General features: G+C 33.8%; 109 protein-coding genes, 4 pseudogenes and 1 riboswitch. Of the genes and pseudogenes, 39 read left to right on the top strand and 74 right to left on the bottom strand.

Going from position 1 to position 115,343, the window contains the following annotated elements; genetic code table 11:
- Positions 1–213: hypothetical protein (locus tag NCCP28_RS00005; RefSeq protein ID WP_248559379.1), on the bottom strand; the 213-nt coding region annotated here is incomplete at its 3' end.
- A gap of 107 nt (positions 214–320) precedes the next feature.
- On the opposite strand from NCCP28_RS00005, the gene NCCP28_RS00010 reads away from it, so the two are divergent.
- Positions 321–833: a GrpB family protein gene (locus tag NCCP28_RS00010; RefSeq protein ID WP_248559380.1), complete on the top strand. Its 513-nt coding sequence runs from the start codon at positions 321–323 to the stop codon at positions 831–833.
- Between the two features lie 30 nt (positions 834–863).
- Here NCCP28_RS00010 and NCCP28_RS00015 read toward each other — a convergent pair whose 3' ends face one another.
- Entirely contained in the window at positions 864–2,027 is a 1,164-nt protein-coding gene (locus NCCP28_RS00015; RefSeq protein ID WP_375709363.1) for a pyridoxal phosphate-dependent aminotransferase, read from the bottom strand.
- A 600-nt stretch (positions 2,028–2,627) separates the two neighbouring features.
- Here NCCP28_RS00015 and NCCP28_RS00020 point away from each other — a divergent pair.
- Together NCCP28_RS00020 and NCCP28_RS00025 are read left to right on the top strand one after the other, a co-directional pair.
- Entirely contained in the window at positions 2,628–3,119 is a 492-nt protein-coding gene (locus NCCP28_RS00020) for an RNA polymerase sigma factor (protein ID WP_248559382.1), read from the top strand.
- Positions 3,119–4,030, top strand: coding sequence for a sigma factor regulator N-terminal domain-containing protein (locus NCCP28_RS00025; RefSeq protein WP_248559383.1), 912 nt, complete (start codon positions 3,119–3,121; stop codon positions 4,028–4,030). Before NCCP28_RS00020 ends, NCCP28_RS00025 begins: the two co-directional genes overlap by 1 nt.
- A gap of 91 nt (positions 4,031–4,121) precedes the next feature.
- Here the strand turns inward: NCCP28_RS00025 and melA are convergent, their stop codons facing one another.
- From melA to NCCP28_RS00050, 5 genes are all read right to left on the bottom strand, one after another.
- Positions 4,122–5,627 (bottom strand): alpha-glucosidase/alpha-galactosidase, encoded by a 1,506-nt coding sequence (gene melA / locus NCCP28_RS00030; RefSeq protein WP_248559384.1) that lies wholly within the window; start codon positions 5,625–5,627, stop codon positions 4,122–4,124.
- 181 nt (positions 5,628–5,808) lie between these two features.
- Positions 5,809–6,702, bottom strand: coding sequence for an AraC family transcriptional regulator (locus NCCP28_RS00035; RefSeq protein WP_248559385.1), 894 nt, complete (start codon positions 6,700–6,702; stop codon positions 5,809–5,811).
- 34 nt (positions 6,703–6,736) lie between these two features.
- Complete coding sequence (locus NCCP28_RS00040; protein WP_248559386.1) at positions 6,737–7,567, bottom strand: carbohydrate ABC transporter permease; 831 nt, start codon at positions 7,565–7,567, stop codon at positions 6,737–6,739.
- Position 7,568: 1 nt separating this feature from the next.
- On the bottom strand, positions 7,569–8,516 hold the full coding sequence (locus NCCP28_RS00045; protein WP_248559387.1) for a carbohydrate ABC transporter permease: 948 nt from the start codon (positions 8,514–8,516) through the stop codon (positions 7,569–7,571).
- A gap of 70 nt (positions 8,517–8,586) precedes the next feature.
- Complete coding sequence (locus NCCP28_RS00050) at positions 8,587–9,861, bottom strand: ABC transporter substrate-binding protein (RefSeq protein ID WP_248559388.1); 1,275 nt, start codon at positions 9,859–9,861, stop codon at positions 8,587–8,589.
- An 875-nt stretch (positions 9,862–10,736) separates the two neighbouring features.
- Between NCCP28_RS00050 and NCCP28_RS00055 the strand changes: the two genes are divergently transcribed.
- The gene (locus NCCP28_RS00055; protein WP_248559389.1) at positions 10,737–11,696 is read left to right on the top strand and encodes an aldolase catalytic domain-containing protein; all 960 of its coding nucleotides are present in this window, start codon (positions 10,737–10,739) and stop codon (positions 11,694–11,696) included.
- A gap of 25 nt (positions 11,697–11,721) precedes the next feature.
- Positions 11,722–12,081 carry a DUF4395 family protein gene (locus NCCP28_RS00060; RefSeq protein ID WP_248559390.1) on the top strand — a complete coding sequence of 120 codons (360 nt, stop codon included), beginning with the start codon at positions 11,722–11,724 and terminating at the stop codon, positions 12,079–12,081.
- Between the two features lie 296 nt (positions 12,082–12,377).
- On the opposite strand, the gene NCCP28_RS00065 is transcribed toward NCCP28_RS00060, so the two are convergent.
- The 9 genes from NCCP28_RS00065 to NCCP28_RS00105 all read right to left on the bottom strand — a co-directional run bounded on the left by NCCP28_RS00065 (position 12,378) and on the right by NCCP28_RS00105 (position 22,040).
- The gene (locus tag NCCP28_RS00065) at positions 12,378–13,013 is read right to left on the bottom strand and encodes an esterase/lipase family protein (protein WP_248559391.1); all 636 of its coding nucleotides are present in this window, start codon (positions 13,011–13,013) and stop codon (positions 12,378–12,380) included.
- A gap of 265 nt (positions 13,014–13,278) precedes the next feature.
- Positions 13,279–13,476 (bottom strand): hypothetical protein, encoded by a 198-nt coding sequence (locus NCCP28_RS23750; RefSeq protein WP_248559392.1) that lies wholly within the window; start codon positions 13,474–13,476, stop codon positions 13,279–13,281.
- Between the two features lie 311 nt (positions 13,477–13,787).
- Complete coding sequence (locus NCCP28_RS00075; protein WP_248559393.1) at positions 13,788–14,519, bottom strand: amino acid ABC transporter ATP-binding protein; 732 nt, start codon at positions 14,517–14,519, stop codon at positions 13,788–13,790.
- Entirely contained in the window at positions 14,506–15,957 is a 1,452-nt protein-coding gene (locus tag NCCP28_RS00080; RefSeq protein ID WP_375709352.1) for an amino acid ABC transporter substrate-binding protein/permease, read from the bottom strand. Before NCCP28_RS00080 ends, NCCP28_RS00075 begins: the two co-directional genes overlap by 14 nt.
- 504 nt (positions 15,958–16,461) lie before the next feature.
- Positions 16,462–16,626: a lipid II flippase family protein gene (locus NCCP28_RS00085; protein WP_248559394.1), complete on the bottom strand. Its 165-nt coding sequence runs from the start codon at positions 16,624–16,626 to the stop codon at positions 16,462–16,464.
- A gap of 236 nt (positions 16,627–16,862) precedes the next feature.
- Positions 16,863–18,284 carry a sugar porter family MFS transporter gene (locus tag NCCP28_RS00090; RefSeq protein WP_248559395.1) on the bottom strand — a complete coding sequence of 474 codons (1,422 nt, stop codon included), beginning with the start codon at positions 18,282–18,284 and terminating at the stop codon, positions 16,863–16,865.
- A 156-nt stretch (positions 18,285–18,440) separates the two neighbouring features.
- Positions 18,441–19,619 carry a Gfo/Idh/MocA family protein gene (locus tag NCCP28_RS00095; protein WP_248560246.1) on the bottom strand — a complete coding sequence of 393 codons (1,179 nt, stop codon included), beginning with the start codon at positions 19,617–19,619 and terminating at the stop codon, positions 18,441–18,443.
- A gap of 157 nt (positions 19,620–19,776) precedes the next feature.
- Positions 19,777–20,718 carry a sugar phosphate isomerase/epimerase family protein gene (locus NCCP28_RS00100; protein WP_248559396.1) on the bottom strand — a complete coding sequence of 314 codons (942 nt, stop codon included), beginning with the start codon at positions 20,716–20,718 and terminating at the stop codon, positions 19,777–19,779.
- A gap of 419 nt (positions 20,719–21,137) precedes the next feature.
- The gene (locus NCCP28_RS00105; RefSeq protein ID WP_248559397.1) at positions 21,138–22,040 is read right to left on the bottom strand and encodes a helix-turn-helix domain-containing protein; all 903 of its coding nucleotides are present in this window, start codon (positions 22,038–22,040) and stop codon (positions 21,138–21,140) included.
- A gap of 650 nt (positions 22,041–22,690) precedes the next feature.
- Here NCCP28_RS00105 and NCCP28_RS00110 point away from each other — a divergent pair.
- The gene (locus NCCP28_RS00110; RefSeq protein ID WP_248559398.1) at positions 22,691–22,894 is read left to right on the top strand and encodes a hypothetical protein; all 204 of its coding nucleotides are present in this window, start codon (positions 22,691–22,693) and stop codon (positions 22,892–22,894) included.
- A 308-nt stretch (positions 22,895–23,202) separates the two neighbouring features.
- On the opposite strand, the gene NCCP28_RS00115 is transcribed toward NCCP28_RS00110, so the two are convergent.
- Positions 23,203–24,090, bottom strand: coding sequence for an ABC transporter substrate-binding protein (locus tag NCCP28_RS00115; protein WP_248559399.1), 888 nt, complete (start codon positions 24,088–24,090; stop codon positions 23,203–23,205).
- 39 nt (positions 24,091–24,129) lie between these two features.
- Positions 24,130–24,372: pseudogene (locus NCCP28_RS00120) on the bottom strand (iron chelate uptake ABC transporter family permease subunit); the annotation flags it as partial.
- A 236-nt stretch (positions 24,373–24,608) separates the two neighbouring features.
- Between NCCP28_RS00120 and NCCP28_RS00125 the strand changes: the two are divergent.
- Complete coding sequence (locus NCCP28_RS00125; RefSeq protein ID WP_248559400.1) at positions 24,609–25,658, top strand: NAD(P)/FAD-dependent oxidoreductase; 1,050 nt, start codon at positions 24,609–24,611, stop codon at positions 25,656–25,658.
- 199 nt (positions 25,659–25,857) lie between these two features.
- Here NCCP28_RS00125 and NCCP28_RS00130 read toward each other — a convergent pair whose 3' ends face one another.
- Positions 25,858–26,403, bottom strand: coding sequence for a histidine phosphatase family protein (locus NCCP28_RS00130; RefSeq protein WP_248559401.1), 546 nt, complete (start codon positions 26,401–26,403; stop codon positions 25,858–25,860).
- Between the two features lie 299 nt (positions 26,404–26,702).
- Here NCCP28_RS00130 and NCCP28_RS00135 point away from each other — a divergent pair, with 299 nt between their 5' ends.
- The gene (locus tag NCCP28_RS00135) at positions 26,703–27,038 is read left to right on the top strand and encodes a L,D-transpeptidase (RefSeq protein WP_248559402.1); all 336 of its coding nucleotides are present in this window, start codon (positions 26,703–26,705) and stop codon (positions 27,036–27,038) included.
- Positions 27,039–27,077: 39 nt separating this feature from the next.
- Here NCCP28_RS00135 and NCCP28_RS00140 read toward each other — a convergent pair whose 3' ends face one another.
- Together NCCP28_RS00140 and NCCP28_RS00145 are read right to left on the bottom strand one after the other, a co-directional pair.
- Positions 27,078–27,311: a hypothetical protein gene (locus tag NCCP28_RS00140; RefSeq protein WP_248559403.1), complete on the bottom strand. Its 234-nt coding sequence runs from the start codon at positions 27,309–27,311 to the stop codon at positions 27,078–27,080.
- A gap of 34 nt (positions 27,312–27,345) precedes the next feature.
- Positions 27,346–28,110 (bottom strand): hypothetical protein, encoded by a 765-nt coding sequence (locus NCCP28_RS00145; RefSeq protein WP_248559404.1) that lies wholly within the window; start codon positions 28,108–28,110, stop codon positions 27,346–27,348.
- 283 nt (positions 28,111–28,393) lie between these two features.
- Here NCCP28_RS00145 and NCCP28_RS00150 point away from each other — a divergent pair, with 283 nt between their 5' ends.
- The gene (locus NCCP28_RS00150; RefSeq protein WP_248559405.1) at positions 28,394–28,636 is read left to right on the top strand and encodes a DUF2164 domain-containing protein; all 243 of its coding nucleotides are present in this window, start codon (positions 28,394–28,396) and stop codon (positions 28,634–28,636) included.
- A gap of 87 nt (positions 28,637–28,723) precedes the next feature.
- On the opposite strand, the gene NCCP28_RS00155 is transcribed toward NCCP28_RS00150, so the two are convergent.
- The 3 genes from NCCP28_RS00155 to NCCP28_RS00165 form a co-directional block, all read right to left on the bottom strand.
- Complete coding sequence (locus NCCP28_RS00155) at positions 28,724–29,362, bottom strand: pyridoxamine 5'-phosphate oxidase family protein (RefSeq protein WP_282579511.1); 639 nt, start codon at positions 29,360–29,362, stop codon at positions 28,724–28,726.
- 347 nt (positions 29,363–29,709) lie between these two features.
- Entirely contained in the window at positions 29,710–29,946 is a 237-nt protein-coding gene (locus NCCP28_RS00160) for a hypothetical protein (protein ID WP_248559406.1), read from the bottom strand.
- On the bottom strand, positions 29,939–30,130 hold the full coding sequence (locus NCCP28_RS00165) for a hypothetical protein (protein ID WP_248559407.1): 192 nt from the start codon (positions 30,128–30,130) through the stop codon (positions 29,939–29,941). The genes NCCP28_RS00160 and NCCP28_RS00165 overlap by 8 nt, the downstream gene beginning before the upstream one ends.
- Before the next feature lie 112 nt (positions 30,131–30,242).
- Between NCCP28_RS00165 and NCCP28_RS00170 the strand changes: the two genes are divergently transcribed.
- The gene (locus NCCP28_RS00170; protein ID WP_248559408.1) at positions 30,243–30,755 is read left to right on the top strand and encodes a CBO0543 family protein; all 513 of its coding nucleotides are present in this window, start codon (positions 30,243–30,245) and stop codon (positions 30,753–30,755) included.
- Positions 30,756–31,006: 251 nt separating this feature from the next.
- Here NCCP28_RS00170 and NCCP28_RS00175 read toward each other — a convergent pair whose 3' ends face one another.
- Positions 31,007–32,212, bottom strand: coding sequence for a TolB family protein (locus NCCP28_RS00175; protein ID WP_375709353.1), 1,206 nt, complete (start codon positions 32,210–32,212; stop codon positions 31,007–31,009).
- Positions 32,213–32,344: 132 nt separating this feature from the next.
- Between NCCP28_RS00175 and NCCP28_RS00180 the strand changes: the two genes are divergently transcribed.
- From NCCP28_RS00180 to NCCP28_RS23955, 3 genes are all read left to right on the top strand, one after another.
- The gene (locus tag NCCP28_RS00180) at positions 32,345–32,953 is read left to right on the top strand and encodes a TetR/AcrR family transcriptional regulator (protein WP_248559410.1); all 609 of its coding nucleotides are present in this window, start codon (positions 32,345–32,347) and stop codon (positions 32,951–32,953) included.
- Positions 32,954–33,084: 131 nt separating this feature from the next.
- A complete protein-coding gene (locus NCCP28_RS23950; RefSeq protein WP_483870136.1) occupies positions 33,085–33,231 on the top strand; it encodes a YqeB family protein in 147 nt (48 codons plus the stop codon).
- Positions 33,232–33,462: 231 nt separating this feature from the next.
- On the top strand, positions 33,463–33,576 hold the full coding sequence (locus NCCP28_RS23955) for a CysS/YqeB C-terminal domain-containing protein (RefSeq protein WP_483870133.1): 114 nt from the start codon (positions 33,463–33,465) through the stop codon (positions 33,574–33,576).
- A 172-nt stretch (positions 33,577–33,748) separates the two neighbouring features.
- Here NCCP28_RS23955 and NCCP28_RS00185 read toward each other — a convergent pair whose 3' ends face one another.
- From NCCP28_RS00185 to NCCP28_RS00220, 8 genes are all read right to left on the bottom strand, one after another.
- Complete coding sequence (locus NCCP28_RS00185; protein WP_248559411.1) at positions 33,749–35,002, bottom strand: DUF445 domain-containing protein; 1,254 nt, start codon at positions 35,000–35,002, stop codon at positions 33,749–33,751.
- A 313-nt stretch (positions 35,003–35,315) separates the two neighbouring features.
- Positions 35,316–36,323 (bottom strand): metal ABC transporter substrate-binding protein, encoded by a 1,008-nt coding sequence (locus NCCP28_RS00190; protein ID WP_248559412.1) that lies wholly within the window; start codon positions 36,321–36,323, stop codon positions 35,316–35,318.
- Positions 36,324–36,788: 465 nt separating this feature from the next.
- On the bottom strand, positions 36,789–37,349 hold the full coding sequence (locus NCCP28_RS00195) for a DUF1697 domain-containing protein (protein ID WP_248559413.1): 561 nt from the start codon (positions 37,347–37,349) through the stop codon (positions 36,789–36,791).
- 284 nt (positions 37,350–37,633) lie between these two features.
- Positions 37,634–37,915: a hypothetical protein gene (locus NCCP28_RS00200; protein ID WP_248559414.1), complete on the bottom strand. Its 282-nt coding sequence runs from the start codon at positions 37,913–37,915 to the stop codon at positions 37,634–37,636.
- 279 nt (positions 37,916–38,194) lie between these two features.
- Positions 38,195–39,022: a carbohydrate ABC transporter permease gene (locus NCCP28_RS00205; RefSeq protein WP_248559415.1), complete on the bottom strand. Its 828-nt coding sequence runs from the start codon at positions 39,020–39,022 to the stop codon at positions 38,195–38,197.
- Positions 39,023–39,976, bottom strand: coding sequence for a carbohydrate ABC transporter permease (locus NCCP28_RS00210; RefSeq protein WP_248559416.1), 954 nt, complete (start codon positions 39,974–39,976; stop codon positions 39,023–39,025).
- A 68-nt stretch (positions 39,977–40,044) separates the two neighbouring features.
- The gene (locus NCCP28_RS00215) at positions 40,045–41,352 is read right to left on the bottom strand and encodes an extracellular solute-binding protein (RefSeq protein WP_248559417.1); all 1,308 of its coding nucleotides are present in this window, start codon (positions 41,350–41,352) and stop codon (positions 40,045–40,047) included.
- A gap of 364 nt (positions 41,353–41,716) precedes the next feature.
- The gene (locus tag NCCP28_RS00220) at positions 41,717–42,805 is read right to left on the bottom strand and encodes a CdaR family transcriptional regulator (RefSeq protein WP_248559418.1); all 1,089 of its coding nucleotides are present in this window, start codon (positions 42,803–42,805) and stop codon (positions 41,717–41,719) included.
- Positions 42,806–43,242: 437 nt separating this feature from the next.
- Between NCCP28_RS00220 and NCCP28_RS00225 the strand changes: the two genes are divergently transcribed.
- The 9 genes from NCCP28_RS00225 (at position 43,243) to NCCP28_RS00265 (ending at position 55,072) form a co-directional block, all read left to right on the top strand.
- Positions 43,243–44,289 (top strand): LacI family DNA-binding transcriptional regulator, encoded by a 1,047-nt coding sequence (locus NCCP28_RS00225; RefSeq protein WP_309296609.1) that lies wholly within the window; start codon positions 43,243–43,245, stop codon positions 44,287–44,289.
- A 111-nt stretch (positions 44,290–44,400) separates the two neighbouring features.
- On the top strand, positions 44,401–45,561 hold the full coding sequence (locus NCCP28_RS00230; RefSeq protein ID WP_248559419.1) for a Gfo/Idh/MocA family protein: 1,161 nt from the start codon (positions 44,401–44,403) through the stop codon (positions 45,559–45,561).
- Positions 45,562–45,615: 54 nt separating this feature from the next.
- Positions 45,616–46,350: a ThuA domain-containing protein gene (locus NCCP28_RS00235; protein ID WP_248559420.1), complete on the top strand. Its 735-nt coding sequence runs from the start codon at positions 45,616–45,618 to the stop codon at positions 46,348–46,350.
- Between the two features lie 23 nt (positions 46,351–46,373).
- Entirely contained in the window at positions 46,374–47,471 is a 1,098-nt protein-coding gene (locus tag NCCP28_RS00240) for a Gfo/Idh/MocA family protein (protein WP_248559421.1), read from the top strand.
- A 592-nt stretch (positions 47,472–48,063) separates the two neighbouring features.
- Positions 48,064–49,062, top strand: a complete 999-nt coding sequence (locus tag NCCP28_RS00245; protein ID WP_248559422.1) for a permease — start codon at positions 48,064–48,066, stop codon at positions 49,060–49,062.
- A 12-nt stretch (positions 49,063–49,074) separates the two neighbouring features.
- Positions 49,075–50,001 (top strand): TIGR03943 family putative permease subunit, encoded by a 927-nt coding sequence (locus NCCP28_RS00250; RefSeq protein ID WP_248559423.1) that lies wholly within the window; start codon positions 49,075–49,077, stop codon positions 49,999–50,001.
- Between the two features lie 296 nt (positions 50,002–50,297).
- Positions 50,298–51,401: an NAD(P)/FAD-dependent oxidoreductase gene (locus tag NCCP28_RS00255; protein ID WP_248559424.1), complete on the top strand. Its 1,104-nt coding sequence runs from the start codon at positions 50,298–50,300 to the stop codon at positions 51,399–51,401.
- The gene (locus NCCP28_RS00260) at positions 51,395–53,053 is read left to right on the top strand and encodes a nucleoside recognition domain-containing protein (protein WP_248559425.1); all 1,659 of its coding nucleotides are present in this window, start codon (positions 51,395–51,397) and stop codon (positions 53,051–53,053) included. Before NCCP28_RS00255 ends, NCCP28_RS00260 begins: the two co-directional genes overlap by 7 nt.
- 897 nt (positions 53,054–53,950) lie before the next feature.
- Complete coding sequence (locus tag NCCP28_RS00265; RefSeq protein ID WP_248559426.1) at positions 53,951–55,072, top strand: DUF418 domain-containing protein; 1,122 nt, start codon at positions 53,951–53,953, stop codon at positions 55,070–55,072.
- A gap of 317 nt (positions 55,073–55,389) precedes the next feature.
- Here the strand turns inward: NCCP28_RS00265 and NCCP28_RS00270 are convergent, their stop codons facing one another.
- From NCCP28_RS00270 to NCCP28_RS00300, 7 genes are all read right to left on the bottom strand, one after another.
- The gene (locus NCCP28_RS00270; protein WP_248559427.1) at positions 55,390–56,586 is read right to left on the bottom strand and encodes a GTP-binding protein; all 1,197 of its coding nucleotides are present in this window, start codon (positions 56,584–56,586) and stop codon (positions 55,390–55,392) included.
- Positions 56,587–56,902: 316 nt separating this feature from the next.
- On the bottom strand, positions 56,903–57,265 hold the full coding sequence (locus tag NCCP28_RS00275) for a hypothetical protein (protein ID WP_248559428.1): 363 nt from the start codon (positions 57,263–57,265) through the stop codon (positions 56,903–56,905).
- 74 nt (positions 57,266–57,339) lie between these two features.
- Positions 57,340–57,609, bottom strand: a complete 270-nt coding sequence (rpsN, locus tag NCCP28_RS00280; RefSeq protein ID WP_248559429.1) for a 30S ribosomal protein S14 — start codon at positions 57,607–57,609, stop codon at positions 57,340–57,342.
- A gap of 93 nt (positions 57,610–57,702) precedes the next feature.
- Positions 57,703–57,852, bottom strand: coding sequence for a 50S ribosomal protein L33 (rpmG, locus tag NCCP28_RS00285; RefSeq protein ID WP_066442686.1), 150 nt, complete (start codon positions 57,850–57,852; stop codon positions 57,703–57,705).
- Between the two features lie 38 nt (positions 57,853–57,890).
- A complete protein-coding gene (locus NCCP28_RS00290) occupies positions 57,891–59,075 on the bottom strand; it encodes a GTP-binding protein (protein ID WP_248559430.1) in 1,185 nt (394 codons plus the stop codon).
- 408 nt (positions 59,076–59,483) lie between these two features.
- Positions 59,484–60,149: a L,D-transpeptidase gene (locus tag NCCP28_RS00295; protein ID WP_248559431.1), complete on the bottom strand. Its 666-nt coding sequence runs from the start codon at positions 60,147–60,149 to the stop codon at positions 59,484–59,486.
- A 186-nt stretch (positions 60,150–60,335) separates the two neighbouring features.
- Positions 60,336–61,340, bottom strand: a complete 1,005-nt coding sequence (locus NCCP28_RS00300; RefSeq protein WP_248559432.1) for a CobW family GTP-binding protein — start codon at positions 61,338–61,340, stop codon at positions 60,336–60,338.
- Between the two features lie 381 nt (positions 61,341–61,721).
- Here NCCP28_RS00300 and folE2 point away from each other — a divergent pair, with 381 nt between their 5' ends.
- The gene (folE2, locus tag NCCP28_RS00305; RefSeq protein ID WP_248560249.1) at positions 61,722–62,627 is read left to right on the top strand and encodes a GTP cyclohydrolase FolE2; all 906 of its coding nucleotides are present in this window, start codon (positions 61,722–61,724) and stop codon (positions 62,625–62,627) included.
- A 766-nt stretch (positions 62,628–63,393) separates the two neighbouring features.
- Here the strand turns inward: folE2 and NCCP28_RS00310 are convergent.
- The 8 genes from NCCP28_RS00310 to NCCP28_RS00345 form a co-directional block, all read right to left on the bottom strand.
- Positions 63,394–64,716 carry an MATE family efflux transporter gene (locus NCCP28_RS00310; protein ID WP_248559433.1) on the bottom strand — a complete coding sequence of 441 codons (1,323 nt, stop codon included), beginning with the start codon at positions 64,714–64,716 and terminating at the stop codon, positions 63,394–63,396.
- A gap of 9 nt (positions 64,717–64,725) precedes the next feature.
- On the bottom strand, positions 64,726–65,487 hold the full coding sequence (locus NCCP28_RS00315) for an ABC transporter ATP-binding protein (RefSeq protein ID WP_248559434.1): 762 nt from the start codon (positions 65,485–65,487) through the stop codon (positions 64,726–64,728).
- Between the two features lies 1 nt (position 65,488).
- On the bottom strand, positions 65,489–66,295 hold the full coding sequence (locus NCCP28_RS00320) for an ABC transporter ATP-binding protein (RefSeq protein WP_248559435.1): 807 nt from the start codon (positions 66,293–66,295) through the stop codon (positions 65,489–65,491).
- Between the two features lie 2 nt (positions 66,296–66,297).
- Entirely contained in the window at positions 66,298–67,119 is an 822-nt protein-coding gene (gene nikC / locus NCCP28_RS00325; protein ID WP_248559436.1) for a nickel transporter permease, read from the bottom strand.
- 11 nt (positions 67,120–67,130) lie between these two features.
- Entirely contained in the window at positions 67,131–68,060 is a 930-nt protein-coding gene (nikB, locus tag NCCP28_RS00330; protein WP_248560250.1) for a nickel ABC transporter permease, read from the bottom strand.
- Positions 68,061–68,062: 2 nt separating this feature from the next.
- Positions 68,063–69,592: a nickel ABC transporter substrate-binding protein gene (gene nikA / locus NCCP28_RS00335; RefSeq protein ID WP_248559437.1), complete on the bottom strand. Its 1,530-nt coding sequence runs from the start codon at positions 69,590–69,592 to the stop codon at positions 68,063–68,065.
- A gap of 661 nt (positions 69,593–70,253) precedes the next feature.
- Positions 70,254–70,568 (bottom strand): P-loop NTPase family protein, encoded by a 315-nt coding sequence (locus tag NCCP28_RS00340; RefSeq protein ID WP_248559438.1) that lies wholly within the window; start codon positions 70,566–70,568, stop codon positions 70,254–70,256.
- On the bottom strand, positions 70,538–70,834 hold the full coding sequence (locus tag NCCP28_RS00345) for an ATP-binding cassette domain-containing protein (RefSeq protein WP_248559439.1): 297 nt from the start codon (positions 70,832–70,834) through the stop codon (positions 70,538–70,540). The genes NCCP28_RS00340 and NCCP28_RS00345 overlap by 31 nt, the downstream gene beginning before the upstream one ends.
- 19 nt (positions 70,835–70,853) lie before the next feature.
- Here NCCP28_RS00345 and NCCP28_RS23755 point away from each other — a divergent pair, with 19 nt between their 5' ends.
- Together NCCP28_RS23755 and NCCP28_RS00350 are read left to right on the top strand one after the other, a co-directional pair.
- Entirely contained in the window at positions 70,854–70,979 is a 126-nt protein-coding gene (locus NCCP28_RS23755; RefSeq protein ID WP_375709354.1) for a LysR family transcriptional regulator, read from the top strand.
- Positions 70,976–71,611 (top strand): substrate-binding domain-containing protein, encoded by a 636-nt coding sequence (locus NCCP28_RS00350; RefSeq protein WP_248559440.1) that lies wholly within the window; start codon positions 70,976–70,978, stop codon positions 71,609–71,611. Before NCCP28_RS23755 ends, NCCP28_RS00350 begins: the two co-directional genes overlap by 4 nt.
- Positions 71,612–71,910: 299 nt before the next feature.
- On the opposite strand, the gene NCCP28_RS00355 is transcribed toward NCCP28_RS00350, so the two are convergent.
- From NCCP28_RS00355 to NCCP28_RS00380, 6 genes are read right to left on the bottom strand one after another with little or no spacing between them, the layout of a single operon-like run.
- The gene (locus tag NCCP28_RS00355) at positions 71,911–72,660 is read right to left on the bottom strand and encodes an ABC transporter ATP-binding protein (protein ID WP_248559441.1); all 750 of its coding nucleotides are present in this window, start codon (positions 72,658–72,660) and stop codon (positions 71,911–71,913) included.
- Positions 72,644–73,465, bottom strand: coding sequence for an ABC transporter ATP-binding protein (locus NCCP28_RS00360; RefSeq protein WP_248559442.1), 822 nt, complete (start codon positions 73,463–73,465; stop codon positions 72,644–72,646). The genes NCCP28_RS00355 and NCCP28_RS00360 overlap by 17 nt, the downstream gene beginning before the upstream one ends.
- Complete coding sequence (locus tag NCCP28_RS00365; protein WP_248559443.1) at positions 73,458–74,249, bottom strand: ABC transporter permease; 792 nt, start codon at positions 74,247–74,249, stop codon at positions 73,458–73,460. The genes NCCP28_RS00360 and NCCP28_RS00365 overlap by 8 nt, the downstream gene beginning before the upstream one ends.
- Entirely contained in the window at positions 74,243–74,758 is a 516-nt protein-coding gene (locus tag NCCP28_RS00370) for an ABC transporter permease (protein ID WP_248559444.1), read from the bottom strand. Before NCCP28_RS00370 ends, NCCP28_RS00365 begins: the two co-directional genes overlap by 7 nt.
- A 20-nt stretch (positions 74,759–74,778) precedes the next feature.
- Positions 74,779–75,180 (bottom strand): ABC transporter permease family protein, encoded by a 402-nt coding sequence (locus NCCP28_RS00375; protein WP_248559445.1) that lies wholly within the window; start codon positions 75,178–75,180, stop codon positions 74,779–74,781.
- A gap of 3 nt (positions 75,181–75,183) precedes the next feature.
- Positions 75,184–76,758, bottom strand: coding sequence for an ABC transporter substrate-binding protein (locus tag NCCP28_RS00380; RefSeq protein ID WP_248559446.1), 1,575 nt, complete (start codon positions 76,756–76,758; stop codon positions 75,184–75,186).
- Between the two features lie 110 nt (positions 76,759–76,868).
- On the opposite strand from NCCP28_RS00380, the gene NCCP28_RS00385 reads away from it, so the two are divergent.
- Positions 76,869–77,618 carry a class I SAM-dependent methyltransferase gene (locus tag NCCP28_RS00385; RefSeq protein WP_248559447.1) on the top strand — a complete coding sequence of 250 codons (750 nt, stop codon included), beginning with the start codon at positions 76,869–76,871 and terminating at the stop codon, positions 77,616–77,618.
- Between the two features lie 149 nt (positions 77,619–77,767).
- Positions 77,768–78,258, top strand: a pseudogene (locus NCCP28_RS00390) (MogA/MoaB family molybdenum cofactor biosynthesis protein).
- Between the two features lie 433 nt (positions 78,259–78,691).
- On the opposite strand, the gene NCCP28_RS00395 reads toward NCCP28_RS00390, so the two are convergent.
- Complete coding sequence (locus NCCP28_RS00395; RefSeq protein ID WP_248559448.1) at positions 78,692–79,117, bottom strand: OsmC family protein; 426 nt, start codon at positions 79,115–79,117, stop codon at positions 78,692–78,694.
- Positions 79,118–79,413: 296 nt separating this feature from the next.
- On the opposite strand from NCCP28_RS00395, the gene NCCP28_RS00400 reads away from it, so the two are divergent.
- From NCCP28_RS00400 to NCCP28_RS00415, 4 genes are all read left to right on the top strand, one after another.
- The gene (locus tag NCCP28_RS00400; RefSeq protein ID WP_248559449.1) at positions 79,414–80,115 is read left to right on the top strand and encodes a DUF554 domain-containing protein; all 702 of its coding nucleotides are present in this window, start codon (positions 79,414–79,416) and stop codon (positions 80,113–80,115) included.
- 661 nt (positions 80,116–80,776) lie between these two features.
- The gene (locus NCCP28_RS00405; protein WP_248559450.1) at positions 80,777–81,262 is read left to right on the top strand and encodes a DUF2975 domain-containing protein; all 486 of its coding nucleotides are present in this window, start codon (positions 80,777–80,779) and stop codon (positions 81,260–81,262) included.
- Between the two features lie 35 nt (positions 81,263–81,297).
- The gene (locus tag NCCP28_RS00410; protein WP_248559451.1) at positions 81,298–81,777 is read left to right on the top strand and encodes a DUF2975 domain-containing protein; all 480 of its coding nucleotides are present in this window, start codon (positions 81,298–81,300) and stop codon (positions 81,775–81,777) included.
- A 10-nt stretch (positions 81,778–81,787) separates the two neighbouring features.
- Complete coding sequence (locus NCCP28_RS00415; protein ID WP_004434885.1) at positions 81,788–82,006, top strand: helix-turn-helix domain-containing protein; 219 nt, start codon at positions 81,788–81,790, stop codon at positions 82,004–82,006.
- Between the two features lie 282 nt (positions 82,007–82,288).
- On the opposite strand, the gene NCCP28_RS00420 is transcribed toward NCCP28_RS00415, so the two are convergent.
- From NCCP28_RS00420 to NCCP28_RS00445, 6 genes and pseudogenes are all read right to left on the bottom strand, one after another.
- Positions 82,289–82,462 (bottom strand): DUF3934 family protein, encoded by a 174-nt coding sequence (locus NCCP28_RS00420; RefSeq protein WP_248559452.1) that lies wholly within the window; start codon positions 82,460–82,462, stop codon positions 82,289–82,291.
- A 175-nt stretch (positions 82,463–82,637) separates the two neighbouring features.
- A complete protein-coding gene (locus NCCP28_RS00425; RefSeq protein ID WP_248559453.1) occupies positions 82,638–83,207 on the bottom strand; it encodes a GNAT family N-acetyltransferase in 570 nt (189 codons plus the stop codon).
- A 93-nt stretch (positions 83,208–83,300) separates the two neighbouring features.
- Positions 83,301–83,951, bottom strand: a complete 651-nt coding sequence (locus NCCP28_RS00430) for a class I SAM-dependent methyltransferase (RefSeq protein WP_248560251.1) — start codon at positions 83,949–83,951, stop codon at positions 83,301–83,303.
- A 326-nt stretch (positions 83,952–84,277) separates the two neighbouring features.
- Complete coding sequence (locus tag NCCP28_RS00435; protein ID WP_248559454.1) at positions 84,278–84,487, bottom strand: Fur-regulated basic protein FbpA; 210 nt, start codon at positions 84,485–84,487, stop codon at positions 84,278–84,280.
- A gap of 585 nt (positions 84,488–85,072) precedes the next feature.
- Positions 85,073–86,344, bottom strand: coding sequence for a glycosyltransferase (locus NCCP28_RS00440; RefSeq protein ID WP_248559455.1), 1,272 nt, complete (start codon positions 86,342–86,344; stop codon positions 85,073–85,075).
- A gap of 427 nt (positions 86,345–86,771) precedes the next feature.
- Positions 86,772–87,785 (bottom strand): annotated as a pseudogene (locus tag NCCP28_RS00445) (sugar phosphate nucleotidyltransferase); the annotation flags it as partial.
- A 1,206-nt stretch (positions 87,786–88,991) separates the two neighbouring features.
- Here NCCP28_RS00445 and NCCP28_RS00450 point away from each other — a divergent pair.
- From NCCP28_RS00450 to NCCP28_RS00465, 4 genes and pseudogenes are all read left to right on the top strand, one after another.
- The gene (locus tag NCCP28_RS00450; RefSeq protein WP_248559456.1) at positions 88,992–89,774 is read left to right on the top strand and encodes a sulfotransferase family 2 domain-containing protein; all 783 of its coding nucleotides are present in this window, start codon (positions 88,992–88,994) and stop codon (positions 89,772–89,774) included.
- Positions 89,775–89,813: 39 nt separating this feature from the next.
- Positions 89,814–90,401, top strand: coding sequence for an acyltransferase (locus NCCP28_RS00455; protein ID WP_248559457.1), 588 nt, complete (start codon positions 89,814–89,816; stop codon positions 90,399–90,401).
- A 127-nt stretch (positions 90,402–90,528) separates the two neighbouring features.
- Positions 90,529–91,342 (top strand): annotated as a pseudogene (locus tag NCCP28_RS23960) (IS1595 family transposase); the annotation flags it as partial.
- Between the two features lie 166 nt (positions 91,343–91,508).
- On the top strand, positions 91,509–91,739 hold the full coding sequence (locus tag NCCP28_RS00465) for a DUF2691 family protein (protein WP_248559458.1): 231 nt from the start codon (positions 91,509–91,511) through the stop codon (positions 91,737–91,739).
- A 473-nt stretch (positions 91,740–92,212) separates the two neighbouring features.
- Here NCCP28_RS00465 and NCCP28_RS00470 read toward each other — a convergent pair whose 3' ends face one another.
- From NCCP28_RS00470 to NCCP28_RS00500, 7 genes are all read right to left on the bottom strand, one after another.
- Positions 92,213–92,635, bottom strand: coding sequence for a sugar 3,4-ketoisomerase (locus NCCP28_RS00470; RefSeq protein ID WP_248559459.1), 423 nt, complete (start codon positions 92,633–92,635; stop codon positions 92,213–92,215).
- A 48-nt stretch (positions 92,636–92,683) separates the two neighbouring features.
- Complete coding sequence (locus NCCP28_RS00475; RefSeq protein WP_248559460.1) at positions 92,684–93,775, bottom strand: DegT/DnrJ/EryC1/StrS family aminotransferase; 1,092 nt, start codon at positions 93,773–93,775, stop codon at positions 92,684–92,686.
- 178 nt (positions 93,776–93,953) lie between these two features.
- Positions 93,954–96,104, bottom strand: a complete 2,151-nt coding sequence (locus tag NCCP28_RS00480; protein WP_248559461.1) for a glycosyltransferase — start codon at positions 96,102–96,104, stop codon at positions 93,954–93,956.
- Between the two features lie 33 nt (positions 96,105–96,137).
- Positions 96,138–96,878: a glycosyltransferase family 2 protein gene (locus NCCP28_RS00485; RefSeq protein WP_248559462.1), complete on the bottom strand. Its 741-nt coding sequence runs from the start codon at positions 96,876–96,878 to the stop codon at positions 96,138–96,140.
- A 127-nt stretch (positions 96,879–97,005) separates the two neighbouring features.
- Positions 97,006–97,761 carry a glycosyltransferase gene (locus NCCP28_RS00490; RefSeq protein ID WP_248559463.1) on the bottom strand — a complete coding sequence of 252 codons (756 nt, stop codon included), beginning with the start codon at positions 97,759–97,761 and terminating at the stop codon, positions 97,006–97,008.
- 226 nt (positions 97,762–97,987) lie between these two features.
- Positions 97,988–100,579, bottom strand: coding sequence for a glycosyltransferase (locus NCCP28_RS00495; RefSeq protein WP_248559464.1), 2,592 nt, complete (start codon positions 100,577–100,579; stop codon positions 97,988–97,990).
- A gap of 915 nt (positions 100,580–101,494) precedes the next feature.
- Positions 101,495–102,472: a CgeB family protein gene (locus tag NCCP28_RS00500; protein WP_248559465.1), complete on the bottom strand. Its 978-nt coding sequence runs from the start codon at positions 102,470–102,472 to the stop codon at positions 101,495–101,497.
- 292 nt (positions 102,473–102,764) lie between these two features.
- Between NCCP28_RS00500 and NCCP28_RS00505 the strand changes: the two genes are divergently transcribed.
- Positions 102,765–103,547: a CsxC family protein gene (locus tag NCCP28_RS00505; RefSeq protein WP_248559466.1), complete on the top strand. Its 783-nt coding sequence runs from the start codon at positions 102,765–102,767 to the stop codon at positions 103,545–103,547.
- Positions 103,548–103,646: 99 nt separating this feature from the next.
- Here NCCP28_RS00505 and NCCP28_RS00510 read toward each other — a convergent pair whose 3' ends face one another.
- The 3 genes from NCCP28_RS00510 to NCCP28_RS00520 form a co-directional block, all read right to left on the bottom strand.
- A complete protein-coding gene (locus tag NCCP28_RS00510; RefSeq protein ID WP_248559467.1) occupies positions 103,647–105,377 on the bottom strand; it encodes a hypothetical protein in 1,731 nt (576 codons plus the stop codon).
- A 50-nt stretch (positions 105,378–105,427) separates the two neighbouring features.
- Positions 105,428–106,204, bottom strand: a complete 777-nt coding sequence (locus NCCP28_RS00515; protein WP_248559468.1) for a CsxC family protein — start codon at positions 106,202–106,204, stop codon at positions 105,428–105,430.
- Positions 106,205–106,523: 319 nt separating this feature from the next.
- Positions 106,524–107,321: a CsxC family protein gene (locus tag NCCP28_RS00520; protein ID WP_248559469.1), complete on the bottom strand. Its 798-nt coding sequence runs from the start codon at positions 107,319–107,321 to the stop codon at positions 106,524–106,526.
- 176 nt (positions 107,322–107,497) lie between these two features.
- On the opposite strand from NCCP28_RS00520, the gene NCCP28_RS00525 reads away from it, so the two are divergent.
- Both NCCP28_RS00525 and NCCP28_RS00530 read left to right on the top strand, forming a co-directional pair.
- Entirely contained in the window at positions 107,498–108,700 is a 1,203-nt protein-coding gene (locus NCCP28_RS00525) for a ParM/StbA family protein (protein ID WP_248559470.1), read from the top strand.
- A gap of 11 nt (positions 108,701–108,711) precedes the next feature.
- Positions 108,712–109,086, top strand: coding sequence for a hypothetical protein (locus NCCP28_RS00530; protein WP_248559471.1), 375 nt, complete (start codon positions 108,712–108,714; stop codon positions 109,084–109,086).
- Between the two features lie 48 nt (positions 109,087–109,134).
- Here the strand turns inward: NCCP28_RS00530 and NCCP28_RS00535 are convergent, their stop codons facing one another.
- From NCCP28_RS00535 to NCCP28_RS00545, 3 genes are all read right to left on the bottom strand, one after another.
- Complete coding sequence (locus NCCP28_RS00535) at positions 109,135–110,043, bottom strand: CotY/CotZ family spore coat protein (RefSeq protein WP_248559472.1); 909 nt, start codon at positions 110,041–110,043, stop codon at positions 109,135–109,137.
- Positions 110,044–110,401: 358 nt separating this feature from the next.
- A complete protein-coding gene (locus NCCP28_RS00540) occupies positions 110,402–111,265 on the bottom strand; it encodes an amidase (protein ID WP_248559473.1) in 864 nt (287 codons plus the stop codon).
- 49 nt (positions 111,266–111,314) lie between these two features.
- Positions 111,315–111,400, bottom strand: a riboswitch (cyclic di-GMP riboswitch).
- A 113-nt stretch (positions 111,401–111,513) separates the two neighbouring features.
- Positions 111,514–111,933, bottom strand: coding sequence for a nucleotidyltransferase family protein (locus NCCP28_RS00545; RefSeq protein ID WP_248559474.1), 420 nt, complete (start codon positions 111,931–111,933; stop codon positions 111,514–111,516).
- Between the two features lie 549 nt (positions 111,934–112,482).
- Between NCCP28_RS00545 and NCCP28_RS00550 the strand changes: the two genes are divergently transcribed.
- Positions 112,483–114,843, top strand: a complete 2,361-nt coding sequence (locus tag NCCP28_RS00550; protein WP_248559475.1) for an EAL domain-containing protein — start codon at positions 112,483–112,485, stop codon at positions 114,841–114,843.
- Positions 114,844–115,343 lie beyond the last annotated feature (500 nt).

The following is a 115,343-nucleotide window of genomic DNA, read 5'->3' on the forward strand; positions in this document are numbered from 1 at the left end:
TATTTTTTTGTCACTCTTAACGTTTTCATTATCAGCGACAAGATATATAATATAAAATTCTCGAAGTTTTGTCAACGATTTTTCAAAAGTTTTTTTATAAAAAATAGATACATTATTGTTAATTTCTTCTTTCCTTTCTAAAATAGCCCTGCTGCAATCGCATACTTTTCCAATCTGGCCTGCCATTAGATAATAAAGTGAAACTTCAATCAAACTTTTATGGGCAAGTTTCTGCCCGCCTAGCCTTCTTGCTTCCTCTTATAATTCCTTAAGTGGATTTCAGTGATAAAACTCGATACTTTTAAAAAAAGGAGAAGGAAATGAGAAAAGTCAAAGTTGTTCCCTATAACAAGGAATGGACAAACATGTTCGAAATGGAAGCAGAAAAATTATGGATCGTTTTTGGGGATGAATGTATAGCTATTCACCACATTGGAAGCACCGCCATACCAACCATTTATGCAAAACCTATTATTGATTTACTAGTTGAAGTGAATAAAATAGAAAAAATCGATAACCTAATCTCTGAGATGGAACGAATAGGCTATGAAGCAAGAGGAGAATTTGGCATAACAGGAAGACGTTTTTTTATAAAGGGAGGAGATAAACGCACACATCATGTTCATGTGTTTGAAAAAGGAGACAAAGAAATAGCCAGACATTTGGCCTTTCGGGATTATATGCTGGCACACCCAAAAGAAGCGCAGCAGTATAGTCAATTAAAGCAAACATTGGCACAAAAACACCTATTAGATATACAACAATACATAGAAGGGAAAAATGATTATCTACAAAAAATCGATGAAAAAGCAAAAAACTGGCTAAACCTGTAATAAAGATTTAGCCAGTTTTTCTTCTATTAACTATTTTTTATTGTTCATATAAGCTGTTAATCGCTTCATTGCTTCTTGAAGTGTTTCCATGCTTGCAGCGTAGCTAATGCGTACATACCCTTCGCCTGCTTGGCCAAATGCAATTCCTGGAATAATAGCGAGTTTGTTATTTTTAGCCAAATCCACACAAAAATCCATTGAATTTTGAATATACCCTTGTGGGATCTTTCCAAAAATATAAAACGCGCCATTCGGCCTAGCAATTTCAAATCCTAGCTTTGTCATTTCTTCATAAACAAAATCTCTTCTTTTTTTATATTCTATTTTCATTTCATTTGCATCATCTATTCCCTCAACTAATGCGCGAATAGCAGCTTTTTGGGAGATAGTTGATGCAGCTGTCACTAAATATTGATGAACTTTCATGATTTCTTTTGTCAGCTTTTCATCTGCCAATATAAATCCTAAACGCCATCCTGTCATTGCATGTGATTTTGATAAGCCATTAATGATAATCGTGCGTTCTGGTATATATTTAGAAATGGAGATATGCGCTCCATCATACGTTAATTCACTATAGATTTCATCACTTATGACAAAGATAGGATATTTTTTCACTGTATCTGCAATTGCCTTTACTTCCTCTTCTGTATATGTAACACCTGTAGGATTACTTGGATAGTTTAATATGATCGCTTTTATTTGATCGCCATATTCACTCATCGCTTGATCAATCATTTCTGGTGTCAGCACAAAATTATTTTTGGATGTATCCAAATAAACAGGATCAGCTTTTGCAAGTGTAATAATTGGTTCGTATCCCGGATAGATTGGAGAGGGCAATAACACTTTATCTCCCTCTTCCAAAATAGCCAATAAAGCTGCAGAAATTGCTTGAGTTGCGCCAACTGTTACAAGTATTTCTGTTTCTGGTTTATAGGCAATGCCATATTTTTTATCAAAAAATTTACTCATCGCTTCTCTAGCTTCTATTAAACCAGTCATGCCAGTATAATGCGTGTAATTTTGTTCAATCGCTTCAATTCCTGCTGCTTTTACATGTTCCGGCGTGTTAAAGTCTGGTTCCCCTAATGTCAATTTAATCATATCTTTAATAGAAGACACTTGTTCATCAAATCGGCGGATTAAAGAAACTTCAATTTTGTTTACTTGTTTGTTAAATCTACTTGTCAATTCTTCCATTTTTAAACTCCCCTTACTTTTTTATTCATTATTATGTAGATAATTGTTTATCCTAGCACTCCATATTACTAATGAAATAATGGTAGACACGCCTCTTATTATACATGAACTATATGGCAATTTGTAATTACTATTTTCATAGAAAAAACCCTATTGCCTAGGGCTTGGTTTATTTTCATCTTCTTATAGAACTTACTTGTACTTTATTATGATTTGTTTGATATCCCTTCATCTTTTATATCCATAAAAAGATTTCTATAATTGGGAGTTTTTTGATTTTATGGCTATTTTCTAATATAATCCTACTCTCTCCTATCAATATATAGAATATGCCCATTAATAAAATCAGATGCAGGTGATGCCAAAAACAAAGCCACCCTGCTAAATCTGCTGTTTTCTCCCAACGATTATTCTTCTGATTTTTCAACAAAATCATTCATTGATTTCTTTAGAAATGTTACAGCACTACGGGACATATGCCGCTTAATTGCTTGTTGTAGTAGCCAAATCGTCTTGTCATATCATTAAATTAATTTAAGTGTCTACATTTATTAGCGTTCATTCGTTGTATAAGTATAGGGAGGACAAAAAATGAAAAAAGAAAATGTACTAACCTCCTATCTTATCAATTTAGGAGAGGAAGTATTCCATCTATTGCTGGCGAAAGGAGCAAAAAAAGAAGATGCAGAAGATATCATTCAAAACACCTTTTATAAAGTTTACACGCTGCTGGATAACCTAACCGAGAGCAATATACGCCCTTGGTTTTTTAGAGTCTCACTTAATCAATATATTGATTTAAAAAGAAAAAAGGAGCAGCAGAATATATACTTAACCGAGAAAGTTCATTCAAAATTACAATACATAGATTGCGAATTGGATACGATTTTAAATAAAGATGAAATTCTCTATTTATTAAAAGACATCAAAAAAGAATACAAAGAAATTTTCTTTTTAAAATATTATTATGATTTTTCCTATGAAAACATTGCTGCTATTTTGGACATTCAAGTAGACAGCGTAAAACAAAAATTATATCGCGCACGTAAAATGATTCATGCAAAAACAGGAGGAAAACATTAATGGACACTTTGCTAAATGATGCTTTAAAAAAGGCCAGAAGAAAACAATTACTAAAAATCATCATTACTTCAATTATTGTTGTAGTGATTCTACTGCCCATCCTTTATAAAACAGGCAACTACTTTGCAGCCAAAAGTTCTACAAGACTTCATGAACAGCTTTTCTTACACAATGCAATTGCTGAGCCTAATATTCAAATCGACTCTCAAGTAACAAGTAATTCATCTATGTTTGGCGGCAATATTATTACGAATCGTTCTAAAAATATCAATGGCTATTTAATTCAATGGAGCACACTCACAAGTTCGTATGATTGGCTTCGCATCAATATAGATTATAATGAGTTAACCCCAGGATTTTATTGGTCTGACACAGAGTTCTATGAGTATGATAAACAAACAAAAAATAAAATTGCATCATTTTATCATCCGTCTATTAAAAAATTCTATAATGGTATACAAAATGAACTAGGGGAAATTTCACAAATGGAGAATCAAGTTGCAGAAGTTGCTGTTTCTTTCAATCAACCTTATACATTCCAAGAAATACAAACGAAAATTCCCAATAATTTAAACATCGTATGGTTATATATGACATCTCCAATTATAGATGAAAGCAATGGACCTTCTGGCATGCCGTTTTATGGATTCGATCCATCTGATTCACCGAAGGAAGCATACAGCAGCTTTATTGATGCACTTAAAAAATATGATGCTGAGACTGATAATAAAACAATCCATGCGTTTTTAAATATAAATAAAAAGAAACCGTTTAATGAAGTGAAAATTTTAGGAGTAATGCTCACTGGCCAAACAAAAAACTTTAAATCTTTAGAAAACCAAGATTTTATTCGTGGTGCTTCAGTAGGCTCCACAGCACAAATCGTCCCTTATATTAAACCTGAAAAATAAAAATCCTCCATGAGAGTTGAGGAGGTCAGAGTGTTAAAAAATTATCTATTTTTCTGCACTCTGACCTATTTACTAGTCTGCTCTCCTGCCTTTAATGTGCAGCTGATGGCCGTTCGATCGCTTTATCTGATTCGCCGGCATTTTTACGGGCTGCTTCTTTATTTTGCGCCATCTCTTCTATTGATTTTACTTCTAAACGTGCTGCGCCTTTATACTCTTTTGTAGGAATTAAGTTATCAGAAGAAAGTCTCTCTTTTGCTTTCTCAATAGCTTGCGTGTATTGGGGAAGCCATTGTGCTTGTGCCACTAACATTTCATCAACAAGCTGCCAAATTTCTTTTGGATTGCATACTGCTCCAACAAGGGGATCCATCATCATTGCTTGACGAAGCAAAAAATCATCTCCTGTAACAGCCGCTTCCACAGCAAGCCTTTGAACGGAAATGCTGACATTGCATACAGCAGCAGGGCCAAGGGGCAAATTTCCTATATAGGGTGTGCTGATGCCATTGCGATCCACATATCCTGGCGCTTCAATAATCGCGTCATCTGGAAGGTTTGCAATTACTCCATTATTTACTACATTAAAATGGCCTCTGTAGATGCGGCCTGTTTCAAGGGCTTCAATAATGTAGGAACCATGCTCTTCCCCTCGATTTTCTTGTTTATATTCTATCGCCTGTTCTTTTAGCCAATTTGGAAAGTCTGTTTTAAACCAATTCCTTCCTTCAGTGCAGACACGTAAGTACCCTCCTGTTTCTCCATTTATCCAAGTGCCAAGATCAATCCATTCATTGATTTCTTCAGGGCGTTTACGGTACCATGGGACATATTCGCTTAAATGGCCATTTGATTCTGTGCTGTAATAGCCAAACCTTTTTAACATATCAATTCTGACTTTTTCCGTTACAGAGAACTCATGGTGATTTTCAAATGCCGCCAATAATTTCTCTGTTAAATCTTCTCCATTGTATTTGATGCTAATATACCAAGTCTGATGGTTGATTCCTGCACAAATGATATCGACTTCTTCCTTTTTCAGTCCGAAGGCCTCTGCAATTTGCCGGTGCCCTCCTTGTACGCCATGGCAAAGGCCAATCGTTTTTACTCCCCCATATTTGTTGCAGGCCCACGTCAGCATTGCCATTGGATTTGCATAGTTTAAAAGGAGTGCATCTGGTTCTGCGACCTCACGGATATCTTTGCAGATATTAAGCATTTCAGGTATCCCTCGTTGTCCATACATAATGCCGCCTGCACAAAGTGTATCTCCTACACATTGATCGATTCCATATTTAAGGGGAATATCAATGTCATGTTGAAATGCCTCAAGACCTCCAATGCGCACAACGGAAAATATGTATCTAGCATTCCTTAATGCTTCCCTGCGATTTTGTGTGGCATAAATTTTTATATCTAGGCCATTTTCATCTATATCCCTTTGGCAAAGCTTTGTAACCATCTCTAAATTTTGTGCACTAATATCTGTAAAGGCCACTTCTATATGTTGAAATTCTGGTACAGAAAGCAAATCCCGCAGAAGACCTCGAGTAAATCCAATGCTGCCTGCGCCGATAAATGCAATTTTAAATGTCATTTAGAACTCCCCTTTACTATTTTAATACTTGATTCTTATACCTATAAGACTATCACCAAGATAATGTAAACGTGTTCTTTTTTATTACCTTTCAAGCTGATATATTGTCTAAAATCGTAACTACTTTACTATTCTCAGTTGCATCAAATACATTATCTTTAAAAACATTTCTATCCAATAATCAACGGCCGAATTTCACAATATTTCGTTCGACGGATTTCCGATATTCATTTGGTGTCATATTTGTATATTTTTTAAAAAGCAGGCTGAAATATGGACGACTATTGATTCCAATATAATAAGATATTTCAATGACTGGGATATCTGTATCAGCCAGCAGCATTTTTGCTTTTTCCATTCTTAGTGAGGTCAAATATTCCACAATCGTCGATCCTGTTTGTTTTTTAAAAATTCGATGAAGGTATCCTGGATGCAGATTTACAGCCTGACTAATATCTTTTACTTGAATATCGCAATCATAATTATGATGAAGATACTCAATCGTCTTTTTTACATATAAATCCGCTTGCTGGTGTTCACTTTTTTTCTCTTTTTCCCAAGCAGCAAGTCTTGCAATTTGTATAAGGAGCTGTGCTAATTGAAGCTGAATCATTATATCTTTTTCCGATTCCTTTTTATCCAATTCGAGAACTACATTTTTTAAAGTATAGTAGATTTCATTCGAATCTTTTAATACAACATAGGAACGGCTGTGCAAAAGAAATTCAGTCAAGTTCTTGTTTTCGGAAGCCAGCTCCTTTATGGATGGGAAGTTCCCTTCTTTTTTCAAAAAGGAGAATTCCACATTTAACATTCTGCAAGGTGTATTTTTATCGACCATCAGCCGGTGAGGAACATTTGCATCTAATAAAATAAAATCACCTTTTTTCATAGAAACAGCTTCTTCCATTGTTTCAACCATGCATTTCCCATCCATTACATACATAATTTCAATCTCTTTATGCGAATGAAATGACATATGATAGCTTTCCCATCGTTTAAAATAATAAGCAAACACCTTAGGATGATAATGGCCTGTTAATAATTCACGTTGGTATAAACTGATCTGGTTCATTGCAACCTCCATTGTTCGCCTTAAGATAATCCTGCTATTTTCCAGAGCCCATCGTAATGCCTTTTACAAAATGTTTTTGCATAAAAAGAAATAAAATTAAAATCGGAAGGGAAGAGATAATAATTCCTGCAAAACCTACATTAAAATTGGTTTCAAATGCACTAAATAAAGTTGATTGCATAACAGTGAGGGTTTTCATGCTGTTGTCTGATAAAAAGAGCTGTGGCAGAAGATAATCATTCCAAATTTGGAGCGATAAAATAATGGTTAATGCCGCAGCAACAGGCTTTAGCATCGGCAAGATAATAACCCAAAATGTGCGCATAATGGAACAGCCGTCGATAGAAGCAGCTTCTTCGATTTCTTTCGGAATTGTCTTCATAAAACCAGCCATTACAAAAATGGCAAATGGAAGGCTAGTGCCGACATATAGAAAAACAATGCCAAACAGGTTGTTGATAAATCCCAATTTGCTTCCAAGAACAAACATCGGCACAAAAATCACCTGATAAGGGATTAAAATTCCTGCAATAAAAAACATATATGTTCCATTAAAAAACTTGTTTCCCCCTCTTACGATAGAATAAGCTGCCATCCCACTCAGCAAAATGATAAGCAATACAGCACTCGCTGTGATAATAGAGGTGTTTGTAAAACTTTTCAAAAAGTTCAATGCCTCAAACGCTTGCAAAAAGTTATCCCATTCAAGCTTTTTAGGCAACGAAAAGGGAGAAGAGCCAATTAGTTCTTGTGGCGACTTAAACGCATAAAGGAATACAATTAAAAAAGGAATCAAATAAAATAAGGCAATGACAGTAACAATCACTTGGATAAGAAGCGTTCCTTTGCTGTACCTTTTATTCATGCTACAACTCCACCTCTCTTTTGCGTAAAATCTTCAGCTGAATGAACGCAAATATAAGCAGCACAATAAGAAAAACGACACTCATTGCTGAAGCATAACTTGATCGCTGTGACATAAAAGCACTATCATAAATATACATAATAGTAGATTTAGATGAATCTCCTGGGCCGCCGCCTGTTGAAGCTACAATTAGCTCATATACTTTAAGGCTTCCTGTTGCAATTCCAATCGTACATATCGTAATGGATGGACCAAGCATTGGAACCGTAATATGCATAAATTTTTGCAGCCAATTGCCACCGTCCACTGTGCACGCTTCATAAATATCTTTTGGAACAGCTTGAAGTCCTGCTAAATAGATAAGCATCCAATAGCCAATCCATTGCCAGTTGTTTGCAATGATAAGGCCTGTTAAGACTGTATCTGGGCTTGAGAATAAATTTAAATTAATGCTGAGGCCAAACATGTCATTAATGCTTGGCAAAATGGTGCCGTACATTTTTGTCCAAATTTGGCCAACTAAAATAGGACTTAATAGTACAGGAGCAAAAATAATAGTCCGATAGAAATTTTTTGCTCTTATGCTGCTGTCGAGAAAAACAGCAAATACAAATGCTGCGACATTTTGAATGAGCGTATTAAAAATCATAAATAAACCAGTAAATTTAAATGAATTTATGAACATTTCATCTTTGAAAATTTCCATATAATTAGAAAAGCCAATCCAATTTTTTTCTAAGCTGATTCCATCCCAATCTGTAAAGGAATTATATATTCCCATCATAAGCGGAATAATCATGCCTACAATAAAAAATATCAACGGGAACAGCAATAGTAAAAAATATTGAATACTATTTGAGTTAACCTTTTTCTTTTTATCAATAATCGACGTTGGATTAGCTGAAGCCCGAGCATCTATCGGCTGAATATTTTTCCCTTCTACATTCATCTAAAAAACACCCCATTACCATTTAAATTTAGAGAGAGGAATTATTCCCTCTCCCCTATTTTAAGTGCTTTTATTTAGTTGAAAATTTCACCTTTGATTTATAATCGTCTGCTGCTTTTAAAGCCTTATCCAGCGTTTTTTTGCCTAAAAGCCATTCGGCGATATAACTTCCGCTTTGTTCTTGATATGGCCATGGAATCTGTACATTCCCTACGTTTGCATCAAGGGCCCCAATGCTCTTGTAATGATTGATATCATCTACATATGGCGCTTTTACATCTGAAACTACATCAGGTATTAAACTTTCTGTTTGCACAATATCAATGTACTTTTTAGCCATTTCTTTATTTGCAGCAAAAATTTCTAATACTTGTTTCACTTCTTTCGGATACTTTGTTTTTGCACTTCCAGAAAACGTATGATCTGGCTGCATAATGATTTTAGTATTATTTGCATCTGTTGCAGGGGTTGGAAAAAAGCCGATTTCAAGATCTGGATTATTTTTCAGCACCTGAGCAGTTGACCACGTGCCTATAATCCACATAGCCGTTTCCTCTTTTGCAAACATTTCGGCAGCTCCAGTAAAGTCTAAACCAAATGGATCTTTATTAGAGTATTTAGATACATCTTTGAAATGTTCGAACACTGTTTTGAATTCAGAAGACGCAGCAAAGGACACTTTCCCTTTTTGCAAATCATTTCCCCAGGTTGGATATTTTGAAAATACTTCTAACGTTGCAAACTGATTAAAATTATTGCCAATTTGATAATCTTTAAAATGATTTGTAAATGGAGTAATCCCCTTGCTTTTTAATGTTTCTGCAACTTCCATTAGCTCCTCCCATGTTTTTGGTATTTCAATGTGATTTTCTGTAAAAATTTTTTTATTGTAGAATACCCCTTGAAAATTGGATGTATATGGAACTGCATAATCCTTTCCATCAATTTGCAGTGCTTTTCTAATATCTGCCGGAAATTCATTCATAAAATCCTCTGAAGAAAGATCCATTAAATGCTCCGCATATTTCGGATGATCTCCGCCCTTGATCATAATAATGTCCGGCAATTGATTTCCCGCGATTCTTGTTTGCATAACAGAGCTAAAATCCGTATCCCAGTTTATGTATTCAAATTCAAGCTTTACATTGGGGAGCTCTTTTTCAACCGTTTCTTTGATTAATTTTTCTGACTCTTTCGTGTTGGTTCCATTCCAGTCCAAAACCTTTAATGTCACCTTTCCATCTTTTGAAGTACCAGAAGAACCTGAACTGCATGCAACAAGAAGTGATGCGATAATTGATAAAACCAAACTTAAGCGCAGCCATTTAAATAGACTTTTTTTCATTTTCGAATTTCCCCCTAGTATATATTTAATCCCTAACTTTTCTGTAAAAAATATAGGGAATTTTGCTAACTTAAATATAAAAACTATAATTAAAGTTCTAGCTAATAGAAGGCATTAAAGTGAAATATTATGTCTACCTTTAAAAAAGCGCTTACATTTTATAGTATTATAATCTCAAACCTTTTGATATTCTCACATACTAAAATCTAGCTTTTGACTTTACACTGTTCAAACTAAACTTATCTATAAATCTTATATACATATTCCCTCCTCCATACTCTTATTTCCACGATATATAGCCAAAAATGTTCATGTAATCTTGCTAACTTTATTATATATACACTAAATTTACAGTACAATATAGAATCCTAACCTCTTCCTTTAATTCATGTTTAAAATCCTAACTTTTGAGTATTATGTTTCCATCTGCACCAATAAAAAAGCTATGGCTTTTTTATTTAACGATCATTGACTGCAAATCTTTTATTTAAAGAGCAGTTTGAATGTTTATTATATTAGATCCCTTTCTTTTGCCTTATCTAACCGTTTTATTTTAAACTTTCATATTAGCTAGTTTAATAAATTATTGGTCTCTTCCTTATCCTCAGCGATTAAATTTAGACTCTTATGCAATGTCCGCTTCTTTTTTTATATTGGCTACTGATAAAAAGGATATTTATCAGCTTTTTATAATAAAACAGCAAAATCTTATGAAATATAATGGTATACTCCATATGGTAAAACAATTTAAACTTTGGGAGGAATTTATCACTTTTTTGAAAAATAAGTTTGACACCTTTGGATCAGTCATGATATAAAGCATAAAAGTGAAAAAAATTGCTAATACGCAGAAGAAACAGGGGGAAGTTACTAATATGGAAAATAATAGCAAAATTATAGACTGTACCATTCGTGATGGAGGGTTAGTCAACAATTGGGATTTCAGCGTGGAATTTGTGCAAGACTTGTATAATGGCTTAAGTGCAGCTGGCGTAGAATACATGGAAATTGGCTACAAAAACTCTGCTAGGCTTTTGAACGCGACTGAACCCAATCCATGGAGATTTCTTGACGATAACTTCCTGAAAGAAATTATTCCTGAGAAAAAATTCACAAAATTATCTGCTTTAGTAGATATCGGACGTGTAGATCCAAATGACATCTTGCCACGTGAGCAAAGTGCTTTAGATATGATTCGAATAGCGTGCTATATCCGTGAAGTGGACAAAGGTTTGGAGCTTGTACAAATGTTTCATGATTTGGGATATGAGACTTCACTCAACATTATGGCTTTATCTAGTGTACCTGAACATCAGCTTATCGAAGCATTTAAAATGGTGAAAGAAAGTCCAGTAGATGTTGTATATATTGTAGACTCTTTCGGAAGCTTAGATCCTGCGGGCATTAAACACCAAGTGAATAAGTTCCAATCGTTGATTCCTAACAAACAGCTTGGAATCCATACGCATAACAATATGCAGCTAGCATTCGCCAATACATTAACTGCATTTCAAAATGGAGTCACCTTCCTTGATTCATCTGTTTATGGCATGGGGCGAGCGGCCGGCAACTGCAACACGGAGCTTCTCGTTAGCTATATCCAAAAAACAAGCTATGAAATTAAACCAGTTCTTGGCATTATTGAAAAGCATATGCTAGAAATGCGCCAAAAATGGGAATGGGGCTATATTATTCCTTATATGATCTCTGGTGTACTTAATGAACATCCACGTGTGGCCATGGCTTACCGCGATAGCGCCGACCGTGACAAGTTTGTAGCTTTTTATGACAAAGTAACAACACCCGAAGCCACTGTGGCCCCGGCGTTTAAGTAGATTAGATGCTAAAAGTCTTTTCTATGTGAGTGTTCTTTTCGCACTGCTAGCTTATAAATCAATACTTTTCCTTCCAAGCATTATAGGAGTTTATACGTTAATAACAAAAAAGAATCCTATTATATTAATTTGGAAAAGATTTCTCAAAAAGCCGTTGTCCCGATATGTAATGGAAGACAAAAATCAACAGCTCTTTAATCAATGGATAGCAACAGCATGTCTTGGATTGTCTATAGTTTTCTTCCAACTCCGATGGAACATGCTAGGATGTGTTTTTAGTGTGATGGTTCTGTTGGTCGCTGGCATTGCGTTGGCGGGATTTTGCATCGGCTGCTTTATCCCGTATCGTTATATAATGTGGAAACATAAAAACGTGGAAAAATGATCCTTTTATCTTATAAAGTGAAACTTCAATCAGTGGGGGTTTTACTGCCCGTTAATGCGTGATAAATTTAATCCTAAAAAGCCATTTATCATTGTTTGCTTACCAAACAATGATAAATGGCTTTTATAGTTCATCAATTGATTGCAGTGTATGCAAGGCATAAGCTTTTTCACACATATCTAGTGCATAAAGTGCTGCATGCTTCTATAGTTCTAGAAATGACTTATTCTAATAAAGCATGGACGGTTTATATTTAATATTGTTGAAAAAACTAAGTTCACAATAAAAGTCTTTTGTTAATTTGTGTTTTGTCCTCCACCATTTAATCCTTCTTTAATAAGCTTGTTGACTTTACTGTTTACTACCAATCCCATATGACCAACACCGCTGATTTGAACATTTTTTGCTCCTTGTAGGGTTGAAAGTCGATTAGGCACCAAATAGTCGCCTTTGCTGTAAATGGAAGTATAAAGGATTTTATGATTAGGATCTGTCCCCACAGGAGCTTTGGATGTTACAAACTTATTTGGAGAACCTAATGTTATCACATCATTTACTTTGCTTCCGCCGTCATTGAGAATATATGTCAAGGCATTTATGCCTCCTGCGCTGTGTCCAATCATATCAACCTTGCTTTTTCCTGTTTTCTTTAACACTTCATCTACATAAGAAGCAAGCTGTCTTGCATTATTTAAACTATTTCCAGTTTTATCTATCATTTCAATCGCATAGAGTTCATTGTCGGACCAGCCTTGTTTTTTCAAATAGTTTTTAATGGCATAAAAATTCGTACTGTTTCCTCCTGCTCCATGAATATAAATAACGGGATCATGGGCGTTTGACTGTGCTTTTGAAACAGAAGGCTGAATACCAACAACAGAAAAAGTAATAGCCATGCATGCAACTAGTGAAATTATATTTTTGATTTTCATTATTTTCCTCCTAGGTGTTTGACTGCTATCTTGCTATATTAATTGTTATACATTTTAGGAGGAGAAACAACCGGCAACTTTTGCTAACTATGGTTGGATAGACCACATAAAGTAAAATTTCTCTCTAATTTAAAATAATTTCTGGCTATTACTTTGACAATTGATAATAGAGAGTTGTTTATTTCAAACAAAAGCTACTTAGAAATATATCAAGGTCATTATAGCAAGCTGTCGTTGAATAAAATGTCTCTTTATCTATAAATTATTACCTTTCTTTTTTTAGTTTAAAAACAATAAAATCAGGACATCTAAAATCTTCTTCAAAAGCAGGATATTTTTCCAACATTTCTTTTGATGGTTTTGGCTCTACTATATTTTCTAAAATAAAACCTGTTTTAGTTAAAGCATTTATATAACTTGTTAATGTTCTATGGAAGAATAATATTTTTTCTTTCTCCCCCAACCCTTGTTCATATCCCCCTTCATAAAAGCATTTATCTACATTCCAATGTAACTTTTCATCACCCTTTGTTTTCTCCCAGCCACTTTCTGGCGTAATAAAACAAGGATGCAAAATACAAAGGCGGAATAACGATTTTTGGACAAGGGGCTGGAAATCACAATCAGGATATTATCGCTAAATTGTTCTATTCTTACACATACCATTATGGCTGCTAACAGCTTGTCTATTTAATTAAACAACAGAAAAAATCGCCTTACTCGCAAATGAATGTTTGCAAGTTAAGGCGATTCCGATTAAAAATATCATTTTGCTTATGACAACACTTTATTCAAGAAATCTTTTGTCCGTTCATTTTGCGGGTTTCCAAATATTTCTTGTGGATTGCCCTGTTCGACAATATAACCATTATCCATAAAAATAACACGGTCTGCCACTTCTTTGGCGAAGCCCATTTCATGTGTCACAATAACCATTGTCATGCCTTCTTGAGCCAATTGTTTAATAACAGCTAAAACTTCGCCAACCATTTCTGGGTCAAGAGCGCTTGTCGGTTCATCAAACAACATAATATCCGGATTCATTGCAAGGGCACGCGCGATGGCAACCCTTTGTTTTTGTCCACCAGATAATTTTGCTGGATTTGCTTTTGCCTTATCTTTTAAACCAACACGGTCTAAAAGCTTTAAAGCCGTCTCTTGCGCTTGTGCTTTTGTTGCCTTTTTCAATTCAACAGGCGCAAGAGTAATATTATCTAAAATATTTAAATTAGGAAAAAGATTAAAATGCTGGAATACCATTCCAATATTTTCTCTCACTTTATTAATATTGGTGCTTTTATCTGTCAATTTAACATCATTGACAATAACTTCGCCACCAGTCACTTCTTCCAACATATTCAAACAGCGAAGAAGTGTACTTTTACCCGAACCAGAAGGACCAATTAAACAAACAACTTCCCCTTCTTTCACTTGCAGGTCAATTGACTTTAAAACTTCTAAATCACCGTAAGATTTTTTTAAATTCGTTACTTTAAGCTTTTCCATTTTTAATCCTTCTTTCTAAAACATTTGACACTTTTGTTAAAATCATAATCACAACAAAGTACATAGCACCGACAATAATCCACATTTGGAATGATTCTAAGTTTCTTGCGATAATGATTTTTCCGCTTTGGGTCAATTCATTGATGCCGATGATGGAAAGGATGGATGTATCCTTTAATGTGATAACAAATTGGTTGATGAATGCCGGAATCATTAATTGAATGGCTTGTGGCAGAACAACTTTAGACATTGCTTTTCCATATGGAAGCCCCAAACTGCGAGCTGCCTCCATTTGCCCTTTATCAACAGACTCAATTCCTCCACGGACAATTTCAGCCATATAGGCACCTGCATTTAAACTTAATGTAATAAGCCCTGCTGCAATTGCGGAAATACGGAAATCAAGTGCTGCTGGAATGCCAAAATAAATGAAGAATGCTTGTACAATCAACGGTGTTCCTCTAAAAATATCAATATAAATGCCCGCTATAATTCGCAATGCTCTGTTTTTAGCAATACGCATTAAACCAAAGATAACTCCTACTACTGTTGCAATTAATAGAGAAACTACTGTTAAAATCAACGTCATCTTTAAACCGCTTAGCAAACTTGGCAAACTTTCTTTTAATAAACCAAAGTAACTCGAATCTTTTGTTTGCTCAGAACCGGTTTCTAAATATTTATCCATAATTTTTTGATATTCCCCAGAAGCTTTTAAGTTCGTCAGTCCATCATTAAACATTTTTAAAAGTTCTGCATTTTGCCCTTTAGAAACAGCAAATCCATAAGAATTACCTGCTTCTTTATCTGTAACGATTTTTAATCCGTTTCCTTGTTTAATTCCATATGCCAATACAGGATAATCATCAAATACTGCAACAGAGTTTCCTGTCTTTACATCTTCATACATATTGGCAGAGTCATCAAATGTAACGATTTTAAATCCATATTTATCTTGAATGCTTTCAGCGAATGTTGCTCCTTCTGTACCTGTTTTAACAGCTACTCTTTTTCCCTTTAAATCTTTATATGAGGAAACAGTGTCATTGTCTTTGCCCACCGCCATAATAATCCCGGAATCAAAATAAGGCTCAGAGAAGTCAAATTTTAATTTTCTTTCATCTGTAATGCTCATACCTGCAATAACAGCATCCACTTGCTTTGATTCTAATGCCTGCACTGCTGCATTAAATCCTAATGGTTTCATTTCATATTTAAAGCCTTGATCTTCTGCAATAGCGTTAACCAAATCCATATCTATTCCAACAAAATCACCATTTGTATCTTGAAACTCAAATGGCGCAAATGTTATATCAGTTGCGATGGTATATGTTTTTTCTGCCGCGTTCGCATGGTTAGAAGGCAAAAACAGATTAGCAGCAGTTAATAACACCACCATCAACATAAATAACCTGGTAAAATTATACGTTTTTTTCATCATCTAGCTCCTTTAAAACAAATATTATAAATTTTTGTTAAGAATATATGTTTTTTATCCTATATTCTTAACAAAAAGATTTCAAAACCTAAATTATGTAAGATAATCTAACATAAAACACTAATTTACATAATACTATGAAATAAACTAATTGTACAGTTGAGAATGCTAAAGGATTAGCAGAAATTCATCACCTTTTAATAAAAGGTCTCTGTTAGACTTTCCTGTTGATTGCATCGAAAGTCGTTCACTTCCAAAGAGCAGTCTGTAAGCCTTCTCTCCTGCGGGGTCTCTCTTTGAATCGATTCTTCCCGAGCATTCCACCTCAATGAATAAAATAGCTCAAAATCAACATTAAACTTTAATATAACAAAAACACAGTTAGAGCTTAATAATAATAATATTTTTACAAGCTAGACTTATTATTTACTATTAAATAAAAAACTTACATGCATTCGCCTCAAACTCAGCTAAATGCATGTAAGTTTTTTATTAATATAAACCTCAAATTTTTTTAGAATCAGAAAGTGCAGGAAAGCTTTTTTTGCCATTTACCTTATAGGCATTTCGCGAAACTATAATCAATGTGCTAAATAAGAATAGTGCTGTTGCAATCAGCTTCACTCTTGTTCTGGAAATTCTAGCAAAATAAGCAAGTGTTTCAATCATGGTTATAATTATAGAAAAAAAGAGATAATAATGATTTTAGTCATCAATTTCATGTAATATGCCTCAATAAATTTTTCTATTGATATTAGAAAAGAAAAATAAAAAAACAGCTAGGAATATTTTAGAAGTTTTATTAGTATGACCTATAAAAAATCCCTGTTTCTATTTAATAGAAACAGAGTCGTCTTATTAGCTATTACTCCAATTCGATAAAAACAAAGTATACGCTTACATAATTATTTAAAAATCTCAGCTGGAATGTCTTCTTGTTTCTTGGCTTCTTTATAATTGCGGAAATAATGCTCTAGTTCTTCTAATGAACGCCCTTTTGTTTCCGGCATGTATTTGTAGATAAAGAAAATTCCCCAAATGCCTAGAGCAACAAAGATAAAAAATGTAGCGGATAGACCAATTGCACTTAACAGGGATGGGAATGTCAATCCAATAATCGAGTTGGTCATCCATAGAAAAAATACACTTAACCCCATTCCTAGTCCTCTTAATTTAGATGGGAAAATTTCAGCAAGCACCAGCCATGTCACAGTACCAATACAAGACTGCATAAACGCTAAAAAGATAACCGTCAATCCTAGAACCACAAACGGCAGCGCTTTCGTTCCATCAAGCGTAAAGGAAAAAATTGCAATAAGCAAAAGAGATGTAGTCGTTCCTGTTAATCCTGTTAACAGCATCGGACGGCGTCCAACTTTGCCAAGAAGCCAGATCCCAAAAATAACCGCTATAACAGAAATGGCCCCATTAGCAATATTGCCGATTAAAGCAACCTCTGTTTCAAAACCAGCGTCTTTTAATATTTCTGTCCCATAATACATGATGGAGTTGATGCCTGTAATTTGCTGGACAACAGCAATTCCAATTCCGATAAACAATATGCGGCGAACCCATGGCACGGATAAATCTTTAAATGTTGCTTTTCTAATTGAAGACTCTTTTTCAATTGCCTCTTCAATTTCCTTCAGCTCTTTTGCCGCTTGTTTTTTATCTCTAATTTTTTCTAAAACTGCCAATGCCTCTGCTTTTTTCCCTTTTGCGACTAGAAAACGCGGGCTTTCAGGCACTTTGAGCATTCCAAAGAACAGGAATATTGCTGGAAGTGCTGCAATAACTAGCATATATCGCCACACATGAGAACTGTCTGTCATCATATTGCCGATAATAGCATTAAATAGAAAAGCTAATAATTGACCTGTTACAATCATTAATTCGTTTTGTGTAACGATACGGCCCCGTCTTTCCACTGGAGACATTTCTGCCAAAAAAGTTGGCACAGTAACAGAAGCTCCGCCTACAGCAAGACCTAAAAGAAAACGAAAGATAACCATAATCGTCATATTTGGAGCAAACGTACAGCCAAGCGCTGCAATAAAAAATACTACAGCAAGATTAAGAATATTTTTACGGCGGCCAATTTGATCTGATAGCCTGCCGCCAAACAGCGCTCCAAGTGCCGCTCCAAAAAGCAGGGAACTTGCAACTAGACCTTGTGTAAAGGCATTAAGATTTAATTGATCTGGTTCTGACATATATGGAAGTGCACCATTGATAACACCTGTGTCATAACCAAACAGAAGCCCTCCAAAGGTAGAAACTAAAATAATCATCAATAAAAACGACTTTTGATTCTTCTGTTCATTCATAAAAATATTCCCCCATTTTAAGCCCTATTTTTTTATCCCCACTTTGCATAACCATCCTGCTTCTTTATAAATAAAGAATACGGCTCCTGCTCTTATCGGATGATAATCATTCAAGTAATTGCTGAACCGCATTCTGTCGTTATTCAAAAGTACTATTTATTCGAAATTCACCCAAACTGCTCCATTTTCTGCAGAGCGTACACAGTTTTCAATCCAGCGAACTCCTTCAAGTCCTGCATCAATATCAGGATAGACAAGATTTTTTAATGTTTCCTCATCGCCGCGGTTTTTCGCATCAATGGCAACAGCAAATTTCAAATAAATATTGGCCCAAGAATCAGACAAACCTTCTACATGGAGCGCACCCAGCCGTTCATCGGCATTGCAGCTCTCATCTAAATACGGCATCGCACGAATTAATGTCTGAATTGGCTCGCCTTGCACTTCATATGTTAACTCCCCTGGTTTAGAATCCCACCATTCTAAGCTGGCTTTTGAGCCGACTATCCGGATACGATGCCCATCCATACAGCCAGCATTAATGGAAGATGTCCACATGGTGCCAACTGCACCGTTTTCATAATGCATAAGAACATGTGCATTATCTTCTAAAGGAGCTCTGTTTTTTATGAAGCTTTGACGGTCGCATAATAATTCTTTAATTTTCATATTTGGCATAATCAATTGAGACATATAATAGGTATGTGTCGACAAATCTCCCAATACAAAACTTGGACCGGCTATCTTAGGATCCACCCGCCATTTTTGTGCATCACTAGGTTTTTCTTCTTCTAGTGCGTTAAAACCATGCGTATACTGCAAATCTACGACACGAATATCACCAATTTTGCCTTGTTCAATCATCGCGCGCATTTGCAGAAGCATTTGGTTGCCAGAAAAGCCATATGTAACGCCGACGATTTTCCCTTTTTCTTCGGCAAGCGCTTTGATTTCTTTTACTTCATCTGTTGTAAAAAATAAAGGTTTTTCACAAATAACATGCAATCCTGCTTCTAATGCTGCTTTGCAGATGTCATAGTGAGTGCCATTCGGCGTCGCAATCGAAACAACTTCAATGCCATCCTCCCGTGCTGCTTCTTCTTTAAACATTGTTTTATAGTCATCATAGCAACGGTTCTCATTGACACCTATATTCACTCCAAAATCTCTTCCCCTTTCTGGATCGATATCAAAGGCTCCTGCAACTAGCTGGAAGGCTGTATTATCTCTTAAAGCCCCAGTGCGATGTTTATAGCCGACTTGACCAAGTCTTCCTCCCCCTACCATTGCCCAGCGAAGTGGTCTTGCAATTTTTTTCTCTCCATTTAACATGATTGATTCCTCCCGCACAATTAGAAATATAAAAATATTTTCCTTTATTAAAACAATAATATTGATCCCATTAATTCGTAAGCGCTTTTATTTTTAAATTTGAATGTTCCTTCTTAATCCAAGCACAACCACTAGCTTAAGATTAGATTTATTGACTATATTAATAGCTAAGTGTTTGTCTTAAAGCATCTATGGATGTTTTAACTCCTGCCTCAACAGACATTGTAAGATCTTCCATTTCAAGAGAAACTTCCTCATCATATCCCATCATTTTTACGACCGAGAAAAATTCTTTCCACCACTGCAGATCTTGTCCACAGCCTACTGCAACATAGTTCCAAGCTCTATTTGCAACATCCGTCACTTCTTTTGTTTCCAGCACTCCATTTATGCCCGATAAATGCCTCTCTAAGCGAACATCTTTGCCATGAACATGGTGGATTGCCTTCCCCAGCTCTCTCGCTGCAAGAATTGGATCTGCTCCCATCCAGATCAAATGGCTTGGATCAAGATTTAAGCCAACGATAGGCCCAACTGCATTTCGCAATTTAAATAATGTTTCAGGATTATAGACTAATTGAGAACTGAAATTTTCAAGGGCAATTTTTTCAACCCCGCAATTTTTTGCTTTTTCCACTAATTGTTTCCAATAGGGAATCGCTACTTCATTCCATTGATAGTCTAAAATATCTTTTAGTACAGGGGGCCAACTCACTGTATAAGTAATCCAGTTCGGAGTTTTATCTTCAGGGCTTCCTGCAGGCAATCCACTCATCATAATAACTTTTTTTACTCCTAATAAATTTGCCAATTCAAATGTTTTATCTGTTATTTTCCGATGTTCCTCTCCAAGACTTCCTGGATCCAATGGATTTCCAGAACAATTTAATGCACATAATTTAATATTGCGCTTCTCCAGCTGATGCAGAAACTCACTTCTTCTGTCAGCGCTTTCTAAAAGTTCATCAATTCTTAAGTGAGGGGCTGGCGACCATCCTCCAGTGGTCATTTCAATCGTATCAATCCCCAATTCTGAAATAACATCCAGCATTTCTTCAAATGGCAAGTGTCCTAAACTATCTGTTACATAAGATAATTTCATGTTTTTTTAATCCTCCTAAAATATTGATGTAAAAATGATTTCTTAAGACTTATAATTACAGGACAAAAAATTCCAAACAAGTGCTTAGCACCTTTGTTTCCCACTATAAAGAAATAAAACTACTTAACAAAAAGTTATTCACAATTTCATCCTTTGTTAACTAATAAATCTTAATTTTTGAGTAACATATTATTTGTAAGCGTTTTAAAATATAAGCAAGTGATTAACTTATATTCATATTATAAAGTTACAAAACTTAATCGTCTTTGTATATGGAAGACCAATTCTTGTCTTTTAAGGACATTTTCTACCCATTATTTCTTTTTTCATCAAGTGAAACTTCAATCAATGAGGGTTTTAATGCTTGGTTAATGCCGGATAAAAAAATCCTCTGCTAAACAGTAAGCAGAGGAAAATCACTAATCTTTATAAGTAATCGTTTTCAATTTTGTGTAAAGTGTACGGAAACGTCCTGGAGAGCAATTCATGACAGAATGAAAAACACGGGTAAAGTAATGAATATTGGAAAAACCAGTTTCTTCCGCAATATCTTTTATCAATAAATCCGTTGTTTTAAGCAGTATGGCAGCCTGTTGAATTCTTTCATTCTGCACATATTCTGTATAGCTGATTCCTAATTCTGACGTAAATAGTCTCGATAAATGCCGACTTGATATATGCAAATGTCCTGCTGTTTCTGTAAGTTTTAAAGAAGTGGCAAGATTATCTTTGATAAATAATTTTGCTTGATTCAAAATTATAGATGATTTTTTATGTATAGACTTGTCATTCTGATACTCTGTTTTCGGAATAAATGCTTCTATTATTGAAAAAATAAGCGAACTGGCAAGATTGTCGAGAATCCCCTTAAAAAATATATGCTCTGCTTTTGCAGCTTGCAGCAGCAGGGATTTCCAAATCATTGGAATTGCTTCCTCTTTATGCTTATCAATAATAAATTCAGAACATTTCGCCACCTCTTTCATTTTATGAATCCACTCTTCACTAGAATCTGACTCTATTAAGTCAAATCCGACATATAAGAGGACAAGTCCTTTTTCACTTTGAATTTGATGGGTTATATCTGGTCTTGATAAAAACATTGTATTCTTTTGTATTGGATAAGCACAATCTCCTTCTACATATATTCCATCCCCTTCCAGTACATAACAGATTTCAAAAAAAGAATGTTTATGCGAAAGAGTGTTGTAATGTTTAAGAATAGCTCCCCAATAATTCACATAAAAAGCGGCACCATTATTTTCAATGCGATGCACATATTCATTTAAAGCGATTTTTCCAGCTATAAATTTATTAAACAAATTCCCACCCCCTTTATTAACAATAAAAATATAATAGAATCAGTGAAATTTGTCTAGAAAACAATTTTCTGCTTTAAATAGAAAAACTCTTTATTCAATGATAATTGAGCCCTCAAAGCATGACCAAATGCAGTTAATTTTTTCTCTAAAAATAGGGATATTTCTCCTTAATAAAGAGATTGCGTCGAAACATCCCGAAATGTAACCGTTTACTTTGAGAGTTTATTCTTTTACAATAAAATGTAAATACAACGTAAAGTTTAAATTAAGAAGAAAGGCGATGAAGCAGATGAACAAAAATCCATTGATTTGTTTTATAAAAGAAGATCATTTTGAAATAAATTTATACTTAACCTTTTTATTTTCAAAATTTCATAAAGAATCCAAAGAAATTGCAAAAGAACAAACAACATCTTTAGATAGATCTTGTTAATCATCATGATAAATAAACATTCAACTGAACAGAGAAAACTTTTTTCCTTTAGGTGCAGAAAAAATCATATTTTTCTTTGCACCTATTTTATTCTATCAACTATTAATATATCAATATCATTTACTTATTAAACGGGTTTTGCCTGCTGTATACTTCTTTATCAATCCATTTTAGTTCAGATTTTTTCTTTATTCGTGCTAAATACAAAGAGAATGACATGCATGCTCGCCGCTTTTCCTTTCCTTATTCTAAAACAATAGAAAATCCAACTAGAATTGCATCTGGTGTAATGGGGGCCTATTATGCAACATATATCAACAATGCTTTTGGAAAATATTCAAAGTTGAGAATCAAACAAAGCCAAGAAATGGATAAAGATGAACAAGTATTGGTTCAGATTACTAAAAAACAGATAATTTAGCGATAGAGATTACTGGCAATGCAGTATATGTAAAAGAATGGACTATTGCTTTGTACATGGTAAAAAAGAGGACTCTCCAATAAGTCCAAATTTCCCAACTATTGAATGCCTCTTTTTATATTCAATCATGCTGATATATCAACATTATTGCTTTTGAATTTTAATGGATTTCCCCTTTTAGGGAAGCTTCGCTGCTATTATCATTTAGTAGATTTATTATTTACTTGCTGTTTGCTGTTAAACTTTCTGAGACAAAATCAATTTGATTGTCTAATGCCATAATATCCTGAAAATAGATTGTTTGCACATCATATATATACATTACCAGCTTTTACTGCAGGAAGATATTTCCATACTTTCAATGACATAATTTCCTTTTTTCTTGCTTCATCATTATTTGCACCCACACTAGCGCCGCGAACACCTAAAAAGATATAATCTGCTTCTCCAAGGTATTCTGGCAATGTTTCTAATGAAATTTCAGCCCAGCCTGTTTTAAAGGCAGCTTCTTCTACTTTTGCAGGTGCATGCAATCCAAATTCATTATAAATAATTTCGCCGCCGCGACCATAATTTTTCCCAAATAAATAAACTTGCTTATCAGAAAGCTCTACTAAAGCCGCTTTTTCATTTTTATCAATTTTTTGGAACAGCTCATTTTTTTTCGTTTTAATTTTCTCATCAAATGCTGCCAGCGCCTTTTTTGCTTCCTCTTTTTTATTTAGAATTTCGCCAATTTTCGTCAATCTTTCTCGATAATTGTATTTGCCGAATGGAAGCAGCACAGTTGGAGCAACTTTAGACAGCTGTTCATAATATTCTTCATTATAGGTTAAGATGACATCTGGTTTTAAGCCTGCAACTTTTCCGATAGAGATGGAGGTTTTATCCCCAACTGACTCTACTCCTTTTAATTGGTCTTTATAATAAGGTGTTTCGAATATCCAATCTGAAGCGCCAACCGGTGTGATACCTAACGCCGGTACTTCACCAACATAATCTTGATCTGCAACAACCACTCTGATTGGATTTGCCGGAAGTTCAATATCTCCTTTGTCGCTTTTATAAATGCGCGTTTTTGCTGACTCTTCCTTGCTTTCTTTACCAGAGGTTGATGCATTATCAGTTTTGCATGCACTTAATATCACCATCATGATAAATGTAAAATAAAACATTGTTATTCTATTAAATTTCATGTTAAAAGATCCCCTTATTGTTATCATATTTTTAGTCTCTTATTTATCTGTTTTTGCCAATAAGTATAAAAAGTAGGGAGCACCCATAATAGCGACAATAATTCCTGCAGGTATTTCTGCTGGCTGCAAAATGGACCTTCCGATCGTATCTGCAAGAATTAATAAAAAGGCTCCAGCAAATGCTGCTGCTGACAAAAGAAAAACATGGTCCGCACCAATTAGACGCCGTGCCAAATGTGGTCCTATTAGTCCAATAAATCCTATTCCCCCACTGATTGTTAGTTGAACCAATCAGGCTTTTACGGGCAAGTTTCTCTCTACCTAGATTTCTCGTTTTCTCTTATAATCCCTGAGGTGGGGGCCAAAAGCCCGCTAATGCGTGATAAAGCAGCCAGTAAAGTTTTTTTCTGTATTGCCAAAATTATCTGTTTTTACTATTGTGCAATTCCCTAAAACAATGTATATTATTCCTTAATGAGAATGATAATCAATGTTATTTATTTTGAGGAGGAATGGGATTGAAACAGAAAGAGTTATTTGACGTAACCATTATTGGCGGAGGGCCAGCAGGGCTTTATTCGGCATTTTATAGCGGACTAAGAGAAATGAAAACAAAACTAATCGAATTCCAGCCACATTTAGGCGGGAAAATTCATGTATATCCAGAGAAAATGATTTGGGATGTTGGCGGGATTACTCCTATTCCCGGGGAACAATTAATTAAGCAGCTTGTAGAACAAGGTTTAACCTTTGATCCAGAAGTTGTATTAAATGAAAAAATTGAAAAAATTACACAAACAGAAGAAGGCATTTTTATACTTCATGCATCTTCTGGTTATAAACACTTTTCCAAAACAGTTATTGTTGCTGTTGGCGGCGGCATTTTAAATCCTCAGAAGCTTGAAATTGAAGGAGCAGAACGATTTGAAGTATCCAATCTTAATTATACAGTCAAATCTTTAAAACGCTTTAAAGATAAAACCGTTATTATTTCAGGCGGGGGCAATACAGCCATTGATTGGGCAAATGAATTAGAGCCAATTGCAAAAAAAGTGTATTTAACTTATCGCAAAGAAGCGCTTGCTGGTCATGAAGCACAAGTCACTCAATTGATGGATAGTTCAGTCGAATGCTTTTTTACCACTTCCATCACAAAACTCATTGCCAAAAGCAATCATGAGGTCATTGAATATGTAGAATTGACTAATCACGAAACAGGAGAACAAGCAGAACTTGCTATTGATGAAATTATTATTAATCATGGCTATGAACGAGAAAAAGCCTTGCTGCAAAACAGTGAATTAAATATTGATATTGCCAATAACTATTATATTGCGGGAACATCTACTAGCGAATCTTCGATACCAGGACTATATGCTGCCGGAGACATCCTCCATCATGATGGCAAGCTGCACTTAATTGCAGGAGCTTTTCAAGATGCAGCAAATGCTGTCAATGCAGCCAAACAATACATACAGCCAGATTCGAATAAGTTCGGCATGGTTTCTTCCCACAATGACCTCTTTAAAGGGCGCAATAAAGAAATTTTAAAACAAATGATGAATTAAAAGTGCCTGCATTTTTCTAAAAGGTTAAGCTATTTTGCAGGAATTCATCTGAATAAATACTATTTAAGAGACCTTTTTTAGCAAGTTGGATTGATTTTGCGCTAAATACAATACTAGATCTGAAACAGAAACAAAAAAAAGCAGCCTTTGACTGCTTTTTTATTTTTTAATTGATGTTTTTTGCCTAAAACAAACGCGATTATTTATTTAAAAAGCGTTTGATATGGCATCCGCTCTTTGCAACTTCCAGAAGAAATATATCAGGATTTTTTAAGTTTTCCCATTCTTTAAAGCCGAAATTTTTATCATAATAGTTTAATAATAGGCTCATGATATTGCCATGTGTCACCATAATTACATTACTGTCCTCGCTTTTTTGCACTTCCTCTATAACCTCTGCAATGCGATTCATTGCTTCTCTGCTCGATTCGCCGCCGATAAATTTCAGATCCATATCCAAAAATGTCGCTTCTAATTTTTCCATCCAATCAGCATAGGAAACAGAACTAAGGATTCGCTCCGAAAGCCTATTATCCATTTGTATGATTCTATCATTATTTTCTGCATAAGGTGTCAGCGATTGAACAGCACGCAAAAAGGGGCTGGAAATAATGCGATCAACTGGAACATCTGCAAGACAGTCTGCTAATTTATTTGCCTGTTCCCACCCTAATTCGGTTAAGGCTGCATCACTTTCCTGTCCATTTGCTTGGCAATGCCGAATGAGATAAATAGTTTTTTTCATCCTTAATCCCTCTCCCTTTTAACCGCCTTTTCGTCTTATTTTCTGTAAAAGAATAAATAGGAACTATATAGCCCCTCACTTGTTATCATTTTAAAATGAAGATACAAACAACATCAATTGTTTTGTATGAGACAAATGTACAAAAAACTCATAAACATGAATAAAATAGATAAATATCTGCAGGTTTTACTATGTAATAAAATTAAATAAAGAAGTTTTTGCAAATATTCCATATATTATATCCAATGTAATAAATATCCAGGTTATTTCATATGCTTTTTAAAAACGGAGTGGATATAATGGCTAAATGGATTGATGTTTCTGTCTCACAGCATAAGTTAAAGCTTTATGACGCAAGCAAATTGTTAAAAACATATCCCATTGCCGTTGGAAAAATGTTGACACCTACCCCTGGAGGCAACTATAAAATCATTAATAAACAAAATAATCCTGGAGGGCCATTTGGTGTTTTATGGATGGGGCTTTCCAAACCCCATTATGGCATTCATGGCACCAACAATCCCTCTTCTATCGGCAAAAATGTTTCAAAAGGCTGCATTAGGATGCAAAATCATGATGTATTGGATTTATCTTCTTATGTTGGAGTTGGCACAAATGTATTTATCCATAAATAATCTGACTGTTGCTGTTAGAAACTATAAAACATCTTCTGTCTATTTCCCTGAATCCATAAATCGAAGCAGGCCTTTTGCGACCGCTATTACATCATTTCCATTAAAAATAATGCAGGCTGTTCCTCCTTCATATGTCTCTCCATCAAATTCTCCTAAAACTGTTACATAGCCTTTTTTAAAATGATAAATTAAATGCTTATCATTTTCTGCACTTTCAAACGCATGTAAATCATTGGTCAAAAAGGCTTTTAACGGCTTTTTATATAACTTCATGCTTTCTTTCCCCTCACACTTTCTGCCTTTATTATTATTTATAATAAGGAGGATAATCACCCTGATGATGGATTTCAAAAACACTATTCCGGTCCACTTTATTCGAAATGATGTATTGCCCCTTTTCATTTTCCTTTTTCCATTTTTCTATAAAGATTACTAAGTAAATATCCTTTTTTATTTTTTTCGCTTTTGTTTCCCTTGTTACCTGATAACCATTAACAGCTCCCTCCCATTTGCCAATTTCTTTTGGAAAATAACTTATGTCAGTTCCTGCCCCCTCCATCAAAAAATCAACTGCATCTGCTTCTGTAAAAGCCGGCATTTGTGGAGAGGCTATTTGCAAACAACCCCAGATTAGTCCTACCACAACAATTGGCATAAGAAAAAACCAGCCCATATTAAAGGGAAAAACATCTTTAAACAGCATCTTATCCAATACAGCATACACCAATGCAGCCAGAAATCCTGTTGCAGCTGCAAAAATATTTATAGTAAGTATGCCAAAGAATGCTCCCAAAGAAGACACAATAATCACATACAGCCAATCTTGTGTCGGAAAATATTTTCTTTGCAAAAACTCTGCTGCAATTGATACGAAGTTTCCATATAAAAAAATAATAACAAAAGCATACATAAAATAAATAAAAAACCAGCCAATAAAATCATTTCCTTGGTTATAAGAAGCTTCTATATCTGAATAAATATACCAAAAGGTAAAAACGGACGCCGGAAAAAAAGCAGAAATAAATGTCGCTGTTATTTTTCTGGGGATGATATCCTGTAACTCTGCTTGCATCTTCTCCTCCATTAATTGTTCTTTTTGATAATTTTACCATTAATTAATTTTGTGGGGATTATTTCTTATTACATTCAAAAATTCCTGCTTTAAAATTACACATGCTAATCTCTTTTGAAAAGCTTTTTGGAGACATCCCCCTTTTCTTTTCGTATATGTTCTTTTTTGTTAGGTACCTTATTTATTTCCTTTGTACATATTTTTTCTTGGAAGTATAGGCTACTCTTTTCCTTTCTTCACTTGTATAATAGCAAGTATTCTAATAGAAGAAGGAGTGTTTTTTTTGTTTTACAAATTAACAAAAGAGCAGCAGCAATTAATGATCTCTAATATTCAAACTTTTTTTACCCAAGAACGTGAAGAAGAAATATCAGAATTTGCCGCCGAAAGAGTGCTCGATTTTGTCAAAGAATCACTTGCTCCTCATTTTTATAATGCTGGCATACTAGATGCAAAACAAATCATCGAAGATCAATTTTCTGTTCTGGAAGATGAAGTGCTGACATTGGAAAAACCAATAAAATAAATCTATAAAATAATGGATAACCAAAACATGCTCAGGGCCCTAAGCTCTGAGCAGCATATTTTGGTTATCTTTTTCCAAAATAAAATATCAATAAAGCCTTTTCGTATAGCTTTCCTCAAGCGCCTTATCGATTGTTTCCACTGTGGCATTCGGAAGGTTTGCATGTGCCAATAATATTTTTGCAGCATTCGGCAAATCATTTTTATCTGCCCATGTATCCATATTCCACAACCCAGACCGAATCATCGCTTTTGCACAGTGAATAAAACATTCCTCCACTTCAACCACTATTCCGATTAAAGGATTTTTTCCTTTCACCGCCATTTTCTCCAGGAGTTTTTTATCTTTAGTCAACATTGCTTTCCCATTCACCCGCAATGTTTCCTTCAGCCCAGGAATGAAAAAAAGCAAACCGGCTCTTCCATTTGCAAGAATATTTCGCAGGGAATCCATTCGTTTATTGCCAGGCCTTTCTGGAATAACCAACTGCTTTTCATTGATAATATAAACAAACCCTGGCTTATCTCCTCTTGGAGAAACATCGCAAAATCCGTTTTCATCTGCAGTAGATATCACTACAAAAGGAGATTTGTCGATAAAATTGGCACAATGCTCATCAATAATAGAAACCACCTTATTTTGCACTAATTCACTTGGATAACCAAGCATTTCTCTTAATTCTTCTTCTGTTGTAATCAAGTTTTCAACTGAAGCGCTTATTTGCACAAGTCAACACTCCTTAAAATGGAATATATTTTTTACGATAGAACAAGTTTCTTTTGAACTACTCACCGCTTAACGACCTTGCGTTCTGTTTGAAGCGGGAGATTCCTATGAACATCGAAGCATCCTTTCGTTATTTAGCAGGCTAGCCCCGAGGTGGGAGTTTTCTGTCGGGAAAAGATAAAAAATGCAGCTTGAAAGTGTATCTTGTTGATATCTCCTATATTATGTAAGCACCTTATAACAGCTACTCTGTTTAACTGATGCTATTTTTGCTGTTTGAACATAGGGAGTCTATACTAAATACCTATTGCCACTCGCGGTGGAAAACTTGCTGATAATTAATATTTTCATAGCAATACTTTTGTAGAATGCATGCGCCCCTTTGCGATGGCCGCTAAATCGAAGCCGAATTTCTTGTATCCCTTCTGCTTTGCCCATTCCTCGCATTTTCTCATTAATTTAAACTGATTCCCTGTTTTCTGTAATTTCCATCTACCGCCAATTTCTTCATATTCCAATCCTAGCAAATTCTTTCCAAATATATGTATCCAGCCGCAAATGTCTCCACCTACTAATCTATACACATAAATAGCATGGATTCAATGCATTTATAAGTTTTTCTAGTCGTGACTTCATTTGTTCGTTTGTTACCGCATAACCTAATTGTGCGCACAATCTATTCATTTCCAATACAGTTTTTAGTTCAGCGGCTTTTCTCATTGATTGCTCCTCTTCTTTTTTAGTTCTTCTATAAAGTTCACCAAGCATGTACAATAATCCTTTCTATAAAAATAGCTTACATGCAAGCTTCAACTGCTAAACGTTTAAACAATAATTATCCGGATATAATGATAACTATGAAATATGAGAGGTTGTTTGCATGTATTTGCTATTAGTTGTAGTCGTCTACATCTTATTTGCTATTTATTTTATTGATTGGAAGAATTGGAAAAATTATTATTCGACTATTCAATATTTTATCATTAGTAATTTGCTATATAATTTTATTTTTTACCAGCATACTTTATGGAAATATCATGCAGTAACGATTTATTGGCTAAACCATACTCTTATAGATCTTACATTTACATTTATAATCGTTCCTACTGTAATTATGATTTATTTGAGATACTATCCAATAGGAAAAAAACAATTGGCCTATGTAGCTATTTGGGTTGCTTATTTTACTAGCATTGAATGGCTTTTTTATAAAAAGGGGCTTTTTCTATATGAAAATGGGTGGAATATTCTATGGTCCATTATTTTTAATATCATTCTTTTTACTTTTGTAAGGATACATTATAAACGCCCCCTTTTTGCCTTATTGGCTTCAGCACCTATAATTATTATCCTGTTATTTTTGTTCCACCCTACTCTTTCAGAATTAAAATGATTTAATGGTGATAAATGTGGAAACAGAGCAATTATCTACACCCATTTTCTTCCTACTATTATTTTCCATCTATATTGGCATGGCTTGTTATCTTTATATCAGAAAAAGAAAATAATTTGGCTATTTAATAAAGAAAGCAAAAAAAGTGCTGACAGATTGCCAGCACTTCAGAGAGTAGACAGAATCCATTTTCCAATATTCAAGCTGATCGAAAACGTTTGTCGACAGCTTGGATTGCCGACGCTTTTTTCTTATGGGGAAATTACCGGTATTTCATCCACTCTTTTAATCCAAACCTGTTCCTTTCCATTAAGCCCCTCTTTTATCATGGCCGATTTTTCACGTCCTTCTCTCATCCATATGATAAAAGATCCTATAACTTTTGGACTTGTATCTGCTTCTTTTTTAGGTGGGAAAGCAACCTGCTTTTGCTGTGCGGTTTTAAGATTAATAACATATAATTTAGAATACATCATTGGCACTGGTCCCTCCTGCCATTTTTTATTTTCTTTTGCACGGGCTACAATAACTGCCTCTTTTGACAACCATTCCAAATCTAAATCTACATAACCTTTTGGTGTGTATTCTTTTTGTTGGCTGACACTAGGAATATCGGCAACCTTTATTTTTTTATCCTGTACTAAAAACCTTCCTTCACCAGATATATAAGCTAATTTATTTTCATATGGAGACCATTTTATCCAGTCCTTGTTAATCAGCATTTTCCCAATTGCTTGAAAGTTTGTCCCTTCTTTTGATAACACACATAATGTATTGCTGTCATTAGATAAAGAAGCTGTTGGTATGGCTAAAAAACTGATCCATTTATCGTCTTTGCTCCATTTAAAAATAGTTGCATCAATTGCAAATAAATCTTTTTCATCTGTTTGAATCGTATAAAAAGGTTTTATTTTGCTGCTATCAAGATTTGCATTTGCTGGAACACGAAAAAGCTTAACAGGTCCCCAACCTGTTGGCAGCAATTGTGCTTGAGACGATACAATAAATTCTTTTCCATTTGGATACCATACAAAATCGCTAACACCTAATGCCACATTCTCAAATCCTTTTGGAACGCCATTTTCCGTTTTCGTTACATCTAACCCGCCCCACGTAGTATAAGCAATCTGATTAGCTATCGGGGACCATTGAAACTGAAAAACTTCCATCCCTTCATATGGCTGATACGTTTTTTTCTGCTTTGTGTCATATACATATAAAAACATTTTTTCTCCACTTTCAGCTCCTTTTAAATAGGCTAGAAAACGGCCATCATAGGACCATTTTGGATCATATACGTATTGATTTTTTGTAATTTGATGCTCGATTCTCCCCTCTTTTATCCATAATTTATGATCCCTAATAAATGCAGCTTTTAAAGGAGTTTCTGCTGAAACACTGGGCATATACAGCAAAAAACTAATTATAAAAACAGCCATCCTCTTAATTAATTTCATATCCATTCCTCCTTCTGATAGAATGCCCTGAGCAGAATAGAAACAATACTGATTGACTAAAATACAAGGATAGTTTAAAATTTGATTAATCGATCAAATTAAAATATAATCAATCAACCAAAGGAGTATAGTATGGAAAACAACGAAAGCAAACAATCCTTTATTGCAGAAGCAAGACGAGAACAAATTATTAAAGCAGCCATCGATACGCTAGAAGAAATTGGATTTGTTAGTGCAAGTCTTGCAAAAATAGCCAAAAAGGCAAAAATCAGCACTGGGCTTATTTCTTATCATTTCGCCAACAAATTAGATTTAATGAATAGCACCCTTGAATATTTGCTGATTACTCATTTTGCTTTTATCCGTTCTAAAGTTGAGCAAAAAGAAACAGCAAAAGATAAATTAGCTGCCTTTATCGAATCCAGTTTAGTTTATCAAGAAACACAAAAAGCTAATAATATTGCCCTAATTGAGATTATTTTTAATGCGAGAACAGAAGATCATATTCCTTATTATCAATTGCAGGATGAGGAGGAAGGCGATCCTATTCAAGAATTGCTTGAAAGCATATTAAATCAGGGGAAACAAACAAAAGAATTTGGAGAATTTGACAATGGCCTTGTGAAGCAAATGATCATTGGAGCAATTTCAGAGAGAATGTTTTCTTCTATTAATGAAGAAATAGAATTCGAATCCTATTTTCATGAACTAAACCGCTTAATTTTGAAGTTGGTGCAATGACAATTTGGAGGAAAAAATGAATAGAGAAACCATCTTAGGCTTAACTAAAATAGAAAAGACGGCATTTTTTATTTTGCCGATGCTAATTGGCTCCCTTCTCGGGTGATTTATTCCTAATATAGCTGATTTATATAGCCCATTCTAATAATTTCTGGGTATCTGTTATAGCAATGGCGCTTGGAATTATCATTGAATTACTTTTTACGGGGATAGTATTCAGTGAAACATTAAATGTAAAAATTACCGATGCAGAGCTTTTGCTTAAAATAAATGATTAAAAAACAAAAATTAGCAAGCAGGAGATTTCTGCGATTTTTTTAGAAAATAAATCTCTTATTGTTCTTGGCTTAAGCTATATCATGAAAAAACGGATATCAAAAGCTCCAAAGCACAAGATGCCTTTATTATGCATGGCTATCCTTGGAAAGAGAAAAACCCCTATGAAAATGAGTACCGAAAGTGGGATTTGGATGATGCTGATTTCTCAAAAGAAATAACAAATATTCTTTATGCGAGAAGAAAATAAAAAAGAAGCAACATATCTCAGGGAAGATTTAAATGAATTAGGTATTGTTGTGCGAGATCAAGATGGACAACAGTATGTGCGAACCATTAATAAATAAAGTCAATTTTTGTCGAAAAATAGCTATTTTTAAAAAACTGAAGCAAAATCAGCAAAAATTGCAGCGATTGTTATGCAAATAAAATCCATATCCGAAAAAATGCAGCACTTCGGCTAATTCAATAAAAAAGATGATTCCTGCCGATGCAGAAATCATCTTTTTTTCCAGTTTATTAAACAATCTCAAACACAACCTGCACAACCGATAACAATATCCCAATAATAAATCCGCAAACTGCCCCATTTACACGAATCCACTGCAAGTCTTTGCCCACATTATTTTCAATCATATCTGTTAATGTTTCATCATCTAATTTATTTAGATTGTCTCTCACAAGATCTCCAATTTTATCATGGTTATTTTCAATAAGAATGGATAATTGTTTTTGAATCCATAAATCAATGACGATTTTATTTTCATTCATTTTCTCTAAAAGGTTTGCTGCGAGCGGTAGGAAATACTCCTCCATAAATCTTTCCCCTTCTACAAAATCAAGGGCTTTTAGCTGCAATTGTTTAAGAGTTTCTGTAATGGTTTCATCTGATTTCCAATTATCTAAAAGGCGAATTTTCCATTTTTCAATCCCTAAAAGCACTTTTTCATTTTCATTTAACCCTTCAATTTCTTTACGGATAAACGTTAATAATGCTTCACGATTCGGCTCATATTCATAACGCAAACTTTTTACTGCACTGATTAATAAATTCTGGATAATTTTCCCTAATTTTTCCTCTGTCATCAAATTTTGAATGGATTTGATGGCAAATTGCAGCATTCCATCAGCTTTTACATTGTTTAAAACATTCATGGATACATTTCCAAGTTTATGAACAGTATCTTCTTTTTTCAGCCATTGCTCCACCTTCACCAAAATATGATCCAGCGCCTTTTCATCCACTTTTTCAGTCAATAGTTGGCTGCTGATCATTTGCAGAATTTTTTTCATATCTACATTGGATAAAGTTGCAATAATTTGTTTTTTTACAAATGGCGTCATTTTCTCTACGTCCATATAGCGGATGATTTGTTGCATCCAGCTAACAGCCAATTTTTGAAAAACTGCCGTTTGTATTTTGGCAGCCGCTGTTTGATAGATTTTTTCCGTAAACGGAACATGCTTGACTTTATCTTGAATGCTTTCTTTGGACAGCCAATCATTTTTTAAGACAGAAATCAATCCATTGATCATACGATTGCGATTTTTCGGAAGCAAAGCAGTATGAGGTATGGGAAGCCCCAGTGGATGACGGAATAAAGCCGTTACCGCAAACCAGTCTGCTAATCCTCCAATCAGTCCTGCTTCAAATCCGCCATGCAGCAATAATATCCATAAAGTATCTTGAAAAGGCATTGTTCCAAGGAAACCTACCAACATAACAATCAGTGAGATTCTAGCAAGTTTTCTTGATGATTTTTTTTTCGACATTTTTTTCCCTCATTTTAACATGATAAAAAGTTAACATACTCTAATTATACCAACTATGTTGAAATCATTGGAGAAATTAGATCTGCTACATTCTTTTTATTATAACAGTTGAACAAGGAAAAATGAAAAAAGAAAGAAGCGATTTTCACAAAATTAAATATTTTGGATTGTTTTTATATAGATTGCCGCTAATTAAGCCACCATCATTCAAAAATTTTTTTATCTTATCCGACAAACAATTAAAACAGCCTTTTGATAATAGAAACAGAGTCTAACATCCATTCGGGTATGACCTCTGCTGTTTTCTAGCCAATTATTTTTGATTTTCCACTAACTTTTCCAAATTATTTTCCATAACACCAATATAATCTAGCCCTTTTTTCTGATCTTCTTCGCTTAATCCTTCTAATGTGCTTAATACTTCTGTTTTTGCCCCAATTTCTGAAGCAAGTGTTTTTGCTATTTTAGGAGAAGCAAGCTCTTCAAAATAAATGACTTTTACCTCATGTTCTTTTGCAAACTTTTTTAATTCTGCTAATTTTTGAGCACTCGGTTCTTCATCTGGAGATAATCCTGCAATTGGAACTTGCACCATTCCATATTCATTAGTCAAATAATGAAAGGCAGCATGTTGAGTGATCAGCTCTTTTTTCGCTACATTTTGTAATGCTGTACGATAGTTATGATCTAATTCTTTTAGGTCTTCGATATATGCGGCACTATTTTGCTCATATGCTTTCTTATTAGCGGGGTCCACACTTATTAAAGCATCTGTAATAGTTGCTACTTCTTTTTGCGCCAACGCTGGGCTTAGCCATACATGGGGATCTTTTGCATGGCTATGTTCATGGCTTTCTTCCTCATGTTCATGGCCATCTTCTTCATGTTCATGTTCCTCTTCATGTTCATGTTCCTCTTCTTCCCCATCTGCTAAACTTATGCCCTTGCTTGCTTCAATAAACTTTACCTTGCTGTCTCCAATACTCTTTTTTATATCCGCTGCCCATGTTTCCATATATTCGCTGTTATAAATAAACAGACTGGCATTTTGAATATTTCCCATATCCTTTGGCGTCGGCTCCCAGTCATGTGGTTCCATTGTAGATGGAATAAGCAATTCAACATCTGCCGCATCGCCTGCGATTTGTTTTGTAAATTCATACATAGGATAAAACGTTGTGACAACTTTTATTTTTTCTGTTTTGCTTTTCTCCTTATTTTCATTTGAATTGCTGACACTTTCCTTATTGCCGCATCCTGCTAATAAAATAAGGGCAGCAGTCCCTATTAATAATGTTTTTAAACGATTTGATTTTCTCATATTTCCCCACACCACTTTCTATTTTTTATAAAGCAAAATAATTACGTTTTACAAATTATTATTATACAAAAGATATGTTTACCGCTTAATATGTAGGCAAATTTCTTATAGAATGGATAATGAATTACTTTTATTATCTGCTTATAATTTTGTTATTTTCCCAATACGAAACAATTACGATTTAATCATTGAAATTTTATTTTATAATCCGGTTTTTAAGTACCTGCTAATAAAATGCTAGCTTTTATTTTCACTTCCGTCATTCTCCTTTCTATCAATAGAATTAACCAAAACGAAATTATTACGATTTGCTTAATGCTATTTTTTATTTTAATAAGAGTTTCCCACATTTGCAAGCTTTATTTTGCTATTATTCTTCTCCAACCATCAAGCAGTTCTCTGGATGATTAGAGAAGTGTTTTCCTCTTATAAAATGAGGTTAAGCCATCCATGATAGCATCACACTCAACTTTGCATTTCTTTTGCCATACCCACCAGGTTATTCAGCGTTTTCCAGTTGCGAACTGTTGTCGAAACACTTAATTTTGATAAACTATTCACCAGTTTCGAATTACGAATACTATCGTAAAACAAAAGATAGATATCTTGTCCAGAAATATGGTATTTTTCTCTGTCATTTTTATATGTATCTAATCTTTTTATATCTTCTTCCAATAACATATCAGTACAAAGTGCCACATACTGACTTTCTGCTGTTGAAGCTGCTTTTGCCGCTATAATCCAATTTTCTGGAAATGGACAATGATTTATGATTTTTTCTAATTCATTAGCAGTTCTTAATACTACCGTGCACAAAAATCCGTAGTCTGTCTCTATGCTTTGCTCCATCCTTTTCTGCAGGATTTTTTTCTCTTCTATAGATTTGAATACTACATTGCCGCTTTGAATATATGTTTTCACATCTGATAGCCCTATTTTCACGAGGCTTTCCCGCAATTCTGCCATTTTGATTTTATGATGCCCACCAACATTAATGCCTCTTATAAAAGCAATATAAATGGTCATGACTTTGCTCCTTTTTCTGTTATTTAACAAAGATACCCATGCAAGCAGTAACGAGTTCCAGTCGATTAATAGTTATATTTTTATCATAACATGCAAAAAGGCTTCAGCTGAATCTGAAACCCTTTTTTCTCTATTTATTCTTTTATTTTCTGTTAATATCCTAGCCTATCCAATTAGGATTTTCTTCAAATTCTACAAATAGCACTAGTGAATGAGAAGGAAATATATTACTTGTACAGCTAGAAGACCTACTAAAATAATAATCGCCCCTCTGTTTTTAGTTGCTATATGTTTAGTAGAAAAAGAGGCACTCCTAGACCGATAATCCATAACATTGGAAGGAAATTAACAATAATGGCAAGTTTCTTTTTTCGTTTTCTATAAATCCATGCATATATGGAGCAAATAATGACAAACAGCGGATAAACACCAATGCCAATAACAAAAGCACTATTGGCAAAACTAATACCTTGATCAAAACTCATAAAAGACATGCCAAATACCACAAGCCATGGAAGAAGACAAACTGCATATAAAATTTGACTGATTACTAAATATGTCTTCACATTATTCCTCCCTAAAACAAGCAAGTTCTTCTATTGCACCAGATCGCTTTCCCTTTTAATATATGTATCTATTCATTTTAATCGTTAATAATTGTTTCTTCTAAATGGCAAAATCTAATGCAAACCTGATGTTATAAGTATCATGCGTATACAAATAAGAAGATATTGCCTTTCTGTTGCTTTTTCCATAACTCAAAAAAGCCTTCAGGAACAAGAAGGCCTTTTTGAGCATTTCTTTTGTTCAGGACACTAAATAAATCAGCAAGCAGTTAAGCGAAATTATCCCTTCACAGAACCTGCTGCAATTCCTTTTACAATTTTCTCTTGTGCAACCAAATATACTAATAAAAGAGGAAGGCTTCCTAATGTTAATGCTGCCATAATGCCTGGTACATTCACCGAAAACTCTCCATAAAACTCCCTTAAACCAAGAGGCAATGTAGCGCTTTCTGGTGAATTCGTCAAAACTAGTGCAAAAATAAATTCATTCCATATATGAATAAAATTGTATATCGCTACAGTAGCTACTGCCGGCGTCAAAAGAGGAAAAAGAATTTTCCAAAATAAGCGAAAATGACCACAGCCATCAATTTTGGCAGACTCCTCTAATTCTTTCGGAAGATCTTGCAAAAATTGTGTAAAAATAACAACAGAAATCGGGATGGAGAATGCTACATAGGGACCAATTAGCCCCCAAATGGTATCATATAACCCCATATTTATGGTAAGCAAATAAATTGGGATTAATGTTGTATGTATTGGTATCATCATCCCCACCATAAAAAGGATAAATAATGGACGATTTAATTTAAATTTCATTCTCGCTAAAGGGTAACTGGCCATAGCAGAAATTACAATCACAATCACAACAGAAATGACCGAAACCACTATACTATTGCCGAAATAACGAATAAAGCTGGAAGAAAGCACTGTGCTGTAGTTATCAAATGTAAACACATTGGGGAACGACCAAGGAGAAGTCATAAATTCTAGTTGGCTTTTAAAAGATGAATTAATCATAATTAAATATGGCAATCCAGTAAAAATCAACAAGATAATAGCCAAAGCATATAGAGGCATATTGCTTATTTTTTTTATAATATTCATCTAGTTCGCCCCTTTTCTTTTTTGTTCAGAAGTTACAATGATAACTGTAATAACTAATGCGATTAAAAACATAGCGAATGAAATGCTGCTGCCATATCCCATATTAAAGTTTGTAAATGTTTCTTCATACATATAAGTTGCCATCAATTCTGTTGAATTATTAGGTCCTCCACCTGTCATTACATAAATCAAATCGAAATACTTCAGTGATCCAATGATGGATAAAATGCTCGATGTAACAATGGTCGGCATTAATAATGGCAAAGTTAATTTTAAAAAGCGCTGTTTGGCATTTGCTCCATCAATCATTGCTGCCTCATAAAGCTCCTCTGGAATACCAACAATTGCCGCTCTAAATAAAATCATATAAAATGGCGCAAATTGCCAGCAAATAGTTGCGATAACTGCCCAAATCGCTGTATTTTCATTGCCAAGCCAACCTTTTTGCCAGGATTCCAACCCAACCCATCCAAGCATTTGATTTACAATACCAAAATTGCCATCATACATAAAGGTAAACAATATCCCAATGGCAACAGTCGACATTAAAAATGGCATGAAATAAATCGATCGAAAAAACCGCATGCCCTTTAATGGACTAAATAATAAAAGCGCCATTATTAAACCAAGGGGAAGCTGAGTAAATAAGGAAGATGCAACTAATAGAGAATTATTTCCAAAGGCCTCCCAAAACACCCCATCTTTTAATAGATTGATATAATTCTGAATGCCAATAAACTCAAAGCTATTATCGATTCCAGACCAATTAAAAAGACTGTAGTAAAAAGTCATTCCAATAGAATAAACAACAAAAATCCCGTATATCAATAAAGCTGGAGCAATAAACCCTGCAATAACAAGCATATTTTTCAGCTTCGGAGACATTTTTTTCTTTATTGCTAAATCCGCAGGAATTGTAGATACAGATGAGTATTCCATATTATTTTTCAACATTCCACCACCCTAGTTATTTTTAGAAGACTAAATCAAAACGGAATGATATAGCCTTCTATTATTCCGTTCTATTTAATAATTTCTTCCGCTTTTTTCTCTACCTTTTTAACAGCATCTTCTGGTGTCATGGATAGTCCAAAGATTCCTTGCGTTGTATCTAAATGTTCTGTTGCAACTGCTGTTGGAAGGGTTTGATCATAATAGGTTTGCATATATTCTGCGCTTTCTAGCACCTCATTGATTTTCTTTACATATTCATCTTCATAATTGACACCTCTTACAGCAGAAATACCGCCATTTTTATTGGCCATTTCTTCTGCTGTTTCTTTGCTTCCTAGTTCCTTTACTAATTCAATAGCAAGATCTTTATTGACGCTTTTTTCTGCTACAGAAAACACAGGGCTTACTCCACCAACGATATCTTTTGCAGACCCTTTTCCTCCTTCAACTGCTGGAAATAGGAAAAATCCTAGTTTCTTTTCAAATTCAGGCATTTCGTTTCTAATATTTCCAATAATCCAGCTTCCTTGAATTTCCATTGCAGCCTTATTTGAATAAAGCAATTGTCTTGATTGGCCAGTATCATAGTTTAAGCCATTTACTCCATCAGGGAATGCTCCCATTTTAACTAACTCTTGAATTTTTGCGGCTGCCTGCACATAAGCTTCATCATCAAATCCTCTGCCTGTGCGTTCATACGCTTCATTAAACAAGTCTTTACCGCCAATTCTTTCTGCCAAATACATCATATAAAAAGATCCTGGCCACTTAGATTTATTTGCCAGTGCGAAAGGAATAATATTATTTGCTTTTAACTTTTTTACAATTGTTATTAATTCATCATACGTTTCCGGCTCTTTAAGCCCATACTTTTCAAAAATTTCTTTATTGTACCATACAGGGACAATATCCATTCCAATTGGCACCCCATAAACTTTCTCCTCATAAGTGGCAGGAGAAATCGCTGCTTCTAAATAGCTGTCTTTATCTATCTCTCCAGTAATATCATAAACCTGTCCAGCATCGACAAAATTCTTTAGCCATCCGCCTCCCCAAGAGTGGAAAACATCTGGTGGATTGCCCCCTCCCATCGCAACACTTAATTTTGTTTTATATGGATCATTTTCTTGTCGAACAACTTTAACCGCAACACCAGGATGTTTCTCTTCAAATCTCTTTGCTGCATTTTTTATTGATTCCTCTCCTGCTCCAGTTTCAACATGCCATATAGTAAGCGTTTTAGAATCAGCACTTCCTGAATTCGAGCTGCCCTCGCTGTTTGTTTTAGTATTTGGCGCACCAGGTTGACAGCCTGCTAAAAGAAATAATATTAATATAAAGATAAAACATGTTTTTCTTGTTAACATCCTACTCATAGCCAATTCATCTCCCCTTTTCTCTCTTTTCCACCTAAATGATAGGCTTACAGCCAAAATAAACGCGCGTACATTTTTGTATATTCTAAAGATGGGATTGTCTCTCTCTTAAACACCCCCTTAAAATGTTACCTGGTAAACCTAAAAACTAGCTAATACCCTTCAAACTTGTAAGCCTTTTCATAAAATGCCGCGATTTTTTCATATGCTACTTGATAATGCAATTTCTCGAAACGTAAGTCTATTATAAAAGTTAGATAGTTTTTAAAAAATAGCTAAACTATACAAAAAAGCCTTTAAAAAATAACTTTTTTTCGTATATAATCGATATCTCTTGCCAAAAGCAAATAGAAAGATTTGGCCGCTATAACCATTCAGATAGCTGCAGAATAAGAGCATCATTAAATTTCCTAGGATTATAGGTAGTTATGCTTTCAATTTTTTTTAGCCTATAAAGCAGTGTGTTGCGATGGATAAATAAATCTTCTGAGGTGGATTGAATATTAAGATTATTCAAGAAGAATACTCGAAGCGTTTCTTTCAGCTCATCACAAAGATGCTGCTGAATTCTTTTTTTGATTTTCTCTCGTTTTTGTTTATTAATGCTATTTAATACAAGCTGTATTTCCACATCTTTTATTTTCACCCTTTGATCCGCTGCAAATTCTAATGCTGAACGAGCATCATTTAAAGCTTCTGGCATTTCTTCCAAATTATCCAATTCATTCCCATAAGAACTCTGGACGTGATTATATTGTGTTGCTAAAAAGGTTTCTACTTGGGAATAAATTTCAGCTTTTTTCATAACGGATTGAGAAAAAATGATAATAATAAATGTTTCCACATCAATAAAACCATAAATGCAGGAATGATGATGCAAAAAGGCTTCTGCTTTTTCATAAATGCAAGAAAAATTTAAAAGATCATGATGAACTTTGTTCTTAACGGAAAAAACTATTGGATAATAAGGAGGCTCAGCCTGATATCCTAACAGAGAAAGTTTTTGTTTCACTTTAGCAAATTCTATATTTTTTTTGGGGCTGACTAATTCTTCAAGCAAACATTCAGCCGTCCGATGCTTCCATTGCATATTTTTCAATAAAGAATTTTGTTTAATAATTAATTCTGCCAGCCCTACAACCAATGAACCGAATTGCTCTACTTTTGAAGGAGTTCCTGATATTCCAACTGCCCCGATAACCTGTTCTTGCATTTTAATCGGCAAATTAAGGCCAAGCTCAGCTCCCTTCCATTTGCTTATCTCTTTTCGTGTTACAGCGACTGGTTTTTTGGCTTGTATGGCTTCTAATGCACCTGGATCAAAAGCATTAATTCGTTTTTTATCACTTGAACTAATAATGATTCCTTTTAAGTTGAAAACATTAATATTTCTTTCAATATGCTTCCTTGTTTCCTTGACTACAAGATTTGCTGTTTCCCTAGTAATATTCAATATAATCACTCCTTAACTATACTTTATAGATAGGTTTAGAAAGATTACCGGCACTAGTTGTACTGTAAAACAACTAAGAATTACAAACTTTTTTCTTGTGATAATAGTGCTAATATGTTGCAGCTGTTAACCAATCAATAAATTTTGCACCCCTTAAATGAGTTTAGCCAATTCCCTGTTGTCTTGCTACCAAATAAAGAGAAACTAACAATCAGGCTTTTACAGACAAGATTCTAATCTTAAGATTTATCGTCCTCTTTTATAATTCTTAAGGTGGAAATCAAAAACCCAATATGGCCTGATGATTGATAATTAAGAAGATTAAGTATGTATACAAATGGGACTAACAACATAATATCATAATTAATCACACTTTAATATTGACAATTCACAAAAAAAAAGCGAAAATGAACGCGTGTACATAATTAGTTAAGGAGGTGAGTATTATAGCTAGCAGAAAAGAAGTAGCAAAATTAGCTGGAGTTTCTGAAGCGACTGTTTCCCGCGTGTTTAATAATTCTGGCCCTTTGCGCGAGGCAACCAAACGCAAAGTTTTACAGGCGGCAAAAGAGCTTAACTACCATCCAAATGCTATAGCTCAAAGCTTTGCACGAGGAAAAAGCAATAATATTGGCGTGATAGTTCCTTATTTGCCAAAAGTTAATTTAATGTCCACCTATTATTTCTCAGAACTATTAAGCGGAATTGGATCCAAACTTGGAGAATTGGGATATGGTTTGCTCCTATTATTTCAGCAAGCTAATCAGCCAAAAGATTATGTGAGACTGTTTCTGTCCCAGCGAGTAGATGGCTGCATCATTCTTGGCTCTAAAAATATTCCCGGCGAAGTGGCAGCATTAGAAAAGCTTCATGAATTAAATTTGCCATATTGCCTTGTCAATCAATCTTTTTCTGGATATTCTTTTCATTCCATTGATGCAGATCATATAAATGGCAGTTTTGAAGCTGTATCTTCCCTTTTAAATAAAGGACATAAACAGATTATTTTTTTAAATGGACCGATGGAATATTCCAACAGTATCGAACGATTAAAAGGATATAAAAAAGCGATTGCCAAAGCAGGCATTCCATTAAATGAAAAACTGCTGTTCCAAGGCAACTATAGCCGAAAAAGCGGCTTTCAAGCAGCCATGTATATAGGCTCATTGCTAGAAGATTGCCAAGCAATTTTCACTGCAAATGACCGAATGGCAATTGGTCTTATGCAAGGGCTAAGTTCACTAGGTTATCTGGCTGGCTATGATTACTCCTTAATTGGCTATGATGATTCAGATATTGCAACTATGACATCTCCTCCACTCAGCACTGTTAATGTTCCACTTTTTGAAATGGGACAATTAGCAGCGGAAAAAGTTCTTCAATTAGCCTCAACAGATGACAAAACAGAAATACATGAATGCTTGCCAGTTTCTTTAATTGAACGAGCATCTTCATTAAACAAAATCAAACGCTTCAAACTATAAGCCGCCATCATTTTTGTAAAAAAGCGGCTTATCCCATAGAATTGCAGCTCTTAACCTTTTAAACAAGAAATATCCATTTCTATAAAACTTACAAAGAAATGAGGACGATCGATGGAAACTATTAAAGTTGGTATGATTGGCTATAAATTTATGGGAAAAGCACACAGTCATGCATATCGTGACATTCCTTTATTTTTCCCAAAAACTATTCATCCTGAAATGAAAATGATATGTGGCCGCAATAATAATGATGTCGCTTTGGCGGCAAAACAATTCGGCTGGGAAGAATATACAACGGATTGGAGAAGCCTCCTTCAAAGAGAGGATATCGATTTGATTGATATTAATGCCCCAAGTGACGTGCATAAAGAAATTGCCATTGCTGCAGCCCAAGCAGGAAAACATATTTTTTGCGAAAAACCGTTAGCGCTTACATTGAAAGATTCTAGAGAAATGCTAGATGCCGTTGAAGAGGCTGGCGTAAAGCATATGGTTGGATTTAATTATCGTTTTGCTCCTGCCGTTATGCTGGCAAAAAAGCTTCTCGATGAAGGAAGATTGGGCGATATTTATCATTTTCGTGCATGTTTTTTACAGGATTGGCTGGTTGATCCAAACTTCCCCCTAGCTTGGAGACTTCAAAAAGAAATTGCCGGTTCTGGCTCTCACGGAGATTTAGGTGCACATCTTATTGACTTAGCCCACTATCTAATTGGGGACATGACCGAAGCAATTGGATTAAACGAGACATTTATAAAAGAAAGACCCATTTCCACTAATATGACAGGCTTATCTGCAACTGGCAGTTTATCAGGGGAAAAAGGCAAAGTTACCGTTGATGATGCGACACTATTTTTAGCAAAATTTGCAAATGGTGCGCTAGGCAGTTTTGAAGCTACTCGTTTTGCTTCTGGCCATCGCTGCACAAATTCCTTTGAAATCAATGGCAGTAAAGGCAGCGTAATTTTTGACTTTGAACGTATGAATGAACTGCAAGTATATTTTACTGATGATAGAGATGATGTCCAAGGATTTCGTCGTGTATTAGCAACAGACCCTGCCCATGCCTATGCGGAAAACTGGTGGCCACCAGGGCACACAATCGGATATGAACATACATTCATTCATGAAATGGTAGAGCTTATGGAAGCTTTCCGTGAAGATAGACAGCCTATTCCAAATTTCCGGGATGGGGTCAAATGCCAACAAGTTTTGGAAGCGGTTGATTTATCAATTAAAAAAAGGCAATGGATTACTATTTCTGATATCTGAAATGAAAAGGATTCTTCCATTATTGACTAAATTCTGATAAGGAGTGTTGTACAAATGAAAAAAAATGCGTTGATTGTTTGGGGCGGCTGGGATGGCCACCAGCCAGAGCAAGTTGCAGAAATTTTCAAAGGAATTTTGGAGGAGGAAAACTTTCAAGTCGAGGTATCCAATTCATTAGATTCCTATGCTGATCCAGAGAAATTAAAGACATTAGATTTAATTGTTCCGCATTGGACAATGGGAGAAATTGAAAAAAAATATATCCTAAATATTTCTGAAGCTGTAATAAATGGTGTCGGTTTAGCTGGATGTCATGGAGGCATGTGTGATTCTTTCCGAAATAATGTGGACTGGCAATTTATCACAGGAGGAAACTGGGTAGCACATCCTGGAAATGATGGAGTGGAATATATGGTGAACATTAAACATTCTTCTAGTCCCTTATTAGAAGGTTTCACTGATTTTAAAGTAACAAGCGAACAATATTATCTTCATTTTGATCCAGCGATTGAAGTTCTGGCAACAACAAGATTTCCAGTAGTTGATGGTCCCCATACAGCAAACAAAGCAGTTGATATGCCTGTTGTCTGGACCAAACGCTGGGGGCAAGGAAATGTTTTCTATAATTCATTAGGGCACCAAGCTGATATTGTGGCAATGCCAGAGGTTTCTCTTATTATGCGCCGAGGATTTTTATGGGCAGCGGAAGGAAAACAACGAGCAACACTTTCCCCTTTATCCAACTATAAAAATGCACGTTTTTATACCGGTATGGGAGATAGCCAATAATCGATTAAATGGAGGGTTCTATAATGGAAAAGCTTAAAGTTGGAATCATTGGATGTGGATTTATTAGTTCTATTTATATGCAAAATTGTCCAAAGTTCGATAATCTTGAACTTGTCGCTTGTGCAGACCTTGATGTAGAGCGGGCACAAGCTCAAGCGCAAAAGTATAATATTCCTAAAGCTTGTACAGTTGATGAACTGCTTTATGATTCTGATATACAATTGGTCATCAATTTAACCATTCCAAAAGCTCATGCGGCAGTGTGCATTCAGGCGCTTGAAGCAGGAAAACATGTTTATACAGAAAAACCTCTTGCTGTAACAAGAGAAGAAGGAAAACAAATTATCGCTACAGCCAAAAAGCATAATCTCCTTGTTGGCAGCGCTCCCGACACATTTTTAGGCGCTGGCATTCAAACAGCTATCCAACTGATTGAAAAAGGAGAAATTGGCGTTCCGATCGGAGCTTCCGCTTTTATGATCAACCGCGGCCACGAACACTGGCACCCAGACCCAGCCTTCTATTATGCAGAAGGCGGAGGACCAATGTTTGATATGGGGCCATACTATTTAACCGCATTGGTGTCATTATTAGGGCCAATAAAACGATTAGCTGGATCTACCCGCATCAGCTATCCAGAAAGAATTGTGCTAAGCGAACCAAAAGCAGGCACAAAAATTGATGTTTCTACACCCACCCATATTTCAGGCACCATTGATTTCGCAAGTGGCGCAATAGCAACCATTACAACAAGCTTTGATGCATTTGGCGGAACCTCCCTTCCTCCCATTGAAATTTACGGAAGCAAAGGGACACTTCTAGTTCCCGATCCAAACACTTTTGGCGGACCTGTTCGGATACGAAAAATGAATGAAAAAGAATTTGCAGACGTTCCGTTAGCCTTTAGCCATTCAGAAAACAGCCGTGGGCTAGGCGTTTCCGATATGGCGCAGTCTATCCTAACTGGAGAAAAACATCGCGCCAATGGAGAACTTGCCTATCATGTTTTAGAGGCAATGCACGGTTTCCATGACTCCTCCATCAATGGAACCTATTATCAAATGGAAAGCACATGTGAACGCCCTAAACCACTAAATATCGAACAACAAGCAAATAGCTAATAGTTTGTCGCTGCTTTAAAGAACGGAGCAATATCATAAAAAAAGGCGTTTGGAGAACTTAAACTTCCAAACGCTTTTTTCTTATTGCGGAATTTGAATTTTCCCTGCTTAGCAAGTTTAGCATGGACAATTTTTTTAAATACCAATTTATCTGCTTGTTTAGTAGCACGCTAACGAACAACTAACATCTTTCATAAGCTTCCTTGTTCAGCAATGCTTTTTACATAAGAGAATCTATCTGTTTTAATGAATCTATTTTTTAGGAGAAGGGGATTCTTTTGATTTCTAATTCTACGCAGTTCAATAATGAGTCTAGCCGGTTATATTAATTATTCATATTGGTAAATGGTCTGCTTTATTCTCCCAGACAATATATCCATCCACTCTAAGCATTTCATCAATATTCCTTCCCCTCCTATTCAAATCCAATTATTCTACTTTTCTATCTTCTAACATCACCTTTATTGTCATCAAAATGTAAGACTAATGTATTGTTTCTTTTCTTTACATCAACATTCTTCTATTCTAGAATGTTAAAGGTTAACTAATTATGTTTCTTATAATCCAACATAGATTCAATTAGGAGGTATTTATGATTTATATGCTAAGGAGGAATATATTCTACATCATTATTTTGTTAATGATTAGTTTTTTTCTCCTATTTCTGTCTTTTAGCCCAAGCAATACAGTATCGCTGGACTTTCCGCCATCACTTCTCACTTTAAATACAATATTTCTTAGTATTTTAATAGAGGCACTTCCTTTCGTGTTAGTTGGAGTGCTTATAGCTGGTTTTATCCAGATTTTTGTAACAGAGGAACATATACAAAAATGGATACCTAAAAATAAATTTATTGCAGTTATAATGAGTTGTATAATAGGAGCTCTGTTTCCAGCATGTGAATGCGGAATAGTCTCCATTGTGCGTCGGCTAGTTAAAAAAGGCGTACCAATTCATGCAGCGATGGGATTTATGCTAACTGGACCACTTATTAATCCCATTGTCACTTTATCTACATACATGGCATTTGGAAATAGTTTCAAGATTGCTGGACTGCGAATGGGATTAGGTTTTCTTGTTTCTTTAGTAGTTGCTTTTCTTGTTAGTTGGATTTATAAAGGAAACCAACTAAAGGCTCCTGCTAGCTTCCCCCACTCTCCTAGCCATACTATAAAAGAGCCTTTTTTGAAACGGCTGTGGAACATGCTTATTCATTCAATTGATGAGTTTTTTGATATGGTGAAATTTCTAATAATCGGCGCATTTTTAGCTGCTTCTGTTCAGACCTTTTTACCTGCAAAAGCATTATTGGCGGCAGGAAGCGGGTTTATATCCTCTTTGCTTGTAATGATGGGACTAGCTTATGTATTATCATTATGCTCGGAAGCGGATGCCTTTATTGGTGCTTCCTTCAGCAATATTTTTCCCATTACGTCTATTCTAGGTTTTTTAATTTTTGGGCCGATGATGGATTTAAAAAATACACTCATGATGCTCGGAGTTTTTCGGTTTAAGTTTGTAATAGGATTGTTAGGTCTTATTGCATCAACCGTTTTTATTGTCATCATGCTATCGCAAATTTTTATATAAGGAGGAAAGAACGTGAAAATTAATTTTCAGCAAGCTTTCAGGGCATTTATACTGCTTGTTTTTTCAGGTTTGCTCTTTAAATTGAATTATTCTGGAGAAATTGCAAAATTTATTAACCCTAAATATGTAAAATTAAGTATAGTAGCCTCTTTTATATTTTTTATTTTAAGCATTATTCAAATTACAAGAATAAGGACAATAGAGAAAAAGCATAATCACGCGTGCGATCATAACAATCATAATGACAGTCAGTCTTGTCATCATGATCATGGAACTTCACCTTTTACTAAAAAGAAACTATTTGCTTATGTAATTATTGTGTTTCCTTTAGTTACTGGCTATTTCCTTCCAGCTAAATTTCTTGATGCATCTATCGCAGAAAAAAAAGGAGGAACAGCCATTCTAGCAAACCAACAAAACACTGCCGAAACTTCTGTGACTCAAACAGAGATCAACAAAAACACTTCGCAAGTTGTGCAAGATGATAATGAAATGGATTCTGGATTAGCAAATCAACAGGCAATAACCCAGGAAGAATTTCAAGCATTAAATCAGAAGCTGGAACAAAGCAATCACATTAAAATGAGTGATGATGTATTTTCCGCCTACTATGAAAAGATTAATATTGATATAGGAACATATGAAGGCAGAACCATTGAATTTAAAGGATTCGTTTATAAAGAGGACGGCCTTAAGCAAAATCAATTAGTAATCTCTAGATTTCTGATTACTCATTGTATAGCAGATGCCGGCATTATTGGATTTTTGTCAGAGTTTCCTGAAGCAAAAACAATTGCAGAAGATACCTGGTTAGAAGCAAAGGGAACAATAGAGAAAACATCCTATAATGGAGCAGAACTTCCTATGATAAAAATTACGGAATGGAAAACCATCAATGAACCCAAACAGCCTTACGTCTATCCCTTAGATGTCAAATAAGTATTTAAGTTTGCGTGACTGATAATAAATAATTTCATTAACCTTCTCCTAATATTAGGAGAAGGTTATTTTTATATAATTTTTGTATAATGTTTACTATCTCCTTGCCAATAAATAATGATAGTTGACTAATCATGGCCAAATGTATATTATAAAACGTAATGATTACGTTTTATACTCGTAAAACATGTTTTCTCCCCTCACTCCATTGTGAACATAAAAAATATTAATTATTTAAATTTGACGGAGAAAGCTGCTATTTTTTTGCTAATCAAAAGACCAGGAGATGAATTTAAATGAATTTAATTATTGTAGGTGCCGGACCATCAGGAATTGGATTAGGCATTTTATTAAAAAAATTAAACTTCCATGATTTTTTAATTTTAGAAAAGGAGGAAATTGGTGCAAGTTTTCAAAAGTGGCCGGAGGAAATGAAGCTTATCACCCCTTCCTTTACTGGACATGGGTTTGGCATGTTAGATTTAAATGCATTAGCCCCCGAAACATCTCCAGCATATACTTTTGGAAAAGAACATTTAACAGGAAAAGAATACGCTAAATACCTGCAGTTATTGGTGGATCATTTTAAACTTCCAGTAAAACAGGCATTTGTTCAAAAAGCGGAAAAAAAGGAGGATACATTCCAGCTTTATACCGAGCAGGAGATCATTGAATCAACTTTCGTAGTATGGGCAACAGGTGAATATACAACGCCGAATTTAAATTCCTTTGAAGGAGCCGGACTTGCGCTACATAACAGATTTGTTCGTTCATGGTCTGAATTAGAGGGAGAAGAATTTACTGTTATAGGGGGCTATGAAAGCGGAATAGATGCAGCCTATCATCTTACTGCAAACGAAAGGAATGTTACTGTCATTTCCAGAACTTCCACATGGAATACTGCTAAGGCTGACCCAAGTATAGCTTTATCTCCTTATACAAAGGAACGATTAGAAATTGCGTATGATACAGATCGTTTAGAACTGCTAGATAATGTAGAAGTTTTAAAAATAGCTCTAATAGATGGTGATTATGTACTCTATTTGTCAGATGGAACAACACATGTTTCGAAAACAAGACCTATCTTAGCAACAGGCTTTATACCGGGCGTTAAACAAATTCAATCCTTGTTTGAATGGGAAAATGGAATGATCCCTAAGTTAACCTCTCAAGATGAATCAACCATTACATCTGGTTTATTTTTAGCAGGACCTAATGTTAAACACCAAAACGTTATTTTCTGTTATATATACAAATTTCGTCAACGATTTGCAGTTATTGCGAAAGAAATACTAGACCGCAGCAATATAAACTATTCAAATGAGGTCTTCGATGTATACCGTCAAAATAATATGTTTTTGGAAGATTTATCATGCTGCGAGGTGAATTGTGAATGCTAGCCAACCAACGCATTCACCATAGGAATGCAGTTATTATTGGATTTGAATCTTCTGGCAAAACCACCTTATTTTCTCGGCTGTCTGGTAAAAAGATGGGTGATGAAACAAATGTCAAAGGTTCGACCGTCAGTATTTCCAGCACCCCCTTCCCTTATGGATTTTTAAGCGATACACCGGGGATCAATCATACGGACTCCCAAACGCAAAATATAGTAAAACAAGAAATAAAAAATGCATCCACCATTTTTTTAGTGGTTCGTGGTACTCATTTTATAGAAGAGTTAGATAAATTATATCCTTTCATTGAAAAAACGACCAAAAAACTCATTCTTTTTGTCACCTTTTCAGACAAAATGCCATCAGAAGGAAAACAGTTGCTTTCCAGCCAAATAATAAAAAAGAAGCTGCCAATTTTTATTGTAGATACTCGCAAATTGGCCAATAATACAATTGATTTAGTGTTAGAATGCGTTAGCGAGGAGGACACAATAAAGGATTTTCAGTTAAAAAAACTACTAAGTTTACCAATAAACAAAATAGATCCACCTTCCCTTTTCTTTGAAAAAAAATATTTCGGAACAATTTTAGCTTTATTAAGTTTAGTAGCTATGTTTTTAATTCCAGTTATGTTGGCCTATTATTTTTCTAACTTTATTCAGCCAGTCGTAGATGCTTATTTTATTGATAAGGTGAAATCCTTGTTCAATAGCAGTCCTAGAATCATCCAAACAATTTTCATAGATGATTATGGGCTGCTGACATTGGGGATCTATTCTTTTATTTGGGCTTTTCCGGTTGTACTATTAATTAGTTGCAGTAAAGCATTAACAGAAGAAACAGGATTAAAAGATCGAATTATAGACTGTATAGAACCATTAATAAAAAAAATGGGACTGACAGGGCGGGATATAGCCCCTATTATTGCAGGATTTGGATGCAATGTAGTGGCTGTATTTCAGAGTAGAGGATGTCATTCCTGCAGCAGGTCCCAATGTATATCGTTCATCTCTTTCGGATCTGCATGCAGCTATCAAATTGGTGCAACATTATCAATCTTTAATGCTGCAAAAGCAGCATCGCTTTTCTTTCCTTATATCTTGCTTCTATTATTAGGAGGAATCATCCACAATCGATTGTGGTTTGATAAACAAACGTTTCATGAACAAAATTTTAATCGAAAAGCATTTATTCAAAAACCCAATTTACTAAGCCTAACTTATCGATTAAAAGCAGATTTATTCCAATTTCTTAAACAAGCCATGCCGATTTTTATGATTATTTGCATTGTAGCTAGTTTATTGCAATACTTGAAGATTATATCGTTTATATCTATAATCTTCTATCCGCTGTTATATCTGTTGCATCTTCCAATAGAAGGAGCAGCTGCCTTAGCATTTTCCATTATTAGAAAAGATGGCATTCTTATGATAAACAAAGGAAATGGAGAACTATTTTCTGTATTATCTCATTTTCAATTATTTTTGCTGGTTTTCCTTGCTTCAACTCTAACCTCTTGTATTGTTACTTTATCAACAATATGGAAGGAATTAGGATTAGCGCAAGCCTGGAAATTCCTTTATCGGCAAGCAATAACCTCCATTTTACTTGGTAGTATCTTAATGATAGGCCATAATGTTCTTCATTTTTTATAAATTAACAATAAGGTTGTTAGCTTTCAAATAAAAAAACAACTTTTCCTTCTTATACAAAAACAAACAAAAACCGTTATTTTTAGAAAAAGATTAATGAAAATAACGGTTCTTTTGACTAATGCTTCGTTTGCTGTGATAAATTAGGATCACTTTTTAATCTTAGTGCCCTGAATCTATCACATAAAAGCGTTCTTCAAAACATTTAGTACGTATGTTTCATTCCTTCAAGGGAATACTTTTCTTTTTTTCATAGATTTAATCTCCGCTATAAAACCTAGTAAATTAATTTTAAAAAAACCTTCATTTGCTAAATCACTTACCGCTCCTTCCTCGCTTGCAGCATGAACAGATGCTTCTGACTCTACGGCTGCATTATCTCTGCTAGCATAAATGCCATCAATATTTGTTTTTCCATACTCATCTGTTTCAATTCCACCCCTTTTATTTAAGTTTGAGCTAATGAAGATGCTTGCTTTAGCTCGGCTGCAGCATTTCTATTTCATCTTGAATAACTTGTATATTTTTTAAGTGTTGCTCATTAGTGAAGAAAATGCTTTTCCCATTTGTACAAACAGCAAGGGCTTTACTTCCATTCTCAATGAGGTATGCAGAGATAATAAAGTATTTTAATTTATAATAAAATCGTTTAAAACATCATAAAGTTATTAAAAAATAGATTATCTGTTTTTGTTTTGTTTAACTATAGGAGTAGCATTCCTATAATAAATTCAGTTGTTTTATGATATATTTAAAAGATGAATATAATGAGAGCTATCATCACATTAATTAGTGATATATTTTATGGGAAGTTAGGCATAAAACAAAAAAAGATTTATACTTCACTTCTTGTTTGAATAGATAAAACAGATCCACAATAATAAATTATAAGGAAAATGTATGAATACTATTTCATTTGTCAATAAAAGAAAATTAACACCAGACTTAGCACGAGGTTTTATGTTATTGTTTATTGCTTTGGCACATGCAAATCAATTTATATTCTCAACTAAACGAGAAATTACTTTTACTGACCAGTTAACTGTATGTATTCGGCAAGTTGTAATTGACGGACGCGCCTTCCCTTTATTTGCTATCCTTTTTGGATATGGGCTTCATCAATTAATGAAAAGTCAAGAGAGAAAAGGGAACAGTTGGAAGGATACTAAAAAAATTTTTAAACGTAGAGGAGCTTGGATGTTAGTGATAGGTTTTATCCATGCAACTCTTTTTTTCGCGGATATTATCGGCGTGTATGGATTTATCGCTCTCCTTTTTGCAAGTGTATTTCTTCGATTATCCAATAGAACTATTATTATAATAGCTGTGTTTTTTCTTATCTTGGTGGGAGTGTTTGCTCCCACCATGCCTAGAGGTTTTGATGCATTAAATATGGAGGTCACTGCATCGGCTACTATTAAAGAACCTTTTGAGGCAGCTATTACCCGAATGTTTGATTGGATATTCTATACACCTATACTGAGTTATCAAGTAATTCCCGGGTTGCTAATTGGCATTTTAGTGGCACGTTTTCAGGTAATAGATAACCCTAAGAGCAATAAGAAGTTACTTATTACGGCTGCTATATTGGGACTTTTAATATCGACAGCTGGCGGAATCCCGATGGCCCTAATGTCTTCTTTATTTTGGACAAATTACAATGATATATGGGAAACAACCGCAAAATCACTTCATACCATCACTGGTTATGCAGGTGGAGTTGGATGGACAGCGCTGATTGGATTGCTGGTCATTAAGCTGGAAGGAAAAAGTGGGAGCTTTACAAAAGCTATTGCAGCTCTTGGACAACGTTCATTAAGTTTTTATTTATTTCAGTCTATTCTGTTTGTTTTCATTTTAGCTCCTTATGCTGGCGGCCTTGGTGGACACATTAGGCAATTCGGGAGTGATTTGATTGCGGTTTTCGTTTGGATTCTTTCAGTATTAGTTGCTAATTATATGCATCAAAGATCTATAAGAGGACCTTTTGAAACCTTTTTAAGAAAAAAATCAGCAATTTAATAACGCGAAAAACGGAGCAAAAGCTGAAGACTTAATTGGTTATCTCCAGCTTTTTTGTTCCACTATCAGGGCAGCATTCCTTTTGAATAAAAACCATAATAAAGCCCCTTTTCTTATTCCATTAACGCATGCTTTGGCGGAATAAAATCAAACAACTTTATTATAGGAATCATTAGGATAAAGAAGGCAAAACGATACTTTTCTTAAATTTTTATTCATTCATTTTTTAATAATAGTTATCATTACGTTTTATATCTCCTACTTTCTACTATTATATATAAACGTAAAATCAATTATAAAACTGACCTCTCATGCCCTTAATTAGAAGATACTTGCCAATGAAAAGGATCGCTTAACTTAGACCAATCATCCTTATACTCAGCATCTGTCAGCAAGCACTCATCCAGTTCTTTTTTAATTAATTCTACATCCAAATTCATTCCAATAAATACTAATTTGGTATGGCGGTCACCATGCTTTTCATCCCAATTTTCTTTCAAAGTTGGATTATATTTTAATATTTCTTTTTGTCTGGCTTCTGGAAGAGATGCAACCCAGTAAGAAATCGGTTCAATTTTCACTGAAGGGCCTGCTTGTGATAATAAAAGCGCTAAGTTATTTCTAGATGCGCACCATGCTATCCCTTTTGCTCGAACAATTTGAATTGGCATATATCCGCACCAATCATTAAATCGTTCTGAATGAAATGGTTTTTTGCTAGTATAAACAAAGGAACTTATTCCATATTCTTCTGTTTCTGGTGTATGCTCTGCTGGCCCTATATTTAACTCTCTTAACCATCCAGCTGATTCACTTGCTTTGTCAAAATCAAATAGATTTGTATGCAAAATTTCTTTCGGATCTACCATACTATTTACTGTACGGATAATGTTTGCTTCAGGCTGCAAGGTTCTAATTACTTTTTCTAAGTTTTCTAAGGCATCTTCTTCTACTAAATCACATTTATTTAAAATTAAAACATTACAAAATTCAATCTGATCAATTAACAAGTCGGCAATATTTCGAGTATCCGCTTCTCCAACAGCCTCTTTACGTTCAAGCAAAGAATCTCCTGATTCAAAATCATGCCAAAAACGGTTGGCATCCACTACTGTCACCATTGTATCTAGTTTGCAGAATCTTGTTAAATCAATTCCTAGTTCTTCATCAATATAAGAAAAAGTTTGAGCAACAGGAACTGGTTCGCTAATCCCAGAAGACTCGATTAAAATATAGTCTACATCCCCTTGCTTGGCCAGCCTCTCTACTTCTACCAGCAAATCTTCCCGTAAAGTACAGCAAATGCATCCATTTGACATTTCAACCAATTTTTCTTCCGTTCTGGAAAAGCCGCCCTGTGTTTGAACTAACTCACTATCAATATTGACTTCACTCATATCATTAACGATTACGGCAACCTTCAGACCATCCCGATTATTCAAAATATGATTAAGCAAAGTTGTTTTGCCTGAACCTAAATAGCCGCTTAAAACTGTCACTGGTATCTTTTTCACTTTTATTCTTCCTTTCTTTTCCCTAAAAATATATTGCTTTAGATATAACTTACAATGCGCTCGGCTGCTTGCCTAGCCCCCGATATATTGCGGGCAATCGGCCCTATTTCCAATTCAGCTAAAGCACCTGTAACATATAAATCCGGACCCCATTGTAATGCTTTTGATATTATTGGATAACCACACTCTGCACAAGGCAGCCAGTGTTACTCCTTGTATGCCTCCACCAATAATTACCCATTCAAACATTAAAATGGCTCCTTCTCATAATGTTGATAAAAACTGTATCAGATAGTTCTCATCTTAAAAAGCAATATTAAGATACAAATATAAAAGTCCATTCTTTACTTTTTTTTCTGCGGAAACTTTTTTTTGCACCTGTGTAATCAATCCATCTCATTCGATTGCTTCTTTCCATTATCATCAAATCTATTTCAGCTTGTGCCTCATCCATTACCTCTTTAATCGACGAAATATCAAGTGAAAAATAATCTGCAGCTTCTTTAAATGGAGATTTTTCATGCATAAGCTGAATAAACTGCTTTTCATTACGAGCAATCTTCTCCAACTCATCTTCTTTCCTCTCTATGTACTGATAAATTTCTCGTTTTTTATCTGACAGATTTGCTATGGCACTACGATACAAAAATTGAACTAAAATAGGATTTATTGAACTCATTTACTATTCCTCCAACCTTAGCTTAAAGATCCAGCCGCCAAATGTAAGAATTTGGCGGCTGTTCAAGTGCTTTATTACCAGCTTGCTTTTTTAACTCCTGGAATTTGTCCTTTATGAGCATATTCTCTAAAAGCAATACGGGACATTTTGAATTTTCTTAAATAGCCTCTTGGTCTGCCAGTTACTTCACATCGATTCTTCAAACGAGTTGGCGAAGAATCCCTTGGCAGTTTTCCAAGTGCTTCATAATCCCCCTTTTCTTTTAATTCCATTCGAAGAGCTGCATATTTTTCCACCATTGCTTGACGTTTTTTTTCTTTTGCTACTTTCGATTTTTTTGCCATGTTTATTTCCTCCTTCATTTTCTGTTTCTAACAAAACGAAATCATTACGATTTAAATTTTATAATTTTCTATTTAAAAAAAGATTTTAATAATCTATTTTGTTTCTCTATGCAAAGTGCGTTTTTTTAAACGTGGGCAATACTTCATCAATTCAATGCGATCAGGATTGTTTCGTTTATTTTTTGTTGTGATATAATTTCTATCTCCTGTTTCTGTACATGCTAATGTAATATTTACTCTCATATTTATTTCCTCCTAAATATAATATTGTATTTTGTTGACTACATCGTAAATGCAGGCAATGGATCAATAAATTTGGACCAATCCTTCGTCATTTCTATTTCTGTAAGTAAACATGCATTCAAACCTTTTTCAATTTGTTTTTGCTCCATTCCAATGCCGATCATCACTAACTCTGTCATACGATCGCCGTATGTATGATGCCAGCGTTTTTGAAGCTCTGATTCTTCTTCTAAAATTTGTTTTTGCTCAGATTCAGGATAGGCCGCTATCCATTTGCCTGCTGCCTGAATAGTTAAGGATGGTCCAGCTTGTGACAGCAACCCGGAAATATCATTTCTTGTCGCTAACCAAATAAACCCTTTTGCCCGCACCACTTCGGCCGGCCATGCTTCAATCCATGCCATCAATCTTACAGGATGAAATGGCTTATTGCTGCGATACACAAAGGATGAAATACCATACTCTTCCGTTTCTGGAATATGTTCTTCATTTAACTCTTTTAGCCAGCCTGCACTTTGACTAGCAGCCTCAAAATCGAATAATCCTGTATTTAATACTTGGTCTAGAGGCACTCGAGAATATTCGCTTTCCACTATCCTTGCCCCTGGATTAAACTTTTGGAGAACAGCCTTCAATTCATGAAGCTTATTTTCAGAAACTAAATCTGCTTTATTCAATAAAATGACATCAGCAAATTCAATTTGATCAATCAATAAATCAGCTACTTCTCTTTCATCTGATTCATCAACTGCTTGTTTTCGGTCTAGCAAACTTTCTCCCGAAGCGTAATCATGCCAAAACCGATTAGCATCTAATACCGTTACCATTGTATCTAGTCTGCAGAATTTAGATAAATCAATTCCCATACTGTCATCTACATAGGTAAATGTTTGAGCAACTGGAATAGGTTCACTAATTCCACTTGATTCTATCACGATATAATCAATGTCGCCCAGACTTGCAAGTTTTTCTACTTCGATGATTAAATCCTCCCGAAGCGTACAGCAAATGCAGCCATTTTGCATTTCTACCAACTTTTCATCCGTTTTAGAAAACCCTCCCTGTTTCACCAAAGAAGCATCAATATTGACCTCGCTCATATCATTGACGATAACAGCAACCTTTAGGTTTTCCTTATTAAATAAAATGTGATTAAGCAAAGTAGTTTTGCCTGAACCAAGATAGCCACTTAGTACTGTAACTGGGATTTTCTTACTACTCAATAGTTTCACTCCTTATTGCTAAAAACTAAATTCAAGCATTCATCTACTGGATATAAATCGTAATAATTACGATTTATAAATCAAAAAAAATGATTACTGATAAAAATTAGATAATCCATCTTTTGATAGTTTGTATAACAATTAAATATTATAATTTAAAAAACAAGAATTTGCAACATTTTTTGCAAGAAAATAAAAATAGCAGATCACATCTACAAATATTATGGTACTTTCTTACATTCTTTATAATAAGCTCATACCACTTCACTAATATATATTTTTGTTTATCAATTACTAGCAAATACAAAAAGGTCACCTAATTTGTAATGAACTCCAAAAGTTAGAATAAAATCTAACTTTTGGGGTTCACATCAATTGGCAGCCTTTTAACCAAATCGATTTTCCTTTTTAACTGCGGATTACTACCTTAGTATTTGTTTGAATATTATCATAAATCCATTTTGCATCAGAAACTGTTAAGCGAATGCAGCCATGAGAAGCTTTTTCTCCTAATTTCTCCGCTTCTGCTTTTATTACTTGCTTATTTTCATCCATAGGAACGCTATGAAATAGAAATTCCCCATGATTTTTCCAAGACACCCAATATTCTGCGCCTTCTTTATAGCCAGAAGAAAAGAACCACTCCCCACGTTCTGGTTCAATGTAATAAGTCCCTTTAGGGGTAGAATTATCTGGATTTGTATCCAGTCCAGTAGAGGCAACCATTGTATATAAAATAGTGTTTTCATTTTTTATATATACTTTCTGATCATCCACAGAAACATCTATCCAAAGAGACTGAGCGTTTTTGATGTCTGGATAGGTCCCATTAGAGGGATTATTCCAATCTATCTCTTTACGTACAGCTTCTTTCTCTTCATCAGCTTGGTCTGCTGTTTTTTCCTTTATAATTTCTTTCGATTCTTTATCATCCAAAACAGTTTTTTCGTTATCCGGTGTATTCTTCTCTTTTTCAGATGTATTGGCAATAAGACTATTAGATGAACAGCCTACTAAACTTGCTACTATTATTAACAATAATAGAAAAAAAGAATACTTCGATGCATTTTTCATTATACCCTCCACAAATCGTAATTATTCTGATTTAAACTTACTATAAAAATAACGTATTGTCAAAAAATTTACAAGTCGACAAACAAATAATAAGATAGAATCTGCTACTTGGATGAATGCAAGAATAATAGCCAGTAAATAGAATTAAATAACTCTTTTTTACTGGCTATTATAAGAAAATTCTACTTATTTATTAATAGCAAAAGTTTTATTAAAGCTCACAAGGATTTCATCTTTATTTAACTGGCTGCCAACTAATATTATAGTAAGTTGATTGTCCAGCTCGTTGTTAATTTTTTGGATTGCAAGCTTGCCAGAAGAATATTGAAAGCTGAATAACCCAGATTTCCCCTCTATTTTTATAATGCCTTTCCCTCTTAGCAAAATATTTCCCGGAATTTTTTTTAGCCACTTCTCTAGCTTGCCTTTATTCATTGCTGGGGGTTTATCTATTTTCAGCGCATTAATAGAAAAATGATTGTTTTTATGACTATGATTGTGATTACAGCTTGATCCATATAGAGAACAGCTTGCATTTGCTGGCATTTCTGGATTTGCTATATGAAATACATTATACCTTTTCTTTAGAAGTTCCTGAATAGCAACTTTTCCAAATGTAGTTGTTATAATGGGCGCCAATGGCTTCACTTGATCGTTTATCTTTTTCTGTACTTTGCTCAATATTTTATCATCCACTAAATCTATTTTATTTAAAAGAACAATGGTGGCACTGGAAATTTGCTCTCGAAGTAATTTTCTTACTTCTGCTGTAGTAGAAAATATGCTTTGATATTCCAAATAATTGCTAACATCAACTAAACTTATCATCGATTGCAATTGAAAAATGGCTAAATATTTTGGGGATAAAAGTACTTCTTCTATTTCTATTGGATTTGCTACACCAGTTCCTTCAATAAATAATATATCAATATGATTTTTTTCTGTTTCATTAGCAAAATAATCTAACGTTTTCTTTAAATCTTCTTGAATCGAACAACATATGCATCCATTTAATAATTCCTGGATATTTTGTTCTTTAAACAAGTGACCTTCAACATTTTCTTCTCCCAATTCATTTAATATAATACCTGGTCTCCGATTGTTTTTTTTACATTCTTCCAATAAATTTAACAAGATAGTTGTTTTGCCGCTTCCTAAAAAACCGCTGATTATATATACAGGTATTTTCATTACTCAACGCTCCTTTAAATAAATTAATCTCTGATTCCTGCCATTTCTGCTTTCATGTACTGCCTTCTCTTTTATTTCCTCTTGCTCCCTCCCAATTTATTGCAGCTTCCCTCGGTTTTATAAAACAAAAAGTTTACATACCTAATCAAATATGTGAACACCAAAATGGTGGGATTTTATCCGGCAGTAACGGGCAGTGAAACCCTCACTGATTGAGATTTCACTTTATATAAAGAATGGACATATTCACTAAGGCAAAAGAAGTTTTACTGCAAATTTAATCACAGTAACCTTTTGTATATGTTAAATATTGATTTTTTTTATATTGTCGATATAATAAATTGTAATGATTACGATTTTCAAAGGAGATTAAAAATTAACATGAAACCATCTATTCAACTGCCCGAAAAAAAAGAACGCCACCGATATTTTGGATCCGTAGACCCTATACAAAATCGAACAAAACCTACTGAAAAAGAAAAAATGTCAGACCTTCAAAATACTCCAAAAAATTATTTTTTTGAAATAGATCACGTTGGAATATCCAATGTTTCTCATCCCATAATTATTAAGTCTTCCTTGGAGCCTTCTTCTCAGACAACCATTGGAACTTTTACTCTAACAACCAATCTTGTTAGTGATAAAAAAGGAATTAACATGAGTCGACTTACTGAATTATTAGAAGAATACTATCAAAACGGTTGGATACTTGAAATAGAATCCCTTCAAGCCTTTACGAGGGAGCTGGCAGAAAAAATGGAACAAAATAAATCCTCTCTTTTCGTGTCATTTCCTTGGTATTTTGAAAGAATGGCACCTGTGACAAACAAAAAGGGACTCATGCATTCCAAGGTTTCTATGGAGATTATTTTCGAAAAAGATAAAGGCTGGAATTTCTTTATAGGCCTGGAATCTGCTATAACTACCCTATGTCCTTGCTCCAAAGAAATCAGTGAATATAGTGCCCATAACCAGAGAGGGGTTGTAAAGACTTGGATTGAGCTGCCTGTTCATCAAAACTGGCCAACAGATTTAAAAAAGGAACTTCTTCACATCGTAGAATCAAATGCCAGCTCTATGCTTCATCCTGTACTAAAAAGACCAGACGAAAAAAAGGTAACAGAACAAGCCTATGAAAATCCTCGTTTTGTTGAAGATTTAATTCGTCTTGTCGCTGCTGACTTGTATGAAGCAGATTGGGTAAAATCCTTTGTAATAGAATGTCGGAATGAAGAATCCATTCACCTTCATGACGCTTATGCAAAACTGTCTTATACAAAATCCTAATGTTACATACGAAAACTATTCTTAAAATTTTTTGTACTAAATAACGCTATTTATATTAAATAAACTAATGGACTCTAGAACAAAAGGTTTATCTACTTTGCTTTACCTTTTGTTCTAGATAGCATTGGTTATTAGAAACTGATGAACTATTACCATCTAAATACAACTTCTCGGAGTGACTAAGGAAATACATGAATTTTTATGCTCCTCTACTATTAAAAAGGCATAAATCAATAGAAGCAAGTTGAACTTGTCCTGAATAAATAGGTTCTATTATCAAATTTCCTTTTTCTTTAGTTGTTTTCCCCCAATTTGTTTTAAATTTTCATAAAAAATTAAAACATGAATACATTTCTTTTTTCTCCATCCTAACTCTAATACAAATAGAAATGATTACGATTTATAAATTATAACACTTCCTTTCCAATAGGCTATTATCTGTATATTATATGAAAATAGGAAGCTATAGGTATAAGAGGCTCGTCTTTAAATTATTTTTTCTAAATTACTTACTATAAATTTATAACCAAACATTCTCTTAAAAAAGTTTTTTCTTTTCCCCATCATCTCCTGATATCTTTTGTCTATTAATTATACGAAGAAAAAAAGAAAGATATTCTTCTTATTTGATTAGTTTTCAAAAAAATTACAGACTATAGCAAAAAGCTTAAAATATTCTTGGCTATAGTCTGTAGTTACAATATGGCTTCCCTTAAAATAGCTCTATAGTTTTTATGCTTATTAATATAGAATATTTTTTTATTTATTATTCTAATTCTTTAAATACTATTTTCTCTTTTAACTTTGGTAGATATCTTATTAAAAGCAGGGATCTGCACAAACTAAACACAATAAAAGAAAACCATAATCCATGGTTGCCCCAATAATGGGTGAATGGAAAAAGTACAAGAAAAAATATCAGTACAGATCCAATCATCGAGTTCCTGACCAAGCCTGCTTCTGTAGCACCTGTAAATACTCCGTAAAATACAAGGCCAAAGCAAGAGCAAATCGGGAATAAAACAAGCCAATATTCATATTCCTTGCTAATCGTTACCACATCTTTTACGATTGTAAAGAGGGGAATAATATTTTCTTTAAATAAGAAATAAAAAAGGGAAATGGCAATAGAAAATAAAATCGACCATTGATACGATTTTTTTACCGTATTATTATAAAGCTGTTTATTTCCTTGCCCTACTGCTCTACCAGTTAATATACTAGAAGCATTTGCTAAACCATCATAAAAATAAGCCATTATGTAATGAATTTGAATTAAAATAGCGTTTGCGGCTAATATTTCTGTTCCATATGCAGCACCTTTTGCTGTAAAAACATTAAATACCAATAATAAACAAATCGTACGCATAAATAAATCGCGATTGACAGCCATCATTTTCTTTAAAGGAGCTTTATCTAGCAATTCTTTCCCTAAAATAGTTAAGTGGAAATCTATTCGAAGCTTATCGTTTTTAAATAAGAAATAAATGCCTCCCAAAAAAGCGGCCATTTCAGCAATTAAGGTGGCAGCTGCTACTCCTTTTACTCCAAACCCCAAAAGAATGACAAACAAATACGCTAGAATGATATTGATCATATTCATCATAATTTGTATAAAAACGGTTTTTTTAATATGGGACATTCCCAGGAGCCAGCCCAGGATAACATAGTTCATCAATGTAAAAGGAGCACCCCAAATGCGTATAAAAAAATAGTCAGCACTTACTGCCTTGACTTCCCCTTTTATCCCCAAAGAAACTTGCGCAAAATATAAAATGACATCTTGAAATAAAATAAACAGCAAACCCACTAATAGAGCAATAACCATGGGACGAAATAATGCCATAGCACTTTTCAAATCGTCTTCTGCTCCATTTGCCTGTGCTGCAAATCCAGATGTACTGACGCGCAAGAATCCAAATAGCCAATACATTGTATTAAAAATGACCGTTCCTACAGCAACTCCGCCAATATAAGCAGGATTTGGAATTCGGCCGACTACAGCTGTATCTACAGCACCAAGAAGAGGAACCGTAATGGTTGAAATAATAAGTGGGATAGCGAGGGATAGATAATACTTATGTGTCATATGATTCTCCTACTCTTCAAAAACAGAAATCAATTCTTTTGTATAAGAGTTTCTGCTATTTAATAATAAAGCTTCTTTATTAAATGAATCTACTATACTTCCCTCTTTCATCACCATGATTTGTTGACTAATCATATGCACAGCAGCTAAATCATGTGAAATAAACAAATACGATAATTCTAGTTCTACACGAAGTTGTTCCAATAACTTCAAAAACTGGTTCTGTGAGAAAACATCTAAACTTGCAGTAGGCTCGTCTAATAATAATAAAGCTGGTTCAATGCTAATTGCTCTGGCAATAGCCACTCGCTGTTTTTGCCCTCCACTCAATTCATGGGGGTAAGCATTAGCCATTCTACTTGGCAAATCAACCATATCTAACAAATCTCGAACAAACTGCTCTTGGTTCTGGTAGTTTAAGTGACGCAGCTGTATCTGTGACTCAAATTGTATAAATGGATCTAGAAGACTATCCTTTATCTTTAATTTGGGATTTAAAGAACTGGTTGGATTTTGAAAGACAGCCTGTACATGTTTCCTTAACGACCCCATATCCTTATTTTGATCAAGTAGTGTATTAAATAATACTATTTCTCCACTGTCTATACTTTCTATTCCTAATATACATCTAGCTAGAGTGCTTTTTCCACAGCCGCTTTCCCCTACTAACCCTACACATATTCCTTTCTTGATTTGAAAAGTAATATCCTTTAAAACGGATGCCTTCTTTTTATAATTTTTATTTAGATTTTTTACTTTTAATACGTCCATACTAATACAAGACCTCCACATTTTCTAATGCTGATACTCTATCCGATATGGTTGGTATGGCGGATAACAGTTGTGCTGTATACGGATGCTTAGGTGCATAAATTATTTCTTTTTTAGCATTGCTTTCGATAATCTCTCCTTCTTTCATGACAGAAATATGATCTGCATACTTCCTTGCATGTCTTAAATCGTGAGTAATAAAAAGAACAGAGCACTTTGTCTCCACTCTTAATTTTTGTATCAACTCTAAAATATGCTTTGAAGTCACGCTATCTAGTGCAGTTGTCGGTTCATCGGCAATCAATAGTTTAGGCTTTAAAAGCATAGCTAAAGCAATAGCTGCACGTTGGAGCTGTCCTCCGCTCATCTGGAAAGAATAACTTTTATACACTCTTTCTCCTTCAAGATTCACAGCCTCCAGTGCTGAAGTGGCCATTTCTCGCCTTTCTTTTTTGTTTAGGGAAAGATGTGTTTTGATATATTCATCAAAATGCTTGCCAATTGTATAAAACGGGGTAAAAGAGCTAGTATAATCTTGGAATATATAAGAAATTTCCCTTCCTCGAATATTTCTCAGCTCTTTTTTTGATAAGTCAAATAATGATTGACCCTTTAAAGAAATACTCCCGGAAAAAGAGAACTGCTTCGATAACAATTGACCAATTGCAGAAGCAGTTAAACTTTTTCCACTTCCGCTTTGTCCAATAAGAGCATGCCATTCTCCTTCTTCTATTTCAAATGAAACTGATCGTACTAATGTTTCCATTTTATGATGAATGGATAAATCTTTAATCGATAAAACCGACATGTTTATACCTCTCTTTTCACATCATATTTATCACGCAAATAATCTCCTAATAAATTAGAAAATAGAACAACTGTGATAATTGCTATGCCTGGAAATATCATTAATAGACTATTAGATTGAAAATTTGCTTTTGCTTCATTTAGCATAGCACCCCATTCCGGTGTTGGCGGTTGTGCGCCTAGTCCAATATAGGAAAGAGCTGATAGTAATAAAATTATTTTTCCTAAATCTAAGCTTGCTAAAACAAACACATTTCCAATCACATGCGGCACTAAATGTTTTTTCATTATTTGATAAGAGCCTAATCCATTTATTTTTGCTTGCATCACATAATCCTTTTGTTTTTCCAAAATGACCGTACTGCGGACTAGTCTGGCATAACCTACCCACTTAACAAATATGACAGCGATTAATAAATTGATAATACTAGGCCCTAAAAGTCCACTAAGAATAATGGCAATAATCGTATCAGGAAACGATAAAAAGGCATCTGCTATTCGCATAAAAAAACGATCTATTTTTCCTCCGATAAAACCAGCAATAATTCCAACTGGAACACCTATTAGCAAGGCTCCCACTAATGCCAAAGCACTATAACCAACTGTATAAATGGAACCAAGTAAAATTCTTGTCAATACGTCTCTGCCAAGGTGGTCTGTACCAAATGGGTGAACAAAACTTGGCTGCAGCATTTTGTCCTTAAAGTTAACAAAATTGGGATCATGGTTTAAAATCAGACAGTATATAATAAGAGCAATAACTCCTAAACCTATCCATATCAACAAAGATGTTTTTATTTTCTGAGAATGAGCGATTTTCTTCATGATTGCTTATTTCACCCTTTCAAGCGTACTTCTGGATTTAAGTAGCGATAAGACACATCCACCAGCGTATTTATAACAAAAACGATAATGGCCATTAGTAAAATATATCCTTGAATAATGGGGTAATCTCTTGAGGTAATACTTGAAACAACTAACTTTCCAACCCCTGGATAAGCAAATAAAACTTCAATTACTACTATACCGCCAATCAGACTTCCTAAACTTACGCCAAATACCGTAATCACTGGAGTTAAACTATGCCTAAATACATGTGCAAAAAATATCCTGCTTTCTGATAACCCCCTTGAGCGTGCGGCCTTTATAAAGTCTTGCCCCATTGTTTCTAACAAGCTTGAACGTATTAATCGGACATATACAGAAGCCATTGCAATGCCAAGAGTTAGGGATGGCAATATAATAGAGGAGAATCCGTCCCTCCCCATCGTCGGAAAAATATTTAGCTTGACGGCAAATAGGTCAATAAAAATTAATCCCAGCCAAAAACTCGGAACCGCAGAGCCAATTAAGGAAAGCAAACGGCTTAGCTGATCAATCCAACTATTTTTATAAAGCGCAGATAAGGATCCTAATGGGACAGCGATCAATGACATAACAAGCAAAGAGAAAACAGTCAATTCCAACGTTGCAGGCAGCCGAGAAAAAAGAATATCCAGCACTGGTTCATTTGTTATATAGGAATTTCCAAAATCAAGCTGAAAAAAATTAGTCAGCCAATTCCAATATTGCATAGGAATTGGCTGATCAAACCCTAGTTCTGTTCGTAATTCTTCGATTTGCTCTGTATTAACGGCAACATCATCTACACGAAGAATCGATTTTACAGGATCACCAGGAGTAAGCTTAATTAAAAGAAAGCTAACAAATGAGAGAATAACAAAAAACAAAATGACTTCCAAAAGTCTTTTTCCTGCTAATTTCAGCATTATTTCACATCCAGTTTATTTGTTAACATATAATATTCACTCTTCGTTGTTACCCAATTTTGTACTTTCTTACCGTTATATGCAACAATTGCATTGGGATGTACGATAAAGGAATGTAAATACTCCTGATCAATTATAGTCGTCATGTCTTTTGCAAGTTCATCACGTTGCTCCGCATCTACTGTTTGATTAAGAGTTTCTAATTTAGCAATCAATTCTTTATTATTTACACTTCCATAATTTAGAGCACCAGTTGGCGAATAAGTAGCATTTAGAAAATAACCAGCATCTCCCCTTGGAGCGGTTAAACTGCTATAAGTAGCTAAATCCCAATCTTTATTAGTACTCATATATTCATCAATATTTTCTACCTGCTGAATCTCTATATTTACTCCTATTTGTTTTGCATTAGATTGCACTAATTGTGAAATCATCGGCAGTTCAGGTCTTGCTTGATAAGTTAATAATTTAAATGTTAATGCCTTGCCATCTTTTTTCATCACACCCTTTACTAATTGATATCCTGCTTCTTCCAGATATTTTTTTGCTTCTTTTAAACTATATGTTTTTTCTTTTTGATCAGCTGCAAAAGAGAAGGTAGATAAAAATGGTCCTTTTGCTACTTCAGCTTGTCCTTCTAGAATAGAACCAACAATTTCTTCTCTATCTAATAAACTGTCTAGCGCCTTTCTAATATTAAGATCTTGCAATGTCTCTTTTTGAAAATTCATTGTAAGTTGATGTGTGCGTAAGCTTGGAACAGATTCTACCACCATACCTTCTATCGCTTTCAGCTCTTCTAAACTTTCAACTGGCGGTCGATACGTTATATCTGCCTCCCCTGCTTTTAAAGCTAAAAACCGAGCATTTGCATCTTCATTAAAGGAAAAAGTTGCTTTATCTAATTTAGCTGCCCCGTCCCAGTAATCAGCATATTTAGTCAATTGTATGGCACTTCCTGAAGTAAAGGATGCCACTTTAAATGGTCCAGTTCCAATAGGGTTATTCACATAATCTTTTTCATCTACATCTATAATAGATGTATTAGGATGCACTAATTCTGAAGGGAATTCTGGAAATGGTTTTTCCGTTACAATCGTTAATGTATGTCCTTCTGCTTTTAAAGAAACTATCTTTAAAGCACTTTTCACTGCTTCATTGTCTTTTATTGCACGTTCTAGGGACCTTTTCACTGCTTCCGCATCTACTTTTTTCCCATTTTGGAATGTCATATCATCATTTATAGTAAAGACCCAATGCTTTCCGTCTTCACTTTTCCAATCCTTTGCTAGCCAAGGCTCTATCTTTAAATTTTTATCATTCATTTTCACAAGCGTTTCTGTGATGCCTGCTCTGACTGCTGCATATGTAGTGTCCACATTAGGATCTAGCGTACTAGTTGCAAAATTAAATAAAAGGTTAAGTTCCTTTCCTGTTGTTTTTTCTTGCTTATCCTTATTGCTGCTAGAACACCCTGCCACAACAGCAACAATCACCAAAAATATAAATAGCTGTAAGATTTTTTTCATTTTTTCCTCCTGAAATAAATAGTAATCATTTCGTTTTACTTCTCATATTTTAGTGCAATTAATTTTAATTGTAAATAGTAATTGTTACGATTTAATTATTTTTTCATTTTTTTCACATCCACTTTTAATCTTATTGTAGTAATTAACATATTCCGATATTAATGTTAAAATTGATTCTGTTAATAAATTTATCTAAATTCTTTGTCAATATCATTTTTCCTATTCCATTCAAAAAAAGGCATACATTTAAAGTTTAGGTACATCTAACAAGCTTGAAATCAATAGTAATTCTAGAATCTTTACTTTAACCTCTTCCTTACATATAAAGTAAAAAAAGATATATCCTATCGTATCTACTACTGATATAATCACATTTTCCAAATGAAAATTTTACAGCCTTCTTTATACAATCCATTGTTTGTACCATTTGAAAGTATCATATTAAGTCAGTTATATGAGCAGGTGATAACAAGTCATAAATCCTTTACTACTACTACATATTCCTTTAAATTTATGGATAATACATTCTTTTTATTATTTGTTCTAATATACTACAAAGATTATAATCAATAAATTAATATCTTATGCTAATACAAAAAGCATGTAGAATAAGTTCCTTATTGAACTAATCCTACATGCTTTTTAAATTTCTTCTTACCTTTTATAGATCTTCTACCTTTACAACTCTAGTACATATAACTTTAGCCAAATGTGGATTATGCGTTATCGTAAGGATACCTATATTATATTTCTTAGCATACTCCAAAATAACATTCCATATCTGAGATTGCGTAATAGTGTCAAGCATTGTACTAATTTCATCTGGTATAATAAATTTTGTTTGAGGATTCAAGACTCTCATTACACAAAACCTTTGCAATTGACCGCCTGATAATTCATTTGGCCATCTGCTATAGAAATGAGGATTTATTCCTAATTTCTCTCTTAACTCCTCATCAATTTCTCCATTCTCCATTTTGGATTTACAGCTTGCTCTGGGTGTTGATAAATCATTTGAACAGGTTGAAAACCAGTTTTTTTTATAGGGTTTTCATCTAGAATTACCTTTCCTTGATGTGGTTTTATATGTCCAGCAAGAATTTTCCCCAACGTACTTTTCGCATAACCGCTTGGGCCTAATAGACCTACTACCTCTCCGGATTCCATAGATAGATTGACATTATCCAAAATTATATTATTATTTTCATATTGAAAACTAATATTACAACATTCTAACTTCATTTATAAATTCGCCCTCACTTTGTCTATAAATCTATTAGAAGCTATAGTGGGAGAAAAACTTTTCACGAGAAAAACAAGAAGTGTGGAGATAACAGAGGCAGGTAAAATTTTTTATGATTATGCACAGCTTCTATTAAAGCTTTGACGGCAGGGATTCAAGCTGTTCGGTTGCAGCCAAGATATCGCGAAACCTTAACCATAGGAGCTCTTAACTCTCTTTGGAGCACAAATGTTTTTCATAAAGTAACCGAATACTCTCAGGAATACCAAGACATAAACTTACGACTGATAACAGGACATACATATGATATCATTCCTAAAATTCAAAATGGATCGATTGATATTGGCTTTGTAAATAGTCCTCCATGCACACCCTTTTTTAAAACGATTCATTATAAAGAAGAATCCATACAATTAGTGGGTTCTCCCAAGTTAGTCAAAAGACTAGGTACCATTAGCACATTAGATTTACCCTATATACATTTTCATTGGGGAATGCCCTTTACAGAATGGTTTGAGGAGGAAATCGGAAAGCAAGATACCATAAGAATACGAGTTGATAATTTAGCTATTGTATTACAATTCATACTGCAAGGAAAAGGCATTGGTTTTTTATTAGATAGCATAAGTAGACGATATATTAATAATGGGCAGCTTTTACCTATAAAATTAAAATCTTCTTATGCAATTCCAGCAAGACTCGTTTATATTATCTACGCTGTTGAAAAGGCAAATAAAATAAAAGAATTTCTTGACTATATAAATCAAAAACAATAACAAAATATTAACAACGAAAGAAAAAGGAGAAGACAAACAAATTCAAGAATGGTTATTAATAGAAGGTTGAATATAAAACGGATAGTGAGCTTTTTGTATAACAATTATTCCCCACCCGCATAGCAGGTGGGCTTATCATACTGAATTCCATAATAAAAAATATTTAAAATACAAATCCTTAACTATAAAAGAGAACACAATATTAAACTTACCTAATATATTTTTCTTCTATTCTTTAGTTTCTTCCATGCCTCTAAAACATTTATTAAGCTGCTTTTAGATTATTTAATTTCAGAAAATCAAATAATCTTAGTCGATTCAATTAACTCTTTTGTATAGGGGTGTCTTTCCACATTTCCCCACTCTTTTGCTGCAAAATAATCTACTGTTCTGCCTTCTTTAAGCACTAAAACCTCGTCGCACAATTCCAGCACTAGCGAAATATCATGTGAAACGAAAATAATCGATAATTTCTTTTCCTCTACGAGATTCTTTAACAGCTGTATTATTTTTATCTGTGTTGTCATATCCAAACTTGTAACAGGTTCATCACAAATAAGAATTTCTGGATTTGCCAGCAAGGACCTAGCAATACATATTCGTTGTGCTTGTCCTCCACTTAATGCAGCGCTTCTCTTTTCCAAAATATTTGTTTGGAGATTGACTTCTTTTAAAATAGCATTTATTTTTTGTTTGCGTTCTTTAGCAGATAAAGAAGAGAAGTTAACCAAAGGCTCTTCTAAAATTTGCCGGACTGTCTGTCGAGGATCTAGGGAAGAAAGAGGATTCTGAAAAATCAACTGCATTTTTTTACTTAGCCAGTTTCTATCCTTTATACTTGCCTTAACCATTCGATTCTCTACATATACTTTCCCGCTGACATATGGATGGAAACCAGCTAAAATTCTAGTAAGCGTACTTTTTCCGCTGCCGGATTCCCCCACAATTCCTAACTTTTTTCCTTTTTCTAAAAGAAAAGACACGCTGTTTAATACCATTTTTTCAGAATTTTGATACTTTGCTGAAAGGTGATTAACTTCTAGAATCATGGAATTCTTCCTTTCTCCAAAAATCTGGAAGCTGCTTCCATAATTCTTTTGTGTAAGGATGTTGCGGGCGCTTCTGAATGACAGAAAGCGGCTCCACTTCAACCAATTGTCCATCTTCCATTACCGCTACTTTATCCGCAATTTGACTAACAATGCGCAAATCATGTGTAATAAACAAAATGGACATTTTATATTTTTCTTTTAACTCTACCAGCCTCTCGATAATCTTTTTTTGATTGATTGTGTCCAAACCTGTTGTTGGTTCATCAGCTATTAACAAAGCTGGTCGAAGCAATAGTGACATGCTAATCATAACACGTTGATTCATACCACCACTTAATTGAGAAGGGAAAGAATTTGCAATTTTTTTTGGATCAGGAAAATTCATTAGAGATAGCTGTTTATATATTTCCTCCAAAGCCTTTTTCTTGCTTAATTCCTTTCTGCTTCTCAGCATGTCTGTCATCTGAGTTCCGATTTTTAAAAATGGATGAAGTGCTAAGGTAGGGTTCTGATAAATAAGCGCTATATCTTCTCCCCTAATTTTTTGCCACTCTTTTTCTGTTTGTTTCGTTAAATCCATTGCTTTTCTTGTATTTAATAGAATATTTCCTTCTACTTTAAATCTACTTTTATGTAATAAACCCATTATAGCGCGTGAAGTGATAGACTTGCCACTTCCTGATTCTCCAACTAGACAAAATATCTCTTCTTTATAAATAGGAAAAGAAATATTATTCACAAGGATATTTTCGCCCCGCTTAATGGTAAGATTATTCACTTTGAGCACCATTTGGTCAATCATCCACTTTTAACCCCTTTCCTATAAAATAAAACAGCATAACAACCACGGTGATAAAAACAGCAGGAATCAAAGTAATCCAAGGTGCAATCTGAAAATAACTTCTGCCATCCAACATCATTCCTCCCCATTCTGGCAATGGCGGTTGTGCACCTAAACCAAGGAAAGATAAACTAGAAACCATTAAAATAATCATTCCCATGTCTAAAAAAATCATTTCTCTTATAAACGGAAAAGTATTAGGAAAAAGATGGCGATAGATTAACTTAAAACCAAAAGTTCCACTTAACTGCGCTGCAAGCATATAAGGTTGGGTTCGTGTAACAATGGAAAGATTTCGAACAACCCTAGCATACTGAACCCACCAAGATATAAGAATAGCTAATAATGTATTGACTAGCCCTGGACCAAGCAAACCAGTTACAGCAATGGCTATCAGCAAATTGGGAATGGAACTAAAAGAATCCATTACAGCAGTGGCAGCAAAGTCAACTTTTTTTCCTAAATAGCTGCTGATAAGACCAATACATATACCCATAATCGATGACAAAAGAAGGACAACAGCGGGAAAAAGTAAAGTGTATGGTGCCCCTACCACTATTCTGGTAAATATATCTCTCCCTAAATGATCCGTTCCAAACCAATGAAGCACACTGGGTGAATGTAATTTTTCCGCTGGATTTACTTTATATGGATCATATGGTGTACATACAATACCTAGCAGTATACCAAACAAAAAAATAACAAAACATATGGAAGGAATAAGCCAAGTTTTCTTGTTTACCATTCAGATTCCCCTTCTTTCCATCTTTGTCTTGGATCCGTCCACCTTAAGAGCACATCTACAATCAGATAAATAAGCATGGTCAAACAAGCCATTATTAAGGTAAATCCAATGATTACTGGGTAGTCCCTGACAGAAACAGCACTAATAATATAACTTCCGATTCCTGGCCAAGCAAAAATCGTTTCTGTCACGATAATTCCTCCCCATAAACTGCCAATATTAGAAGCAATGATTGTTAAAAAACCATGTAAACACGGGAGGAAAAGAATTTTACTATATAATTTAACTCCTCTTGACCGCGCTGCCTCAAAATAATGACTATCTAATACTTCCTCCATTACTTGACGGAATAACTGTACAAATATCGCCGTTACTGGCAAACATATGGTAAAAACAGGAAGAATCAGATGTTGCCATGAATCACTTCCGTAAACAGGAAGAACATTCCAATGAATAGAAAATAATAATACACAAAGAAGGCCTATTAAGTAATTCGGAAGTGATGACACAAAAATAGCAGCATTGCTAATTATTCCACTCCATTTTTTTCCTTATATAACGAAGAATAGAACGCTATAATTATTCCACTTAATGTAGATATAACTAATGATAAGGCCGCTAATACAAGGGTTGGTGTAATCCGCGACAATATTTCTTCTAAAACAGGAAGGTTTGATTGGTAAGAGATACCAAAATCAAACCTTCCTACTTTTTTAGCCCATTCTATATATTGATGAAATAAAGATGAATTTAATCCAAGTTTTTCTTTTAAATTAGTTAATTCCTCGGCATTTATAGTCCCCCCTTGATTCATTAATATGACCATTTCTGGTGAACCTGGAATTATCCGAACAAGAAAAAACAAAAATATGCTAAGGAAAAATAACGTTAATAAAATAATACTTAATCTCTTCAAAATAAAACTAAGCATTATCTACTTAACCCTTTTTAATGCATTCCAAATAACAGGATCATCAATAATTGGACCCCAAGTGAAGTTTTCAATCTCTGCACGATGAACAAAAATATCATTTGGATAAAATAAAGGCACAGTTACCGCATTTTCATTCATATAAGATAGCACTTTATCATATGCAGCTTGACGATCCTCTTTATTGATAGCTTGACCAGCCTGTATGATAGCTGTTGATAGATTCTTATCCGTATATGCTACGCCTTTTCCATCGCCTTGTATTACAAATAAAGAATTTAGGAATCCTTGTGGATTAAGACCATCCGCATAGGTTCTGTAAATTAATAAATCATAATCTCGTTTACTCCATAAATTATCATAATAAGCTGTTGATTCCATACTATCTAATGTTACTTCAACACCTATTTCTTTCAGATTACTTTGAATGGTTTCCGCAATTTGTTTCCACTCTGGAAATTCCTCCGTTTGCAATGCTAATTTCAATTTTAAGGTCTTTCCATTTTTATCGTATCCTGCTTCTTTTAATGATTCCTTTGCTTTTTCTAAGTTATAAGCATAACCAGCGCTATTTTCTTCCGTAACAAAAGGAACCGTTTCAGCAAATAGGCCTTTAGCTGGCAAACCATTTTCATCTAATACTTGATTCGCTACGCTTTTTTTATCAATTGCATAATTTAATGCTTGTCTCACTTTTATATTCTGTAGATTTTCATTTTGATTATTAATAACGAGAAAATAACTCATTGTGCCTGGTTTCGATTCTACTTTAAAATCCTTATTTTCTTTAAAGATATTTAATGATTCATATGGAATTTTACTCATTTCACCGCCAGCTAACTGGATGCTGCCTTCTTGTAAGGCTAAAGATCGAGTTTGCGGGTCAGCTATCACTTTCCAAACCATCTTTTCGACAGACGGTTTCTGTTTCCAATAATATTTATTTGGAGTTAGAATTGTTTCTTTGTCTCGCTTATAAGATTCAATTGTCCATGCCCCTGTACCAATAGCTTTTACAAATTCACCATTTGGATCTCCAGCGGGCTTAACAGAATTTTGGCTCATAACACGCAGAGGTCTAGCCGCTGTTAATTCATTTAAAATTAAAGCACTTGGTTCAGAAAAAGTCATCTTAACCGTATAATCATCCACTCTTTCCGCTTTTTTTAATGTAGTAGCAGTTCTTAGCCATGCGTGTGCTTCTTTTCCCTTCCATCGATTAATAGAAAAAAGGACAGCATCTGCATTAAGATTAGATCCATCAGAAAATTTTACATCTTTATGTAAATGAAAAGTATATGTTTTTCCATCTTCTGAAACATCCCAGGATTTTGCTAGTCCAGGTTTTATTTCTCCCTTTTCCCCATATTCAACTAAAGAATCATATACTGCTGTATATAATGACGTTGATCCATCATACGCAGCTGCATCTAATTTATCTGCACCACTATCAGTTGCTAGCGCCACTTCAATAGTTGAATCTTTACTGTTATTAGAGGCATCTTCCTCTTTCCCATTACAGGCTGCCATACTTAACAACAAAGCAGTTAATATTATAAATGCTGCTATTTTTTTCATTTTAAAACCTCTTTCTATAAAATATTTGCAAATCGTAATGATTACGACTATCATATAATAGTAAAAGGAAAACTAATTGTCAATACACTTTTTATAAGGAGATGTAGAATATGGAACAAATAAAACGACATCAAAACTATTGGAATAGTAGCGCTGAGATATATGATGACATTATTCAAAAAGAATTAAGCGGATTTAAAAGAGATGCTTGGACCCAAATTCTAAAGGAGCATATCCAAAAAAAGAAGCCTCTCAAAATTCTCGAAATTGGCACAGGTCCTGGTTTTTTTGCAATAATATTAGCGAAAATGGGCCATGAAGTAACCGCCTTGGACTTCTCAGAAAAGATGATTGCTGCTGCACAGAAAAACGCCACAAATAATGAAGTTTCTGTGAATTTTATTCATGTTTCTCCAGAATTTCCTTTTTCAGGTTCAGAAACATATGATGTTATTGTTTCCCGCAATGTGACATGGACGCTTCATTATCCAGAAAAAACCTATACAGACTGGTACAATTGGCTAAGAAAAGATGGCCGTCTACTTATCTTTGATGCAAATTGGAATATAGGAATAGCGAAGAAGACACATGGAGAGATTTATCAATCAGATATTGAAAAAGCTAAAAAGTTAGGTTTTCCAACTTATGATAAAAAGGAACTATTTGATGAAGGTGATATTATTTCCAAAAATTTACCAATGACTTTTGCAATGAGACCTGAATGGGATAAAGCAGTACTATTTCAGCTAGGCTTTATCGATATTCAAATCAGACAGGACTTTCATGAACTAGTTTATACAGAGGCTGAACAAGCAGCCTATGATTCTATACCATTTTTTTCTATACTTGCTATTAAATAATCTCTATTGATAGAGACAAAAGAATAGCTTAGCGCCGGCTTATTTAATAAAAAACTCTGATTTCTCATTTAACTAAATGCTGCCGCCAGCTATATCCTGTGTTACTGGGAGACTCAGCCTTTTGATTCAACAGTCAGTTAAAGAAATCAATTCTTCTACTCAAAAAAAATCTATACAAAATTATTACTGGTTCAGATACACGAACAAAAATATTCGACAAAAGTGGTGCTATGATGATAGAGTTGCTGAAACAGTACGATATGTAAGTGGCTTTTTATGAAATTGTTAAAGATGATCTACCCCTCATTCATAAGTCTATACTCGATGGATGTGGCAAAGATGATGTAGATCTTGTGTTAATAAATGCTGGTACAGGAATTACAAAACGTGATGTAACAATGGAAGCCGTGCAAGCATTGATTCATAAAGAAATTGTTGATTTGGCGAACTATTTCGGATGCTTAGCTATACAGAAGACATTGGTAGTGCAGCAATTATGAGTAGAGCCATTGCCGGAACCATTCATGAAAGAACTGTTTTTTCTATGCCTGGTTCAAGTGATGCTGTTCGTTTAGCAATGGAGAAACTTATTTTACCAGAACGCCCCCATATTATTTGGGAGTTAAATCGCCAAAAGTAAAAAATGGGACTAATTTAAAAAATTAATGTTTAGCAGTCTTTCAAATTAATTTTTTTCGTTTCAATTAAAGAGAATACTTAAAACTTCAGAGAAACTCTACTGTTTTTGATTTCCAACAAAATGCTACAGTTTGCAAAATATTAATCTCATAGGTTATCAATAATGTTATTGGAGAACCAATCTTTTGAAAGAAGCCTCTTCTATAGTTGTCAATTATTCGATTTATGAAGAAAATGAGAGTCCAAAATTTATAGCAGCTCTTTTATATAATAAAAAGTAATGGAAGTTTATTTTCAAAACTCCATTACTTTTTTTAAAAAAATTTTGTTATTGCATCGTTTAAAACTTCCCCATTAAGAATTGATGTCAAGAATAAGAAAAAGAAAGAAGCAATTGAGGTCTATTTAAAAGGAGACTTAACTAACCTTGCAATTTATAGCTCTTTTTCTCCTTTTATTCCATTTATAGAATAGCTTGCCGTTATAGTTGCATTTAATGAATGAGATACGGAACAGTACTTGTCTTTTGATAATTGAATCGCACGAACGACTTTATCTTCTGGGAGATCACCTTCTAATGCGTAATCAATGTTGATGTCTGTAAAACGTTTTGGATGTTCTTCTGCCCGCTTGCCGGTTACTTCCATTGAAAAAGAGGCAGGCTCTAATCTCATTTTTTGCAAGATGGATAAAATATCTATTCCTGTACAGCCTGCAACAGCATTTAATAGAAGTTCTGTTGGTCTTGCACCAGAATTTTCTCCGCCAAATTTTTCATCTGCATCCATTTTCAGTTCATGTCCAGATGGAGTTTTTCCACTGAATGCCATTTTTCCATTCCATGTAATAGTTGTCTGCAATTTTTATTTCGCTCCTTTATCTTAATATCCCTAGCTTACGTTGCCGCTACTAGTATGTGATGGAAGGGTGGGTTTAATTCCATTCACATACAGATGGATTGCTAATTAACAACTATTTTCTCATAAATCTAATAAAACTTCTGCATATCCTCTATATTCCTTATTTTAACTAATCATTTTTGTACAATAATCCCTTCTTTTTAACTTTCATAAATATTGCAATTTTTGTTTTTTTCTCAAGATCTTTCCCTTATAATTTAAAAAGCACAACTATAGAATTGGACAGGTGAAAAAACATGGTTTTATTAGGAGCTTTAGCAAATGGAATAAGTGTAGTTTTTGGAACACTATTAGGCAGCCTTTTTCGGCGAATACCTGATAGCATGAAAGACACCGTTATGAATGTGATGGGACTAGCCGTCATCGTTCTTGGAATACAAATGGGATTTAAAAGCGAAAACTTCCTTATCGTCATTCTTAGTCTTGTAATAGGAGCAATTATTGGAGAGTTATTATTTTTAGAAGATAAAATAAATCAATTGGGAAATTGGCTGGAGAAAAAATTAGGGAGTTCTAAACAAGGAAATATTTCTCAAGGATTTGTCACAGCTACTTTGGTTTTCGTTGTTGGCGCAATGGGGATTCTTGGAGCGTTGGATAGCGGAATTAGAGGAAATCATGATATTTTATACACAAAAAGCATTATGGATGGATTTATTGCGATTATCTTAACCACAACATTAGGAGTCGGCGTTATCTTTTCAGCGATTCCAATTATTTTATATGAAGGATTTATTGCCCTTTTTGCCACACAAATAAATTTATTTATTCCAGATGCTTTAATGAATCAAATCATTATCGAAATGACCGCCACAGGCGGGATTATGATCCTTGCAATCGGTACGAATTTAATCGGACTTACAAAGGTGAAAGTAGCGAATCTTCTGCCTGGAATTATAGTCTCTGCCATTATCGTTTCTATTCTTTATAAGTTTTAGATGGATAAAGCATATATTGAGATACCTTCTTTTCAAGATAAATGAAAGCACCACGTTTTTATCGGATCGTGTAATCTCATTCTCGTAACATATGCTTTGACTATTTTATACTGAAAACGGAATATAATCCCAGATTTATTTACCTTTCTCTTCAGCTTATATCAATTATGGAAATAAAAAGAGCAAATTATTCTAGTAATAGACTTTATAAAAATAAAATCTAAAAAAGGAAAGCCCGTATTTTGGTAACAGGTTCTCTTTTAGGATACAAAAATCAACTTCGCAATACATTTTCAACGTGAATTCACGTTTTTTATTTCTTTGATATTACTACAATCTTTGATGTTTTTATTAAAATTAAAGCAGGATTGTCGATAAACAATTTACGATCAAGGATATTATTTATTTTAAGCAGGTTCTGTTATCTTTCGTTGTTTATTTACTTTATTAAACTATTAGGAAGTTTTGTTGAACAAGGTGTAAATTTAACATTTTAAAATAAGAGCATTTCTTTGTAATGAGAAATGTTTTTTATTTTTGCCAAAACCAAAGGGATATAATAATAACAACAACAATATAATTAAAAACAATATTATTTTATTGTAAAACGATAATTTATGTGTTAAAGTCATTTTATCATTAAATCAGTGAGGTGCTTTAAATGAATATTAAGCAAGGTTCCACCACTTTCTTAAAGGTAATTATTTTTCTGATCGGAATTGCGATGCTTGCTTTATGTATCTATTGGTTGCCTGAGATAGCCATTAAAGATGCAAAGGTACATCCAGAGACGGCTTATTTCCTAATCCCCTTTTTAGTATGTGCATATGGATTCTGTATTGCGTTTTCTGTGGCGTTGTATCAAGCATTTAAACTACTAACCTATATCGAAAAAAACAATGCTTTCTCTGAATTATCCCTTAAATCTTTGAAGGTTATAAAAAAATGTGCTTTTACAGTCATTTTCCTCATTCTGTTAGGAATAGCAAGCTTAAAGGTGCTTGCTAAAAGCACCGGAGACGACCCAGCAGGTCCTATATCACTAAGTCTAATGGGTATTTTAGCAACAAGTATCATCGCAGCCATTGTCGATGCACTTCAAAAGCCATTAAAAAATGTCCCAGATATTAAGTCAAAAAATGATTAACGGTTTGAGAAAATTTAATTAACGAGGTACTTTTTATGAAACAAGTTACGACACTCTTTTTAAAGCTAGCTGTTATTTTTATAGGAATCTCAGTTCTTGCATTGTGCATATTTGTAGTGCCCCATATGGCAAATTTCTCAGCAAAATTGTATCCAAATATTTCCCCAATGAAATATCTCGTTTTCATCGTGATGTATGGAGCGGCTGTGCCTTTTTACTTTGCTCTCTATCAGGCTTTCAATCTTTTACGATACATTGACGAGAACACAGCTTTTTCGGAATTATCTGTAAAGCCGTTAAAGAAGATAAAGTGCTGTGCAATTACAATCAGTGGTTTGTATGTATTAGGTTTGCCACTCTTTCATTTTATAGCAAAAAAAGTTGACCCTCCTATTGGATTAATGGGAATCATCATCATTTTTGCTTCGTTGGTTATCGCCGTTTTTGCCGCTATCCTCCAACGGCTTCTACAAGAAGCGATTAACATAAAATCAGAAAATGATTTGACGGTCTGAGGTGGAGGATATGGCAATTATTATTAATATTGATGTGATGTTAGCAAAACGAAAAATGAGCGTAACGGAGCTTTCTGAGCGGGTTGGAATTACTATGGCGAATCTTTCTATTCTGAAAAATGGGAAAGCAAAAGCGGTTCGTTTTTCAACATTAGAAGCGATATGTAAGACTTTGGATTGTCAGCCGGGTGATATTTTGGAGTACAAAAGCGATGAGGACACTCAATAAAAACAGACAACAAATTTATTTAATTAATGGAAGTCGATAAAGAATTTAAGGGATAGCTATTAAGCTATCCCTTCTTTGCGTTTATTGATGTTATTTACTCAGAGAATTCCATTGATATTAGTGAGAAAAAACATGATGTGTTTTGCAATGTTTGCACCTCAAAAAGGAGCCTTTTAGTATTTTGGTTTTCCTTTTTAGATTTTATTTTTGCTTCTATATAGAATCTATACTCTGTTAGATTTTTTATATTGCTATAATATTTTCCGTTGGGATATTGTCCTGTTATTCTTTATTAGCTTTATCTTCACTGGCAGCATTTTTATTATTGCCATGTTTTACCCCTTTACTTGTATACGGTTTAGCACTTTTGGATTTATTGGCACTTTTTTGCCAACGATTCCACCCTTTTTTCCCTGTTCCTCTTCCTGTTCCACTTTTTGCTTTTGCTTTCGGCATCGACTCAACTCCATTACATCAATAAAGATAGGTGTATTATTTTCTTTTGATCGCTTAACAGTTAAAGCTTAATTTAACCATATACAGTTCCAAAAGTCGACACTCTTTATTTTTTCCAAACAAAAAATCCAAGGTTTACTGTTTACTACCAAGGATTTTGTTCTATCTGTATTATTTATGGTTTTGTGCTAAATTCTTCTTTTAAAATCGAATATAAATGCATATCCTGATGTTTTCCTTTTAAAAGAATACCTTTTCTGATCGTTCCTTCATGTTTCATTCCTGCTTTTTGCATAACTTTTTCAGAAGCCTTATTTTCCTTTACACATCTTGCTTGAATACGAATAAGATCCATTTGTGTAAAACCAAAAAATACTAATTTTCTGCAAGCTTCCGTCATAATGCCCTTTCCCCAATAACCTTGATGAAGAACATATCCTATTTCTGCTGCTCTATTTTTTGGCTGCCACCAAACAAAATCAATCGTGCCAATAAGCTGGCCATTTTCCTTCCATTCCATTCCCCATGGAGCAATTTTTTTTAATTCATATTGATCCATAATATACTTAATGAATTCTCTTGTAGTTGCTATTGTTTGATGTGCGTGCCAAGTAACATGCTTGGCTACTTCTGGATTAGAGCAATATGCATACATATCCTTTGCATCTTTTAAGTTAATTTTCCGAAGAATTAGCCGCTCTGTTTCTAAAACAGGCAGATTGCCGTATATATCATGAATGTCCATACAACACCTCATTTTACAAAAAGAATGGATAATAAAACTCTAAATTCTCAATCATTTTTATATACTCTAATAAAGTGTTCTCTCAGCTATTTCCTAATACGCAATAGAAGATTTAGCATGTTCATTCTTTTTAATCACCAGCATCGTATTGGCATTTTCCTGAAATTCATAATTCACATTTACTTCTTCTAATGTAAATCCCTTATTTTTTAAATCTTCGATGACTTTATCAAGATAAATGGAACGTTTTCCTTTTAAATCTACTAAAGGGAATATCCGAATCTCTTGCCTGGCAACCCGAAGAAACTCCTTTATTGTTTGAAAATGAAAGGTTTCATCCAGCCGGTCATCATACATAAACAAAAAATGGGCAGATAAAATCACATCAAATTCATTGTCGCTAAAAGGCAAGGAAGGCAGTGCTGCTGGAATATATTTGTTCGGCGACTTTTTTCGATCGGCGGTACTATCCGCCAATGCCTGAAGACGATGCTTATGCAGTGCTTCCATATCGCTAAAATATTTCCATACATAATTATTTTTTGCTGTTTTCATTTGCTCAACAGCATGCTGTATATCTTTTAAGCCTTTATGGTATAAAGCATCTTCCGAATGATCATATGCAATATCAGCTGCTGTACTATTTAACCCCTTGCTGTTTGCAATTGCCGTAAATGAACAGGCCCCTGCAGGACAATCTAATATTTTTTTCCCAGCTAGTTCCTCGTCCGACAAATTAAACATATCTTTATATTCTTCATAAGATCTTCCGATGAAAACAATTCGCTCTAAGTCTAATTTCTGATGTCCCAACTTTATCACCTCGCCTTTATAATTCTATATTGAATGTTTTTCTTCCTTTTTCTTGATGAATAATTCTATTATTAAAATCAATCTTCAATCAATAGAGGTTTACTATACACCTAGATTTTTCACATTCTTTGCTAATATGAAAATTAAAAAGACTCTTGCCTGTTAATAAAAAACAACTGATTTCACTTCAAATTTACCGTTCTGCAAGCAAAAAAAATAGAGCATCCCAATGCCCCAAATTCTCCTTTTTTATGAATTTAGCTTCCTTTTTTATTGATCCAATGAAGAGATCCCATATCACTATGCGGATGAGTTTTATCGATTCTTTTGTTAAATTCCTGTTCTAATTCTTGCAAAGACAAGTCATAGAGATGCTTATCATCCTTTTTATAAACTTTTAATGCAAGTAATTTATTAATTAAACATTCTTTTCTATTTTCTTTTTCTTTGCGCACTTTTTCATCCATATAAATCGCTCCCTACTCCATAATTTGCCGAAGATAGTATGAAAATTAAATTCATCCATTTTCGGCTAAGTAGTCCATTTAAGAATGACATTTAGTAACACTCTATTTACACTATTCTTATTTGAAAAATCGGAATAGTTATTTATCCTAATTATCGATTAATTCACAAAATATTCAGTATTTCCCTCTTTTTTAACAACAAAAAGGCCTTTGCTTAAACAGAGTTGTTTAAAGCAAAGACCTCTAGCTGTCTAGTCGGCTTATTTACATTTAAAAATGCAAAAATTTTTATTCAATACCATAGTTAATTAAACAATCCCAATTGGAATAGTGTGTTTTTATAATATAAAGATAACAAATCTGTTTATTACAGTCAAGATAAAAAACACATCCAGCAATACTACTAAAACGGAATTACCATTTAATCCTCAAAAGATATGCCTGATTCTCATCCTTACTACAATCACATTACTTATCGGCAAAAAAAGAAGCAATCTCTACCAATAAAGAATGAAATTGCCCTTTTCAGTATACAATTTATTATTTTAATGTAATTATCCTTATGCAGTTGCTTTCTGCATATTTTCACCATCCGATTGGTTCTCCTTGTTTAAAATGCAGCAATAATTGAGGATGAATGATCACTGGATCAGTTACCGGCTGGTTAAGTTTTTTAGCTACTACTTCTTCTATAGCATGAAGACAATTATTTAAGCAAATATAAAAACTATTTTCGCACTTATACAATACTCCTTCTGGAAGAAAAGTAGTTGTAGCCTTTAATTCTTCTATAGTAGCGCCATCTGAAATTTGATTGAGAAGACTGCTGGCCAATATAACAGGTGTTTGCTGATGGAAATGGAAATCTTGAAGTGCTTTTTCATTACGAAATAAATGCTTTTTATTATTCTGAATATAATATAGCGAGGAATTTTCATTTGATTGAATGAGTTTATGATTCGGAAATAGCTTGCTGTCTTTAAAAATTTGGCTGTCAATCACATCTCCCTCTTTATATTTAAACAAAAAGGGATCGGGGATTCTTACCACCCTGTAGGATTGGTAATGTAATTGTTGAAAAGCTTGTGGCGAAATTCTTCTTCTCTGTTGATTATCAATTATATATACATCGCTACTCAAGCCCCTAACCAGTGTTCCATCTGGAAGAGTTTTTGGCATATAGGTGTACAGCTTTTGAAAAGAGTCATCTCCTTTCCATGCAATGTCCAACACTTTTCTTATTGGATAAAAAGATTTAAATTCTGTTAAACGATTCCAAAAAACAGCATCACCAAAATTCCAATTATCAGGATGATCATCCCAGTAGCTGCCATACTTCTTAAATACTTCTTCTGCGATTAAACGAGTATGCATCACGGAACAATGATCCACTTTCCCTGCAGCATTTTTCAAATTCCCCTGAGTTCTTCGTACACCTTCTCGCTGCCTTCCCGTCCTTTCATCCACCCATTTAACTAATTGATTGGAATAGACAATATCTATATTTGGATGCTGCAAATAATAAACCATTGTTTCCAAGCGATTAGGCAAAAATATATTATCATCTGTCAAATAAGTAAGATACTCTCCCCTGCTTTTTGAAATTGCTTCATTTATTAACGTAGCATATCTAGTTGTTTTGTATCTCTCACTATCTAAAACACGACTATTAAAATAGCTGATTCTTGAGTCTGTTAAATATTTTTTAATAATGTCTACAATTCCTCCACTTGAGTTATCATCCATAATAAACAGTTCCCAATTGCTATACGTTTGATTAAGCACACTTTCTATCGCATTTGCAATCGTAAGAGGTTTATTATAGCTGGTTAGAATTACAGAAACTAAGGGTGTCATTTCTTTTATGTCACTTCCATTCTACCCGTAGGTTTTATTAAAATTATATGGGAGATATATGAGCGTAATGTTTTCTTTTACTTTCAAAGGGGAACTACACCGTTTTTTCAAAGTAAATCTTCTTAGCTCTTATAGGGTAACAATTATTAAAAAAGAGTTATTTTCAATAAAGTTCAACTAACAATCAGGCTTTTACGGGCAAGTTTCTCCCTGCTTAGATTTCTCGGTTTCGCTTATCATCCCTTAGATGTAGGGACAAAATCTCGTTAATGCGCAATAAAACTAAAATCACCCTTACTTAAATTAACCTTCTTCTTAAATAAGATTCACCAATATACAATCCAATGCCTTTCTATTTATATATATCCATGACTTGTCCTTTATCATATTTCACATGGTCTTAGACACTTAACTATCCCCATACTTATTCTTCATACATGGGCGGTTGCTTAACATTATTAATAAATTCTTTGATTTTTGAACTAGATGCTTTATCTGCAACAAGAATACCTTCACTGCTTGCCGCTACAATAATATCTTTAACTCCAATGATCGTAACAGGGATGTCTAGTTCATTTACTAAATGTGTATTTATTGAGCTATCATCAATCATACCTTTACCAATTTGATTTGTAGTCATTTCTTGCGTCAGAGTCTCCCATGTCCCTAAATCTTTCCAATAACCTTCATACGAAAGTGCAACAATTCGCTTTGCCTTTTCAACCACCTCATAATCAAAGCTATTTTTCGGTAAATTTTGATAAACAGAATATAACTCTTCAAACTGAGTAGGCAATTGTAATTTTTGAATAATGTCGATAAGGTAGCTTAATCTAAACGCAAAAACACCGCAATTCCATAAAGCATTCTGATCAATTAGTTCTTGAGCCTTTACTTCACTCGGCTTCTCTACAAAATATTTTACTGACATATACTGTTTGTCATTATTTTGATTCTCTGGAACAATATAACCATACTTAGTAGATGGATAGGTGGGCTTAACACCTATTAAAGCCAATTCTGCATCTGTGGTTGAAAATAAACTCTCAAACTCTTTGATTTTATTAAAAAAAGTATTATCAACATAAGGATCTACTGGTATTACAGTTATCACTTCGTTTAATGATACTTTTTCAACAGAATATAGGTAAGAGGCAGCTAAAGCGATAGCTGGAAAGGTATCTCTTCTTTCTGGTTCAATAACGAGAGGAACATCGCCTCCGATTTGGTTATAAATCATATCACACTGTATTTTCGAAGTCGCAATAACAGTAGATTCAGTAAGATTTACAGACTCTAATTGGCTCCACACTCTTTGAAGCATAGATTTTTTCTCACCGCTTCCCACTTCCAAAAATTTCAAAAATTGTTTTGAACGGGTATTATTCGAAAATGGCCAAAGTCTCCTGCCAGAACCCCCGGATAATAAAACTAGTTTCACTTCATACTCACCCCTAATTAAATTCTTATCATAAATACAAACTTCGTAAGTGAAAGCAACAAGCTAGCCTTTATAATGGTTGAAAAAGGTATAAATTACTCTTAAAATAATTTTTGTAATCTCTCTGGCTCGTAGCTTGTCTCTTTTAAAAGTTTTCAAAACCAAACTTATTATGTGATATAATACTTCGCCTTGAAGATGCATGTTTACTTCATCACAAATTTTATAAAATAATCCACCTCCCAGAAGCCATCCTCTTTCAAAATAATCCAAAAGATTATTTCTCTAAAAAATGGTTGTTTCTATAAAAAGTAAATCCTATAAAGTTCTTTATAGAATATATTATATTGTTGGAATTAAGTTTAAAATTTTAGTGATCCATCCGCAGTACAAACTCCATTTAGTTGGTTTTCATCAAATAGTCCTCTTACTAGAAATCTATCTAAAAAGGTAATTAAATAAGCCATATAATTTTTGCTTCCACGAAAGCATCTTGTTTAAAAAACCTTTTAATCTATTTATAAAGCGTTTCAACAAAGATAAATGCAAATTTGATTTTCATAAAACTTAACTGTTTTACTTATGGAGCTTTCACATATTCCTGCATTCATAAACGAAGGCATGCGTACTTTTATTTTGCATATAATCAATTAAAAAAATTTCCATTTACCCTGCTCATCCTAAAAAAATGATAACTTGCACCTCATCTTCATCTTCACACAAATCCTATTTTATATTTATAAATTATATATATGCATTGAACAATAATTAGGAAGGGCCATTATCTCTGCACTTATTAAAAATAAATTAATAATAGCTCATATCATATAAATGAATCAAAATTAAATACAAAACAATATTCAACATGATATTTTTCTCAATGAAAAATTACTTAAATATCTTAGGTTATTTAAAGAAACATTACAAAAAAATTGTCATACTGTATAGAGAGAATAGAAGAATAGAAGTGCCAAAGCAGTCTCTAATAGGAAGGAGGGTATGAAAATTATTGCAGATAATATAGTTCAACTGAGTTAAAGCAATAGTTAAATATTTTAACAAAATAACTATCTTGATGCTTTATCCAAATATACTAAAAAATTAACTCTACTATTAGGTTTTTTGAAAGCTAAAAAACAAAGAACCTTACAGTAAACGCAAGTTAATAGAGTAAAAAAATACAATTATATGGAGGGATAATTACTTATGACTAGTATTCCAGAGAATATTGATGACTTATTAAAATATAAAACCCCCGTTTACAGCAAAGATTTTCCAATAATTTTATTTTGGAGCCCTAAAAGCGGATGTACTTCCATTTTAAAATGGTTCTTTTTCCAGATAGATTTACTTCAAAAAGATATTCAACAAGATCCTCATAAATACTTATTTACATTTCAGAATCAACCTGATTATAGAAAAGAGCTAATGGAGCAACTTTCAGAAGGAAAAATAGCAACTTATAAACTAGTGCGCAACCCTTATAAAAGAGCAGTTAGTTCATTTTTATATACAGTTCAGCAAGACTACGAGCCATTACGCAAAGAATTTGAGTCAATAAAAAATTTTTTTAATAATCAAACAGATGGAATTTCGTTTAAACAATTTCTATTCTACATTAAAAAAGTAGGCTGCGATTTAGAATCAATCGATTTCCATATAGCTAGGCAATATATTAAGAATGAAGAAATTTTTGTGAAAAATTATATTCAATTAGAAAACTTTAATGCTCAAATTAGAGAAATTGAAAGACATTATAATTTAAAGCATTCTCCTCTCTCAGAGATCAGTAATCACTATCATCATTTCGCACCCAAAATGACTCTTACTGGTAACTTTGCAGAAACTATCATTTCAAAAAAAATGTTAGAAGAATTTATACCAGACTATAAGAGCTTTTATGATAAAGAGACAGCAGAACTAGTTAGAGATATTTATAATGAAGATTTTGAAATATATGGATATGACAAAAAGGAATTTAAGCTATAATGCAATAAATTATTATTATAAAAGAAGGAGGAGACTTTTTTGACAACAAACTCTTATTTTGTTCACTCTCATGCTATTGTAGAAAGTGATAAAATTGGGAAAGACACAAATATTTGGGCCTTTGTTCATATATTAAACGGAGCAAGTATAGGGGCAAACTGTAATATATGTGATCATTGTTTTATTGAAAACAATGTTTTAATCGGAAATAATGTCACAATAAAATCTGGCATATATATATGGGATAATATTGTGATTGAGGATGATGTTTTTCTTGGTCCAAATGTAGTATTTACTAATGACATATTTCCTCGAAGTAAACGAAGTAATGCCAAAATAGATGAACCAAAATTAGTAGATACCATCGTTAAAAAAGGAGCAAGTATAGGAGCAAACTCTGTGATAGTTGCTGGAAACCATATTGGAAAATATGCACTGATAGGGGCAGGGTCAGTTGTAACAAAAGATATTCCTGATTATGCAATTGCATATGGAAATCCTGCAAAAATCAAAGGATATTTATGTAAATGTACAGAGAAATTATATTTTTCAAACGAATTAGCGCAATGCAACAATTGTAAAAGAACATATAAAAAAAGGAATGATATAGTCGTAGAGCTAAATTAATATTTTTAAATCAAATTCTGGCAATGAAGCAATTCTATACTTTATAGCAAGCGATAACCTTAAAAAGTCTATTAAACTTTTAAGGTTATGCTAGATATTTCTGTTGATATTTGGCAGAAATATTATGATGATGTTAAGGGAACTGATAGCAGAAATAAAAAAATTAAAACCAGCAAAACAACATCGTTTGAAAGCATTTTCCCTCCATTCCCTTGCATCATTTTTAGCAAGTGAATCCATGTAGAAATAAAGCTAGTTATACTACTTGTGTACAGATGGATGTCAAAGCAATAGAACATCAACGTTATCTTTTTAAAAGTTGAAAAAAGACTTTTACTGATATAACCGCTACTCCTCTATACCTTACTCGTAAACCTGATAAATGCTTAGCCTTCATTCAATTCTTCTATTAATTAGCTGATCTAAAACAAAGGAACTTTGAAGCATTTGTAGGAATTATAAAAATGGATAAACAATGTTTTCTATAATATTCTCCAAAAAAACATTCAAGAACGCAAACGTGGCTGCACATCAAAATTTCGTGGAATTAGTCTCGAACAAGTATATGTTTTAATGCTAGAGGTTGTCAAAAATCTTCTTACCCTAAGTTCTCAGTCAGGGAAGCATTGTAAAAATCCGGTTAGATAAGACTATCAGTTCTAAATTATTATTAAACAACACGCTTTGTATTAATGATTAATAGGATTTTCCACCTATGCTAGAAACAAATTTTTAAATCTGATGATATATCGCGTGTCAAATAGGCAAATTCTACACAAAATATCAATAACTAACTATCACAGCGGATTAAAGGGCTAGATACAGCGATTCATCGGTTTAGTGACAAAATTCCTCGGCCTTTATTTAAATTATTTCATTTTTTAGATGCAGTTAAACAGCGTAGTGATAACGAGGACATGAGTAAAATGATTCTAAAAAGCTGATTATTCTTAATTATTGATACATACAAAAGTCTAATGACAACAAAATCCACTTAACTATTAAGTCATATTAAAAGTTGAATCCTATAATGTGGGGAAGTAATTTTTTATAAAGTGATGACTCAGTTTTAAAATACTAAATGAATACGGAAACTTTATTGGTGGTGTGCTAAAGCGGATTGATATTCCTATTCTTAGTTGGAGAATCAGCAACGGAGAGTCCTATAGAATGATTAATGACGAATGGGATGAAGAGCTTTTCCCAACAGATGAAAAGGTGATAGAAGGAACTGCACTCGAAAAATCGGCAGAAAATAACATCTATTATATTATCTTTGCTGACTTGCAGGCATATCCAAAGGAAAGATTGCGAACTTGTTTTATTAGTAGTGGATAAATTGTTATGCAAGTATCTACTGCATGGATAACGAGAAACTCAAACTTCTTTACAAGAACATACAAGATTGTGGAATTGAAGATGTTTAATATATTGCCAATGAAAATGATACAAGAACAAGATTATCTTTTTAATACAAGCATAGAAAGACCTTCATAATTTGAAGGTCTCAGAGTGTAGACAAAGCTTATTTCACTAACTTTTCAGGCTGATCGACTTTTGTCTTTGGAGGCGTGAGGCCATGGGAGGAGCGGATTTACCCAGGTAGGTAACGGGCATCCGAGCAAGGCAAACAATAAAGAAAGCGAGTATTTGTCGACAGCCTGAGTTCCATAAAAACTTGCATTACATCATTTTAAAATTCCGCTAAAATGATTAAAAAGAATTACAGTTTATTATTCTATCAGTTTTATTTTATCTTATTTGACTAACGTTCACCATACTAGTTAGAATTTCAAAAATAAGATTAACTTTCATTTCCCAACATTCCTTTTTTTATGTTGAGAAACTATCTCAGAAAATTGATCATAGTTTCTAATATAATCTTCTTCCAGATAATAATAACTCGCTAAAACTAGAAGCACACAATCATCGGAAAAATCATACATCTCATGCCACATTAACGGTCCTATATAAAGACCCTTTTGGGGATTATCTAATAAAATTTCTCTAGTTTGATAGAGGTCATCTAAATGAATTTTGCAGCTTCCTCTTACTACTATTAAAACTTGTTCTAAATCGTGATGTGCATGAAACCCTCTTCTTACTCCACTTTTTGTATCAAAAAGATAATATACCCTTTTAATGTTAAATGGAATATTTTTATTTTGCTCAAGTGCAATAAGTGAACCTCTATCATCACCTTTTATATTAAAATCCAGCGTTATTATCTCCATATAATTCCACTCTCTTTTTATAAAATTTATTCACAAAAATTTTAATTTTTAATACTTATTTATAACCTCTATAACTTTCTCAACATCCTTATAGGCTAAATTAGGGGAGATAGGTAAACTAATAACTGTATCATGAATATGTTCTGCAATATTTAAACACTTATTATTCCATTCTTCATACGCTTTTTGCTTATGTGGAGGAACAGGATAATGAATAACCGTTTGAATACCATTTTTATGCAAATATTGTTGGAAATCTTCTCTGTCATTTACCCTAACAACAAATAAATGCCATACATGAGAAAAGCGATCTTTATTTTCAACGCCCGGCAAAATTAGTTTACTATTACAAATATTTTCATAATAATATTCTGCAATTTTGCGGCGTTTTTCATTTTCTGCATCTAAATACTTAAGCTTGACCCTCAGAATAGCAGCTTGTATTTCATCTAAACGGCTGTTAACCCCTTTAAATAGATTTTTATATTTTTGATATGAACCATAATTTCTCCATGCTCTTAACTTGTCTGCAATTATGTCATCATTGGTTGTAATGGCTCCTCCATCTCCAAGGGCTCCTAAGTTTTTCCCTGGGTAAAAACTAAAACCAGCTGCATCACCTAAATTTCCTGTTTTTTTTCCTTTATACAATGCACCGTGTGCCTGTGCGGAATCTTCGATAATTTTAAGACCATATTTATTTGCTATAGACGATATAGCATCCATGTTTGCACTTTGTCCATAAAGATGAACGGCCATAATTGCCTTTGTTCTTTTTGTAATTTTTTGTTCAATTTTTTGCGGATCAATATTATAGGAATTTATATCAGGCTCTACCAAAACAGGGATGGCATGATTAGCTGAAATGGCTAAAATAGTCGCAATATATGTGTTGGCAGGAACTATTACTTCATCTTTTTCTCCTATTCCATAGGCTTTTAAAATCAGGGTCAAAGCATCTAAACCATTTCCTACTCCAATTGCATGACTTGTACCACAATATTGAGCAAATTCTTTTTCAAAACATTCAAGTTCGTTACCAAGAATATACCATCCACTATCCACTACACGTCTTATTGCTTCGTTTATCTCCTGAGAATACTGTTGATTTATGCCCTTTAAATCCAGAAAGGGAATCATCGTTTAAACACCTCGTACATAATAAATTTTTGGCGAAGACTTTTTATACCAGAACAATATGCATAGTTATGTTTATTACAATTAGATATTTCTTCAAGTTTTCTCCAATAAGTTCCTAAAATTAATATGCTTGTAAAACTGTTAGCATAATGTAGTATTACATTCTCTATATTAAAATCTACTTAGGTATATATATATCTTTTAGCAAATGAGGGTAATGACTGAAAATATGATTTGCAATATTGGACATTCCATTTAATAGTTGCATTTCTGCTCTTATTTCTTCATATCGAAATAACTTTTTTCTTTCTTCCTCGTTTGGATAAGAATTTGAATACCCAACATTGTGGTATGGGGGTAATTTTTTTAATAATGAATCTAAACATTGGTTCCACCCTTCACCCACATGTTTTTTTTCCACCTCTTGCCTTTGTTTTTCTCCACATGATAAACGATATTCTTTATCATTTATCAATTTCACTAGATATTCTATATAGCTATTTAATGTAGAATGGGATTCATTCATTCCAGGATAATGATCGATGGTAAGTAATGGGGCTATGGGATGAGGAGATCTAACAACTGGCAATCCATATAGTGCTGCATCTAGCTCTGAAGTAAGTGAGGCTATGGGAAAACTTTCAACATATATATCTCCTAAACAATAAAACTCCTCAATGTTTTTTGTAGTTTTAATTAATTTAATTTGACTGCTTTTATCCATTGCGTCCTGCCACATTGCATCTGTTTGGTCGGGACCTACCACAAATAAAACAGCATTTTTGCACTTATTAAGGATTTTTATCATAGCTTCTTTATAATGGAGGTTTTCAAATGGGACAAATTTATGGGGACTTGCAATTGTTAATAAAACAATAGTATCATTGGAAATACCATATTTTTCTCTATAGTTGATGTTTACGTTTTTTTGTTTAGATATTAGCGGAATTGGCAAAATGTCAGATTCTCGTACATGTCTCCATAATAAAGAACAATCTTTACCTGCTTTCCTAAGATCTGCCACTATATCAGAAATTCCTGCCCCTAACCAAAATGCTTCATCTGCATGATTAAGATATACAACAGGCGGTCCCCCAGGTTTACCAAATGCAACGGAAGCAGTTGGATCATTAGGATGTATGTGCAAGATCACATAATCAGCATAATGCTTAGCTATTTCACGCAAATATAGAGAACGCTGCACCAAATTTAAATCTAGCGGCAATTGAATAAACGATCCACCTGTTTTTTGAGCTGCTTGCTGTAGCCATTCTGGAACTTCTGTATATCCTTGATCAATTAATATGACAGAATGCACTTCATGATAATTTATTCGGTTATTTATCCATCTTTCAACAAGACGGGTATGACCGCCAGTTGTATACGCTGTAGTAAGAACATGCAAAAAATGCGTAGATCCATTCTTAGATTTGGGTATAGTTATATTAGAAAATAAAGCAAGGTCATATTTTACATCGATGGCGATATTGTGCAATTCCTGCTCTGTACCCAAATGAACATATGTGCCCGGATGAGACAGCCAACCAGATGTACTGACTAATTTTGCATAGTTCATCTTATTTTCATAGTCATTTGGATGTACTTGTTTCAATTTTGAATAAATATCTTCGAATAATTCTTTATTTTTCTCCATTTGCTTCTTCTGTTTATTTCCCTTTTGATAATGTTGGATAAAAATCTTTCTATATTTATGAAATCCTTCCATACTAACAATTCCACAGTCATGTTCCACCCATGGTTTATCCTGATGCGGGATTCCTACTTCATATCCAGCCTTTATAAATTCAAAACATTGAGAAATATCATAATAGTGCCAAGCAGTAAATAGATCTTCTCTCCAAGAAATATCATATTGGGTAATCATAATTAAACCATCTATTGCTTGAACACTCTGATAATCACTGTTAACTTTATCAAAACTTAATAACCCCATTGTCCCCTGACTGCTTTGATACACTTTTCCAAATCTACATTCTCCATTCCACCAAATAGCATCTTCAGGCAGCGTTTTTGTTCCTACTACCCCCAGCATTCCTAACTTTGGATATTTATTAAATATAGACACTATATTTAATAAAACGTCAGAATTCAGGAAAATTACATCTTGGTGCAAGTAAACTTTATATTTCGCATCTGTTTTCTTCATAGCCGCGTTATACCCCGAGGTCATACTTGAAGCATCTTTCATAAAAACATGCTCGATTTGAAAGCCTTGCGGTACCTTCAGCTTTTCAACTGTCTTAAGAGATTTTTGTAAAAGATCATCGTTATTAATACAATAAATAAAGCAAATTTTTTTATTGTTCAATCAAATCCCTCCTTCAAGCATTTTCTGCAATAGCTAAAACTTTTTATAAATGGTTCTCGAAAATGGATCATACCTCCATTTACTATTAAAAAACTTTTCACTTTCAGCCCAAAACTGAACCTGATGTGGTTTATTTCGTGAGCTAAAATCATGTTCATGATAAATTAAACTTTTCGGACAAAAAACTACTCGATATCCAAGAGAATTAGCATTAAAACAATAATCTGTTTCTTCAAAATAAAAGAAATAATTTTCATCTAACAATCCTAAAATTGGTATATTTTCCCTTTTTATTAAAAAACAAGCTCCATTGACAACTAAACAATCTCTTTGTTCATCTAATAATCCTACTCTGTTCTCGTCCATAAATCCTGGCATGGACCAATCCCAACTAGTCCCACATGCAACGATTTGATTATTGCTATTAATCATTTTTGGACCAACAACTGCTACTTTTGGATCTGAATACAAACACTGAATAAGCGGTTCTAACCAACCTTCTGTTACTCTTGTGTCTGCATTAAAAATGGCGATGATATCTCCAGTTCCAGCCCTTATTCCTCTATTTACGGCAGCAGAGTATCCCAAATTCCCCTTATTTTCCAATATATAAATATCATTAATTGATTTTAAATACGGTAAAGTTCCATCTACACTTCCGTTATCTACAATATAAATAGATTTTGATACAGGTGTATAATTCATAATGGATTCTAAACAATCTTTAATAAATCTTTCTGAATTATAAGTGACTATAATAATGTCTAGGTGCATAATGATTAAACCTCCTTCAAATATTTTTTTAAAAGAATACATATTTTTCAAAGAAAAAGTATAGATAAATAGGGAAAATCTACTATACTAGCTTTTCCCACAAAAATTCAAATCATTTTTTCACGTGTTAAATTTTTTGATCTGCCAAATACTTTTGCACAACTTTAGGATGTCCTCCAGTATATGCTTCTGTTCGGATTTCATATAGATCATGTTTTGTTATATTCCAATTTGGCTGACCTGTATTATCTAGCATTCCAACATCATATCTGCGATTATCGTTAAACTTAATCCCCTTTCCTAAAGCATAATGATAATGATGTAGGGTTACTTCTTTCACATAGTGTCGAGGATAATCAAATATGCTTCTGCCATTCAACTCTAATCCGCAGTGATGCTTTTGCTCTTGATATCGAATTCCAATATGGTTTCTCCATATTCTAATTTTACTATTTGACCAGTGGGCATCATTGATTACATTAGTGCGGATAGTCCAAGGGTCTTTCCAAAAATCAATAAATGGGAATTCCAAAATGTTTATATTCCTTTTCTTCATTAACCCTGGTAGAATAGTTCTGATTCTATCGTCAAATATTTCATCTGCATCGATCGCAGCAATCCATTTTCCTTTTGCTTGGTCCAACAGAAAATTTCTTGCTGCTGATTCGTTCCAATCATCTGTATAAGGTAGTCCATTTTGTTTTTTTTCGAATAATACAATATTCATTTTTTGTTGATAATCCCTGATTATTTCCAAACTTTTATCTGTGCTTCCTCCATCAAGTATGACTACTTCGTCAGCAAACTCTGATACACTTTCTAAATATAGAGGTAAAAAAAACTCTTCATTTAGAACTGGTAAAATAACTGATAGGCTCATCATCTATTTCCTTTCTCTCATATAATTTTTTGACATTACTTCTCATGCATTAATCTTAGATTTAACAGTAGCTTTATTATTTTCATAAACTCTTTACTGCCACTTGCCTTCTACTCGTTTTATATTTTCTTCTTAATAGATGTTCCTTACACAAAAGTAATTGAGCAGGATTAACATTGCAGCAAACATCAAAACTATCATGAATTGCTATAGATAAAATCTCGCTCTTTTAAGGTTGAATATCTTGTGAAATAATACTGAGGGCTTTTTCTTTTGAGAAATATTCTTTTACATAATCAAAGGAAAAACGTGACAATTGATCTAATAAAGTTTCATTGTAATAGAGGGAAATTACTTTCTTGGCAAAATCATCTGGAGTATCAGATACTGTTAAGATATTTTCTGCATTATTATAGCCTTCTGCTCCTATGGAAGTGGTTACTACAGGAACTTGATTTGACATTGCCTCAAGAACCTTTCCTTTCACGCCAGCACCATATCTAAGAGGTACAACTGCAAGACGACATGATTTATAATACTGTTTTAATTGCTGATCGGACACATAGTCAGTAACAATAATATTTTTGGATTGAAGTTCCTTTATGTTATCTGGCGGATTAGAACCGACTATATAAAACTTAATATCTGGTATCTTTTTTACAATTTTCGGATATATCTCCTTAACAAACCATAATACTCCATCTACATTTGGACTATGGTTAAAACCTCCTACAAATAATAGATCCGATTTATTTAAAAACGATTCCTTTTCTTTTTTAATATATTCATCGAATATATATATTGGCATTGTTTTTGCATTAATGGACGTATCTAATTTTTTTATCTCATTAACTTCTATTTGTGAAAGATAGTAAACTACATCTGCTTTTTTCATAATTTCGTATTCGATTTTTTTCCATTTATTCGATTCTCTCAACAATGATGCTCTATGAAAAAGATTATACTCTCTTAAATTTCTTAAATAGTGTAGATCATGTCCATAGTATAAAATCTTTGCATCCGTATATTTCTTTAAAAAGTCAATATACTTAATGGAAATATGTGGACGATTCAAGAAAATATAGTCAATATTTTTACTGCTTTCTTTTATCCAATTTTGTATATTTTGTTGATACCAGTTACCGTACAGCACCTCTATGCCTAACTGTTGTAATTCTGTTGTATATGGTTCATGTCTATAAAAGTTATCTCCAATAAATTTAACGTTTAATCCCATTTCTTTGAATAGCTTTAAATAGTGGTATATTGATCTACTGCCTGCATCTTTATCAAAATGCGGCACATAATGATCAATAACAAGCATCGTTTTTTTCTTGCTGCTTCGATCCCTTGCTTGAAACACATTTTCAGCATTAGGAAAATGTTCTTTCTCTAGCTCTCTCCTCCATTTCCATAAAAATTTTTGTTGGTTTAACGTTTGATATCTTTTAATTCCTGATTCTATCTCGGTGCCGTGGGAAATGCCTTCATGATGAACAACAACAGACTTTGGTTGAAACATTACTTTAAACCCTAACCTTCTTACTGCAAACGCAAGATCAGTATCTTCAAAATATGCAGGAGAAAACATTCTATCAAATCCTCCAATTTGCGACCACAGCGAGGAACGAATCATTATGCTTGCTCCAGAAATATAATCAACTTCTTTTACATAATTAAATTCAGGTTTTTCAGGATCATCATTGCGCCCATAATTCCATCCGCTAGCATCTTTCCAAATAATACCTCCAGCTTCTTGTAGATTTCCATTTGGATAAATTAATTTTGAACCAACCATTCCAACACTTTGATCATTCTCTATTAGTTTCAGGAGATATTTCAGCCAATCACCTTGAACCTCTGTATCATTATTTAAGAAAACTAAATATTTACCTTTTGCAAATCTTGCAGCATTATTACTGTTTAGAAGAAATCCTCTTTTTATCTCATCTCTAATAACAAGAATATTTTTGGCATATTCCTTAATCTGAACTGTTTCGTCATCGGAAACATCATCGGCAATAATCACTTCATAATCAATATCTTTTGTATTTTTTATGATGGAAACTAAACATCTCATTGTAAATTTCCAATTATTATAAACAGGTATAATAATTGAAACGAGTGGAGCTTCACTTGCTTTAGGAAAAATTAAACGTGGAGCATCATATAATTCTCTACTATTATTTTCAAAATTTTGTCTTTCGGATTTATTTGACAGTTTTTTATACATATAATCCCATTTTATAGTACTATTATTTGTTAAATGAATATATCTGTATAACCCAGTTTCCTTACCTGTAAGGGAACTATTCATATTTCCTTTTAATTGTGATTTAGACCTTACATGATCCCATATTCTTAATTCTCGTATTTCTCCAACAAAATTCCCATATGACTCAAGTCCTCCTAATATTCCAGATGCAAATACATTGCTTGTTAAACTTCTTAACCCTCTTTTTTTAAACTCACCATTAATATAAAGAAACGGAGTTTTATTAAAATAAACAATTGCAATATGAGTCCAGTCCGTTAGATTTGCTTGATATACTAAAGTAGCAGGTAAATGATTTATTGTATGTTCATAAACAGAAATTCCATTAGTGCCAACTGATACTCCTATTCCTGCAAATCCAAATTGACCTCCATGACTTGCACCAATCACATATCTTTTACCAAACATACCCGAGGCACCTCTAATTGATTCTTTATCAATTTGATGTGTCGCTTCTGGTTTCACCCAAAATTCATAAGTGAAATTATTTCTAATGTCCAACATTAGTGGTTCAAGTACAAAATTTTCCTGACCATTAAATTTCATTTCTTCATCACCTTATTATTAAAAATCATTCCCTTATGCTATTGCTTTAAGAATAATCTTCATTAAATTGAATTATCATAAAACTTGGCCAAATTTAGTGACTACTTCGTTTGTTAATATTTATAAACTAGGTATTATACAATTTAAATATTGGTTAAATCCTTCTCTTTTAAAGAAGCAACCTAAATAAAAATGGTTCATACGTGTTCTTGATGAAGAAACAGATACTTATCCAAAACTAGGTTCGTCTGTTTCTTTGTTAAAACTCTCTCAATATATATTTTTACTCTGCTCCTAATAAAGTGATCTAGTGAATAAATGATTAGGTAGGCAAAATCTATTGATTCATATCTGAAAATCTATATGGCTTAATAACAAATATCTCTTACTCCATACATTCACCAGTTTATTACGGAAAACAACTCACATTAAATACAACAAACAAAGATGTGAAAAAACATAAATGTTTTGTATAGTATATGGCGTGTCTTTTGAATTGGTACTTAGATCTCTTCACTATATTTTTTTAAGCAAAATGACTAAGAGAAGATTACTAATTGGAACACACTAAGATTTCTTTCTGAGTTAAAAAAATTAATAAGAGGAAGAAAATACGGATTCATTATTGAATGGAGAATTACTTCATTACCTTTAAAAACAAGGATTAATTTACCATTTTTTTACAATAAAAACAGAACTTCAATCAGGCTTTTATTCTACAAGTTTCTACCCACCTAGATTTCTCATTTTCTCTTATCATCCCTTAGATCAGGGTCAAAACCCCATTAATGTGTGCTAAAAAACAAGGATAATTATCATACTTCAAAACTTTTTATTATTGCTTTAAATTGCCAATAGCCTAGTCTTATTAGCAAGAGGTATTAGTAATAAAAAATACTTGCTAAATAAGATACCTTATATGGATTCTCCATCATTTATTATAGATACCATCTCCTCTACACGATGAAAAAAAGTATGCTCCTTCTCTACTCTTTCCCTCCCCCTTTTAGCAATTCCCCTTCTTTCTTCCTCTGCTTGGAGATAGTATTTTGCTTTTTCAATAAGTTCTTCCTCGCTTCTAAATGAAACGATTTCTTTCTGTTCTATAAAATGTGTTGGCAAATCCTCTTTAAATTCAATCAATTGAAATGCAGCACAGGCAGCAACATCAAATGTGCGATTATTGATGCTTTTGCCGACAATCCCTAGTTTATTTTCATTATGCCGTTGATTTGCTGGGCGATGTGTATTTAATACAATTTTGGCACCATTATAGTAATTGGCGACAATGGATGGATCCACCCAATCATAATTAATGGATATATTCTGGTAGCGTCTGAATTTCCGCAGCAAATGTTTCCATGGTCCCACTACTTGAATGTGAAAAGGCGTATAGTGCGCTAGAAGCTGAATACATCTAATTCGATCCGGATAAGGATATCCAACCAAACAGATGTCACTCTGGTATTTTTCGCCTGCTTGCTTCGGTGCAAATAAATGAGAATCTGTGGCTAGCGAGAGATGATAGGCTTTTTGATGTCCATTTTTTTGATAATATTCTAGAGCGGCAGAATCGATGGTGAAAACATAATCAAAATCTTTTGCTAGCGATGAAGTAAGATCCATATAATAAGGATCTTCCGTCAACCACACCGCTGTTTTAACCCCTCGCTGCTTTAAATATCGCAGCATATCAGCAGGCAGATAAAATCCTACTAGTGTTAATGCGATATCTGGATTAAATTTTGCTATTAGCGATTGAAAATCTGACATTTCCTTTTCTACTGGAAAAAATTCTACATCTTGTCCTATGATTTTCAACTCTTTTTGAATGCATGATTCAAACCATTCATAAATCCCTTTATATCCGGAAGAAATAAATAAAATCTTCATTTGAACGACTCCTAAAATTAATAATGGAATGCTTCCGATATCAAAACAAAAGTTATCTATTGCTTTGTTTTGAAGCTTGCTACTTATCCATTTTATGAATATCCGCAAACAGTGTGATAACAAATTAACTTTTAATAAAAAACAAATATCAAATAAAATTGAGAAACTAGTCCAAGCATAAAGGACAATAAAACATATATTTAAGTATAACTAAAGACAAAGGTCGCTAACTAAAAAACAGTTATAAGCTTTTGATTCTTTGGAATATAAAAAATTTATAGGAGTGAAATGTATGAAAAAAAATACAGGTTGCGGTTGCAACGATCATCATGATTGTCCACAAGGGTTGTCTTGTGACAAAGTAAAATCAACAGTCGGCAGTACAAATGTAACACCATTTGAAGTATCTGGCACTGAAGAAATTACAGCAGTATTGGCTGATGTTTTATTACAAACACAAGTAGAGGCTGATATTAAACTTCCTTCATATGCAAGAGAAGTTAAAAACATTCGAAAAAATATTCGTTTAACACAATGTAAAGCATTGCCAAATTCTCTAGACCCAACAGGAATGTCTGTAAAGTTAATGGTGGAAGGATATGTTCATAAAAACATTCAATATGTGGAAGACTGTTATGGAGTACTAAAAGATTACGCAGTAAACGTACCTTTTAGATTTTTCCAATTGGTAGAGCTAGAAAGACCTGTAGAATTCCCACTTGGTGAATTCAGCAGCAAAAACAGCAGCACATTTGAAAGAAGAGAAATTGCTAAAGACGGTATGGGTGCTGACCCTTGCCTAGCAGGCTCTTTAACATTTGAAGTATTTACAGAACCAGTTCAATGCAAATTATTAGCAACTGCTATTAATGAGTGGGACTTCTTTACAAATCATGATAATTGGGGAAGATTTGATAAAATTACAGAAAAAATGGATGTAGTAGTAGCACTTAAATTATATCAAAAACAACAAACTCCTGATCCAATCCCATCTCCATCAGGTTTTCCACGCCCAACATTTTCAACAACTTCTAATGGGACAATTGCTGACTTCTTCCGTGGCATGATTGGCTAATACTAAACAAATAAAGGGTGCCTCCAAAAAGAGGCACCCTTTATTTGACTATTGATTAATTCAAAACAACTCTCAACAAATAAAAAATTAGCAATCTACTTAATTAAACTCCACATACTGCTCTTGCAGCAAATCAATGGATATAAGTGCTCTTCCTTGGATGTGAAGCTTTTTTGCATCCTCGTGCGATTCTAAATCATGATGACAAATAATATTCATGCTAATTAAGCTGCTTTCGACAGGATCCGCAAATGTTTGATCTGCTTCCAAATGGAAGGTAGGCACATCGCTATAAAAGGATTGGAACATAAATTCCCTCTGACTGCTGCTTGGTACTAAAGGAGGATACAGCCAATTTGCCTTTACTACTTTTTCCACATGTAATGGCAGCTTTATAGTATGAAGTGTTTGATTAGGGTGCTGATTCACATATTCAATACTAGCCAGAAGCGTTCCTTTAAAAAAGATAGTGTTTGAAGGCAGTGCTGCAAAACATTCAAAATTTTGTATAGACCATTTGATATTTTCCACATTGTCCATTGGCCATATCCAATCAAACGCATCCAAAATATTAATTTCTATATTTAATCTTGCAAGCAATATAGGATATTTTACAACTGGAACCGGCTTATCCCCAAAAAATCCATCATCTTGAGATTTCTGCGGCTGATTAGCATGTTCCGTATGTTTTTTTTTCATTTCATCGACAAAATGATCTTCCAATTCATCATATACGGCAGAGGATTCTTCTGGTGATGATGAAAGTAGATGTTGTTCTTTGGTACTTGATGTATCAATTTGTTCATCTAATTCCCCTTCTAACAGAGAATATATCTCTTCTTCTAATGAGAGCATACTGTCTGAATTCCAATTGCTTATAAATTCATCCTCTTCTAGTTGATTGGAAGACTCCTCTGGCATAGATGCATCTTGACTAGAATTATTGCTGTCAGAAGAAAGTAGAACCTCTTTATCTGACAATGGTTCTTCCATCTGTACACTATTATCAGAAAGTTGTTCTAAAAGCGATTCCTTCATCAAAGAGAACAAATCATTCTCTCCATCATCGTATACATGTTTGAACTCTTCGATTTTCGAATTTTTTTCCTTCTTAGAAGATATTTTCTCTATCAGAAGCGGACTTTCATTCTCCATCGATAAAAGCTCTTCCCGCAATTCGTTTTCCTTCTCAGAAGATATTTTCTCTATCGGGAGCGAACTTCCATTCTCCACAGATAAAAGTTCTTCCCGCAATTCGTTCTCCTTATCAGACGATATTTTTTCTATCAGGAGCGGACTTTCATCTTCCATAGATAAAAGCTCTTCGAGCATAATTAATATCGCTTCTTCTATTGAATTTAGAGACTTTTCCTGACTAGATGGAAATTCGTCCACTAACGATTCCTTATCCTTTAATTTCAGCTCTTCTTCCAAATTTTCATCATTATTATCAGACGACTCCATTAATTCATCTTTGAGCACTTCTTCCCCTTCCTCTTGAATCAAATTTATTGAATGAAAGTGTTTTCCCTCTATTTTTGGTGGAGGAAGAAGGAATGGCTTCGGAATATTTTCCTTTATCTTCTTTTGGCCAGATATTGAATTACTTTGTCCTTTCACATCTAAATATTCATTATCTTTTTTATCCAGATGTTCTATTTTATTGTTTTCAGCAAGACTTTCTCCTTGCTTCCTATTTGGAAAATCAAGTGATGCAGTCTGGCCTTTCACGTAATTCGTTTGATCCATATCTATTATATCTAACTTTGGATGAAATCGATTCATATCTTCAGAAGGTTTACTCGTTTTATTTGTCTTTTTATTAAGCATTCATCCCAACCCTCCTCCTCGCACCTAAATTTATTGGGTTCTATACTTTTTTAGCTGCATTCATCACAATCACAATGATGAGCATCATTGGTAGTGGAGGAAACACGAATCTGTTGATTTTGAAGTACTTTTAAGGTGATATCAACTACCATTTTTTCCTCAATCTTTGTAAAGAACCCTTCTCCTAATGGACCGCCATTTGGAAGATGCTCTCTATCTACTGCTTCATCCCACTCAATAATTTTGCTAGAAATGAGTTCACAGAATGGAAGTTCATTATAATGTTGGGTACTTTCTTGGTGAAACTGTGAAAGGTCACTAGATTGAAATTCATCTTTTTCAGGAAAACCCGTAGGCAATGGTTTGGAAACTAAGAAGTCAAATTCACTGCGTTTGTTAACTTCAGGCAAAACTGGAGCTGTTAAGAAATGTTTAATCTCGGTTACACATTGAAATGGCACATCTACTGTGAATGAATGTAAATCTGATGCAACAGATCTAGCTGTGCTTTGATCAATTTCTTTACTAGGACTCGCATATTGGATATTTTTTCGCACATATCCTTTTACAAATAATTTATTTGTCGGCAACAGCAACCTACATTGAGTTAATTTTATATGTTTTTTCACATCTTTTATTTCTAATACAGGTTCCGGAAAATCAATAAAAGCATCCAGATTAACCTGAAGAGTAAGCTCAGCTAAAACAACAGGAATTTTTGTAATAATTTTTCCTAGTGTTATATGGGGATGATGGGGATGGCTTTCACATTCATTTTGAGTTGATGAAGCTTTACATTCATAATTTTTTTTATTTGCATCTGACATTTTGGGTCCTCCTTAAACAAGATAATGCATCTTATGCAGGTTAAATATCTATGTTTGGGCAGAAGCCTACTATTAAAATTTTTTCCTAGTATTCTATTCATTCAAAATAATCGATTGAAAAATATCGAATTTATAATAAAATTAAATTTTTAAATAATTAATTCGAATATACGGTCATTTTTAATAATCCAGAATATGTATATCAGTAAAATGATTATATTACAAAAAAGACAATATCTTGGATTTCTGATGAATGTTCCAAGATATTGCCTATAATATTTATCTCAATCAGCTAATTACCAATAAAAAGTATAAATTATTAGAATCCTGGTGGTGTAGGAAGCGCTATAACACGGACTTGTTGCTTTTGCAACACTTTAATTCTAAACTCTAAAAACATTTTTTCCTCCACATGATGGAAAATACCTTCTTCAAAAGGTGCAATACCTGGCAATGGTTTACGATCTATAGCTTCATCCCATTCAACAATATCACTTCTTAACAATTCGCAAAATGGAATTTCATTATAAAACTGTGTGCTTACTTGATGAAACTGGGAAAGATCACTGGATAGTAGTTGATCCTTTTCTGGATATCCATGCCCTAACTCTTGAGCTCTAAAGAAGTCAAATTCTTTTCTTGTATTGTTGAATGGAAGCTGTGGTGGTGTTAAAAAGTCCTCACTATTTATTTTTGTTACACATTCAAAAGGCACATCAACTGTCAGAGAACGTATTTCAGAAACAACACTTTCGTCTGTTGATCCTGGACAAGGTGTAGCATATTGAATATTTTTGCGGACAAACCCCTTTATAAATAAGCTAAGTGTTCTTGGCTGAAATGGACCAGCTGGATCAAATTCAGAAATTCCTGGCAGCAGTAATCGGCATTGCACAATTTTTATCCGTTTTTTAATGTCTTTAATTTCAAGAACTGGATCTGAAAAATGGATCTTTGCAACTAAATTGGTCCTCACTGTTAATTCTGCCAGTGTAACTGGAACTTTTAAAATAGTTTCGCCTGCTGGTGTTGTAATAGGATTTGTTATCGGTTCACTCTCACACTCACCAACATGCGCGTTAACCTGTACCCCCATACAATTTTCATCTTTTTTCATTATTAATTCCCCCTCTATTTTTTAATACAATGCATTGTATGCACGCCTAATAAAGAATGCAGTAGGACATACATGGAATTTTTGGATAAGCTTTTAAATATTAAAAGCAAATAGGATAGTACATGCACAGAAAAACCTTTATCTTGCATAGGATTCAAAAGGAGGAGTGAGAATATATGAAAAGTAAAAATTTATTCGCCATTGATATTGGAAATAGTTGGTACAAATGTTTAACATATGATTATGGGACAGAATGCCAATACCAACTTCCAAATGCCCTTGCCCATTTTGATGAAGAATTTTATGAAAAACCATATGATGAAGATGATGTAGATTTTGAAGAAAATTTAATTATTGAGATAAAAAGCCACGCCATTCTGGATAAAAGAGAAATATACTATATCGGCAAAGCTGCAGCCAAACAAAGAGATGTCAGCTTAACAGCATATCATAATCAAAAAGCAACAGAAGATCGTACCTATATACTACTATTTGGCCTAGCAGCTTACCATGCTGTACAACTCCATCATGATGAAAACGAAATCAATTATACGATTGATCAATTAGCTGTGTCATTGCCTACTACACAATTTAAAGAAAAAAAAGAGATATTTAAACAAAGATTATTAGGTACACACACGATTATTTTTCATAAAGTTCCTGGATTTGCAGAACCGAAAGAGCTAGTAGTCAAATTAAAGATTGAAGATGTTATTGTTGGTGCAGAAGGTGCATGTGCTTATCTAGGACTAACACGTAATCTAGAAACATTAACTATTTATAATGATTCACTAGTAAATGATTCAAAAAAAGGGATTATTATTGGAGATCTTGGCGGCGATTCTATTGATTTTGTAGGCATAAAAAATAATAAACCAGTTTCTTCTGTTGAAGGCGAAACCTTTGGCATCAATCCATTTCTTGATAACATCATACAAAAAATAAGCAAAAATGAAATGTATAAATTCGATTCCCGTGCAGAACTTGAAGAAAAATTAGCGGCTGGACAGTCAGAATGGTATGTAGAACCATATGCCGGGGTCAAAAAAGATATTAGCAAATACATTATTCCTCAATTAAAACTAATGGCAATTAAATATCTAGAGCATTTTGATCGTGTTCGTTCAACCTCCAATGAAATTAAAGGAGCAACTAGATATATCGCTGTAGGAGGAGCAGCAAAATTAGCACAAAAACAAATACAAGAAGCTGCTGTCAAATGGTCTGAACGGGGACGTCCCATCCATTTAACCTTCCCAGAAAACATGGAAAAATTAAATGTCGTTGGGCTCATGATTCTTGCAAAAATGAAGCAGCTAAAGAATGAGCAAGAGCAAGAACAAAACGATACTACAAATCTTAATTTCGTTAAAGGATAAGGATGATAATTATGTCAAAAATGTATACTGATTATACTAACATGACTGCCATTACAATTCCTGATCAATTCATTGATGTTAAAACAGGTGACTCACAGCTTATCACTGCAAAAATGCAAGAGCAAATTGAATATCATACCCACAACCAAACACTCCTGCATCTTTTATTATCTGCTTTAAATAGTTATCTACATCCTAAGATAGCTCATGAAGGAACGAAAGAAATACTTGCAGAGCTGTCTGAGATAAAAGAAATGATGATGCAAACTTATTCTACCCCATCTAACTATCCTATAAAATCGCTGATAAAACATAATCCAAAAACGGTATCAGCAGAATTAAATATGAAAGATGTGGAGGATATTCTTGAAATTTTTGGTGGATAGTTTTTATGTATATGTGAACTCAAAAATATGAGTTCACATTTTTTGTGTTTATAAATACACAGCAGGCAGACAAGTAATGGCACAAAAACTGGATATATTTACATTTATACAAATTCCCGTTTTTACTAAATCATCCACATTTTTATGATTAATTTGGGAACAGATTGACTCTTTTTCAAGTTCCTCTTTTTTATAATGTGCTTTGCAGCAACATTTTTTTTTCGGCTTAAATGCCAACAATTCAAGAGTAGCACAATTCTTGTTTACTTCTTTTATTGTGAAAAGATAAGAAGTAACACAAACAAATTTTTCCTCTTTTGAATGGCTTGTATACGTCGTAACTCCAGTTGCTTTAAAAGGTTGACAGTCACTGCTGTATATAATGAAAGGAATCGTATTTTTCATCGGACATTTTTTTTCTTCTAAAAGCTCTTGAATGGACTGTTTACATGAAATTAAGCCTTCTTCTTTTTTTTGAACTTTTTTTTCAGCCGATAAAATAGCCGATAAAACCTCGCCTACACAGTTTTTGTAATGTTTATGGTTTTTCTTATGGCAATGGTCTTTGCATTCTTTTTTGTCGTCTTTCTTATGGCAGTGGTCTTTGCATTCTTTTTTATCGTCTTTCTTATGGCAATGGTCTTTGCATTCTTTTTTATCGTCTTTCTTATGGCAATGGTCTTTGCATTCTTTTTTGTCGTCTTTCTTATGGCAGTGGTCTTTGCATTCTTTTTTGTCGTCTTTCTTATGGCAGTGGTCTTTGCATTCTTTTTTGTCGTCTTTCTTATGGCAGTGGTCTTTGCATTCTTTTTTGTCGTCTTTCTTATGGCAATGGTCTTTGCATTCTTTTTTGTCGTCTTTCTTATGGCAGTGGTCTTTGCATTCCTCCTTTTTATGGTGATGACACCCACACTTAAAACTAGCTTTAGCTTGTACCTTCATATTCCACTCGAACATAATGTTCACTCCTTCATTGTATACTCATAATTAGCATACGTCCGAGCATAACTTATGGAGTGATAAACTAGCCTAACAAAAACTAATTTTTCCTTCTGTTCCTATATGCAGATACACAAAATAAATGGAAGCTCACCTCTATGTATTTGCTTTCTAATCCCTGTATCTTCCGCTAATTTTGTATATCTTTCTGTTTCTGATTACACTAATAATTTCTTTAAAAATTTCTTTTATTCACTTTTTTGACCAATTCCGAATTTTAACTCTCCCACTCTTTCTCTCAGCCAACACTTTTTTCAACTTGCAAGTTTATTCATAAAAAAATCTAACTAGAATCATGCTGCTAGTTAGATTTTTCTTATTTCATTTTCATCCAGCTGTCGATATAATGGACCGCAAACTTTACATTACTTTCTGGATATGCTTTATTCACTTTTGCTAATTCTGCTTTCATATATGCACTGCTTTTTTTATAAAAACTAATATGGCTTCCTTCATCTGATTGCCCTGTTTCTACAGCTATCGTCAGTGATTTTTTTGCATTTTGTGCATATTTCCACTCAGTTCTCACTAAGGCATTAATGCCATTTTCCCCTGCTGCCATATTGCGGTATGCCATTACGGTAACGCCATCTGTAAGGTTAATCGCCCATTTTGCAAGATTGCTTTTTCCAAACTTATTCTGAAAATTGATGGTATCAAACCAAAATGGCATGTCAATTGTAAACGGCAAATTCAATTTCGCACTTTGGTTTGCACTATTTTTTATGACTTCTTGATAAGATAGTACGGTGCTGCTTCTATCAGCATCCCAGCTTGATAATATATATGGTTCTACATCTAAATGAATTCCTTGAAACTGCTGATTTGCACTGCTTTTAGACTGATATGCTTTTATCCATTGAAAAAAAGCTGTTTGTTTCGTTTTTCCTTTTTTCGTTGCCCAATTTGGTGCTCCATCTAATGCATAAACTTCTATATTTTCAGCTGTCGCTTTTGTTATAAATTGTTGATATACACGGTTAGAAAGATCTGAATCTATTTGCAAATAAACTTGTTTCACATTATTTTCAACAAGAAAGTTTAGTATTTTTGTTTCTTCTGTACGCAATGACCACGGATTCCAAATCCATGTAGCATCTGTTGCCATTGCCGCTGCTTTTGAACACATCGTTGGCATCATCATCCAAATAGACAATAATAAAACAATACTTTTTTTCATTTCCCTATCCCCTTTTAAAAAAAGCCGAGACTTTCTTTAAAAAGAGAAGTCTGGCAACCTGGCAGCCATACGTATAAAACGGTTAGGTCCATAGCTTTGCGTCCTTATTTTTCAATAAGTTTGCCCTTTTCAGATTGTTATCTATACCTATATCATACTAAAAAAGCACTAGTTTTACTATTGATTTTTTCTTATTGACTAGACAATTTACCCTCATAAAGGATTTATTAGAACTTATTGCCTATTCTTCAACATTTATCAGCAGTCTTCACCGCTTCCTCAAAAGGAGCGTAGAACACTCCCTTAGGTGCAAGTATATCCGTTTCGGTTTCTTCTTCCTTCCCATCCAACTCATAAATCCCGGCTGGAAAATAATCATAATAGCCTGATTGTATATGCAATTCCACAAAATAGTCATCTAGTTCTCGCATTAATTGAATATAGCCATCATGATCGATTACTTCTCCATATTCATCTAATTCATAATTTTTTTTGATGGCTTCTTCTAATTCAGGATAAGATTCTGCTGCAACAAATAAATCCACATCACAGCATTCCATGCATAACAAAATCTCTTCCCCTTTAATTTGCTCATAGGCAGTATCAACCATTTTTTTTAAGATACTTTTTATTTCATCCTCATTGCTTACTTTTTTTGTTGTATTCATCCTTATACCTCCAAGTCTTTCTTAATGAACAGAAAGAACATGTTTAACTTTTTATTTCATACCGAATAATATAAAAAGAAATCAAAATGACTTGATTCCATTTCTATCATACTAAAAAAAAGAACACTATGGAAATAATCACTCTTTTAATGAACTCAGCCTCAAATATTGAGCGGTTATCCTCCCTAGATTTCTCATTTTCTCTTAATAACCCTACTCCTTTAGGGATGGGGCAAAAACCTGTTAATGCAGAATAAAAATAGTAAGCATATTCCCATAAAAATGCAACTGGATCGCTATAAAATGATTCTCGCACCCCTTTAGTGATTGCCAGAAAAACAATTCAACAGGGCTTCATGCACTATACTGAACTGTCTAAACATCTCAAGCTGTCAAGCCGATAAAGATAAAGAGACAATAGGCTCTCATGCTTAGAAAACAAAGAACTAGATCCTATTTCAGGCAGCCTGAAAAACAACAAACTCAACATTATCTACACGCTGTCATATATTATATTTTTATACCTTTTTAAGGTAGCAGGAGGAATGTATGCACTCTTTGTTCAATTTTCATCTTCTTCTTTTTGATTATCACTATATGCTACTAACGGTCCTTTTTTCCATCATTAGTTGCATTATTGGAATCGAAGCCAGCGTACGGATTAAACAACAAGCACTGCAAGGAAAAAGGCTAATTTTAAGTTCTGGACTATTGGCCGTTACCTTTTGGCTGACTCACTTTTTTGTATCAGTCTCTGTAGCCTTGCCCTTTTCAACAAATAACTATCATTATGTTTTGTATACTTTATTAAATTTTCTATTGTGTTTTATCGGCTCTTACTTAGCTTTAAAAATGGCACAGTTTCCCGTTGTTTCCGATAAACAATATATATTGGGAGGTTTCTCTATCGGCATTGCTATTCTGAGTGCTGATATAAGCGGGTTTTTCATCCTGTTTAGAGATTTAGTAGAATTCAAACCGCTTATTTTCTTGATTGTAGCCCTTTTGACATGGAGTGCTTCTTTCTCTATCTTTCGATTTTTGATTCAAATTACCAATGAAGATGCTAATAATGTTCGAACAAAGTGGAAACATATTGGATCCATTACAGCGGGTATTTCATTTGCAGGCATCCCCTATATCTCAATGACTTCACTGTTAGATACAGGCTCTATCAACCCTTCTATGCATGAACTGCTCCTTCCTTTCATTTTTGTTATGGCAGCAAATCTTGTTATGGCTCTCGTTCCTAGTCTATTGGGTGAAAAAATTTTAGAAAAAAATATACAGTCCTATACATCACTTTTTAACCACAATCCGGGTGGAGTTTTTTCTGTAGACTTAGATGGCCACATTCTTAACACCAATCAAGTTGCTACTGAAATTACTGGATTCACTAAAGAAGAATTAAAGGGCCAGCATATCGGGATGTTTTTAAAACAAGCTGATAATAAAAAAATTTCGGAAATACTCCATAATGTATTAGCTGGAAAAATTTCGACTATAGAAATACAAATCCTTAATAAACAAGGAATTCTAACAGATATTAAAGTTACTATAGTCCGTACACATATAAATAACCAAATTACAGGAGCATTTGGAATTATTGAAGATATTACAGATCAAAAACGCGCAGAAAAAAAAATAGAATATCTTGCCTACCATGATGAACTGACCGGTTTGCCAAATAGACGAATGATAAAACAAGTCATGACTGATTTCTCAGAGAAGCATTCCTCTTTCAGTATTATGCTTTTAGACTTTGACCGATTTAAACGAATTAATGACACATTTGGCCATTCATTTGGGGATAAACTTTTGATTGAGGTGGGCAAAAGGCTGCAAAACATTACAGAAAATGAAGGAATTACCGCAAGGATGGGCGGCGATGAATTTTTAGTTTTGCTTCCAGCTGATAATTTTGAAAATACAGCAGAGCATATCATCGAAAAGTTCAGAGTTCCTTTAATTGTAAACGGATATGAGGTCATGCTTACCGCAAGCATGGGCATTTCCTCCTTTCCAGTTCATACAAAAAATGTCAATGACTTATATAAATTTGCTGATTTGGCCATGTATCATTCGAAGGAGAATGGAGCAAATGGCTATTCCGTTTATAGCAAAGAAATGGAGGAAAAAGCGCTTAATCAGTTAGAACTGGAGCAAGAACTGCAAAGCGCCATTAAAAATAAGGAGCTGCTGCTCTATTTCCAGCCGAAATACCACACCGTCCAAAATATCCTGACCGGCTCAGAAGTGCTGTTAAGATGGAACCATCCCAAAAGGGGATTTATTCCTCCAAATATTTTTATACCCATTGCCGAAGAAAGCGGGTTTATTGTTACTTTAGAAAAATTTGTTATTAAAGAAACTTGTAAAATTCTTTGCAACTGGAAAGAAAAAGGCAAAAAAATCAAAAGAGTTTCTGTAAATATTTCATTAGTCACTATTTTGCAGGAAGGTTTTTTGTCCTTTATACAGGATCAATTAAATCAATTTAACCTGGACGGACAGCTATTGGAACTGGAAATCACGGAAAGAATGGTGATGAAAAACGAAGAGGATGTCAATGCTATTTTGCAAACGTTAAGAGATAGAGGAATCAAAATCAGCATTGATGATTTTGGGACAGGCTATAGTTCCTTAAGCTATTTAGACAAATTAAATGTAGATATCTTAAAAATTGACCAATCTTTCATTCGAAACATTGAAAACAACAGAGAAGTTGTGACAACTATTATCTTCCTTGCTAAAAGCCTCAATTTGAAGGTCATTGCAGAAGGTGTGGAAACGAAAAATCAAATTAAGCTGCTTCAAGAAATAGGGTGTGAGGATGTTCAAGGATACTACTACTCTCCTCCACTTCCCATTGACGAATTTGAAAAAATTCATTGCACAGCAGATAAGTGATCCAAACTAAAACCATCTATCAGATCACGAAAATTAAATAACAATAATTAGAATAGTTTATAATACATTAACGGGCTTTTAAACCCCATGGACAAGAAATCTAGGCCGACCCCATAAAGTGAAACTTCAATCAGTGAGGGTTTTGGGTTTTCTTCATCCCCTCTGATTGTTAGTTAACCAATCAGGGTTTTACTGCCCGTTAATGTGTGATAAAAACCTGATTAAAATTCAATTTACCATTTTATCCTGCAGGCCTTTTTCATAGGCTCTATTTAACTTGATTGTTGATTTCATTCGAAACAAGAATTGTATAATACGATACTTGTTTCGAATGAAGCATAATTGACAATAGCCTCTAATTTAATTATTTTTTAATGCCTTTTAAATCACCATAATAATCAATGATATTTTTTAGTTTTTCTAAAGTTCCTATTAAATAGCTCTGTTTACTCTCAAATTGAAATTGTCATATATTTTCTTCACTCAATAACTCTTGGAAA

The organism is Niallia sp. NCCP-28 (assembly GCF_023168165.1).
Taxonomy (GTDB): Bacteria; Bacillota; Bacilli; order Bacillales; family Cytobacillaceae; genus Niallia.

What these genes read in the sequence shown, in the direction of transcription:
- NCCP28_RS00525 (WP_248559470.1), top strand. Translation starts at nt 107,498, where the DNA reads ATGAAAAGTAAAAATTTATTCGCCATTGATATTGGAAATAGTTGGTAC.
- NCCP28_RS00510 (WP_248559467.1), bottom strand. Translation starts at nt 105,377, where the DNA reads ATGCTTAATAAAAAGACAAATAAAACGAGTAAACCTTCTGAAGATATG.
- NCCP28_RS00495 (WP_248559464.1), bottom strand. Translation starts at nt 100,579, where the DNA reads ATGAAATTTAATGGTCAGGAAAATTTTGTACTTGAACCACTAATGTTG.
- NCCP28_RS00080 (WP_375709352.1), bottom strand. Translation starts at nt 15,957, where the DNA reads ATGAAAAAAACGTATAATTTTACCAGGTTATTTATGTTGATGGTGGTG.
- NCCP28_RS00010 (WP_248559380.1), top strand. Translation starts at nt 321, where the DNA reads ATGAGAAAAGTCAAAGTTGTTCCCTATAACAAGGAATGGACAAACATG.
- NCCP28_RS00050 (WP_248559388.1), bottom strand. Translation starts at nt 9,861, where the DNA reads ATGAAAAAAAGTCTATTTAAATGGCTGCGCTTAAGTTTGGTTTTATCA.
- nikC (WP_248559436.1), bottom strand. Translation starts at nt 67,119, where the DNA reads ATGAAGAAAATCGCTCATTCTCAGAAAATAAAAACATCTTTGTTGATA.
- NCCP28_RS00440 (WP_248559455.1), bottom strand. Translation starts at nt 86,344, where the DNA reads ATGACACCCTTAGTTTCTGTAATTCTAACCAGCTATAATAAACCTCTT.
- NCCP28_RS00355 (WP_248559441.1), bottom strand. Translation starts at nt 72,660, where the DNA reads ATGATTCTAGAAGTTAATCACCTTTCAGCAAAGTATCAAAATTCTGAA.
- NCCP28_RS00420 (WP_248559452.1), bottom strand. Translation starts at nt 82,462, where the DNA reads ATGCCGAAAGCAAAAGCAAAAAGTGGAACAGGAAGAGGAACAGGGAAA.
- NCCP28_RS00255 (WP_248559424.1), top strand. Translation starts at nt 50,298, where the DNA reads ATGAATTTAATTATTGTAGGTGCCGGACCATCAGGAATTGGATTAGGC.
- melA (WP_248559384.1), bottom strand. Translation starts at nt 5,627, where the DNA reads ATGACATTTAAAATTGCATTTATCGGCGCAGGCAGCATTGGATTTACT.
- NCCP28_RS00545 (WP_248559474.1), bottom strand. Translation starts at nt 111,933, where the DNA reads ATGAATACAACAAAAAAAGTAAGCAATGAGGATGAAATAAAAAGTATC.
- NCCP28_RS00295 (WP_248559431.1), bottom strand. Translation starts at nt 60,149, where the DNA reads ATGAAAAATGCATCGAAGTATTCTTTTTTTCTATTATTGTTAATAATA.
- NCCP28_RS00300 (WP_248559432.1), bottom strand. Translation starts at nt 61,340, where the DNA reads ATGAAAATACCTGTATATATAATCAGCGGTTTTTTAGGAAGCGGCAAA.
- NCCP28_RS00550 (WP_248559475.1), top strand. Translation starts at nt 112,483, where the DNA reads ATGCACTCTTTGTTCAATTTTCATCTTCTTCTTTTTGATTATCACTAT.
- NCCP28_RS00385 (WP_248559447.1), top strand. Translation starts at nt 76,869, where the DNA reads ATGGAACAAATAAAACGACATCAAAACTATTGGAATAGTAGCGCTGAG.
- NCCP28_RS00185 (WP_248559411.1), bottom strand. Translation starts at nt 35,002, where the DNA reads ATGTCGAAAAAAAAATCATCAAGAAAACTTGCTAGAATCTCACTGATT.
- NCCP28_RS00130 (WP_248559401.1), bottom strand. Translation starts at nt 26,403, where the DNA reads ATGAAAAAAACTATTTATCTCATTCGGCATTGCCAAGCAAATGGACAG.
- NCCP28_RS00490 (WP_248559463.1), bottom strand. Translation starts at nt 97,761, where the DNA reads ATGATGAGCCTATCAGTTATTTTACCAGTTCTAAATGAAGAGTTTTTT.
- NCCP28_RS00135 (WP_248559402.1), top strand. Translation starts at nt 26,703, where the DNA reads ATGGCTAAATGGATTGATGTTTCTGTCTCACAGCATAAGTTAAAGCTT.
- NCCP28_RS00500 (WP_248559465.1), bottom strand. Translation starts at nt 102,472, where the DNA reads ATGAAGATTTTATTTATTTCTTCCGGATATAAAGGGATTTATGAATGG.
- NCCP28_RS00530 (WP_248559471.1), top strand. Translation starts at nt 108,712, where the DNA reads ATGTCAAAAATGTATACTGATTATACTAACATGACTGCCATTACAATT.
- NCCP28_RS00400 (WP_248559449.1), top strand. Translation starts at nt 79,414, where the DNA reads ATGGTTTTATTAGGAGCTTTAGCAAATGGAATAAGTGTAGTTTTTGGA.
- NCCP28_RS00240 (WP_248559421.1), top strand. Translation starts at nt 46,374, where the DNA reads ATGGAAAAGCTTAAAGTTGGAATCATTGGATGTGGATTTATTAGTTCT.
- NCCP28_RS00315 (WP_248559434.1), bottom strand. Translation starts at nt 65,487, where the DNA reads ATGGACGTATTAAAAGTAAAAAATCTAAATAAAAATTATAAAAAGAAG.
- rpmG (WP_066442686.1), bottom strand. Translation starts at nt 57,852, where the DNA reads ATGAGAGTAAATATTACATTAGCATGTACAGAAACAGGAGATAGAAAT.
- folE2 (WP_248560249.1), top strand. Translation starts at nt 61,722, where the DNA reads ATGAAACCATCTATTCAACTGCCCGAAAAAAAAGAACGCCACCGATAT.
- NCCP28_RS00505 (WP_248559466.1), top strand. Translation starts at nt 102,765, where the DNA reads ATGAAAAAAAATACAGGTTGCGGTTGCAACGATCATCATGATTGTCCA.
- NCCP28_RS00075 (WP_248559393.1), bottom strand. Translation starts at nt 14,519, where the DNA reads ATGGAAAAGCTTAAAGTAACGAATTTAAAAAAATCTTACGGTGATTTA.
- NCCP28_RS00375 (WP_248559445.1), bottom strand. Translation starts at nt 75,180, where the DNA reads ATGCTTAGTTTTATTTTGAAGAGATTAAGTATTATTTTATTAACGTTA.
- NCCP28_RS00450 (WP_248559456.1), top strand. Translation starts at nt 88,992, where the DNA reads ATGACTAGTATTCCAGAGAATATTGATGACTTATTAAAATATAAAACC.
- NCCP28_RS00170 (WP_248559408.1), top strand. Translation starts at nt 30,243, where the DNA reads ATGTATTTGCTATTAGTTGTAGTCGTCTACATCTTATTTGCTATTTAT.
- NCCP28_RS00340 (WP_248559438.1), bottom strand. Translation starts at nt 70,568, where the DNA reads ATGGAGAATGGAGAAATTGATGAGGAGTTAAGAGAGAAATTAGGAATA.
- NCCP28_RS00425 (WP_248559453.1), bottom strand. Translation starts at nt 83,207, where the DNA reads ATGGACATTCATGATATATACGGCAATCTGCCTGTTTTAGAAACAGAG.
- NCCP28_RS00435 (WP_248559454.1), bottom strand. Translation starts at nt 84,487, where the DNA reads ATGGATGAAAAAGTGCGCAAAGAAAAAGAAAATAGAAAAGAATGTTTA.
- NCCP28_RS00115 (WP_248559399.1), bottom strand. Translation starts at nt 24,090, where the DNA reads ATGAAATTTAATAGAATAACAATGTTTTATTTTACATTTATCATGATG.
- NCCP28_RS00235 (WP_248559420.1), top strand. Translation starts at nt 45,616, where the DNA reads ATGAAAAAAAATGCGTTGATTGTTTGGGGCGGCTGGGATGGCCACCAG.
- NCCP28_RS00360 (WP_248559442.1), bottom strand. Translation starts at nt 73,465, where the DNA reads ATGATTGACCAAATGGTGCTCAAAGTGAATAATCTTACCATTAAGCGG.
- NCCP28_RS00475 (WP_248559460.1), bottom strand. Translation starts at nt 93,775, where the DNA reads ATGATTCCCTTTCTGGATTTAAAGGGCATAAATCAACAGTATTCTCAG.
- NCCP28_RS00025 (WP_248559383.1), top strand. Translation starts at nt 3,119, where the DNA reads ATGGACACTTTGCTAAATGATGCTTTAAAAAAGGCCAGAAGAAAACAA.
- NCCP28_RS00020 (WP_248559382.1), top strand. Translation starts at nt 2,628, where the DNA reads ATGAAAAAAGAAAATGTACTAACCTCCTATCTTATCAATTTAGGAGAG.
- NCCP28_RS00110 (WP_248559398.1), top strand. Translation starts at nt 22,691, where the DNA reads ATGCATGCTCGCCGCTTTTCCTTTCCTTATTCTAAAACAATAGAAAAT.
- NCCP28_RS00515 (WP_248559468.1), bottom strand. Translation starts at nt 106,204, where the DNA reads ATGTCAGATGCAAATAAAAAAAATTATGAATGTAAAGCTTCATCAACT.
- NCCP28_RS00045 (WP_248559387.1), bottom strand. Translation starts at nt 8,516, where the DNA reads ATGAATGTAGAAGGGAAAAATATTCAGCCGATAGATGCTCGGGCTTCA.
- NCCP28_RS00100 (WP_248559396.1), bottom strand. Translation starts at nt 20,718, where the DNA reads ATGAAATTATCTTATGTAACAGATAGTTTAGGACACTTGCCATTTGAA.
- nikA (WP_248559437.1), bottom strand. Translation starts at nt 69,592, where the DNA reads ATGAAAAAAATCTTACAGCTATTTATATTTTTGGTGATTGTTGCTGTT.
- NCCP28_RS00345 (WP_248559439.1), bottom strand. Translation starts at nt 70,834, where the DNA reads ATGAAGTTAGAATGTTGTAATATTAGTTTTCAATATGAAAATAATAAT.
- NCCP28_RS00410 (WP_248559451.1), top strand. Translation starts at nt 81,298, where the DNA reads ATGAAACAAGTTACGACACTCTTTTTAAAGCTAGCTGTTATTTTTATA.
- NCCP28_RS23955 (WP_483870133.1), top strand. Translation starts at nt 33,463, where the DNA reads ATGCGAGAAGAAAATAAAAAAGAAGCAACATATCTCAGGGAAGATTTA.
- NCCP28_RS00320 (WP_248559435.1), bottom strand. Translation starts at nt 66,295, where the DNA reads ATGTCGGTTTTATCGATTAAAGATTTATCCATTCATCATAAAATGGAA.
- NCCP28_RS00430 (WP_248560251.1), bottom strand. Translation starts at nt 83,951, where the DNA reads ATGTTTAATTTGTCGGACGAGGAACTAGCTGGGAAAAAAATATTAGAT.
- NCCP28_RS00180 (WP_248559410.1), top strand. Translation starts at nt 32,345, where the DNA reads ATGGAAAACAACGAAAGCAAACAATCCTTTATTGCAGAAGCAAGACGA.
- NCCP28_RS00520 (WP_248559469.1), bottom strand. Translation starts at nt 107,321, where the DNA reads ATGAAAAAAGATGAAAATTGTATGGGGGTACAGGTTAACGCGCATGTT.
- rpsN (WP_248559429.1), bottom strand. Translation starts at nt 57,609, where the DNA reads ATGGCAAAAAAATCGAAAGTAGCAAAAGAAAAAAAACGTCAAGCAATG.
- NCCP28_RS00145 (WP_248559404.1), bottom strand. Translation starts at nt 28,110, where the DNA reads ATGCAAGCAGAGTTACAGGATATCATCCCCAGAAAAATAACAGCGACA.
- NCCP28_RS00540 (WP_248559473.1), bottom strand. Translation starts at nt 111,265, where the DNA reads ATGAAAAAAAGTATTGTTTTATTATTGTCTATTTGGATGATGATGCCA.
- NCCP28_RS00535 (WP_248559472.1), bottom strand. Translation starts at nt 110,043, where the DNA reads ATGTTCGAGTGGAATATGAAGGTACAAGCTAAAGCTAGTTTTAAGTGT.
- NCCP28_RS00065 (WP_248559391.1), bottom strand. Translation starts at nt 13,013, where the DNA reads ATGAAAATCAAAAATATAATTTCACTAGTTGCATGCATGGCTATTACT.
- NCCP28_RS00090 (WP_248559395.1), bottom strand. Translation starts at nt 18,284, where the DNA reads ATGAATGAACAGAAGAATCAAAAGTCGTTTTTATTGATGATTATTTTA.
- NCCP28_RS00055 (WP_248559389.1), top strand. Translation starts at nt 10,737, where the DNA reads ATGGAAAATAATAGCAAAATTATAGACTGTACCATTCGTGATGGAGGG.
- NCCP28_RS00470 (WP_248559459.1), bottom strand. Translation starts at nt 92,635, where the DNA reads ATGGAGATAATAACGCTGGATTTTAATATAAAAGGTGATGATAGAGGT.
- NCCP28_RS00380 (WP_248559446.1), bottom strand. Translation starts at nt 76,758, where the DNA reads ATGAAAAAAATAGCAGCATTTATAATATTAACTGCTTTGTTGTTAAGT.
- NCCP28_RS00165 (WP_248559407.1), bottom strand. Translation starts at nt 30,130, where the DNA reads ATGCTTGGTGAACTTTATAGAAGAACTAAAAAAGAAGAGGAGCAATCA.
- NCCP28_RS00230 (WP_248559419.1), top strand. Translation starts at nt 44,401, where the DNA reads ATGGAAACTATTAAAGTTGGTATGATTGGCTATAAATTTATGGGAAAA.
- NCCP28_RS00215 (WP_248559417.1), bottom strand. Translation starts at nt 41,352, where the DNA reads ATGAGTAGGATGTTAACAAGAAAAACATGTTTTATCTTTATATTAATA.
- NCCP28_RS00415 (WP_004434885.1), top strand. Translation starts at nt 81,788, where the DNA reads ATGGCAATTATTATTAATATTGATGTGATGTTAGCAAAACGAAAAATG.
- NCCP28_RS00040 (WP_248559386.1), bottom strand. Translation starts at nt 7,567, where the DNA reads ATGAATAAAAGGTACAGCAAAGGAACGCTTCTTATCCAAGTGATTGTT.
- NCCP28_RS00485 (WP_248559462.1), bottom strand. Translation starts at nt 96,878, where the DNA reads ATGCACCTAGACATTATTATAGTCACTTATAATTCAGAAAGATTTATT.
- NCCP28_RS00085 (WP_248559394.1), bottom strand. Translation starts at nt 16,626, where the DNA reads ATGATTGAAACACTTGCTTATTTTGCTAGAATTTCCAGAACAAGAGTG.
- NCCP28_RS00310 (WP_248559433.1), bottom strand. Translation starts at nt 64,716, where the DNA reads ATGACACATAAGTATTATCTATCCCTCGCTATCCCACTTATTATTTCA.
- NCCP28_RS00205 (WP_248559415.1), bottom strand. Translation starts at nt 39,022, where the DNA reads ATGAATATTATAAAAAAAATAAGCAATATGCCTCTATATGCTTTGGCT.
- NCCP28_RS00140 (WP_248559403.1), bottom strand. Translation starts at nt 27,311, where the DNA reads ATGAAGTTATATAAAAAGCCGTTAAAAGCCTTTTTGACCAATGATTTA.
- NCCP28_RS00405 (WP_248559450.1), top strand. Translation starts at nt 80,777, where the DNA reads ATGAATATTAAGCAAGGTTCCACCACTTTCTTAAAGGTAATTATTTTT.
- NCCP28_RS00195 (WP_248559413.1), bottom strand. Translation starts at nt 37,349, where the DNA reads ATGACCATTTATATTGCTTTTATAAGAGGCATTAATGTTGGTGGGCAT.
- NCCP28_RS00175 (WP_375709353.1), bottom strand. Translation starts at nt 32,212, where the DNA reads ATGAAATTAATTAAGAGGATGGCTGTTTTTATAATTAGTTTTTTGCTG.
- NCCP28_RS00365 (WP_248559443.1), bottom strand. Translation starts at nt 74,249, where the DNA reads ATGGTAAACAAGAAAACTTGGCTTATTCCTTCCATATGTTTTGTTATT.
- NCCP28_RS00275 (WP_248559428.1), bottom strand. Translation starts at nt 57,265, where the DNA reads ATGAGTTCAATAAATCCTATTTTAGTTCAATTTTTGTATCGTAGTGCC.
- NCCP28_RS00035 (WP_248559385.1), bottom strand. Translation starts at nt 6,702, where the DNA reads ATGAACCAGATCAGTTTATACCAACGTGAATTATTAACAGGCCATTAT.
- NCCP28_RS00190 (WP_248559412.1), bottom strand. Translation starts at nt 36,323, where the DNA reads ATGAGAAAATCAAATCGTTTAAAAACATTATTAATAGGGACTGCTGCC.
- NCCP28_RS00260 (WP_248559425.1), top strand. Translation starts at nt 51,395, where the DNA reads ATGCTAGCCAACCAACGCATTCACCATAGGAATGCAGTTATTATTGGA.
- NCCP28_RS00245 (WP_248559422.1), top strand. Translation starts at nt 48,064, where the DNA reads ATGATTTATATGCTAAGGAGGAATATATTCTACATCATTATTTTGTTA.
- NCCP28_RS00210 (WP_248559416.1), bottom strand. Translation starts at nt 39,976, where the DNA reads ATGTTGAAAAATAATATGGAATACTCATCTGTATCTACAATTCCTGCG.
- NCCP28_RS00265 (WP_248559426.1), top strand. Translation starts at nt 53,951, where the DNA reads ATGAATACTATTTCATTTGTCAATAAAAGAAAATTAACACCAGACTTA.